Origin of the sequence: Streptomyces sp. NPDC101178, from assembly GCF_044767965.1 — a bacterium.
Lineage (GTDB): Bacteria > Actinomycetota > Actinomycetes > Streptomycetales > Streptomycetaceae > Streptomyces.
In genome coordinates this window covers 54,763-145,473 of the sequence record NZ_JBIWOZ010000015.1, presented here as the reverse complement: position 1 = coordinate 145,473, position 90,711 = coordinate 54,763, and the positions used below count along the sequence as shown (strand labels likewise).

Annotated in this window: 83 protein-coding genes and 3 pseudogenes (1 of these 86 only partly in view); 46 read left to right on the top strand and 40 right to left on the bottom strand. The window is 72.6% G+C overall.

All coding sequences use genetic code 11. From position 1 onward, the window contains the following. The 3 genes and pseudogenes from ACIRR8_RS31455 to ACIRR8_RS31445 form a co-directional block, all read right to left on the bottom strand. Window positions 1–83, bottom strand: a pseudogene (locus ACIRR8_RS31455) (electron transfer flavoprotein subunit beta); the annotation flags it as partial. A gap of 209 nt (window positions 84–292) precedes the next feature. After that, window positions 293–799 (bottom strand): flavin reductase family protein, encoded by a 507-nt coding sequence (locus ACIRR8_RS31450; protein WP_404071228.1) that lies wholly within the window; start codon window positions 797–799, stop codon window positions 293–295. 196 nt (window positions 800–995) lie between these two features. Further along, window positions 996–1,322: a TlpA family protein disulfide reductase gene (locus ACIRR8_RS31445; RefSeq protein WP_404071226.1), complete on the bottom strand. Its 327-nt coding sequence runs from the start codon at window positions 1,320–1,322 to the stop codon at window positions 996–998. A 230-nt stretch (window positions 1,323–1,552) separates the two neighbouring features. Between ACIRR8_RS31445 and ACIRR8_RS31440 the strand changes: the two genes are divergently transcribed. Further along, entirely contained in the window at window positions 1,553–2,275 is a 723-nt protein-coding gene (locus ACIRR8_RS31440; protein ID WP_404071224.1) for a lysophospholipid acyltransferase family protein, read from the top strand. Between the two features lie 53 nt (window positions 2,276–2,328). Here the strand turns inward: ACIRR8_RS31440 and ACIRR8_RS31435 are convergent, their stop codons facing one another. The 4 genes from ACIRR8_RS31435 to ACIRR8_RS31420 form a co-directional block, all read right to left on the bottom strand. Continuing rightward, window positions 2,329–2,928: a transglutaminase family protein gene (locus ACIRR8_RS31435; RefSeq protein WP_404071222.1), complete on the bottom strand. Its 600-nt coding sequence runs from the start codon at window positions 2,926–2,928 to the stop codon at window positions 2,329–2,331. 83 nt (window positions 2,929–3,011) lie between these two features. Next, on the bottom strand, window positions 3,012–4,073 hold the full coding sequence (locus tag ACIRR8_RS31430) for a threonine aldolase family protein (protein ID WP_404071244.1): 1,062 nt from the start codon (window positions 4,071–4,073) through the stop codon (window positions 3,012–3,014). Further along, the gene (locus ACIRR8_RS31425; protein ID WP_404071220.1) at window positions 4,070–4,837 is read right to left on the bottom strand and encodes an SDR family NAD(P)-dependent oxidoreductase; all 768 of its coding nucleotides are present in this window, start codon (window positions 4,835–4,837) and stop codon (window positions 4,070–4,072) included. The genes ACIRR8_RS31430 and ACIRR8_RS31425 overlap by 4 nt, the downstream gene beginning before the upstream one ends. A gap of 26 nt (window positions 4,838–4,863) precedes the next feature. Then, a complete protein-coding gene (locus ACIRR8_RS31420; RefSeq protein ID WP_404071218.1) occupies window positions 4,864–6,261 on the bottom strand; it encodes a DUF6421 family protein in 1,398 nt (465 codons plus the stop codon). Between the two features lie 327 nt (window positions 6,262–6,588). Here ACIRR8_RS31420 and ACIRR8_RS31415 point away from each other — a divergent pair, with 327 nt between their 5' ends. Further along, window positions 6,589–7,239, top strand: a complete 651-nt coding sequence (locus ACIRR8_RS31415; protein ID WP_404071242.1) for a glycerophosphodiester phosphodiesterase — start codon at window positions 6,589–6,591, stop codon at window positions 7,237–7,239. A 21-nt stretch (window positions 7,240–7,260) separates the two neighbouring features. On the opposite strand, the gene ACIRR8_RS31410 is transcribed toward ACIRR8_RS31415, so the two are convergent. Then, complete coding sequence (locus tag ACIRR8_RS31410) at window positions 7,261–7,818, bottom strand: GNAT family N-acetyltransferase (protein WP_404071216.1); 558 nt, start codon at window positions 7,816–7,818, stop codon at window positions 7,261–7,263. Between the two features lie 240 nt (window positions 7,819–8,058). Between ACIRR8_RS31410 and ACIRR8_RS31405 the strand changes: the two genes are divergently transcribed. The 4 genes from ACIRR8_RS31405 (at window position 8,059) to ACIRR8_RS31390 (ending at window position 10,828) form a co-directional block, all read left to right on the top strand. Then, window positions 8,059–8,679, top strand: a complete 621-nt coding sequence (locus ACIRR8_RS31405) for a DUF5134 domain-containing protein (protein ID WP_404071215.1) — start codon at window positions 8,059–8,061, stop codon at window positions 8,677–8,679. Window positions 8,680–8,776: 97 nt separating this feature from the next. Further along, the gene (locus ACIRR8_RS31400) at window positions 8,777–9,712 is read left to right on the top strand and encodes a M56 family metallopeptidase (protein ID WP_404071214.1); all 936 of its coding nucleotides are present in this window, start codon (window positions 8,777–8,779) and stop codon (window positions 9,710–9,712) included. 168 nt (window positions 9,713–9,880) lie between these two features. Continuing rightward, entirely contained in the window at window positions 9,881–10,558 is a 678-nt protein-coding gene (locus ACIRR8_RS31395; RefSeq protein WP_404071212.1) for a phosphatase PAP2 family protein, read from the top strand. Between the two features lie 90 nt (window positions 10,559–10,648). Continuing rightward, on the top strand, window positions 10,649–10,828 hold the full coding sequence (locus ACIRR8_RS31390) for a hypothetical protein (RefSeq protein ID WP_404071246.1): 180 nt from the start codon (window positions 10,649–10,651) through the stop codon (window positions 10,826–10,828). A gap of 280 nt (window positions 10,829–11,108) precedes the next feature. Here ACIRR8_RS31390 and ACIRR8_RS31385 read toward each other — a convergent pair whose 3' ends face one another. Continuing rightward, window positions 11,109–12,602 (bottom strand): LVIVD repeat-containing protein, encoded by a 1,494-nt coding sequence (locus tag ACIRR8_RS31385; RefSeq protein ID WP_404071211.1) that lies wholly within the window; start codon window positions 12,600–12,602, stop codon window positions 11,109–11,111. 160 nt (window positions 12,603–12,762) lie between these two features. Here ACIRR8_RS31385 and ACIRR8_RS31380 point away from each other — a divergent pair, with 160 nt between their 5' ends. Beyond that, window positions 12,763–13,455 carry a DUF305 domain-containing protein gene (locus ACIRR8_RS31380; protein WP_404071209.1) on the top strand — a complete coding sequence of 231 codons (693 nt, stop codon included), beginning with the start codon at window positions 12,763–12,765 and terminating at the stop codon, window positions 13,453–13,455. 90 nt (window positions 13,456–13,545) lie between these two features. Beyond that, a complete protein-coding gene (locus ACIRR8_RS31375) occupies window positions 13,546–14,961 on the top strand; it encodes an FAD-dependent oxidoreductase (protein ID WP_404071207.1) in 1,416 nt (471 codons plus the stop codon). A gap of 76 nt (window positions 14,962–15,037) precedes the next feature. Here ACIRR8_RS31375 and ACIRR8_RS31370 read toward each other — a convergent pair whose 3' ends face one another. Together ACIRR8_RS31370 and ACIRR8_RS31365 are read right to left on the bottom strand one after the other, a co-directional pair. Then, complete coding sequence (locus ACIRR8_RS31370; RefSeq protein WP_404071205.1) at window positions 15,038–15,766, bottom strand: class I SAM-dependent methyltransferase; 729 nt, start codon at window positions 15,764–15,766, stop codon at window positions 15,038–15,040. 80 nt (window positions 15,767–15,846) lie between these two features. Next, window positions 15,847–16,251, bottom strand: coding sequence for a hypothetical protein (locus tag ACIRR8_RS31365; protein WP_404071203.1), 405 nt, complete (start codon window positions 16,249–16,251; stop codon window positions 15,847–15,849). A gap of 167 nt (window positions 16,252–16,418) precedes the next feature. Between ACIRR8_RS31365 and ACIRR8_RS31360 the strand changes: the two genes are divergently transcribed. Next, complete coding sequence (locus tag ACIRR8_RS31360) at window positions 16,419–16,949, top strand: GNAT family N-acetyltransferase (RefSeq protein WP_404071201.1); 531 nt, start codon at window positions 16,419–16,421, stop codon at window positions 16,947–16,949. A 19-nt stretch (window positions 16,950–16,968) separates the two neighbouring features. Here ACIRR8_RS31360 and ACIRR8_RS31355 read toward each other — a convergent pair whose 3' ends face one another. Next, complete coding sequence (locus tag ACIRR8_RS31355; protein ID WP_404071199.1) at window positions 16,969–17,685, bottom strand: cupin domain-containing protein; 717 nt, start codon at window positions 17,683–17,685, stop codon at window positions 16,969–16,971. Between the two features lie 232 nt (window positions 17,686–17,917). Between ACIRR8_RS31355 and ACIRR8_RS31350 the strand changes: the two genes are divergently transcribed. From ACIRR8_RS31350 to ACIRR8_RS31335, 4 genes are all read left to right on the top strand, one after another. Beyond that, entirely contained in the window at window positions 17,918–19,003 is a 1,086-nt protein-coding gene (locus tag ACIRR8_RS31350) for a WD40/YVTN/BNR-like repeat-containing protein (RefSeq protein ID WP_404071197.1), read from the top strand. A 91-nt stretch (window positions 19,004–19,094) separates the two neighbouring features. Beyond that, window positions 19,095–19,772: a uracil-DNA glycosylase gene (locus ACIRR8_RS31345; protein WP_404071196.1), complete on the top strand. Its 678-nt coding sequence runs from the start codon at window positions 19,095–19,097 to the stop codon at window positions 19,770–19,772. Next, the gene (locus ACIRR8_RS31340; protein WP_404071194.1) at window positions 19,769–20,848 is read left to right on the top strand and encodes an N-acetylglucosamine kinase; all 1,080 of its coding nucleotides are present in this window, start codon (window positions 19,769–19,771) and stop codon (window positions 20,846–20,848) included. Before ACIRR8_RS31345 ends, ACIRR8_RS31340 begins: the two co-directional genes overlap by 4 nt. 164 nt (window positions 20,849–21,012) lie before the next feature. After that, the gene (locus ACIRR8_RS31335; RefSeq protein WP_404071192.1) at window positions 21,013–21,936 is read left to right on the top strand and encodes a sirohydrochlorin chelatase; all 924 of its coding nucleotides are present in this window, start codon (window positions 21,013–21,015) and stop codon (window positions 21,934–21,936) included. Window positions 21,937–22,052: 116 nt separating this feature from the next. Here ACIRR8_RS31335 and ACIRR8_RS31330 read toward each other — a convergent pair whose 3' ends face one another. Beyond that, window positions 22,053–23,105 (bottom strand): lactonase family protein, encoded by a 1,053-nt coding sequence (locus ACIRR8_RS31330; RefSeq protein ID WP_404071190.1) that lies wholly within the window; start codon window positions 23,103–23,105, stop codon window positions 22,053–22,055. A gap of 98 nt (window positions 23,106–23,203) precedes the next feature. Then, entirely contained in the window at window positions 23,204–24,712 is a 1,509-nt protein-coding gene (locus tag ACIRR8_RS31325) for an FUSC family protein (RefSeq protein ID WP_404071188.1), read from the bottom strand. Between the two features lie 227 nt (window positions 24,713–24,939). Here ACIRR8_RS31325 and ACIRR8_RS31320 point away from each other — a divergent pair, with 227 nt between their 5' ends. The 3 genes from ACIRR8_RS31320 (at window position 24,940) to ACIRR8_RS31310 (ending at window position 27,578) form a co-directional block, all read left to right on the top strand. After that, entirely contained in the window at window positions 24,940–25,428 is a 489-nt protein-coding gene (locus ACIRR8_RS31320) for an Lrp/AsnC family transcriptional regulator (RefSeq protein ID WP_404071187.1), read from the top strand. A 25-nt stretch (window positions 25,429–25,453) separates the two neighbouring features. Continuing rightward, window positions 25,454–26,170 carry an HAD family hydrolase gene (locus tag ACIRR8_RS31315; protein ID WP_404071185.1) on the top strand — a complete coding sequence of 239 codons (717 nt, stop codon included), beginning with the start codon at window positions 25,454–25,456 and terminating at the stop codon, window positions 26,168–26,170. A 223-nt stretch (window positions 26,171–26,393) separates the two neighbouring features. Then, window positions 26,394–27,578, top strand: coding sequence for a serine/threonine-protein kinase (locus ACIRR8_RS31310; RefSeq protein WP_404071240.1), 1,185 nt, complete (start codon window positions 26,394–26,396; stop codon window positions 27,576–27,578). Between the two features lie 22 nt (window positions 27,579–27,600). On the opposite strand, the gene ACIRR8_RS31305 is transcribed toward ACIRR8_RS31310, so the two are convergent. Then, window positions 27,601–28,593 carry an aldo/keto reductase gene (locus ACIRR8_RS31305; RefSeq protein ID WP_404071184.1) on the bottom strand — a complete coding sequence of 331 codons (993 nt, stop codon included), beginning with the start codon at window positions 28,591–28,593 and terminating at the stop codon, window positions 27,601–27,603. Between the two features lie 225 nt (window positions 28,594–28,818). Then, entirely contained in the window at window positions 28,819–29,718 is a 900-nt protein-coding gene (locus ACIRR8_RS31300; protein ID WP_404071182.1) for a family 16 glycosylhydrolase, read from the bottom strand. A 304-nt stretch (window positions 29,719–30,022) separates the two neighbouring features. Here ACIRR8_RS31300 and ACIRR8_RS31295 point away from each other — a divergent pair, with 304 nt between their 5' ends. Beyond that, window positions 30,023–30,610 carry a DNA polymerase ligase N-terminal domain-containing protein gene (locus tag ACIRR8_RS31295; protein ID WP_404071181.1) on the top strand — a complete coding sequence of 196 codons (588 nt, stop codon included), beginning with the start codon at window positions 30,023–30,025 and terminating at the stop codon, window positions 30,608–30,610. A gap of 25 nt (window positions 30,611–30,635) precedes the next feature. Here the strand turns inward: ACIRR8_RS31295 and ACIRR8_RS31290 are convergent, their stop codons facing one another. Continuing rightward, window positions 30,636–35,369 carry a HEAT repeat domain-containing protein gene (locus ACIRR8_RS31290; protein WP_404071179.1) on the bottom strand — a complete coding sequence of 1,578 codons (4,734 nt, stop codon included), beginning with the start codon at window positions 35,367–35,369 and terminating at the stop codon, window positions 30,636–30,638. A gap of 176 nt (window positions 35,370–35,545) precedes the next feature. Between ACIRR8_RS31290 and ACIRR8_RS31285 the strand changes: the two genes are divergently transcribed. From ACIRR8_RS31285 to ACIRR8_RS31275, 3 genes and pseudogenes are all read left to right on the top strand, one after another. Then, window positions 35,546–36,949, top strand: a complete 1,404-nt coding sequence (locus tag ACIRR8_RS31285; RefSeq protein ID WP_404071178.1) for a geranylgeranyl reductase family protein — start codon at window positions 35,546–35,548, stop codon at window positions 36,947–36,949. A gap of 30 nt (window positions 36,950–36,979) precedes the next feature. Continuing rightward, window positions 36,980–37,638 (top strand): annotated as a pseudogene (locus ACIRR8_RS31280) (DNA glycosylase AlkZ-like family protein). Between the two features lie 124 nt (window positions 37,639–37,762). Further along, on the top strand, window positions 37,763–37,972 hold the full coding sequence (locus ACIRR8_RS31275) for a twin-arginine translocase TatA/TatE family subunit (protein WP_404071176.1): 210 nt from the start codon (window positions 37,763–37,765) through the stop codon (window positions 37,970–37,972). Here ACIRR8_RS31275 and ACIRR8_RS31270 read toward each other — a convergent pair. Together ACIRR8_RS31270 and ACIRR8_RS31265 are read right to left on the bottom strand one after the other, a co-directional pair. Then, complete coding sequence (locus ACIRR8_RS31270) at window positions 37,969–38,991, bottom strand: hemolysin family protein (RefSeq protein WP_404071174.1); 1,023 nt, start codon at window positions 38,989–38,991, stop codon at window positions 37,969–37,971. The two genes, ACIRR8_RS31275 and ACIRR8_RS31270, sit on opposite strands and share 4 nt — an antisense overlap. Continuing rightward, window positions 38,988–40,289: a hemolysin family protein gene (locus ACIRR8_RS31265; protein WP_404071172.1), complete on the bottom strand. Its 1,302-nt coding sequence runs from the start codon at window positions 40,287–40,289 to the stop codon at window positions 38,988–38,990. The genes ACIRR8_RS31270 and ACIRR8_RS31265 overlap by 4 nt, the downstream gene beginning before the upstream one ends. 287 nt (window positions 40,290–40,576) lie before the next feature. Between ACIRR8_RS31265 and ACIRR8_RS31260 the strand changes: the two genes are divergently transcribed. Then, a complete protein-coding gene (locus ACIRR8_RS31260) occupies window positions 40,577–40,798 on the top strand; it encodes a hypothetical protein (RefSeq protein ID WP_404071170.1) in 222 nt (73 codons plus the stop codon). A gap of 46 nt (window positions 40,799–40,844) precedes the next feature. On the opposite strand, the gene ACIRR8_RS31255 is transcribed toward ACIRR8_RS31260, so the two are convergent. Together ACIRR8_RS31255 and ACIRR8_RS31250 are read right to left on the bottom strand one after the other, a co-directional pair. Next, window positions 40,845–41,783, bottom strand: a complete 939-nt coding sequence (locus ACIRR8_RS31255; protein WP_404071168.1) for a M56 family metallopeptidase — start codon at window positions 41,781–41,783, stop codon at window positions 40,845–40,847. 2 nt (window positions 41,784–41,785) lie between these two features. Continuing rightward, a complete protein-coding gene (locus tag ACIRR8_RS31250; protein ID WP_404071166.1) occupies window positions 41,786–42,217 on the bottom strand; it encodes a BlaI/MecI/CopY family transcriptional regulator in 432 nt (143 codons plus the stop codon). 217 nt (window positions 42,218–42,434) lie between these two features. On the opposite strand from ACIRR8_RS31250, the gene ACIRR8_RS31245 reads away from it, so the two are divergent. From ACIRR8_RS31245 to ACIRR8_RS31235, 3 genes are all read left to right on the top strand, one after another. Continuing rightward, window positions 42,435–43,010 carry a TerD family protein gene (locus ACIRR8_RS31245; protein WP_404071164.1) on the top strand — a complete coding sequence of 192 codons (576 nt, stop codon included), beginning with the start codon at window positions 42,435–42,437 and terminating at the stop codon, window positions 43,008–43,010. Between the two features lie 59 nt (window positions 43,011–43,069). Next, window positions 43,070–43,651, top strand: a complete 582-nt coding sequence (locus ACIRR8_RS31240; RefSeq protein WP_404071163.1) for a TerD family protein — start codon at window positions 43,070–43,072, stop codon at window positions 43,649–43,651. A 65-nt stretch (window positions 43,652–43,716) separates the two neighbouring features. Beyond that, the gene (locus ACIRR8_RS31235) at window positions 43,717–44,508 is read left to right on the top strand and encodes a hypothetical protein (protein WP_404071161.1); all 792 of its coding nucleotides are present in this window, start codon (window positions 43,717–43,719) and stop codon (window positions 44,506–44,508) included. Window positions 44,509–44,544: 36 nt separating this feature from the next. Here the strand turns inward: ACIRR8_RS31235 and ACIRR8_RS31230 are convergent, their stop codons facing one another. The 3 genes from ACIRR8_RS31230 to ACIRR8_RS31220 form a co-directional block, all read right to left on the bottom strand. Further along, window positions 44,545–45,255 carry a gamma-glutamyl-gamma-aminobutyrate hydrolase family protein gene (locus tag ACIRR8_RS31230; protein WP_404071159.1) on the bottom strand — a complete coding sequence of 237 codons (711 nt, stop codon included), beginning with the start codon at window positions 45,253–45,255 and terminating at the stop codon, window positions 44,545–44,547. Between the two features lie 51 nt (window positions 45,256–45,306). Then, the gene (gene eat, locus ACIRR8_RS31225; protein WP_404071157.1) at window positions 45,307–46,776 is read right to left on the bottom strand and encodes an ethanolamine permease; all 1,470 of its coding nucleotides are present in this window, start codon (window positions 46,774–46,776) and stop codon (window positions 45,307–45,309) included. 153 nt (window positions 46,777–46,929) lie between these two features. Next, entirely contained in the window at window positions 46,930–47,739 is an 810-nt protein-coding gene (locus ACIRR8_RS31220; protein WP_404071155.1) for a FadR/GntR family transcriptional regulator, read from the bottom strand. 73 nt (window positions 47,740–47,812) lie between these two features. Between ACIRR8_RS31220 and ACIRR8_RS31215 the strand changes: the two genes are divergently transcribed. From ACIRR8_RS31215 to ACIRR8_RS31205, 3 genes are all read left to right on the top strand, one after another. After that, window positions 47,813–49,177, top strand: a complete 1,365-nt coding sequence (locus tag ACIRR8_RS31215; protein ID WP_404071154.1) for a glutamine synthetase family protein — start codon at window positions 47,813–47,815, stop codon at window positions 49,175–49,177. Between the two features lie 72 nt (window positions 49,178–49,249). Further along, on the top strand, window positions 49,250–50,644 hold the full coding sequence (locus tag ACIRR8_RS31210; protein ID WP_404071152.1) for an aldehyde dehydrogenase family protein: 1,395 nt from the start codon (window positions 49,250–49,252) through the stop codon (window positions 50,642–50,644). A 5-nt stretch (window positions 50,645–50,649) separates the two neighbouring features. Then, window positions 50,650–51,435, top strand: coding sequence for a 3-oxoacyl-ACP reductase (locus ACIRR8_RS31205; protein WP_404071150.1), 786 nt, complete (start codon window positions 50,650–50,652; stop codon window positions 51,433–51,435). A 23-nt stretch (window positions 51,436–51,458) separates the two neighbouring features. On the opposite strand, the gene ACIRR8_RS31200 is transcribed toward ACIRR8_RS31205, so the two are convergent. Together ACIRR8_RS31200 and ACIRR8_RS31195 are read right to left on the bottom strand one after the other, a co-directional pair. After that, entirely contained in the window at window positions 51,459–52,667 is a 1,209-nt protein-coding gene (locus ACIRR8_RS31200; protein ID WP_404071148.1) for a helix-turn-helix domain-containing protein, read from the bottom strand. Beyond that, window positions 52,664–52,816, bottom strand: coding sequence for a hypothetical protein (locus tag ACIRR8_RS31195; RefSeq protein ID WP_356750899.1), 153 nt, complete (start codon window positions 52,814–52,816; stop codon window positions 52,664–52,666). Before ACIRR8_RS31195 ends, ACIRR8_RS31200 begins: the two co-directional genes overlap by 4 nt. Window positions 52,817–53,003: 187 nt before the next feature. On the opposite strand from ACIRR8_RS31195, the gene ACIRR8_RS31190 reads away from it, so the two are divergent. From ACIRR8_RS31190 to ACIRR8_RS31140, 11 genes are all read left to right on the top strand, one after another. Then, window positions 53,004–53,987, top strand: a complete 984-nt coding sequence (locus tag ACIRR8_RS31190) for a DUF3068 domain-containing protein (protein WP_404071146.1) — start codon at window positions 53,004–53,006, stop codon at window positions 53,985–53,987. A 271-nt stretch (window positions 53,988–54,258) separates the two neighbouring features. After that, window positions 54,259–55,428: a glycosyltransferase family 4 protein gene (locus tag ACIRR8_RS31185; protein ID WP_404071144.1), complete on the top strand. Its 1,170-nt coding sequence runs from the start codon at window positions 54,259–54,261 to the stop codon at window positions 55,426–55,428. Further along, window positions 55,425–56,153: a class I SAM-dependent methyltransferase gene (locus ACIRR8_RS31180; RefSeq protein ID WP_404071142.1), complete on the top strand. Its 729-nt coding sequence runs from the start codon at window positions 55,425–55,427 to the stop codon at window positions 56,151–56,153. Before ACIRR8_RS31185 ends, ACIRR8_RS31180 begins: the two co-directional genes overlap by 4 nt. Further along, a complete protein-coding gene (locus ACIRR8_RS31175) occupies window positions 56,150–60,493 on the top strand; it encodes an alpha-(1->3)-arabinofuranosyltransferase family protein (RefSeq protein ID WP_404071140.1) in 4,344 nt (1,447 codons plus the stop codon). Before ACIRR8_RS31180 ends, ACIRR8_RS31175 begins: the two co-directional genes overlap by 4 nt. Beyond that, window positions 60,490–61,791 (top strand): condensation protein, encoded by a 1,302-nt coding sequence (locus ACIRR8_RS31170; RefSeq protein ID WP_404071138.1) that lies wholly within the window; start codon window positions 60,490–60,492, stop codon window positions 61,789–61,791. Before ACIRR8_RS31175 ends, ACIRR8_RS31170 begins: the two co-directional genes overlap by 4 nt. Beyond that, a complete protein-coding gene (locus ACIRR8_RS31165) occupies window positions 61,788–62,516 on the top strand; it encodes a class I SAM-dependent methyltransferase (RefSeq protein ID WP_404071136.1) in 729 nt (242 codons plus the stop codon). Before ACIRR8_RS31170 ends, ACIRR8_RS31165 begins: the two co-directional genes overlap by 4 nt. A gap of 4 nt (window positions 62,517–62,520) precedes the next feature. After that, window positions 62,521–63,417, top strand: a complete 897-nt coding sequence (locus ACIRR8_RS31160; protein WP_404071134.1) for a hypothetical protein — start codon at window positions 62,521–62,523, stop codon at window positions 63,415–63,417. Window positions 63,418–63,476: 59 nt separating this feature from the next. Then, entirely contained in the window at window positions 63,477–63,695 is a 219-nt protein-coding gene (locus ACIRR8_RS31155; RefSeq protein WP_356750915.1) for a Trm112 family protein, read from the top strand. Then, window positions 63,692–64,471, top strand: coding sequence for an FkbM family methyltransferase (locus tag ACIRR8_RS31150; RefSeq protein ID WP_404071132.1), 780 nt, complete (start codon window positions 63,692–63,694; stop codon window positions 64,469–64,471). The genes ACIRR8_RS31155 and ACIRR8_RS31150 overlap by 4 nt, the downstream gene beginning before the upstream one ends. A 150-nt stretch (window positions 64,472–64,621) precedes the next feature. Further along, window positions 64,622–64,978, top strand: a complete 357-nt coding sequence (locus ACIRR8_RS31145) for a PRC-barrel domain-containing protein (RefSeq protein WP_404071130.1) — start codon at window positions 64,622–64,624, stop codon at window positions 64,976–64,978. Window positions 64,979–65,010: 32 nt separating this feature from the next. Further along, window positions 65,011–65,757 carry a maleylpyruvate isomerase family mycothiol-dependent enzyme gene (locus ACIRR8_RS31140; RefSeq protein WP_404071128.1) on the top strand — a complete coding sequence of 249 codons (747 nt, stop codon included), beginning with the start codon at window positions 65,011–65,013 and terminating at the stop codon, window positions 65,755–65,757. On the opposite strand, the gene ACIRR8_RS31135 is transcribed toward ACIRR8_RS31140, so the two are convergent. Further along, the gene (locus ACIRR8_RS31135) at window positions 65,713–66,243 is read right to left on the bottom strand and encodes a DUF1345 domain-containing protein (protein ID WP_404071126.1); all 531 of its coding nucleotides are present in this window, start codon (window positions 66,241–66,243) and stop codon (window positions 65,713–65,715) included. The genes ACIRR8_RS31140 and ACIRR8_RS31135 overlap by 45 nt on opposite strands. 413 nt (window positions 66,244–66,656) lie before the next feature. Here ACIRR8_RS31135 and ACIRR8_RS31130 point away from each other — a divergent pair, with 413 nt between their 5' ends. Beyond that, window positions 66,657–68,741 carry a neutral/alkaline ceramidase gene (locus tag ACIRR8_RS31130; RefSeq protein WP_404071125.1) on the top strand — a complete coding sequence of 695 codons (2,085 nt, stop codon included), beginning with the start codon at window positions 66,657–66,659 and terminating at the stop codon, window positions 68,739–68,741. A 94-nt stretch (window positions 68,742–68,835) separates the two neighbouring features. Beyond that, complete coding sequence (locus tag ACIRR8_RS31125; RefSeq protein WP_404071123.1) at window positions 68,836–69,594, top strand: IclR family transcriptional regulator C-terminal domain-containing protein; 759 nt, start codon at window positions 68,836–68,838, stop codon at window positions 69,592–69,594. Between the two features lie 10 nt (window positions 69,595–69,604). On the opposite strand, the gene ACIRR8_RS31120 is transcribed toward ACIRR8_RS31125, so the two are convergent. Continuing rightward, a complete protein-coding gene (locus tag ACIRR8_RS31120) occupies window positions 69,605–71,329 on the bottom strand; it encodes an acyl-CoA dehydrogenase family protein (RefSeq protein WP_404071121.1) in 1,725 nt (574 codons plus the stop codon). Between the two features lie 67 nt (window positions 71,330–71,396). Next, complete coding sequence (locus ACIRR8_RS31115) at window positions 71,397–71,969, bottom strand: PadR family transcriptional regulator (RefSeq protein ID WP_404071119.1); 573 nt, start codon at window positions 71,967–71,969, stop codon at window positions 71,397–71,399. Window positions 71,970–72,117: 148 nt separating this feature from the next. Here ACIRR8_RS31115 and ACIRR8_RS31110 point away from each other — a divergent pair, with 148 nt between their 5' ends. Continuing rightward, the gene (locus ACIRR8_RS31110; protein WP_404071117.1) at window positions 72,118–72,945 is read left to right on the top strand and encodes a pentapeptide repeat-containing protein; all 828 of its coding nucleotides are present in this window, start codon (window positions 72,118–72,120) and stop codon (window positions 72,943–72,945) included. 176 nt (window positions 72,946–73,121) lie between these two features. On the opposite strand, the gene ACIRR8_RS31105 is transcribed toward ACIRR8_RS31110, so the two are convergent. After that, window positions 73,122–73,850 (bottom strand): GAF and ANTAR domain-containing protein, encoded by a 729-nt coding sequence (locus ACIRR8_RS31105; protein ID WP_404071115.1) that lies wholly within the window; start codon window positions 73,848–73,850, stop codon window positions 73,122–73,124. Window positions 73,851–74,364: 514 nt separating this feature from the next. After that, window positions 74,365–74,853: an anti-sigma factor antagonist gene (locus ACIRR8_RS31100; protein ID WP_404071113.1), complete on the bottom strand. Its 489-nt coding sequence runs from the start codon at window positions 74,851–74,853 to the stop codon at window positions 74,365–74,367. Between the two features lie 208 nt (window positions 74,854–75,061). On the opposite strand from ACIRR8_RS31100, the gene ACIRR8_RS31095 reads away from it, so the two are divergent. Beyond that, window positions 75,062–75,793, top strand: a complete 732-nt coding sequence (locus ACIRR8_RS31095) for an ANTAR domain-containing protein (RefSeq protein ID WP_404071111.1) — start codon at window positions 75,062–75,064, stop codon at window positions 75,791–75,793. A gap of 30 nt (window positions 75,794–75,823) precedes the next feature. Here ACIRR8_RS31095 and ACIRR8_RS31090 read toward each other — a convergent pair whose 3' ends face one another. Then, window positions 75,824–76,063: a DUF5133 domain-containing protein gene (locus ACIRR8_RS31090; protein WP_404071238.1), complete on the bottom strand. Its 240-nt coding sequence runs from the start codon at window positions 76,061–76,063 to the stop codon at window positions 75,824–75,826. A gap of 466 nt (window positions 76,064–76,529) precedes the next feature. Here ACIRR8_RS31090 and ACIRR8_RS31085 point away from each other — a divergent pair, with 466 nt between their 5' ends. From ACIRR8_RS31085 to ACIRR8_RS31075, 3 genes are all read left to right on the top strand, one after another. Beyond that, complete coding sequence (locus tag ACIRR8_RS31085; protein WP_404071109.1) at window positions 76,530–76,856, top strand: plasmid stabilization protein; 327 nt, start codon at window positions 76,530–76,532, stop codon at window positions 76,854–76,856. Window positions 76,857–76,896: 40 nt separating this feature from the next. Next, on the top strand, window positions 76,897–77,370 hold the full coding sequence (locus ACIRR8_RS31080) for a DUF5709 domain-containing protein (protein ID WP_404071108.1): 474 nt from the start codon (window positions 76,897–76,899) through the stop codon (window positions 77,368–77,370). Between the two features lie 304 nt (window positions 77,371–77,674). Further along, the gene (locus tag ACIRR8_RS31075) at window positions 77,675–78,469 is read left to right on the top strand and encodes a SigB/SigF/SigG family RNA polymerase sigma factor (RefSeq protein ID WP_404071106.1); all 795 of its coding nucleotides are present in this window, start codon (window positions 77,675–77,677) and stop codon (window positions 78,467–78,469) included. 158 nt (window positions 78,470–78,627) lie between these two features. Here ACIRR8_RS31075 and ACIRR8_RS31070 read toward each other — a convergent pair whose 3' ends face one another. The 3 genes from ACIRR8_RS31070 to ACIRR8_RS31060 all read right to left on the bottom strand — a co-directional run bounded on the left by ACIRR8_RS31070 (window position 78,628) and on the right by ACIRR8_RS31060 (window position 82,972). Next, window positions 78,628–79,437, bottom strand: a complete 810-nt coding sequence (locus ACIRR8_RS31070; RefSeq protein ID WP_404071104.1) for a SigB/SigF/SigG family RNA polymerase sigma factor — start codon at window positions 79,435–79,437, stop codon at window positions 78,628–78,630. Window positions 79,438–80,003: 566 nt separating this feature from the next. Further along, window positions 80,004–81,170 carry a serine/threonine-protein kinase gene (locus tag ACIRR8_RS31065; protein WP_404071102.1) on the bottom strand — a complete coding sequence of 389 codons (1,167 nt, stop codon included), beginning with the start codon at window positions 81,168–81,170 and terminating at the stop codon, window positions 80,004–80,006. Next, entirely contained in the window at window positions 81,167–82,972 is a 1,806-nt protein-coding gene (locus ACIRR8_RS31060; protein WP_404071100.1) for a hypothetical protein, read from the bottom strand. The genes ACIRR8_RS31065 and ACIRR8_RS31060 overlap by 4 nt, the downstream gene beginning before the upstream one ends. Before the next feature lie 129 nt (window positions 82,973–83,101). On the opposite strand from ACIRR8_RS31060, the gene ACIRR8_RS31055 reads away from it, so the two are divergent. Then, window positions 83,102–84,985, top strand: coding sequence for a P-loop ATPase, Sll1717 family (locus tag ACIRR8_RS31055; RefSeq protein WP_404071099.1), 1,884 nt, complete (start codon window positions 83,102–83,104; stop codon window positions 84,983–84,985). 8 nt (window positions 84,986–84,993) lie between these two features. Here ACIRR8_RS31055 and ACIRR8_RS31050 read toward each other — a convergent pair. From ACIRR8_RS31050 to ACIRR8_RS31030, 5 genes and pseudogenes are all read right to left on the bottom strand, one after another. Further along, window positions 84,994–85,200: pseudogene (locus ACIRR8_RS31050) on the bottom strand (universal stress protein); the annotation flags it as partial. A 130-nt stretch (window positions 85,201–85,330) separates the two neighbouring features. Continuing rightward, entirely contained in the window at window positions 85,331–87,466 is a 2,136-nt protein-coding gene (locus ACIRR8_RS31045; protein ID WP_404071097.1) for a prolyl oligopeptidase family protein, read from the bottom strand. After that, on the bottom strand, window positions 87,463–88,848 hold the full coding sequence (locus ACIRR8_RS31040; RefSeq protein ID WP_404071095.1) for an MFS transporter: 1,386 nt from the start codon (window positions 88,846–88,848) through the stop codon (window positions 87,463–87,465). The genes ACIRR8_RS31045 and ACIRR8_RS31040 overlap by 4 nt, the downstream gene beginning before the upstream one ends. Further along, window positions 88,845–89,762 carry a DUF6895 family protein gene (locus ACIRR8_RS31035; RefSeq protein WP_404071093.1) on the bottom strand — a complete coding sequence of 306 codons (918 nt, stop codon included), beginning with the start codon at window positions 89,760–89,762 and terminating at the stop codon, window positions 88,845–88,847. The genes ACIRR8_RS31040 and ACIRR8_RS31035 overlap by 4 nt, the downstream gene beginning before the upstream one ends. Before the next feature lie 2 nt (window positions 89,763–89,764). Further along, window positions 89,765–90,711: the 3' portion of a radical SAM protein gene (locus ACIRR8_RS31030; protein WP_404071092.1), read on the bottom strand. It continues 256 nt past the right edge of the window; the window shows 947 of its 1,203 coding nt (coding positions 257–1,203); its start codon lies off the right edge, out of view; its stop codon occupies window positions 89,765–89,767.

The window sequence follows — 90,711 nt, the reverse complement described above, 5'->3', positions numbered from 1 at the left end:
TCCAACGTCAGGTCATCGGCGAAATGCCGGTCACCGGTCGCGTCGGGCACATACTTCACACAGACAACGATCCTCAAGCTCACGCCGGCTCTCCTACTGCATCGTCATTTCTGGGCTGCCTTGTTGCACGCAGCATAGGCGCCTTACGGGGCCGTTTCCGGTCGGGCCGACCGGGGCCCCAAGCGATATTACTCGCCAGTACACCCAGTCTTTTACCCCTGGGCAAGCGGTCCGCACTGTGACCTTGCCTACGGCGGAAACGGTCCCGCGCCAGGCCCCCGCTCGCCCGCCCTCAGTCTCGCAGAGCCGTGAACCGCCCCTGGTGGTAGACCAGCGGCCGCCCGGCCCCCGACGGGTCGCCCGCCACGGCCTCGGCGATCACGATGCGGTGGTCGCCCGCCGGGACGCGGGCCACGACCCGGCAGACCAGCCAGGCGGAGACACCGGACAGCAGCGGAACACCCTCGGGGCCACTGCTCCACTCGGTGGACGGGCCGAAGCGATCGGCGCCACTGCGGGCGAAGGTGGCGGCCAGCTCCTGCTGGTGCTCACCGAGTATGTGGACGCCGACGTGCTCCGCCTCGGCCAGCACCGGCCAGCTGGAGGAGGAGGTCCCGATGCCGAAGGAGACCAGCGGCGGCTCGGCCGCGACGGAGTTGAGCGAGGTGGCGGTGAACCCGGCCGGCCGCTCCCCGGCGGCGGTGATCACCGCGACGCCGGCGGCGTGGCGACGGAAGACGGAGCGCAGGAGCTCGGGCGATGCCGTGCGGGAGGGGGCGAGTTCGGGAGAGGCCGTCATGGAGGTGTCCTTCTGCGAGGAGGGCGTACGGGGCCGTGGTTGCTCAGGCACCCGGACAGCGCGCACTCGCGTGGCGTACGAGGTCCACATGGACCCGGCCGTAGAGAAGGAGTTCTGGCGGCATAGCGTCAGACTGACGATGCGTGGTGGGTGCAGTCAAGGGCGTTCCGGAATGTGGGAGATGCGTCACGGTCCGTCATATGGCCCGTCCCAGCGCCGCGACGACATCGGCGGTGCGGGGCTGGCCCGACGCGCGGCGGACCACCGCGCCCGTACCGTCGAGCACGAGGACGGTCGGTGTCTTCGTGATGTCGAGCTGCCGTACGAGCGTGAGATGCGCCTCGGCGTCGATCTCGATGTGTGCGACGCCTTCGACCATGGCGGCCACCTCGCCGAGCGTGCGGCGGGTGGCCCGGCACGGCTGGCAGAAGGCGGTGGAGAACTGGACGAGCGTCGCCCGTTCCCCCAGTTCCGCACCGAGTTGGGCCGCGTCGAGCCGCTGCGCGGATGTTCCGCCGTCCACTGTCGCCTCCTGGTCCAGAGTCCTTCGCAGAGAGTCAGCACCGGTTGGCCGCAGGACATTCCCGCAGCTCGGAGGCGAGGCGCACGTGACGAGAATCTCGCCGTCCGGGCCCACCGGGACTGGTCACGGGCCCGCGCATGGGGCACCATCGCCACAATGCCGAATACCTACGGCTGCGTAACTTCCGCCGGGAGAACCCTCCCCAGGCACTGAAGAAGGGTCTTCCCCAGATGGCAGAACTCGTCTATCGACCGGTCGTCGGCGCCGCTCGCACCATGTTCAAGGCGCTCGACCTGAAGATCGACACTCAGGGTTCGGAGCACATCCCGAAGACCGGCGGTGCGGTGCTGGTCAGCAACCACATCAGCTACCTCGACTTCATCTTCACCGGCCTGGGCGCTCTGCCGCAGAAGCGGCTCGTCCGCTTCATGGCGAAGGAGTCGGTCTTCCGGCACAAGGTCTCCGGTCCGCTGATGCGCGGGATGAAGCACATTCCGGTCGACCGGAACCAGGGTGAGCACGCGTACGCGCACGCGCTGGAGTCGCTGCGCTCCGGTGAGATCGTCGGCGTCTTCCCCGAGGCCACCATCTCGCAGTCGTTCACGCTGAAGAGCTTCAAGTCGGGTGCCGCACGCCTCGCCCAGGAGGCCGGGGTCCCGCTGATCCCGATGGCGCTGTGGGGCACGCAGCGGATCTGGACCAAGGGCCGGCCGCGCAACTTCAAGCGCAGCCACATCCCGATCACCATCCGGGTCGGCGAGCCCGTGGAGGCGCCCGCCGATCAGTACGCGGGGGCGATCACGCGGCGGCTGCGGGATCGCGTGCAGGAGCTGCTGGAGGCCGCCCAGCGGGCGTACCCGGTGCGCCCGAAGGACGCGAGTGACACGTGGTGGGTGCCGGCACACCTCGGCGGTACGGCCCCGACCCCGGCCCAGGTACGCGAGCTCGGCTGACCGGCTCCCCTACCGAGCACCCCTGAGCCCTCCGGCGCGCACCGCCGGGGGGCTCAGAGCTGGGTGGGGAGGTTCCGCCACAGCTCGGTACGGTCCCGGGCGTTCCGCAAGGCGTGGAGGACCTCGGCGGGCGGCGTGGCGTGGAGCTCCGGGTAGTCGACCTCGCCGAGCTCCTCGCGTACCGGCCAGGCCAGCCGCTCGGCGTCGAGGGAGAACTGCGCGTCGACGCCCGGTTTGTTGCCCCGGGGGTCCACCCGGGCCCAGCGGTCGTGGCCGGGGAGCCGGAGCGCCACCAGGCCGTGCACGCCCGGGTTCGTCCCGTCGTCGTCGGTGAGCCGCTGGTAGCAGAGCCCGGCCGGGATGGAGCGGGCCCGGAGCAGCGCGGTGAGCGCGATGGACTTGGCGTAGCAGATGCCATTGCGGGTGGCGAGGACGTCGGAGGCGCGCCAGGTGACGCGGAGATCGCCGGAGTCGGCGGAGTGCGGGATGGTGTCGCGTACGTACGCGAAGGCGGTACGGGCGTATGTGTATGCGTCGTCGGCCTCACGGGCCAGGTCTGCCGCCGCCTTCCTCACGACCGGATGGTCGTGGTCGATGGCCTCGTCGGCGGCCAGATAGGCGGAGGTGTCCGGGGAGCGCTGGATCAGTTCCATGGTGCCGGAGCGTACGAAGCGGCCGACCGGAGATCAATTGAATTCCGGTCAGCCGCATACTCATGCACAGTGCGAGGGGCGTACTACCGCGCCATCTCTTCCTTCAGCGCCTGGAGGAAGGCGTCGACGTCGTCCTCGCGGGTGTCGAAGGAGCACATCCAGCGCACGTCACCTGCGGTCTCGTCCCAGAAGTAGAAGCGGAAGCGCTTCTGCAGCCGCTCGCTGACGGCGTGCGGCAGCCGGGCGAAGACGGCGTTGGCCTGGACCGGGTGGAGGATCTCCACGCCGTCGATGGCGCGGACGCCTTCGGCGAGCCGCTGGGCCATGGCGTTGGCGTGCCGGGCGTTGCGGAGCCACAGGTCCTTGGCGAGCAGCGCCTCCAGTTGGACCGAGACGAAGCGCATCTTGGAGGCGAGCTGCATGGAGAGCTTGCGCAGGTGCTTCATCGCCCGGACCGCGTCGGGGTTGAGCACGACGACGGCCTCGCCGAACAGGGCGCCGTTCTTCGTACCGCCGAAGGAGAGCACGTCGACGCCGACCGTGTTGGTGAACGTCCGCATGGGGACGTTCAGAAAGGCGGCGGCGTTGGCTATCCGGGCCCCGTCGAGGTGCACCTTCATGCCGCGCTCGTGGGCGTGGTCGCAGATGGCGCGGATCTCGTCGGGGGTGTAGACGGTGCCGAGCTCGGTGTTCTGGGTGATCGAGACGACCTGCGGCATGGCCCGGTGCTCATCGTCCCAGCCGTACGCCTCGCGGTCGATCAGCTCAGGAGTGAGCTTGCCGTCCGGCGTGGGGACGGTGAGGAGCTTGAGGCCGCCCACCCGCTCGGGCGCGCCGCCCTCGTCCACGTTGATGTGCGCGGACTCGGCGCAGATGACCGCGCCCCAGCGGTCGGTGAGCGCCTGGAGGGCCACCACGTTGGCGCCGGTGCCGTTGAAGACCGGGAAGGCCTCGGCGGTGGGGCCGAAGTGGCTGTGCATGACGCGCTGGAGGTGGCCGGTGTAGTCGTCCTCGCCGTAGGCGACCTGGTGGCCCCCGTTGGCGAGGGCGATGGCCGCGAGGACCTCGGGGTGCGCGCCGGCGTAGTTGTCGCTGGCGAACCCGCGCACCTGCGGGTCGTGGTGGCGGCGCGCGTCGGTCCTCACGTTTGCGGGGTCAGCCACAGGCGCTTTCCGTTCACTTCGGGGGCGGGCTTGTCCCAGACGCCGGCGATGGCCTCGGCCAGCTCCGTGACGTCGGTGAAGCCCGCGAACTTCGCATTCGGGCGCTCGGCGCGCATGGCGTCGTTCACCAGTGCCTTGACCACCAGGATCGCAGCAGCGGCGGCGGGCCCGTCCTCGCCCCCCGCCTTGCGGAAGGCGTCCCCGAGCGCGAGGGTCCAGGCCTCGGCCGCGGCCTTGGAGGCGGAGTAGGCGGCGTTGCCCGCGGTGGGCTTGCCGGCGCCGGCGGCGCTGATCAGCAGGTAGCGGCCCCTGTCGCTGCGCTGGAGGGGTTCCTGGAAGGCGAGCGAGGTGGACTGGACCGTGCGGATCAGCAGCTTCTCCAGCGTGTCCCAGTCCGCGAGACTGGTCTCCTGGAAACTGGGACTGCCGCGCCAGCCGCCGACGAGGTGGACCAGGCCGTCGATCCGGCCGAACTCGGCCTCGGTCCGCTTGGCCCAGTCCCGGGCCGCGTCGAGGTCGAAGAGGTCGACGGTCTCGCCGGTGACGGTCGCGCCGCCGTGGGCGTACCGGGCGGCGTCCACCGCCTCCGCGAGCCGCTCCGGGTTGGCGTCGCAGCCGACGACGGTCGCACCGGCCTCCGCGAGCCGCAGCAGCGTCGCGCGGCCCGCGGGTCCCGCCGCTCCGGCGACCGCGATCACAGCACCTTCGAGCACACCTGTCCCCTCGCCCTTGCCTGTTCCGTTCATGGCCACCGTCTCCTCGGGAGATGCGTTCACGCGGCTGCCTGCTCGGCGCTCGCGGCGGTAATGCCCTTGGCGGAGGCAATCACGTGCTTCAGCTTCTTGGCGAGCGCCTCATAGAACATGCTCAGGGGAAACTCGTCCGGAAGCACGTCGTCGACGAGCTTGCGAGGGGGCTGAGTGAGGTCCAGGGCGTCGGGACCCTTGGCCCAGGTGGATCCGGGGTGCGGAGCGAGGTAGGTGGAGACCAGGTCGTAGGCGGCGAACCAGTGGACCAGCTTCGGCCGGTCGATGCCGTCGCGGTAGAGCTTCTCGATCTCGGCGCAGAGCTGGTTGGTGACCTGCGGGGCGCGCTCCCAGTCGATCTTCAGCGTGTTGTCGGTCCAGCGGACGACGTCGTGCTTGTGCAGGTAGGCGAAGAGCAGCTGGCCGCCGAGGCCGTCGTAGTTGCGGACGCGGTCGCCGGTGACCGGGAATCGGAACATCCGGTCGAAGAGGACGGCGTACTGCACGTCCCGGCCGTGCGCGTTGCCCTCGGCCTCCAGCTTCACGGCCTCCTTGAAGGCGGTGAGGTCGCAGCGCAGCTCCTCCAGGCCGTACATCCAGAACGGCTGGCGCTGCTTGATCATGAACGGGTCGAACGGCAGGTCGCCGTGGCTGTGGGTGCGGTCGTGGACCATGTCCCACAGGACGAACGCCTGCTCGCACCGGGTCTGGTCGCCGATCATCTCGCGGATGTCCTCGGGCAGCTCCAGGCCGAGCAGCTCGACGGAGGCCTCGGTGACGCGGCGGAAGCGGGCGGCCTCGCGGTCGCAGAAGATGCCGCCCCAGCTGAAGCGTTCGGGGGCCTCGCGCACGGCGATGGTCTCCGGGAAGAGGACCGCGGAGTTGGTGTCGTAACCGGCGGTGAAGTCCTCGAAGGTGATCCCGCAGAAGAGCGGGTTGTCGTACCGCGTGGCTTCCAGGTCGGCGAGCCACCCGGGCCAGACCATCTTCAGCACGACCGCTTCGAAGTTGCGGTCCGGGTTGCCGTTCTGCGTGTACATCGGGAAGACGATCAGGTGCTGGAGGCCGTCGATCCGGTTCCGCGCGGGCTGGAAGGCGAGCAGCGAGTCCAGGAAGTCCGGTACGCGGAAGCCGTCGGCGGCCCAGCGGCGCAGGTCGGTGACGAGCGCGCGGTGGTAGGCGGCGTCGTGCGGCAGCAGCGGGGAGAGCTCCTCCACCGCGCCGATCACCCGTTCGACGACGCGCTCGACGGTCGCGGGCGACGGGGCGCCCTCGGCCTCGAAGTCGATGGAACCGTCCTGGGACTGCCAGGGGCGGATCTCCTCGACGGCATCCCTGAGCGCGGGCCACGCCGGGTGCTCGACCACCCTGGGGGCAGCAGCTATCGCGCCTTCGGCGGCATCGTGCACAAGAATTTCCGTCATAACACTTCCTCCACGGGAGAACCTCGCGTGGAGCCACCGTAGCCGCGCAGGCTCACTTCACACAAGTGAAGACCTGAAAATTATCCTGTTGAACCCCCACAGTCACCGCTGTTTTTCCTGTCGCAAGCCGGGTAGGCGCACAGTTCCATCCGTCCTTGCCCCGTCCGGCCGACGCGGCTCGCGCGGCGGCAGACATCCGAGGCCCCGGCCGCTACCCTCACCCGTGCCGTCATGCCGTAACTCCCTGCGGGCAGGAGCAGTTGGCGGGCAGCCGCCGACGGAAACGAGGTCGCCTTGTCATTTCTCACCCTGGGTCATCGCGGTGTGATGGGCGTCGAGCCCGAGAACACCCTGCGCTCCTTCGCCCGCGCCGAGCAGGCGGGGATGGACGCCATCGAGCTGGACCTCCACCTCAGCAAGGACGGCGCGCTCGCCGTGATGCACGACGCGGACGTGGACCGTACGACCGACGGGACCGGGCCGATCGCCGGCAAGACCCTGGCGGAGCTGCGGGAGCTGGACGCCGGGCAGGGTGAGCGCATCCCGGTCTTCGAGGAGGTCCTGGACGCGGTGAAGGCGCCGCTCCAAGCCGAGATCAAGGACGCGGCGGCGGCCCGGGCGCTGGCGGAGGTTCTGCTGGCCCGGGATCTGGTGGGGCGGGTGGAGGTCTCCTCGTTCCACGACGAGGCCGTCACCGAGATCGCCCGGCTGGTGCCGGGGGTACGGACGGTCCTGATCGCCAGCCGCTGGAGCGGGGACATCGTGGAGCGGGCGAGGGCGGCGGGCGCGGCGACGCTCGCGCTGAACATCCGCCGGCTCACGCTGGAGGTCGTGGAGCAGGCGCACGCGGAGAACGTCAAGGTGCTCGGCTGGGTGGTGAACACCCAGGACCATCTGCGGCTGGCCCGGGCGCTGAACCTGGACGGCGCGACCACGGACTTCCCCGAGATCCGCCGCACGGGCCGCTTCACCGCCTGAGATCCGGCCCCGGAGGGCTTCCTAGAGAGCCTCGATGTTCTTCACCAGGAGCTCGAACGCCAGATCGTCGCGCTGCGGGACGCCGAAGCGCTCGTCGCCGTACGGGAACGGCGTGAGCTGTCCCGTACGCCGGTAGCCGCGCCGCTCGTACCAGGCGATCAGCTCCTCGCGCAGCGAGATCACCGTCATATGCATCTCGCGGACACCCCAGCTCTCCTGGGCCGTCCGCTCGGCCTCGGCGATGATCACCTTGCCGAGGCCGCCGCCCTGGGCACCGGGGCGGACCGCGAACATCCCGAAGTACGCCGCCTCACCGCGATGTTCGAGCTGGCAGCAGGCGATCAGCTCGCCGTCGCGCTCGACCGCCAGCAGCCGGCCCGCCGGAGCGTCGATGACCGCGCGCACGCCTTCCTCGTCGGTCCGCTGCCCTTCCAGGAGATCGGCCTCCGTGGTCCAGCCGGTGCGGCTGGAGTCGCCGCGGTAGGCGGACTCGATGAGCGCCACCAGCGCCGGGGCGTCCGCCGCGGTCGCGTCGCGGAAGGTCAGGCGGGCCGAGCCGGCGGGCGTGGCGGTGTCCATGGGGGAACGCTCCGTTCTCTGCTGCGTGGCTGCTTCTCTGCTGCTCCGCGTGTGCTGTGCACAACGTGCGGGTCGAGAGTAACGCGACCCGGAGCGCCCCTTCCGGGCCCCGGCGCACCCCCTTCACGCCCCCGCGCGCCGGGTTCGGCGGCCCGGGGCCGGGCATCGACTACTGCGGTGTCGTACGTCACGCGCAGCGGTGTCGTACATCGCGCCGTACGTCAGAGGGGGAGGTTCGCCGTGCACGGAGGGGCCCTGGCCGGCTGGCTGCTGATGGCGTTGTGCGCGGTGAGCGGCGCCTACTGCCTGCTGCGCACCCGTACCGGCACCCCGCAGGAGCGCCGGACCGCGCGGGCCGAGGCCCTGATGGGCTTCGGCATGGCGGCGATGGCGCTGCCGGCCGCGGTGCTGACGCTCCCTGAGTGGTCCTGGGCGGTGTACGGAGCGGTGTTCGGCGCCGCCGCGCTGCGGGCGCTCTGGGCGGCCCGGCGCGGCGCCCACCACCTGCACCACCTGGTCGGGTCGCTGGCGATGGTCTACATGGCGGTGACGATGGCTCCGGGGGCGGCGGGCGCGGGCGGGCACGCCGGGCACGGGTCGGCGGCCGGAGGAGCCGGGGGCTTTCCGTTGCTGACCGGGGTGCTCCTCGTCTACTACGCGCTGTACGTGCTGCGCTCCGCCGGGCACCTCATACCGGCGGGGACGGGCGTCGCGAGCTTCGCGGGCGGCAGCGCGGAAGGCCTCGTACGCGGCGGTGGAGGCGGTGTCGTGAGCGGCGCGGCGGGCGGCGGGGCCGAGCTGACGATGGCCTGCCGGCTCACGATGGGCATCGCCATGTTCGCCATGCTTCTCACCCTGTGAGACAGATCGCGAGACAGAGGGCCTGCGAACCGTGGTCTACGTCACTTGCCGGGCGCAGCCGTACCGGTGAGTCGCCCGCCCCTCATAGGCTGGCTCCATGCTGGTCTCCCTCGCGCTGCTGCTGCTCGGTGCACTGACCGCTCTGGTGACCCCTCGCCTGATGGCCCGGGCCCGGTGGCCGGAGCGGGAGCCGGTGGTGGCGCTGTGGGTGTGGCAGTGCGTGGTGGCCGGGGTACTCATGTCGTTCGCGCTCTCCATGACGTTCAGCGCGGCCGCCGCCTGGCAGGCGGTGCGCGGCCATGTCTTCGCGCCCGCTCCGCACGCCGTGGTCGAGGCGTACGCACTGGCCGCGTACGGGCCCTGGTCGGCGGTGATCGCGGTGCTGCTGGCGCTGGGAGGCCTGTGGAGCGGCGCGATGCTGCTGCGGGAGATCCGGCGCGCGCGTCGGCGCCGCAAGCAGCGCCGGGCGGAGCTGCTGGTCCGTTCTCCGCTGATGCCGGGCGAGGAACCCGGCGCCGATCGTCTCGTGGTGCTGGAGGGTGAGCGCCCGGATGCCTGGTGGCTGCCCGGCGCGGCGCCTCAACTGGTCATCACCACCGCCGCTCTCGGCCGGCTGAAGGGCCGTCAGCTGGACGCCGTGCTCGCCCACGAGCAGGGCCACGCGCAGGCCCGGCACGACTGGCTGCTGCACTGCTCGTCGGCGCTGGCCATCGGCTTCCCGCAGATCCCGGTGTTCGCCGCGTTCCGGGACGAGATGCACCGGCTGGTGGAGCTGGCCGCCGACGACGTGGCCTCGCGCCGCTTCGGCCGGCTGACGACCGCGCTGGCCCTGGTCGGGCTCAACGAGGACCGCGGCGTCTTCGGCCCCTGCCCCACCCCGGACGCCCAAGTCCCCCTCCGGGTCAACCGGTTGCTGACCCCGGTCGACCGCCTGACGGCAGGCCGCCGGCTCCGCCTGACGGCAGCGGCGGCGCTGGTCCCGGTGGTCCCGGTGGTGGTGGCGTTCGTACCGGGGCTCCGCGCTCTGGGTTAGGGCGTGTGCGGCCCTGATCCACCGGACACGCCCTGGCCACGGGGCCGCGGTCCGGCGCCCGGAGACGGCCGCACGGGCCGGGAACTCCGTACTCCGGGCCGGCCGCACCGAGAAGAACTCGCCGCTCGATGTTGGCCACACGGTACGGGTGTCCGCGAGTATCGGGCCATGCGCTCCCCTCGCACCCCCCTCCCCTCGCCCGCCCCCCTGATCGCCGGAGGCGCGGGCATCGCCCTGTTCCTCGTGGTGCTCGTCCTCGTCGCGGCGCAGTGGCCGCCTCTGATGGCTCTGGACCGTACGGTCGCCGATTCCCTGCACCGGCACGCGGTGGCCGAGCCGGGGCTGGTCCACGTCAACCGGGTCCTGACGGACTGGTTCTGGGACCCGTGGACGATGCGGTTGCTGGTCGCGGTGGCCGTAGTCGCCCTGTGGTGGCGCGGCGCACGGCTCCTCGCCCTGTGGGTGGCCGCCGCCAGTCTGCTCGGCTCCCTCCTCTCGCAGGGGGTGAAGGCCGCCGTGGGCCGTGAGCGCCCCCGCTGGCCGGACCCGGTGGACAGCGCCCACTTCGCGGCCTTCCCCTCCGGGCACGCCATGACGGCCGCGGTGAGCTGCGGGCTGCTCCTGTGGCTGCTGCGGCTGTATGGAGCGGGTCCGGCGCTCTGGGGCGGTGCGGTGGCCGTGGCGGTGGTCTCGGTGATCGGCGTGGCGGTGACCCGGGTGTATCTCGGGGTGCACTGGCTGACCGATGTGGTGGGCGGGGTGCTGCTGGGCCTGGCGGTGGTGGCGTTCACCGTCGCCGGCTACGCCCGGAGCGTGTCCCGCCGGGCGCCGGAGCCCGGAGTGTGACCGATATCCCGTCCCGAACCCCCGCTGTGTGAGGGATATCCCGTCCCACAAGGGGTCGGATCATCGGATCGGGGCCGTAGCCTTGTATCCATGTCCCCGATGTCGTCGTCGTCCGTCTCCACGCGCTCCGCCACAGAGGTCAACGCGGACATCCGCGGCCTGTGGCAGCGCTCGGGCGGCTACCTGTCCCCGCAGGACGAGGCCGAGTACCAGCGCCTGCTCGTGGAGTGGGCCGCCGCGACCGGCGGCAACGCCCGTACCCCTGCCTGAGCCGAGGACCCACCGTCCCGGCCGGGCCCGGAAGCCGGTACCAGGCAAAAGCGCCTGACTCCGGCGATCCCCCGCGTCGCCGGATCCAGGCGCGGCATACAGCATGTCCCGGCCCGGCTCATCGGTCAATGAATATTCTCCGGCGCACACGTGCACACATACGCACCCGCACGACACGCGCACGGGCGACGCGCGAGGGCCGGCGTCCGCCGGGCGGAAGGTACCGCCCGGCGGACGCCGGCCCTCGGAGCGCGGGACGAAGACCTCTCCTGCCGACGGGTCAGCGGGCGAAGTAGTCCGGCTGCGTCTGCACGTTGAGCCCGTCCAGCTTGACCTTGGCCGCCGGATCGGTGCGCTTGTCCGTCAGCTTCAGCACGTCGAAGCCCTTGGCGATGTCGCTGGAGTAGATGTGACCGTTGTAGTAGTACGCCGACCAGGGCCCGGCCGTGGTGACCTGGTCGAGCGTGACCGGGCCGCGCTCGAAGAACGCGATCTCCTTCGGCTTGTCCGAGTTGGTGAAGTCCCAGACGGAGATGCCGCCCTGGTACCAGGCCTGGACCATCAGGTCCTTGCCCTTGACCGGGATGATCGAGCCGTTGTGGGCGACGCAGACCTCGACGTCGGCCTGGTGGCGGTCGATCTTGAAGTAGCTGCGGAAGACCAGCTTGCGCTGGTCGCCCTTGCCCACGATGTCGTAGATGCCGTCGGCACCGCGCTTCGGCCCGATCTGCTCGTTGCAGGTGGCCGCGCCACCGCCGCCGAGCTCGTCGGTGAAGACCACCTTGTTCGCACCCTGGTTGAAGGTGGCCGAGTGCCAGAACGCGAAGTTCACGTTGTCCTGGACCCGGTCGATGATCTTCGGGCGCTCCGGGTCCTTGATGGAGAACAGGATGCCGTCACCCATGCAGGCACCGGCGGCCAGGTCCTTGGAGGGCAGGACCGTGATGTCGTGGCAGCCCGATGTCTTGGTGACGCCCGGGTTGGTGGGCGCTCCCGGGTTGCCGCCGTCCGGGAAGAGCACCGGGAAGTTCACGATCTTGGCCTTCTGCGGCTTGTCGACCGGAACCTTGATGATGGAGATGCCGTCGTGCGGCGGCTGGCAGTCGGGGAACGCCTCGTTGGGCGAGTAGGAGGAGACGTAGATGTAGATGTTCTTCTTGCCGTCCGGCACCAGGGTGTGGGTGTGCGAACCGCAGGCGGTCTCGACGGCCGCGATGTACCGGGGGTGGCGCTTGTTGCTGATGTCGAAGATCTTCATGCCCTCCCAGGAGGACTTCTCCGTGGCGGGCTGGGTGGTGCTGGAGCACGAGTCGTCGCTGCGCGAGGAGTCGGTGGACAGGAACAGCAGGTTCCCGGAGACCGAGATGTCGTTCTGCGAGCCGGGGCAGAGGACCTCGGAGACCGTCTTCGGCTTCTTCGGGTTGCTGATGTCGTAGATGACGAAACCGTCGTAGTTGCCGACGTACGCGTACTTGCCCTGGAACGCGAGGTCCGTGTTGAGCCCCTTCAGGGCGCCCTTCGGGACGTTCGTCAGATGCTTGATGTTGGAGCTGTGGACGATCTCGTCCACGCCGGGTATCTCTCCACCGCGGATGGCGGCGCGGGCTTCGGCCTGCTGACTGGTGGTCACGGAGCCGCGTTCGGCCGGAGCGTCGCCCGGGTCGGGCGTCGCCGCCGCGGGTGCGGCCGTCAGCAGCGCGGCGAAGAGCCCGGCCGCGGCTGCCGCCACGCCCAGGCGTCTGCGCCGCACGTGGGTGGTGTGCAACGAGATCACTGTGTCCTCCCTTGTATCCGTTCGTGGTTCGAACGGTTCTCGGACCCCGGCAGTATCGTCCCTCACATGTACACATCAACAGATGGCAACAGAGACGTAATGAAGTTTTTGATCTTTGCCCCCGTGCGGGCGTGCTAGGAACGGTCTGCAACACCCCCGTGTGACACAGGAGGTCGCCGTGTTGATCCACCGCCAGTCCGCCCGTCCGCGCGCAACCGTCCTCGCGGCGGCGGTGGTTGCCGCCGTCCTCGTCCTGGGCGGCTGCGACGGCGACGGCGGCGATTCGAAACCGGCCGCAGCCAAGGAGACCGGTCCCGGCGTGGTGGCCCCCGGCAGGCCGGGTGAGCCCAACCGGACACTCACCGCCGAGGAGGCGGCGAAGGAGGTGAGCCGGGACACCGCGAACTCCGCCGACTTCCGCTACGCGCAGATGATGATCGAACACCACGCCCAGGCCCTGGTGATGACCGAGCTGGCCCCGGACCGCGCCTCGGCCACGACCGTGAAGAACCTCGCCGAGCGCATATCGGCGGGCCAGAAGCCGGAGATCGGCGCGATGGAAGGGTGGCTGAAGAAGAACGGCGGCGAGGACCGCGCACAGCACCACGGCCACGACCACGCCGGGATGCCCGGTATGGCGACCGAGGCACAGCTGAAGGAGCTGCGCGCGGCGAAGGGCAAGGCCTTCGACACGCTCTTCCTGGAGCTGATGATCACCCACCACCAGGGAGCGATCACCATGGCGACGGAGGCGCTCACCGAGGGGAACGACGTGTTCGTCGAGGAGATGGCGAGCGACGTCGTCGCCCAGCAGACCGTGGAGATCAACCGGATGCGGGCGCTGATGACGTGAGGACCGCGGCGTCCCGCACACGGCCGTGGGACAGCCCGTGTCCCGGCCGTCGGTGCGATGCTGGAAGCACCCTCCGGGAAGAGGTGCGCCGTGCTCCGAGTCGCCGTCGTCGGTTCCGGCCCGAGCGGGGTCTACACCGCCCAGGCCCTGCTGAACCAGTCGCTCGTGCCCGATGTCCGCGTCCATGTCCTGGACCGGCTGCCGACCCCGTACGGCCTGGTGCGGTACGGGGTCGCTCCCGACCACGAGAAGATCAAGTCGCTCCAGAACAGCCTGCGGGCCGTCTTGGAGGACGAGCGGGTCACCTTCGTCGGCCATGTGCAGATCGGCGGCGCGGACGGCGTCCCTCCGGCCCGGCTGGCGGAGCTGTACCACGCGGTCGTCTACTGCGTCGGAGCCGCCGCCGACCGGCCGCTGGCGGTGCCGGGCGAGGATCTGCCGGGGAGCTTCTCGGCCACCCGGTTCGTCTCCTGGTACAGCGCACATCCGGACATCGCCCCCGACGACTTCGCGCTCCGGGCCCGCTCGGCCGTGGTGATCGGCGTCGGCAACGTGGCGGTCGACGTGGCCAGGATCCTGGCGCGCGGCGCCGACGAACTGCGCGCCACCGATGTGCCGAGGGCCGCGCTCGGCGCGCTCGCCGGCAGCCGGGTGCGCGAAGTGCTCATCGCGGGCCGGCGCGGCCCCTCCCAGGCCCGCTTCACCACCAAGGAGCTACGGGAGCTGGGAGCGCTGCCCGGCGCCCGGATCGTCGTCGACCCGGCGGACCTGGCCCTGGACCCGGCGTACGCGGCCCCGGACGGGCTGCCCCTGCCCGCGGTCGTACGGCGCAACCTGGACGTGCTGCGCGGCTGGGCGGCGGGTGGTGAGCGTGCGGGACCGGTGCCTGGGGAACCTGCGGGGCCGGTGCCTGGGGAATCCGGCGTGGCCGATGTCGTACGCCGGATCCGGCTGCGGTTCTTCCTGCGGCCGGTCGAACTGCTGGAGCGCGGCGGGCGGGTCGCCAGGGTGCGGTTCGCGCGTACGGCTCCGGACGGTGCCGGGGGTGTGCGGGACACCGGTACGTACGAGGACGTCGAGGCCCAGCTCGTGCTGCGGGCGGTCGGCTACCGGGGCGTGGAGCTGCCCGGTCTGCCGTTCGACCCGGTGCGCGGGACGGTGCCGCACGCGGCGGGGCGGGTCCTGCGGGACGGAGCGCCCTCGCCCGGGGCGTACGTGGCGGGGTGGATCAAGCGCGGGCCGACCGGGGTGATCGGCTCGAACCGGTCCTGCGCCAAGGAGACCGTGGCCTCGCTGATCGAGGACGCACCGCTGCTCGCCCTGCGGCCCGCCGCCGACGATCCGGTGGCGGTACTGCGGGCCTGGGGGCAGCAGCCGGTCACGTGGGACGGCTGGCTGTCGATCGAGCGCGCGGAGGCGGCCCTGGGGCGTTCGCTGGGAAGGGGGCCGGTGAAGATCCCGGACTGGCAGGGGCTGCTGGCGGCGGCGCGGGACGAGGAGGGGTGAAACCCTCCTGCGCCATCCCGGGCCCGGCGGCATGAGCCGCCCGGGATCTCCCGGGTCGGAAGCGTGAGCCTTCCAGTCACTGGCGGGTCGCCACCACCAGACGGGCGCGCGGGGCGCCGTCGGGCCGCCGGCCCAGGTCGTTCAGGGCCATCAGCCGCACGGTGAACCCGGCGTCGGTGAGGTCGTCGAGCACGTCGGAGAGCCGGAACGTGCGGTAGTACATGATGAACTTCGGCCGCCACAGGGCGTTCCGTACCCGCATCGCCGCGTCGAAGCCGAGGAACGACCAGTAGGCGCGCGACCCCACGGCCGGCGGAGCCCCGATCGGGAAGACGAACCGGCCGCCCGGCCGGAGCGACCCGTACACCTCGGCGAAGAGCCCGAAGCGGTCGGCGGGCAGGAAATGGCCGAACGCGCCGATGCTCAGGGCCAGATCGAAAGCCGGGGCGAACGGGAGGGCCAAGGCGTCGGCCCTTACCCAGTCGACCGGCGGTCCGCCGTCCATCGGTGGGAGCGCCGCACGGGCCTCGGCGAGCATGCCCGCGCTGAAGTCGACCCCGGCCACCCGCTCCCGGCACACCCGCCGCAGCACGCCCACGCCCGCGCCGGTCCCGCAGCAGACGTCGAGGCCGGTGCCGAAGGGGCCCAGCGGCTCCAGCGCGCGGGTGACGCTGTCGAGGACGCGGTCCGGGGTCCGGTAGGGCGTGTGGTCGAACTTCGGGGCGAGGAGGTCGTAGCCGCGCTCGGTCGACGAGAGCGCCTGGACGGCGAGTTCGCGGAGGGTCGGGCCCTGGTTGGTGAACATCGCGGCCAGCCTAGCGAGATCACCGGCGGGCCGGGACCGGAGTCGCCGCTCCCGGCGGCATCGCGGCAGGTGCGGAAGGCTCAGCGGGTGCCGGGCAGCCGGCGCCTGAGTGTGATCGCGGCGTTGACGTCGTAACTCTGGGTCCAGGCGCGGCCGGTGGGCGCCTTCCAGGTGATGTGGGCCGTGGAGCCGTCGGTCCGTACGCCGTCCACGGTCATGGCCCTCGCCCCGTCCCGTACGTCCCCGCGGCGCAGCTCGCCCGCCACCACGACGACAGGCTCCTCGCCGGGTGCGTTCTCCGTCTCCTCGGCCGCCCGGACCAGCGCGGCGGCCAGCTCCCGGGCGGCGGCCGGAGTGCACGACCAGCGCAGCTCACCCGCCGGAGGCGACAGCGCTACGGAGACACGGGGGTCGGGTCCGGCCCCGCCCGGGGTCACCGCCACCGGCACGTCGTGACCGTCGGCGTCCGTGATCCCGCTGCCCATCGCCTGCTCCTCGTGCCCGGTCCGGTGGTGCGTGCCGCTGTGGTGTGTGCCGCTGTGGTGTGTGCCGCTGTGGTGTGTGCTTCTCCAGCATCTCAGCTGCACCGAAGACCGCTGACCAGGGGAATTCGGTTGTGTCGGCGGGCGGGCCGCCCATAGCTTCACCCCCTGTGAACCCTCTGCTGCGTACCGACCGCCTACAGCTCACCCCGTACACGCCCGCCGACGAGGAGGAATTCGTCGCCCTGTTCCAGGACACCTCGGTCTCCCGGTGGATGGGCGACGGGCCGTCCACGGAGGAGGAGGACCGGGCGCTCTTCGGCCGGATCTTCACCAAGGTCTACGCCGAGAACCGTTTCGAGGTCTGGGCGGTCAAGGCCGACGGCCGGCTCGTCGGCCATGCCGAGATCAAGCCGACCGAGGCCTCCGGCGGCCACGAGATCATCTACGCGCTGGCCCCCTCCGCCTGGGGCCGTGGTCTCGGTACGGAGCTGGCGCTCGCTCTCGTCGCGCACGGCTCCGACACCCTCGGGCTGACGGAGGTGCACGCGACCGTGGCAGCGGAGAACGCCGCATCGCTGGCCGTGCTGGGCCGGATCGGCTTCGTCCACGTACGGGACATCCAGGAGGACGACGGCAGCACCACCCGGCTGCTCACCCGCACCCGCGTCTCCGTCCCCGCCGCCGCTCAGGCCCGGTAGACGTCCAAGCGCCCGCCGCTCAGACCTGGTAGACGTCCAGCCGGCCGCACATGCCGAACCTCCCGCGTTCCACCGGTCGTTGCTCCCGCACCCGGGCCCCGGCCAGCTGGCCCCACTCGCCGCGCTCCAGCGCGTCGATCTGGGCGGCGGTCGCGGCGGCGGCCAGGACCGCTCCCCGCTCCCAGCGGGCGCGCCACTCCGCGGCCTGGGACCGGACGAGCGTGGCGGCGGCCCGGTGGAAGGCGGCAAGGGGCTCCGGATCGCCCGCCTCCGCCGCCTCGCACAGGCCGAGGAACCCTTCGACGGCGAGGTCCCTCCGGCTGCGCGCGGCCCGCTCCTGCGCCGCCTCCGTACCCTCCGGTGGCAGGGCGGCCGCCGCGCGGTAGGCGTCCGGGTCGGCGAGGAGGGCGGGCGGCAGAGTGAGGACGGCGTCACCGGCCTCCGGCAGCCCGCTGTTCTGCATGAGGACGACGACGCGCAACCCGTCCTCGTTGACCAGCCGGTGGATGGTGCCCGGCGTGAACCAGACGAGCGCTCCGGGCGCCAGCGGCGTCTGCCGGAAACCGGTGGCGGTGAGGGTCTGTACGGAGCCGCTGCCACCGACCACCACGTACCCCTCGGAGCAGGTCAGGTGCAGGTGCGGGGTGCCGCCGCGCTGGCCGTCGGCGGCGGGCCAGTCGTAGACGGTGAGGTGGGAGACGGCGACGGCGCCGGGCAGTCCTTCGAAGGTCACCACGGGTGCTCCAAGGTCGGGACGCAAGGTGTCGGGGCGCGACAGAAGACCGTAAGCGCTTTCTACGGCAGGAGAACGCTAGAGCCGCCGCCGGACGACGGTCAAGGGAGCGTGCGGGCGCCGGGACGCGCCGGGTCGGTCGGCGGCCGCGCCGGGCGCGTGCGCGAGCCGCTGTCAGTGGTCGGGTGCAGACTGGCTGACATCCGGCACAACGGCGTTTCGGGAGGTCTCGACCATGACCGACGTACTCCTCACCGTGGGCACCCGCAAAGGTCTCTTCATCGGCCGCAGGCACGAGGGGAACTGGAAGATCGAGGGGCCGCACTTCAACGCGCAGGCGATCTATTCGGTGGCCATCGACACCCGCGGGGCCACGCCCCGGCTGCTGGCGGGCGGCGACAGCGCGCACTGGGGGCCGTCCGTCTTCCACTCCGACGACCTGGGCGAGAGCTGGGTCGAGCCGCAGCGGCCTGCGGTGAAGTTCCCCGAGTTCACCGGGGCCTCGCTGGAGCGGGTCTGGCAGTTGCAGCCGGCCGGGCCGGAGGCACCGGACGTGGTCTACGCGGGCACCGAGCCCGCCGCGCTGTTCCGCTCCGAGGACCGGGGCGAGTCCTTCGAGCTGGTCCGCCCGCTCTGGGAGCACCCGACGCGGTCGAAGTGGGAGCCGGGCGGCGGCGGGGAGGGGCTGCACACCGTCCTCACCGACCGGCGGGACCCGCGTGCGGTGACGGTCGCGGTGTCGACGGCGGGCGTGTTCCGGACGAAGGACGGCGGGGAGAGCTGGGAGCCGGCGAACAAGGGAGTCTCGGCGGTCTTCCTGCCGGATCCGGACCCGGAGTTCGGCCAGTGCGTCCACAAGGTCACCCGGGACGCGGCCGACCCGGACCGGCTCTACCTCCAGAACCACTGGGGCGTCTTCCGCAGCGACGACGGCGGCGACAGCTGGAGCGACATCGGCGCGGGCCTGCCGTCCGACTTCGGCTTCGCCGCAGTGGCGCACCCGCACCGCGGCGACACGGCATATGTCTTCCCGATCAACGCCGACGCCGACCGGGTCCCGGCGGAGCACCGCTGCCGGGTCTTCCGGACGCGCGACGCCGGGCACACCTGGGAGCCGCTCACGGTGGGCCTGCCGGGCGGGGAGCACTACGGCACGGTGCTGCGCGACGCGCTCTGTACGGACGACGCGGACCCGGCCGGGATCTACTTCGGCAATCGCAACGGCGAGTTGTACGCGAGCGCGGACGACGGCGACAGCTGGCAGCTGCTCGCCTCGCATCTGCCGGACGTGCTCTGTGTGAGGGCGGTGGCCATCGGCTGAGCGGCCGGGCGGGGACGACGGCTCCGGTCCGCACGGCTCCGGTCCGACGGCAGTTGATCGGAGTGGTCGTATCACCAGTAGAGTGCGGCGCGTGGCAGCACGACCGTTGAAAGAAGTCATGGAGCCGGGGTGGGCCGATGCCCTCGAACCCGTCGCTGAACGCATCGCCGCTATGGGCGACTTCCTCCGCGCGGAGATCGCCGCAGGACGTACGTACCTGCCCTCAGGGGCCAACGTACTGCGGGCGTTCCAGCAGCCGTTCGAGGAGGTGCGGGTCCTCGTCGTCGGCCAGGATCCGTATCCGACCCCCGGGCACGCGATCGGGCTGAGCTTCGCCGTGGCGCCCGATGTCCGGCCGCTGCCGGGCAGCCTGGAGAACATCTTCCGGGAGCTGCACGCGGACCTCGGCCTGCCCCGCCCGTCGAACGGGGATCTCACACCGTGGACCCGGCAGGGGGTGCTGCTGCTGAACAGGGCGCTGACCACCGCGCCGCGGCGGCCCGCCGCGCACCGGGGCAAGGGCTGGGAAGAGGTGACCGAGCAGGCGATCAAGGCGCTGGTGGCCCGGGGCACACCGCTGGTGTCGGTCCTGTGGGGGCGCGACGCCCGCAATCTCCGTCCGCAGCTGGGTGACTTCCCGGCGATCGAGTCCTCGCACCCCTCGCCGATGTCGGCCGACCGCGGGTTCTTCGGCTCGCGGCCGTTCAGCCGCGTCAACGAGCTGCTGGAGCGCCAGGGAGCGCAGCCGGTCGACTGGCGCCTGCCGTGACGGACGGCCCGCCCTCTGCGGCCACCTCCGAGGCGTACGTCCTCGGGGTCGACTCCGGCGGGTCGGGGCTGCGGGTCGCGCTGGGCCGGGTGGACGTGGACGGGCCGCTGTTCACGGCCGTCTGCGCCGAGCCGGTGCGGACGATGGCCGGAGGGATCGACGCGGCCCATCTGCTGGAGCAACTGCTGCCCGCGGCGGCGGCATTGCTGGAGCGGGCCGGTGGTGAGCGACCGGGCGAGGGCCCGGCGGTGATCGGCTCGCTGGCGATCGGGGCCGCCGGAATGGCCACGCTCGGCGGACGGTTGCGGGCGGAGCTGCCCGGCGCGCTCGCGGCGGCGCTGGGAGTCCGCCGGATGGCGCTGGCCGCCGACGCGGTGACGGCGTACGCGGGCGCGGTGGGACAGCGTCCCGGGGCGGTCGTCGCGGGTGGCACGGGCCTGATCTCGCTCGGTACGGACCTCACGGCGTGGCGGCGGGCCGACGGCTGGGGTCATCTTCTGGGTGACAGCGGCGGCGGCGCGTGGATCGGCCGGGCGGGGCTCGAAGCGGCGATGCGCGCCCACGACGGCCGGCGCGGCGGTTCCGCCGCGCTGCTGGCCCGGCTGCACGCCGTGTTCGGTCCCGCCGAGGGGCTGCCCGGACTGCTCTATCCGCGCTCCGACCGCCCGGCCGTGCTCGCCTCTTTCGCCCCGGAGGTGGCGGCGTGCGCCGGAGCGGACGAGGTCGCGGCGGGCATTCTGCGGGAGGCGGGCATCCGCATCGCCGAAGCGGCGGCGGCCGTCTGTCCGGCGGCCGGCGCCGAGGCCGACGGCGGTTGCGAAGTAGCCCTGACCGGTGGGCTGTTCCGGATAGGCGAGCCACTGATCGGGCCGGTGCGCGAGGAGTTGGCGCGGCTGGTTCCGTCGGCGCGGGTGACCACAGGGACGGGCGATCCGCTGACCGGCGCACTCCGGATCGCGCGCGCTCTGGCCCGGGACGGTCTGCGGCTGCCGCACCACCCGACGATGCTGTTCGTGGAGGCCGGAGGCGAGCCTTCCGGGAGCGTGGGAGCGGCGGTACGGGACGGGGAACCCTGACCCGGTCCCGTACCGGCGGACGGGGTGGCGAGCGGGGCGGCGGACAGGCCGACAGACAGGGACACTTCACCGGTACGCCACTCATCGGACATAAGCGGATAGTTAACGCTCGACCGGACCCTCCCCGAACAGAGGGGCAGCCAAAACCAGTAGCATGCGGCGCCATGAGCACCCCCACTGGGCCCGCTTCCGGCCTGCCTGTACGAATGCCGCGACCTCGCCAGTCCGGACGGCACCGCCGCCCGGAGCCCGTGGTCGCACCTGAGGGCGCTGCCGCGCTCGTTCTCGCCGTTCCCGGTACCCCCTCCTCGGCCTCGCGCGCTCTGGCCGAAGAGGTGATCAGCATCGCCCGTTCCGAGCTGCCCGGCCTCAACGCCCGGATCGGCTATCTCGACGGGGACGACGCCGAGTACCCGTCCCTCGCCACCGTTCTCACCCACTCCGCCGCCGAGCGCGTGCAGCGCTACGAGCAGGCCGTCGCCGTCGGCCGGGAGGTTGCCGAGCCCACCGGTCCTGCCTCCGTCGTGGTCCCGCTGCTCGCGGGCCCCGACGCCGCGCTGATCCGGCGGATACGGCAGGCCGCGATGGACAGCGGTACGCAGGTGGAGCTGACCGACGTGCTCGGTCCGCACCCGCTGCTCGCCGAGGCCCTCCACGTACGGCTGTCGGAGGCCGGACTGGCGCGGGCCGACCGGGCGAGGCTCTTCACCGTCGCCACCGCCGCCGACGGCATCGTGCTGGCCACGGTGGGCGGCGAGGAGGCCGTACAGGCCGCCGGGATCACCGGCATGCTGCTGGCCGCCCGGCTCGCCGTGCCGGTGATGGCCGCCGCGCTGGACGTGGACGGTTCGGTCGCCTCGATCGCGCAGCAGCTCCAGGGCTCCGGCTCGGCGCAGCTCGCGCTGGCGCCGTACCTGGTGGGCCCGGAGGTCGACCCCGGTCTGCTGGACGCCGCCGCCAAGGAGGCGGGCTGCGCGACCGCCGAGCCGCTGGGCGCCTACCCGGCGATCGGCAAGCTCGTGCTGTCGCTGTACGCCACGGCGCTGGGCATCACGCCCGCGACCCCGCAGGGCGCCCAGGCGCACTGACGCGGGCCCACGGAGGCGGTAGCGGCGTACGGAGGCCGCGGCCCGGAACGGAGGATTCCCCGTTCCGGACCGCGGCTTCCGCGCGTTGGCGGGTACGGCCCCCGATACGTCTCCGCTCAGCCGAGGACGACGCAGGAGACCGCGGGGACCTCCACCGAGCCCGCGTGCTGCGGGACGCCCGTCCCGGCGTCCACGGCGAACCAGCTGACGTTCCCGGAGTGCTCGTTGGCCGCGTACAGCCACTGGCCGCTCGGGTCGAGGGTGAGGTCGCGGGGCCAGCGGCCGCCGCAGCCGACCGTGGCCACCAGGGCGGCCTTCTCGCCGGTCTCGTCGAGGGTGAGGACCGAGATGCTGTCGTGGCCCCGGGTGGCGGTCCACAGGAAGCGCCCGTCGTACGCGACGACCACCTCGGAGGGATAGGCCCGCACGGAGCCGCCGGGATCACCCTCGGGCAGCACCGGAACCTCCCCCAGCGGCTCCATCCGGCCCGCCTCCGCGTCCCACCGGCAGACGGTGAGGGCCGGTACCAGCTCGTTCAGCACGTAGGCGTAGCGGCCCGAGGGATGGAACGCCAGGTGGCGCGGGCCGGTGCCCGGGCGCAGGGCGGTCTCGCCGTGCGGTTCCAGCGCGCCGGTGGCGGGGTCCAGGGCGTTGACGCGTACGGAGTCGGTGCCGAGGTCCACGCTGACCACCCAGCGGCCGGAGGGGTCGGGCAGCACCTGGTGGGCGTGCGGGCCCTCCTGGCGTTCGCTGTCGGGGCCGCCGCCCTCGTGCCGGACGACCGAGGCGACCTCGCCGAGCGTTCCGTCGGCGAGGACGGGCAGGGCGGTGACGCTGCCGGATCCGTAGTTCGCGGTGAGCAGGTGGCCCGCGGCGAGCGCGAGGTGGGTGGGGCCGTCCGCCAGGACCGGGCGTACGGGTCCCAGGAGGGCCGGTACGTCCCCGCTGACGTCGAAGGCGGCGGTGGCGCCCGGGGCGGACTCGCCGACCGCGTACAGGACCTCTCCGCCCGGCCCGAGCGCGAGGAACGAGGGGTCCGGCACGGCGTCGGAGGAGCCGAGCACGGTCAGCGCCCCGGTGTTCCGGTCCACCTCCGCGACGGTGACGCCGAGGCCGCCCGCCGAGGTGAACGACCCCATGAATGCCCGCCCGGTGCTGCTGCCGCCCATCGCACTACCCCAATCCCGCGTCGCCGTGATCTTCCGGCCGACGGTAGCAGGCAGTCCGCCTCAGGTCTGGACCAATCGGCAAGGCGGTCACCGAGGACTCAGGCGGCGATCGGGGCCCGGGGCGAGCTGTGCAGCGGTGTGGCGAGGTCGGCCAGCGCCCGCTCCAGGCCGTGCAGGTGGGCCAGGGCCGGGTGGTCCACGGCGGCTCCCGGCTGTACGCCCGCGCGCACGGCTCCCCGCTCCTCCCGGCTCTCCTGGCGCAGCAGCTCCTCCACCGCCTCCTCCACCCGGGAGCAGGCGGCCGAGAGCCGGGCGTCGTGCGAGGCGGCCGGGTCCGCGGCGATGGAGGCCAGGCCGCGCACCTCCCGTACGCAGTCGTCGAGCAGGGCCAGCACCTGGCGTGCCCGCGTCCTACGGGCCTTCAGCGGGCTCAGCGGGTGCACCAGCGGGGCGAGCGAGAGCCGGACCCGGCCGAGCAGCACCTCCAGCTCGGCGACCCGGGGTCCGGGGTCGGCGGTGTGCGAGCCGGCCAGGCGCTCGGCGGCCTCGGCCGCGCAGGCGTGGACGCACCGCAGGGCCTTGCGGATCCACGCGTCGGTGACGGCGTGGGTCGTCACGGGCAGGATCACCAGCACGGCGAGCACCGCGCCGAGCGCGCCGACGGCGGTCTCGGCCACCCGCAGCCAGAGCAGGGAGGCGTCCAGGACGCCCAGGACGCCGTAGAGCACGCCGACCATGACGGTCACGAAGAACATCATCCAGCTGTAGGAGACCGCCGCCGTGTAGAAGATGCCGAAGACGCTCACCGCGACGATGGCGGCGGTCGGCGCACCGGCGCCGTCGAGCGGGATGGCGACGAAGAAGCCGGCGGCGATGCCGATCACGGTCCCCAGCACCCGGCGGAAGCCGCGCACGAGGGTCTCGCCGCGTGAAGCGGTGTTGACGAACACCCACCAGGTGGCGCCGACCGCCCAGTACCAGCGCTGGTCGGAGAGGACCTGGCCGAGGCCCAGCGCGAAGGCGCCGCCCACGGTGGCCTGGACCGCCTGCCGGGTGGTGACGCGGGCCAGCCCGCGCCCCTCCGATGCGGTGGGCACGGCCACGGCGGGCAGCCGCCGCTCGTAGCACCAGAGGCCGAAGCGGACGGTGGAGGAGGCGGCGACGGACAGCAGGACCGCGGCGTACAGCTCGGGCAGCTGCTGCGGCACCGTGTGCAGGAACTGGGCGGCGAAGAAGGTCATGAACGCGAAGACACCGAGCGAGTGCCCCCGCGGTCCCCAGCGCCGCGCGTAGACACCCGCGCCCATGACCGCGAGGAAGACGAGGTCGCGGGCGACGGGCTGGTCGTGCAGGACGGCGGCGACGGCGAGGACCGGGAGCCCGGCGACCGGGAGCAGTGCGGTGGTGACGGCCTGCTGCCGCACCGTGGCGTCGGTGACCGTGAAGAGGGCGAGCAGCGCGGCGAGGCCACCGGTGATGGCGGCGGTGAGCGAGTGCCCGACGAGTCCGCACAGCGCGACCGCGAGCGCGATCCCGAGGACGGCCCGGCTCGCGAACCGCAGCCGGACCCGGCCCGGGTCCGGCGCCACGAACACCCGCTTCAGCACACTGCTCCCCTTCCGCGTCCCCCGGGGTACCGGTGGGTTCCGCGCGCTCGGCATGAAAAAGGCGCCGCGGAAGTCCGCAGCGCCATCGACATGAGTATCAGAGCATCCTGAGGTTCCATGGATCAAACGAGGCCGAATGCAGTGGTCCAATGGCATAGTTCTTGACCGGATCAGTGGGCCAAAGGGATGCCAACGGACCACTCGGACCAGAAGGAGGCCGACGGACCATGGCCGTGGACGCTCTCGACACCCGGATCCTGCGCCTGCTGATCGAGCAGCCGCGTACCAGCGTGCGGGAGTACGCGCGCATCCTCGGAGTGGCCCGCGGCACCCTGCAAGCCAGGCTCGACCGGCTGGAGCGGGACGGGGTCATCACCGGCTCCGGACCGACTCTCTCCCCCGCCGCCCTCGGCCACCCCGTCCTCGCCTTCGTCCATCTGGAGGTCACGCAGGGGCACCTGGTGGAGGTCGGCGACGCGCTGGCGGCCGTGCCCGAGATCATCGAGGCGTTCTCGACCACCGGCGGCGGCGATCTGCTGACCCGGGTGGTGGCGCGGGACAACGGGCATCTGGAGGACGTGATCCAGCGGCTGATCCAGCTGCCGGGTGTGGTCCGGACGCGGACGGACGTGGCGCTGCGCGAGCGGGTGGCGCACCGGGTGCTGCCGCTGGTCGAATCCGTGGGGCGGACGGCGGGCGGCCGGACCGGCACGTGAGGCAACCCGGCGCGTCGGCTGCGGCATGCTGGAGGCCATGACCTCGCGATCCGGCCTCCATGTGATCTTCGACCTCGACGGCACGCTGGTGGACAGCGAACCGAACTACTACGAGGCGGGGCGCCGGCTGCTCGCCCGGTACGGGGTGCACGACTTCGGCTGGGAGGACCACACCCGCTTCATCGGGATCGGCACCCGCGAGACCCTCACCGCCCTGCGCTCCGAGTACGGGATCGACGCCCCGGTCGACGAACTGCTCGCCGGGAAGAACGCGCTGTACCTGGAGCTGGCCGGGGCCGGTACCGAGGTGTTCGGGCAGATGCGGGTCCTCGTGGAGCGCCTGCACGCCGCAGGGGTGCCGATGGCGGTGGCCTCCGGCTCGTCCCGGGCCGCGATCGCGGCGGTGCTCGCGGTAACGGGGCTCGACGCCTCCATCCCGCTGTACGTCTCCGCCGAGGAGGTCGCGCACGGGAAGCCGGAGCCGGATGTGTTCCTGGAGGCGGCCCGGCGGCTGGGGGCGGAGCCGGCGCGGTGTGTGGTGCTGGAGGACGCTCCGCCCGGGGCCGCGGCCGCGCACGCCGCCGGGATGCGGTGCATCGCGATTCCCTATGTGCCCGCGACCGCCTCCGACCCGGCGTTCGAGGGAGCGGATCTGCTGTTCGCGGCGGGCCCGCCGGCTTTCACGGCGGATGCCGCGTACGACTGGCTGCTCGGCGGGGCCGGACCGGGGAGCGGATCCTGAAGGTGCCGGGCCGTCAGCCGGGCCTCGGCACAGGGCCGTCGGCCACCGGCGGCTCCGCGGACCGATATCCTGATCATGTCGTTCACTCCGCCGTGCAGCGCCCTTTTGGGGGCAGGCCGCCGCGCGATGGACCGGCAGTCGGAGCGGGCCACGATTCGAGTTAGGTGAACAGGTGCTGGTAGCTGGTCGGTACCGGTTGATATCCCCCATCGGCCGTGGCGGCATGGGCGAGGTGTGGCGCGCGGCGGACGAGGTGCTGGGCCGCGCCGTGGCCGTGAAGCTGCTGCTGGGGGACCAGGCGGACGCCTCGTCGACCGCCCGGTTCCGGCTGGAGGCCCAGACCGCCGCCCGCCTCAGCCACCCGCACCTGGTGGCCGTCTTCGACTTCGGGGCCTGGGAGGACCGGTTCTTCCTGGTGATGGAGCTGGTCGAGGGGCAGAGCCTCGGTGATCTGCTGGCCGCCCAGGAACGGGTCCACCCCGAGCAGGTCGCGCGGATCGCCGGTGAGGCGGCGGCCGGTCTCGCCGCCGCGCACCGCCAGGGCATCGTCCACCGGGACATCAAGCCGGGCAACCTGATGCTGGACGCGGACGGTTCGGTGAAGATCGGCGACTTCGGCATCGCCCAGTTCGTCGACGACCCGTCGACCGCGCTGACGACGGCCGGTCACATTGTGGGCACCAGCCTCTATCTGGCGCCCGAGCGGGCTCTGGGACGTACGGCGGACTCCGCGTCCGACATGTACTCGCTGGGCTGCGTCGTCTACCAACTGCTGCTCGGGCAGCCGCCGTTCAAGTCCGACACGGCGACCGCCACGCTGTACCAGCATGTCGACACGCCGCCGGTCCCGCTACGGCAGCGCGGCGTCGACATCTCGGCCGCCTTCGACGCGTACCTCCTCGGCCTGCTGGCCAAGAAGCCCGAGGAGCGGCCCACCGCGCAGCAGGTCTCCGACTGGTTCCGTACCGACGCCTGGCGCGGCCGCCCGGAGGCCCTGCCGAAGCCCGCCTCCCGCCGCGCCGCCCCCGCCCCTTCGCCGTCCGCACCGGCGGCGCCCGCGGGCCCGTCGACGTACCGACTGCCGCAGCCCACCGGCCGAAGACGCTCCACCACGTCCCGCTCCACCACGGTCAGGTCCGCCGCCTCCCGGTCCGCGCCGGCCCGTCGCCGCAGTACGCGGGAGGCGATCCGGCGGCGGCCGAGGGTGGCGAGCGCCATCGCGGGTACGGCGACCTTCCTGGCGGCCGTCTACCTCGGGATGATCCTGTTCTCCCCGGACTCCAGCTCGGCCGACACCCCCGGCCCCTCCCCCTCCGGACCGGCCTCGCAGGAGGTCCAGGACGGCGGACAGCAGCCGGAGCGGGGGCAGGGGCAGCAGCGGGAAGAGGACGACGAGCAGGACGACTGAGTCCCGCCCGCCCCTCAGCCAGCTACCAGCGGTCGTGGACCGCCGGGCGGATGGACCGGTCGTACAGCTCCCGTACGGCGTCCAGCGTGGCCTGCGGCAGCGGCGGCAGAGCGGCGGCCGCCGCATTGGCGCGGGCCTGTTCCACCGAGCGTGCGCCGGGGATCACGCTGGTCACGCCGGGCTGCTGGATGATCCAGCGCAGCGCGGTCTGCGCCGGAGTGGCGCCCTCGGGAGCCAGTTCGGCGAACTCGGCGGCGGCCGCGATCCCGGTCGCGAAATCGATGCCGGAGAACGTCTCGCCCTGGTCGAACGCCTCGCCGTGCCGGTTGTACGTGCGGTGGTCGTCGGGGCCGAAGACCGTGTCCTTGGTGTATTTGCCGGAGAGCAGCCCGGAGGCGAGCGGGACCCGCGCGATGATGCCGACGCCCGCGGCGGCGGCCGCCGGAAGGACCTCGTCCAGGGGCTTGAGGCGGAACGGGTTGAGGATGATCTGCACGCTCGCGACGCCCGGCCGGGCGATGGCGGCCAGCGCCTCGGCGCAGGTCTCCACGCTCACCGCGTAGGCGGCGATCCGCTGCTCGTCGACCAGGGTGTCCAGGGCGTCGTAGACGGCGTCGGAGGAGTAGACGGCGGTGGGCGGGCAGTGCAGTTGTACGAGGTCGAGCGTGTCGACGCCGAGGTTGGCGCGGGATCGGTCGTTCCAGGTACGGAAGTTGTCCAGGACGTAGTTCTCCGGGAGCTGGTCGGCGCGCCGGCCCATCTTGGTGGCGACGAAGACGTCCGCGTCCGGGCGGTTCTTGAGGTAGCGGCCGATGAGCTGCTCGCTGCGGCCGTCTCCGTACACGTCCGCGGTGTCGAAGAAGGTGACGCCGGAGTCGACGGCCGCGTCGAGGACGTCGAAGGCGTCGCTCTCCCCGACCTCTCCCCAGTCGCCTCCGAGCTGCCAGGTGCCCTGTCCGACGACCGAGACGTCACGGCCGGTCCTGCCGAGTGTGCGCTGTTCCATAAGGATCATGTTATTCCGCTTCTCCCGCGAAGAGTGGTGGGCGGCGGCAGGAGCACCTCTGCCGCCGTCCACCGTCCGTGGGCCGCCCTCGGCCGGGCAGGGGTCAGGCCGAGCGGGGTGGGGGCCGGCGCCTGTGCGTGGAGGACCCCGCGTACAGGCACCGGGGCTGCTGGTTCACCGCGGCCGGCGGGCCGCGTCTCTCGTCCGTGCGGACCGCCGGCGGCAATCCGGCGGTCAGTCGCTGGTGGTCACGCGGACGTGGTCGACGACGAGCTGCGACGGGAAGGGCGTGGAGCCGTCGGGGTCACCGGGCCAGAAGCCGCCGACCGCGAGGTTGAGGATGAGGAAGAAGGGCTTGTTGAACACCCACTCCTTGCCGCCGAGGTCGGCGGGGGTGCGCCGCTGGAAGACGTTGCCGTCGACGGACCAGGTGATGGAGTCGGGTGCCCAGTCGACGGCGAAGGTGTGGAAGTCGTCGGCGAAGGCCTCACCGTTCGGCAGCGTGTAGCCGGCGCCGATGCCCTCGGCGCCGGAGTAGCCCGGTCCGTGCAGGGTGCCGTGGACGGTGCCGGGTTCGAAGCCGACGTTCTCCATCACGTCGATCTCGCCGCTCTGCGGCCAGCCGACGTTGCCGAAGTCGTCGCCCAGCATCCAGAACGCGGGCCACATGCCCTGGCCGCGCGGGACCTTGACCCGGGCCTCGACGTGCCCGTAGGCGGCGGCGAACTTGCCGGCCGTGTTCAGCCGGGCGGAGGTGTACTCGCAGGTGCCGTACCAGCACTGGTAGTTGCCGGGGTTCTCCTTGCGGGCGGTGATCACCAGGTTGCCCTGGCCGTCGAGGGCGGCGTTGCTGTTGCCGCCGGTGTAGTACTGGCGCTCGTGGTTGTTGACGTTGTCGCCGGTCTCCAGCTGCCACTTCGAGCCGTCGACCGCCGAGCCGGCCGGCCCGTCGAAGGTGTCCTCGAAGGTGACGGCGGCCGGGCCGGGCGCGGCGGCGGATCCGGGCGCCGCGGAGGCCCCGCCGGGCAGGGTGGCGAGGAGGGCGGAGCAGCAGAGCAGGGAGGCCGCGTAGAGGGCGGTGCGGCGGCGCCGGGAGCGGGCGGGCACGGCTTTGTGCGGGTGGCGCAAGGTCATCACATCGCTTCGTGGGGGGACATGTGCATGACAGATCGACACCGAGAGGTGAACGGTTGGGGCGAACACCTCGGGCGCATATTTCACTTCTTGATTTAAGGGAGTGCCGCAGGAGCCGTCAATAACCTGGTCCAGACCGAAGGGCGAACGGACTATTCCTTTGGCATATGCATCTGAACGCGGCAGGCCCCGCCGTGCGGTTCCCTCCGGGCAGCGGCAGAGTGGAGACACCGACCCGGCGGCGCGGCCGAGCCGCACCGGACAGCGCCGCGGCACCGGGCGGTCCGGGCGGAGGGAGCACGGCATGCGGGACAACGGCGTACCGGGACCCCGTTTCGACGGCGTGCCACGGCCTCACTTCGTCGTGCAGATCCATGACGCGCGACGCCTGCACTTCGACTTCCGCCTGGAGGTCGACGGCGTACTCAAGTCCTGGGCGGTTCCGCGCGGCCCGTCGGAGAACCCGAGCGACCGCCGCCTCGCCGTGGAGACGGAGGACCACCCGCTGGAGTACCGCGAGTTCGAGGGGGTCATTCCGCGGGGCGAGTCCGGCAGCGGCACGGTCATCGTCTGGGACCAGGGCACCTACGAGCCGCTCGGCCACGACGGAGAGGGCGACGCGGTCCCCTTCGCGGAGTCGCTCGCTCTCGGCCATGCCACGTTCTGGCTCCACGGGTCCAAACTGCACGGCGAGTTCGCGCTGACCCGCTTCCGGGTGGGCGACGAGCCGGAGAGCGGCGGCCGGGAGGCGTGGCTGCTGATCAAGGCCAACGACCGCCTCGCCGTGCGCGACCGGCCGGGCTCGCCGGATCCGTACCACGCCAGATCGGCGCGTACGGGACGGACGCTGCACCAGGTGGCGGTGGCGGCGGCACGGGGCGAGGGGGGCTGAGGGCGAAGTCGTACGTCTTCGCTGTCTACGCTCCCGGGTCGGCGTCGGGGTCCGCCAGCCGGGCCAGGAGGTCCGCGTAGAGCGGGCGCCGGTCGGGCCGGGCATGCGACACGGCCCGGCGCAGTACGGGGAGAGCCGCCGGGCCGAAGCCGGTGACCGCCTCCCGCGCGGCGGTGCGGACCACCGGTTTCGGATGGCCGAGGAGCCGGACCAGCTCCGGCAGCGCGGGCTCCCACCCCGCGCGGCCGAGCGTCCGCGCCGCCATGCGCACCACGTCCGGGAGCGGGTCGGAGAGCAGGATCACCGTCGACCGGGCGTGGTCGGCCCGGTCCAGGAGGGCGCGCGAGGCCCGGTGGGCGTGCAGGCGCACGCCGGCTCGCGGGTGGCGCAGCAGCTCCTCGATCACCGCGTGCAGCGCCGGGTCCGATGCGCCGCCGGGCGCCGGTGTGCGTTCCTCGACGAGGCGACCGAGGGCGCGGCGGATCTGCTCGGGCGCGCCCGTGCGGGCCAGGTCGAGCAGGTCCGGCAGGGCCGGGCGGTGGACCGCCGGGGCGGCCGGAGCGGGGGCGCGCAGGGCGTTCAGCGCGGCGGTGTCCTCCGCCTCGGCGTCCGGCCCGCGCAGGGGTCCGGCCACGAGGACGAGGCGGTCGGCCAGGGCGTCACGGCCCTCGTCGCGCAACCGCCGCCGCACGAGGTCGAGTTCGGGCGTACGCAGCAGGGGGCGGCCCGCCAGCAGGTCCAGGAGGCCGTGGTCGCCCGCCTCGACGCGCGGGCCGAGCACCTGCGCCAAGGCATCGGCGGGCACCCGGTCCAGCACCTCACGGGCGGCCGCGTGCACGGCGGGCGGACCGTGCTGCCACCGGTCCAGCAGCATCGGGACGAGCGGCGGCAGGTCCCACGGCCGCAGCCGCCCCGCGCACCGCAACGCCCGCTCCGGCAGCACCTCTTCGGCGCACAGCTCCACCGCATCCAGGCCCGCCGGCGTACGAGCAAGGCGGTCGACAGCGGCGTCGGGAGCCCCTTCGACGCGGCCGCGCAGATACGCACGGACCACGGCCAGCGCCACCTCCGGCTCCGGCCGGCCGGCCAGGACCCGGGCGGCGGCGTTCCGGCGGTCCGGATCGTCTGCCTCCAGCATGGCCAGAAGCAGTTCCTGCCGGGCGGACGAGTGCGGCTGGTCCGGTTCGTCGAGCCGAACGGGCGGAGTTGATTCCGTGCGGATCTCGGCGACCGTCCATGGCGGTGCGCCGAGGGGCTGGAGTGCGGTCATCCAGTCGAGGACCGGACCGCGTACGTCGGGCCCGGCGGCCGGGTAGGCCTCGATGAGCGCGTGCAGCAACTGCCGGGAGCGGGGTACGCCGGTGGCACCCCGGAAAACACCGTCGACGCCGCTCCGCCGGAACTCCGCCAGCGCACCGGACGTCCGCACGGCCTCCCGCAACACCTCGCGCCCGCCGGCCGGCACCCCGGCCGCCGCCTCCGGTACGCCGAAGGCCTCGCGCAGCACGTCCGGCGCGGTCCGCCAGGGGTCGGGGCCGAGGTGGGCGGCGGCGAGCGCCCGGTCGACGTCGGCCCGGACCAGTACCGCCCCGCACCGCCGGAGCAGGGAGAGCGTCAGGGCCGGAGAGACGGAGGGCACGTGCCGGAGCGCACGCAGTCGCTCCACGACGGTGAAGCGCTGCACGGCGGACAGCGCGGGCTCGACCGCGTCCACCGCGTCGAGCAGCTCCACCGCGCACTCCTCGGGTCCTCCGCCGCCCACGGCCTCCTCGAACGCCTCGGCCACCGTCCCCGCGTACCGCCCGAGGACCGCCACCTCTTCGGTCGTCCACGGGGCCGGGCACAGCCGCAGCGCGCACCACAGCAGGCGGAGGCGGAGACGCACCGGCGCGGTACTGTCCGCCAGGGCCAACCAGCGGCCCAACTGGGTGCGCAGTTCGGGGCGTTCGCGAGCCAAGGCGGGATCCGGCGGTACGGCTCGGTGCGCGATCCGCAAGGCGGAGACGGGGTCCCAGCCGCCGCGCAGCAGGTCCGACACCTCCGGATCGGCCACGACCGTTCGCCCGCAGTCATCTTGACGAACTGTCAGCAGGCCCATCGCCGCCAGCGGTTCCGTCAGATCCTGGACGGAACCCGAGGAGAGGCGGACCCCGCCGTCGGCGACAAGCGCCAACAGAGCGGGCGCGACCGGTGAGTTCTGCGCGTACAGGGCGAGCACCGAACGCGCCGAGGGTACGCCGTCGAGACCCGCCAGCAGGAGCCTGCGGGCCCGCTCGTCCCGGCTCTCCTCGGCGGCGGCGAGGAGCGTGGCCGCGTACGCCTCGCCCAGAACGGCCCGCAGCGCCCGCGTCAGAGCGTCCCGCAGGCCGGGGTTGTCGTCGCTGCCGAGCCGCCGCAGGAGGTGCGGCACGGCGGCGGGTGAGCCCGCGCGGACCAGGGTCTCGGCGGCGGTCTTCCGGATGTTCATGTTCGGATGGCCGAGACAGGCGGCCACCGCCTCGGCCGACCGGTCGGCCCGCGCCGCCCCGAGTGCCCGGAGTGCCTGCCGTACGGTCCGGATGTCCGGCGACGCGGTGAGCGGGAGCAGCGTCGCGGACAGGGCCCGCGCGTCGTTGCCCGAGGTGTCGTGGGCGAGCAGGGCGATGACGTGCTTGCGTACGTGCGGATCGCGGCTGCGCAGCAGGCGGTGCACCCGGGGCCGGGTGTGCGGGGCGGCGGGGATCCGGAGCAACGCCTTGAGCAGTACGGCCTGCTCGGCACCGGTCGTGCCGGGCCGGTCCACCAGGTCGAGCACCGTGGCGGCGAGGAGCGCGTGGCCGGCCGCGGAGGCGTCCTCGGCGTCCAGCAGGCAGACGGGCCGTATCCGGCATCGTGCGTGGAGGCGGCGGCCGAGGGCTTGGACGGCGGCCAGGACGGCGTCGGGGAGTTCGGGCTCTCCGGGCGGGCGTGAGGTGTGGGGGCGCAGTCCCTCTTCACGTGATCGGCGGCGCCGCTCCTGGGCCGAGGGCGGCTGCTCGGACGCGCCGAGGTCGCCTGCGACGCGGAGGAGGAGGTCGGCGACGAGGGGCAGGGTCGCCGTGCCGGCGTGTTCTGCGGTGCGGAGCAGCGCTGCCACGGGGTCGGCCTCGTCCGGGCGGGAGCGGAGGACGGCGAGTTCCCGCTCGTCGGGCGCGCCGAGGTCGGCCGCGATGCGGGGCGGCAGGTCGGCGGGGTCGAGCCGGGCGAGGAGGCGGCGGCGCCGGGCGGGCTCGGTCGTGAGGTGCCACAGGAGCTCCAGCGCCGGGCCGCGTACGGCACGGAGGACGGGCGCGATCCCCGCGTGGTCCCGCACCGCCCACGGGGCGTACCGGGCCACGTCGTCCCCGTACTCCCCGACGCCCAGCCCCCGGGCGAGCGCCGCCTCCGTACGGGCGCCGCCGATCGCCTCCAGCGCGGCCAGCGCCTCGACGGGGGCCGTGGGCAGCGCGGCCAGTACCGCTTCCTCGGCGGCCGTGGGACGCAGGACCCGGATCGCGCCGAGGATGGCGCGCGGGGCGGCAACGACCGGCAGGAGCCGGGCCACGGCCTCGCCCACCGGGATGTCGGCCGCGCCCTGCCCGGCCAGGGCGACCAGGAGGTCCAGGCGGCGTGGCCAGTCGGATGCGGTGGGCGGTGCGTCGAGCAGGGCCTCGAAGAACGCCCGGCGGCAGGTGTGGAGGACGGTGGCGACGTCCTCGGCCGGAATCGTGTGGTCGGCCAGGGCCAGACCGAGGACGGGTCCGACGTCCGGCACCGTCGGGAAGTGGCCCCGCCGGTGCAGACCGCCCAGGCAGGCCAGTACGGGTCCGGCGAAGAGCAGCGGATCGGCGGCGGCCTGCTTGAGGAGGCGGCCGATGTCGGTGCGTTCCGCGAGGCCGCCGAGGAGTTCGACGGCCTGGCGACGCGGGGCGGGGTCGGCCGTCACGTCACCGGCGATGTCCAGGAGCAGGTCGCGGTGGCCGTGCCGAGCGGCTGTGGTGAGGAGCGCAGACGCGTACGGCTTCCCCGCAGCCGGGGCGTACCGGCCCCACGCCTCCACCAGCCCACGCACCACGGCCGATTCCAGCGGCACCACCACCGCCCACGGCTCGGCCAGTTCGAGCAGCGCGGCCCTCACCACGCCCGTGTCCGGGGCGTCGAGCAGCCGGACCAGCAGCCCGCGCACGGAGGCAGGCGCGAGGAGGCCGGCATGCAGTCCCGCGCGCGCCAGACGCAGCGCCTCGTCCTGGAGCACCGGATCCGTGGTGGCGGCCAGTTCGGCGACGAGCCGCTCGGGTCGGTGCGCGTCCAGGACGGCGATGGAGCGCACGGCCTGGTAGAGGGGCTCTCCGGCCGGTTCGGTACGGGCGACGGCGGGATCGGCGAGCAGCTCCGCCCGCAGCCAGGCGGTCCGCACCGGGGCGGGCCACTCACCCGTACGCCGGTCGGGCAGCGGCCGATGGCCGCGCCGCAGCCGCCCGTGGAGCTCCGCGAGGACGAGGGACTCCTCCGGCGTGGTCCCCGCGCCATCGGGCAACAGACGCGCCAGCAGTGCCTGTTGATCCGTTCCGGCGGCGTACGGAGGGCTCGTGCGCTCGGCGAGAAGAGCGAGGCCGAGATGGCGTACGCGGGGGTCGCGGTGGCGGACCAGCCGGCCGAGCAGCTCCGGGGAGCAGCTCCGGGCGTCGAGGTGCCGGGCGAGAAGACCGGCGTCGGCGCGGACGAGAGCGGCCTCGATCGGCTCCTGCGGAGGTGTGGTCACCCGGGGATCGTAGACACCCGCCCGCACGGCGAACCGCCGGGCCCGGCATGGTCCGAACGAGAGGCCGAGCCCCACGCCTGGTTCCGCCCCGCCTCCTCCTGGCCGATGATGTTGCCCAGGGCCGTCACCCCAGCAAGGCACCAGCAGAACACCGGCCGTCCGTCGAAGGGGCTGTGATGCGCGAGATGCCACCGGAATCGGGCCCAGGCGCGGACTCCGGTCCGGATCCGGATTCCGCTCCGGCTCCGGCCCCGCCACCGGCCACCCCTGACCCGAGCCGGCACGCCCAGGTGATCGTCGTCGGAGCCGGTCCCGCCGGTTCGTCGGCCGCGTACCACCTGGCCCGGTCCGGGCTCGACGTGATCCTGCTGGAGAAGGCCCGCTTCCCCCGGGAGAAGGTCTGCGGCGACGGCCTCACCCCGCGCGCGGTGCACCAGCTGATCCGGATGGGCGTCGACATCTCCGCGCCGGGGTGGACGCGTTCGCGCGGAATGCGCTGGGTGGCCGGGGAGCACCGGGTGCACATCGACTGGCCCGCGCTCGGGCGCTATCCGGACTTCGGGCTCTCACGCAGCCGCCACGACTTCGACGACATCCTGGCGCGCCATGCCGTGGCGGCCGGGGCGCGGCTGTACAGCGGTTGGAAGGCGGAGCGGCCGCTGACCGACCGGGCGGGCCGGGTCACGGGGGTCACCGCGACCTCGGACGCGCCGGACGTCCCGGACCCGGTCGGCTTCCACGCGCCCGTCGTGATCGCGGCCGACGGCGCCTCGGCGCGGCTCGCCCTGGCGCTGGGTCTGGAGCGGGACCCCCGGCGGCAGATCGCGACAGCCGCCCGCCGCTACTACCGCAGCCCGGAGCGCTCGCGGGAGGAGTACCTGGAGCTCTGGGCCGACCTCCGCTTCCCCGGCGACGGGCCGTACCTCCCCGGGTACGGCTGGATCTTCCCGATGGGCGACGGCCGGGTCAACGTCGGGCTCGGGGCACTCCCCCACCGCCGGCACGGCAAGGCGGACCTCCGCGCCACCCTGGACCAGTGGCTGGCCCGGACGCCGGAGGAGTGGGGGCTGCGCGAGGAGAACGCCGAGGGTCCGGTCCGCAGCGCCGCACTGCCGCTCGGTTTCAACCGCCATCCGCTGTACGCGCGCGGGCTCCTGCTCGTCGGCGACTCCGGCGGCATGGTCAGCCCGTGGAACGGCGAGGGCATCGGCCAGGCCCTGGAGGCAGGCGAGGCCGCCGCCGAGACCGCGGCCCTCGCTCTGGCCCACCCCGAGGGCGCGCGGCGCGAGCAAGTGCTGCGCGGTTACCCGGTGGAAATGAACCGCCGCTGGGGCCGCTACTACCGCCTCGGCAACGCGGCCGCCGACGTGGTCTTCAGCCGCTCCGGGTTCCAGCCCGTGCTCAACCGGTACGTCATGAACTCGCCGTTCCTCCTGAACACCCTGGCCCGCCTCCTCACCGACCTCACGGACAAGCCTTCGCGCGATGTGATCGATCATGTCCTCAACACCGCGTTCCGCATCGTCCCGGCTCCACGGCCGGGCCGCGCACCCGGGCGGCCCGGGAGAGCGGCGCGGTGACGTACGCGTACGCTCCGGAGGAACGGACCCATGACCGGCACGGGCACCACGATCACCGCACGAGGACTCAACCGCGCGACCCTCGCCCGGCAGTTGCTGCTGCGGCGCGAGGCGCTGGACGCGGCCGAAGGCGTACGGCGGGTGGTCGCGCTCCAGGCCCAGCAGCCGGCCTCGCCGTACGTCGCGCTCTGGAACCGGCTCAGCGGCTTCGACCCGGCCGGCCTGGACACCGCGTTCGCGGAACACCGCGTGGTCAAGGCGACCTTGATGCGCCTCACCCTCCACGCCGTGCACGCCGAGGACCACCCGGCCTTCCGGGAGGCCATGCATCCGGTGGTGCGCGCCTCGCGGCTGGGCAGCCGCTTCACCGCGTCCGGGCTGACGGCCGAGGACGCCGAAGCCCTGGCCCCCCGGCTGCTGGAGTTCGCGGACCGGCCCCGGACCGGCGCCGAGTGCGAGGCGTGGCTGGGTTCGACGGGTACGTGGCCGGGGTGTGGCGGCCGGTCGCCGGGGGTGTCGAGGCGACCGCGTTCCACCCGCTCCCCGAGGACGTCTGGGAGCTGCTCGGCGTCGAGGCCCGGTCGCTGGCCGCGTTCCTGGCCGACCGTGAACCGGAGGTCTACCGGCGCTACGGCCACTGGTGGAGCCGCCTGCCGGAAGCCACGGTGCGGATGCTGCCCGCAGGTTGATCCCGGAACCCGCCGACGGATGCTCTACAGCCCTGTAGATTCACCTCTGCCGGTCCATCAGGGATCCGGATGACCACTCTCGTCAGCTCCGCCCGCCGCGAGGCCCCCAGAGAAAGCAGCAACCATGTTCGGGATCGGCGAGCTCACTCTCCTCCTCCTGGTGATCGTGGCGGTGCTGGCCGTGAAGAGGCTGCCCGATCTCATGCGGTCGGCCGGAAAGGCCGCACGCATCCTCAAGAGCGAGAAGCGGGCGATGAAGGACGAGGACGGCGGCCCGGACCGGTCGTCCCCCCGCGTGATCCGCGGGGAGACGACCGAGCGGGACCCGCTCTAGGACGCCGTCGGCGGGTGGAGCAGCCGGGCCAGGAGGTCGTCGAGGCTGACCATTCCGGAGAGCCGGCCCTGCTCGTCGCGTACGACGGCGATCGTCGCGCGGCGCTCGCGCAGCCGCTCCACGGCATGGGCGACCGTCTGGTCCGGCGCCAGCTCCGGCACCGGCCGGGCCAGCGCCCGCGCCGACACGTCCCGGCCGCCGGCACGGGCGACCAGGGCGTCGCGGGCGTGGACGGATCCGAGCACCCGCTCCCCGTCCCGTACGAGCAGGCGGGTGCGGTCGGCCCCTGAGGCGACGGCGAGGATCCGGTCGAGGTCCGCGTCGGCGGGTACGGTCGTGATCCGCTCCACCGGGATCTGGAACGCGGCCACCGGGGTGAACGGTTCGGTCAGCGACCGGGTCACCAGTCCGGAGTCGCCCTTGCTGATCAGCCCGAGGCGTTCGGACTCCTCGATGAGGTGGGTCAGCTGGTCGCGGTTGTGCACGGAGGTCAGCTCGTCGCGCGGGGTCACCCGGCAGAGCCGTACCAGCGCGTTGCTGACCGCGTTCAGCACCCGGATCAGCGGGCGTACGGCGTTGACCACCGCGCGGAACGCCGGGCTGAGGAGCATCGCGGAGCTCTCCGGATGCGCGATGGCCCAGGACTTGGGCGCCATCTCGCCGACCACCATGTGCAGGAAGACCACGATGATCATCGCCAGGGCGAAGGCGATGCCGTAGCTCAGCCCGGCGGGCAGGCCGAGCCGCTCCAGGAGCGGGTCCAGCTCGTGCGAGATGGCGGGCTTGGAGACGGCGCCGAGGCCCAGCGTGCAGAGGGTGATGCCGAGCTGGGCGCCGGCGAGCATCAGCGACAGCTCGCGCATCCCGGCGAGGGCGGCCTTGGCACCGCGCCGGCCGGCCAGGACCGCCTGTTCCATGCGGTGGTGCTTGGCGGCGACCAGGGCGAACTCGGCGGCGACGAAGAAGCCGCTGCCGATCAGCAGCAGGACGGTGACGAAGAGCGCCATGGGGAAGCTCATGCCTGCGGCTCCTGTTCGATACGGACGTACTCGGCCACGTGCCGGTCGAGCGTGCGGACCGTGATCCGTACGCCGGAGACGGTGAGGTGGTCCCCGACCGTCGGGAAGCGGCCGAGCCGGTCGATGATCAGTCCGGCGAGGGTGTCGTAGTCGCCCTCCTCGGGCAGCGCGATGCCGGTGGCCTCCTCGATCTCGTCGAGACGGCGCCCCGCGTCCACCACCCAGCCGGTCCCGTCGGCGACCGCGGGTTCGTCGACCGCGTCGGACTCGTCGGCGATCTCCCCGACCAGCTCCTCGGCGATGTCCTCGTACGTGACGATGCCCGCCACACCGCCGTGCTCGTCCAGCACGACGGCGAACTCGTCGTCCCGCTCACGCATCTGCGCGACCGCCGCCGGGAGCTTCAGGATCTCCGGCAGCAGGAGCGGGCGGCGGGCCAGCTCACCGGCGGTGGTGCGGCCGACGTCGGCGGCGGGCAGCCCCATCAGCTCCCGTACGCCCAGCACTCCGGCCGGGTCGTCGGGGTGGTCGCCGAGGACCGGGTAGTTCGAGTGGCCGTGGCGGGCGATCAGCTCGACGGCCTCCAGCGCCATGGCGTCGCGGCGCACGAAGGCGACGTCGGCGCGCGGCACCATGACCTCGCCCAGCGTGCGTTCGGAGAACTCCAGGGCGTGATCGACGAGTTCGGCCGTGGCGGTGGGCAGTTCGCCCTGTTCGTGGGATTCGCCGATCAGATGGCCGAGCTCCTCCAGCGTGGCGCCGTGGTGGAGTTCCTCGACCGGTTCGATGCCGATGCGGCGCAGCAGCCGGTTGGCCGCGCTGTCGAAGATGTGGATGACCGGGCCGACGATCCGCAGGTAGATCAGTGTCGAGACGGCCATGGACTTCGCCAGCCGCTCCGGTACGGCGAGGGCGAGGTTCTTGGGCGCGAGTTCGCCGAGCACCATCTGGATGACGGTCGCCACGACGAACGAGAGCGTGACGGAGATCACCGAGACCACTCCGCCGGGGAGGCCGGTGCCGTCCAGCGCCGGCTTCAGCAGGGTCGACACCGACGGTTCGGCGAGGAAGCCGACGATCAGGCCGGTGACGGTGATGCCGAGCTGGGCGCCCGAGAGCATGAAGGAGAGCCGCTCCAGGACCTTCACGGCCCGGGCGGCCCGCTTGTCACCGGCCGCGGCCTCCCGGGAGAGGGTCAGGCGGTCGGCGGACACATAGGCGAACTCCTGGGCCACGAAGTAGCCCGTCCCCGCGGTCAGGACGAACACCGCCAGGAGGCCGAGCAGGGCGGCGGTCATCGCTCACTCACCGCGTAAGGGACCGGTTCGGGATTCGGTGGAGCCGGATGTTCGGACTCCGAGGGCCCCGAAGGGCCCGGACTGGCAGACAACGCACAACTCCTTATCGCCGGGCCCACGAACTTTACAGCCACGTAGACCTGTCGAGGTCGGGAGCCCGGTGGCTCGATTTCGGCGGCTCCGGAAGCGCGGGGGAACTCGTCCGCGGGGCCGCGCAGTTCTGCTGGCGGCCCCGTCCGGGGCCGGCCGCCGCCGTGGCGGCCGAACCAGCTCTCAGGAGGCATGCAGTGGCCCAGATCGACCTGGACAAGGTGCTCGACAAGGCTTACGCGGACAAGGACCTGCCCACCATCCTCGCGGCTCCGGTCTCGGCGCTGAAGGGCGTCTCGGACCGCGACGGTGAGCTGCTCCAGGAAGCGTTCGGTGTGAAGACGGTGGCAGATCTGGCCAAGTTGAAGTACGTCCGGTGGGCCCAGGCACTCGCCGCGCTGGACACCGGCGCGTCCTGACCCGAGCGCTCCGGCCCACCGGACGTGTCCGGTGGGCCGGAGCCCCTCACAGCGGCGTCGCCGCCGCCTCCAGGACGAGGAAGAGCGCGACGGCCGCGTTGAGCGCGGAGAGCGCCGAGACCGTCGTCCCTGCGGCGGCGACGAAGGCGGCCGCACCGGCCGGGGTGAGCGCGGGCGGCCAGCCGCGGTCCGGCGGCACCGGGCCCAGCAGCGCGGCCACCCGGCGCGGCACCGGACCCGCGGCGGCGAAGCCGGCCACGGCGGCGGCAGCGGGGCCCGGGCCGGAGATCAGCGCCGCCTTGCCGACCGCCCGGGCCGTCAGCCGGCGGTCGCCGGTGACACGGGCCGCCTCCTCGTCCGCCCAGCGCTCGGTGGAGTAGACGAGGGCCGCCTGCAGGGGCCGCAGCAGCGGGTTGACGCAGCCGGCCAGCCGGGTGGCCAGCAGCAGCCGGTGGTGGCGGCCCTCCAGGTGGGCCCGCTCATGGGCGAGCAGCGCCCGGCGCTCGGCGGGGTCCAGGGCGGCGAGCATGGCGGTGGAGACCATGATCCGGCCCGGTGAGCCGGGCAGCGCGTAGGCGTACGGCACGTCGTCGGGCAGGACCGCGAGGTCGCCGCCGCCCGGCAGGCCGGCGAGCGTGCGGTGGGCGCGGGCGCGGAAGCGGTAGTGGCGGTGGAGGGTGAACCCGCAGGCCATCGTCACGGCGACGAGCGCCAGGATGGACGCCTTGCCGGCGAAGGCGTCGTGCGGGACGGCATCGCGTACCTCGTCGTCGGACCAGCCGTCGGGCAGCGGGTTGCCGGGCAGTTGCGCGGTGCCGACCACCACCAGCAGCCCGAGGCAGACCAGGCTGCAGGAGGCGAGGATCACGGCGACGGTGGCCAGCAGGCGTGCGGCTCTCCGTGGGTGCAGGTGCTGCTCGGCCAGCCGCGCGATCGGCAGCGCGGTCAGCGGCAGGACCAGGGGCAGGTACACGAAGACGCCCATCGTCAGGCCTCCGGCCGGTCCGTCGGCGCGCCGGGGCCGCCGGGGCCGCTGTCGGCGAGCAGCGAGCGCAGCAGCTCCTCGTCGTCCGCCGAGAGGACGGAGACGAAGCTGGAGAGCACCGCGTCCCGGTCGCTCTGCTTGTCCAGGAGCCGCCGCATGCGCAGTGCGGCGAGACCGGCCTCGTTCGCCACGGGCTGCCACAGGACGGGCCGTTTGGGCCCGGTCCTGGTCACCGCCTGCTTGGCGTGCAGCCGGGTCAGGATCGTGATGACGGTGCTGTACGACAGGCCGCCGCCGAGCCGTCGCAGCACCCAGGCCGCGGCGACCGGCTCGGTCGCCTCGCCCAGCACGGAGAGCACCTGGGCCTCCAGCTCGCCCTGGCCCCGCCTGCGGGCAGACGTTCCCCGTTCGCCACCGGCTCCTTCGGTGTCCACCGTCCGGGCCCCCTCTCCCTCTGATCCTTCTGCGGCCCGATCCCTGCCGTTCATCTGCCGGGCACCGGGAAATCGTATCCAGCCCCCGGTGCGCCGGCGACGCCTCCGGCCCGGCTCCCACGGGGTTCCCACCTGGCCCGGAAAATCTACAGTGTTGTAGATTTCCTGGTGGTACCGCAGCGTGCCCGCACCGTCACCACACATAGGGAGAAACACCATGGGCGTGAGCCTGGCCAAGGGCGGAAATGTCTCGCTGACCAAGGAGGCCCCGGGGCTGACCGCGATCCTCGTCGGCCTCGGCTGGGACGTCCGTACGACCACCGGCACCGACTACGACCTCGACGCGAGCGCGCTGCTCTGCGACGAGTCGGGCAAGGTCCTCTCCAACGACCACTTCGTCTTCTACAACAACCTCAAGAGCCCGGACGGTTCGGTCGAGCACACCGGCGACAACCTGACCGGTGAGGGCGAGGGTGACGACGAGATCGTCAAGGTCGACCTCTCCGCGGTGCCGGGGACCGTCGCCAAGATCGTGTTCCCCGTCTCGATCCATGAGGCGGAGGGCCGGGGCCAGAGCTTCGGCCAGGTCCGCAACGCGTACATCCGCGTGGTGAACCAGGCGGGCGGCACGGAGATCGCGCGCTACGACCTCAGCGAGGACGCCTCCACCGAGACGGCGATGGTCTTCGGTGAGCTGTACCGGCACGGCGCGGAGTGGAAGTTCCGTGCGGTCGGGCAGGGTTACGCCTCCGGGCTGAGCGGCATCGTCGCCGACTTCGGCGTCGGCCTCTGACCTGACTCCACCGGCCCGGACACACTCCACACCACACCGAAGGCATCGAAGGCGGAACCATGACGATCAACCTCTCCAAGGGCCAGCAGGTCAGCCTCACCAAGTCCGGCGGCGGCGAACTCGGCGTCGTCCGGATGGGGCTGGGCTGGAAGTCGGCGCCCCGCAAGGGCTTCCTGGCCCGGCTGACCGCCCGTGACATCGACCTGGACGCCTCGGCCGTGCTCTTCGCGGGCCAGGCCCCTCAGGACGTCGTCTTCTTCCAGCACCTCACGAGTGATGACGGTTCGGTGCAGCACACCGGCGACAACCGGGTCGGCGGTGCTGGCGACGGCGGCGACGACGAGTCCATCGTCGTCGACCTGCGGCGCGTGCCCACCCACGTCGACCAGATCATCTTCACGGTGAACTCGTTCACCGGCCAGACCTTCGAGGAGGTCGAGGCGGCCTTCTGCCGTCTGGTCGACGAGAGCACCGGCCAGGAGCTGGCGCGGTACACGCTCACCGGCGGCGGGCGGCACACCGCGCAGATCATGGCCAAGGTCCAGCGGGCCGGTTCGGGGTGGCAGATGACCGCCATCGGCGCCTCGGCCGACGGCCGGACGTTCCAGGACCTGATGCCGGCCGTCGCGCAGCACCTGTAGCCGGGCCACCACCGGTGCGGAGGCCCGCGGGCCTCCGCACCGCGACACATCGATCGAAGGACAGCATGGGCAGACCATCCCCGCCCGGGGACCTCGGGCACCTCGGGCACCTCGGCGACGAGGACAGATCCGATTACGCGGAGGTGCTCGACGAGGTGCTCGCCTCGGCGGAGATCCAGCGGCTGCTGGAGGAATCCGGCGTCGGCGGCGGCCAGTTGCGGATCCGGGCCCTGGCCTCGGTGGCCCGTACGGCTCCGGAGGCCGCGGCGGAGTACCGGGCGTACGCGGCCCTGCGGCGCGAGCTGCACGCCCGGCACCGCGACGGCGGTCCCGCTCCGCTGTCGGGGCCGGGTCACCAGGAGCGGGCGGGCGCCGGTGCCCTGGCGGTCCTCGGGGTACTGACGCCGATTCTCGCCGCCGTCGCCGCGGCGACCTTCCTCCTGCTGGGGTACGGGCTCCGCCTCACCGGCGGCATGGCGGCGCTGGCCGGCACCCTCGTCCGGGTCGGCTGGGTCAGCCTCGCGATCGCGGCGGCAGCCGCCCTGGCCGGCATGGTCGCGCTGTACCGCACCGCCGCACTCCAGTCGGCGCCCGGCTCACCGCCCGGGGTGGACCGTTCGGCCGACCTGGAGCGGGCCCGGGAGATCTGGCGCACCGAGCTGCGGGACCGGGCGATCCGGCCGTTCCTGCTCCGGGAGCTCACGGAGGCGGGCCGCCCGGCCGAGGCGCCCGGCCACGGCTCGCGCTTCACCCCGCCCGCCTACGCGGGTCCCGACTTCAGCAGCCCGGGCTTCTCCGGCCCCGGCCACGGGACTCCCGGCACCGGATCACCGCAGCTGCCCGACGCCCGGCGCTGAGGCGAGCGCCCCCGGGGTGCTCGCCTCCGAGGCGCCTCAGGCGGAAGCCGACGCGTGTGAGCGGCGGCGGGCCGCGTCGACCAAGGCGGTCATGACGCGGGTGTCGTCGCCCATCTCCGGGTGCCACTGGACGCCGAGCACCAGGCTCTCGCGGTCCGGCAGTTCCAGCGCCTCCACCGTGCCGTCGGGCGCGTGGGCGGAGGCGATCAGGCCGGTGCCCAGACGGTCGACGGCCTGGTGGTGGTAGGCGGGCACCGTGGTCTGCTCCGGGACGGCCGTCGCGTACGCCGTACCGGGCACGGGGTCGACCGGGTGGCCGCCGAAGACGGCGTGTCCGCCGGTGTGGCCGTCCAGGTGCTGGTGCAGCGTGCCGCCGAGGGCCACGTTCATCAGCTGCATGCCCCGGCAGATGCCCAGCAGCGGGACGCCCTGGTCGATCGCCGCCTCGATCAGCGCCAGCTCCCAGGCGTCCCGCTCACGGGCCGGAGGCCCCGTACGGGGGTCGGGGTCGGCTCCGTACCGTGCCGGTTCCACGTCCGCTCCCCCGGCGATCACCACCCCGTCCAGCGCCGCCACGGTCTCCCGGGCCGCGTCCGCGGCCTCGTCCGGCGGCAGCAGCACCGCCAGTCCGCCCGCCGCCCGGACCAGGCGCGGGTAGGCGGCGGGCAGGAGCACCGCGGGCATCTCCCAGACGCCCCAGCGGGCCGGGTCCTGGTAGGTGCTGATGCCGATGACGGGCCGGGACATGGACGGCTCCTTCAGCTGTCTCGTGACGGATCGACGGTGGTGCGGGCGGGGTCAGTCGCGCTTGAGTTCGGCCTCCGCCGCCGCCAGTGCGGCGAACTCCTCCTCCGGGGCCGCCGCGACCAGCCGGTGGCGGCTGTAGAAGGCGAAGTAGGCGAGCGCCACCGCGTACACACCGAGCGCGATGAACGCCGCGTCCCGGTCCACCAGGAAGGTCGCCACCAGCGCCGAGCATGCCAGAACGAAGGCGACCGACGAGGTGCGCGCGCCGCCGGGCGTGCGGTAGGGCCGGGGCAGTTCCGGCTCGCGGTGGCGCAGCACGATGTGCGAGAGGGCCATGAGCGCGTAGCTGATGGTGGCGCCGAAGACGGCGACGTTGAGCATCCGGCCTCCGTTGCCGCTCCAGGCGGCCAGCGTGAAGCCGATGACGCCGGGGATGAGCAGGCCGAGGTACGGGGACTTGCGGCGGTTGGTGAGCGAGAGGAAGCGCGGCAGGTAGCCGGCCCGGGAGAGCGCGAAGAGCTGGCGGGAGCCGGCGAAGATGAGGGAGAAGAAGGAGGCCACCAGGCCCGCGAGGCCCGCGTAGTTGACGAAGCGGCTGAGGACGGTCGGCTCGCCGCTGCCCTGGAGGGCGACCACGAGCGGGTTCCCGGTCTCCTTGATGGCGTTGGCACCTTGGGCGCCGGTGGCGGAGACGAAGGTGATGAGGGCCAGGAAGACCAGCACGGCGAGCGAGATGGCCAGCGCCTTCGGCATCGAGCGGACCGGGTCCTTGGCCTCCTCTGCGGCGAGCGGTACGCCCTCCACACCGAGGAAGAACCACATGCCGAACGGGAACGCGGCCCAGATGCCGAGGAGTCCGTACGGCAGCCAGGAGTTGGAGCCGAACGCGGTGGCGTCGGCGGGGATGTCGTTGAGGCGGCCCGCGTCGAACTCGGTGAACGCGCCGACGGCGAAGATCAGCAGGGCGGCGACCGCGATGGCGGTCACGACCAGGCTGAAGCGGAGCGCCTCGCCGACGCCCCAGAGGTGGATGGAGATGAAGATCGCGAAGCAGGCGAGGTAGACCGGCCAGCCGGAGGTCAGCCCGAACAGGCCCAGCGACTCGACGTAGTCACCGATGAAGATCGAGATGGCGGCGGGCGCGAGGATGTACTCGATGAGGATGGCCGTGCCGGTGAGGAAGCCGCCCCAGGTGCCGAGGGCGCGCCGGGCGAAGCCGTAACCGCCGCCCGCGGTCGGCAGGATGGCGGAGAGTTCGGCCAGCGCGAAGACCAGGCAGGCGTACATGACGCCCATCAGGACCATGGCGACCGCGAGTCCGCCGAAACCGCCCTTGGAGAGGCCGATGTTCCAGCCGGAGAAGTCTCCGGAGACGACATAGGCGACACCGAGTCCGGTGAGCAGCAGCCAGCCGGCGCTGCCCCGCCTCAGGGTCCGGCGGTGCAGGTACGCGGCCGAGCCGGACGCACCGGGGCTTTCGGATTCGGGTGGTCCGGCGGGTGTTTCGGTTCCCTGAGCCATGAGGCGCTCCTGACGTCTGTCGACTTCGTCGGTGGCACTGCGTCGATCAAAGGTTCGTCGGCACACCTTTGTGGAACGTCGGCGCGGATGGCAAGGGGCGCGCGTTAAAGAGTGGTTACGGATTCGCCTCCGGGACGGGCCGGCCGCGGCCTTTCAGGCCAGGAAGCCCCGCAGCAGCGCCGCCGTACCGGCGCAGTGTTCGCGCATCATCTCGCGCGCCGCCTCCGCGTCCCGGTCGAGCACCGCCTCGACGACGGCCGCGTGCTGCTGCTGGGAGTGCTCCAGGTTGCGGACCAGCAACGGGATGCAGTCCAGGAGTTCGTTGAGGGTGGCGCGTACGGAGGCGTACCGCTCGGCGAGCGAGCGGGAGCCGGAGAGTTCGGCGAGGGTGAGGTGGAGCAGGGTGTCCTGGCGGCGGTAGTCCTCCAGCCGGGCGCCCTTAGTGGCCTCCAGGGCGGCCCGCAGCCGGCCGGCGCCGTCGGCCGCGAGCCCGTCGGCGCAGAGCCCGGCGGCCCCGGTCTCCAGCACCTCGCGGAAGCGCAGGGTGTCCTCCACGTCGACGGCGGCCACCCGGCGCAGGAGTTCGTCGCTGCCGTCGGCGGCGTTCGTCCGCGGGAGGACGAACGTGCCGCCGTAGCGGCCGCGGCGGCTCTCCACCATGCCCTGGTCCTGGAGGACCTTGAGTACCTCGCGCAGGGTCACCCGGCTGACGCCGAGGTGCTGGGAGAGTTCGCGTTCGGCGGGGAGGCGGTCGCCGGGCGGGACGAGGCCGAGGCGGAGCAGCTGCAGGACCTGCTCCAGGGTCTCCTCGAAGCCGTTGCCCGCGCGGACGGGCCGCAGGACGGCGGCGAGCGGGCCGGATCCGGCCTCCGCCGCCTCGCCGCCCGCCACCTCCTCGACGGCCCCCGGAGAGCCGTCGTCCGCCGCCGACCGGGTGCCGTCGGTTCTCCTTCTGGTGACCACTCGCGGATCCCCTTCCCAAGCAATGGTTCTCTGTCATACCTTAAGCCTCCCGGTTCACCCAAGGAGGAATCCCGTGGCAGACCGCACACCCCCGCTCACCGTCGACGAGCTCCGCTCACGCGTCACGGACGGATCGATAGACACCGTGGTGCTGGCCTTCCCGGACATGCAGGGCCGGCTTCAGGGGAAGCGGTTCGCGGCCGGTTTCTTCCTCGACGAGGTGCTGGAGCACGGGACAGAGGGCTGCAACTACCTGCTGGCCGTGGACACCGAGATGCGGACCGTCGACGGTTACGCGATGTCCTCGTGGGAGAGCGGCTACGGCGACTTCGGCATGGCCCCCGACCCCGCCACGCTCCGCCCGGTCCCCTGGCACGAAGGCACCGCGCTCCTCGTCGCCGACCTCGCCTGGCACGACGGCAGCCCGGTCGTGGCCGCGCCGCGCCAGATCCTGCGCCGCCAGCTGGACCGGCTGGCGGCGCTCGGCTACACGGCGCAGGTCGGCACGGAGCTGGAGTTCATCGTCTTCCGGGACAGTTACGAGGAGGCCTGGGACCGCGACTACCGCGGGCTGACCCCGGCCAACCAGTACAACATCGACTACTCCATCCTCGGCACCGGACGGATCGAGCCGCTGCTGCGCCGCATCCGCAACGAGATGCAGCAGGCCGGACTGACCGTCGAGTCGGCCAAGGGCGAGTGCAATCCCGGCCAGCACGAGATCGTCTTCCGCTACGACGAGGCGCTGACCACCTGCGACCAGCACGCCGTCTACAAGACCGGCGCCAAGGAGATCGCGGCCCAGGAAGGCGTCTCGCTGACCTTCATGGCCAAGTACGACGAGCGCGAGGGCAACTCCTGCCACATCCACCTCTCGCTCACCGACGAGAACGGCGCCAACGTGATGGCGGGCGACGGGCCGGACGGCATGTCCGAGCTGATGCGCCACTTCCTGGCCGGACAGCTCGCCGCCCTGCGCGACTTCTCCCTCCTCTACGCGCCGAACATCAACTCCTACAAACGCTTCCAGCCCGGTTCCTTCGCGCCGACCGCCGTGGCCTGGGGCGTCGACAACCGCACCTGCGCCCTGCGGGTCGTCGGCCACGGCCGCTCGATGCGCTTCGAGAACCGGCTGCCCGGGGGTGACGTCAACCCGTACCTCGCCGTCGCCGGACTGGTCGCCGCCGGTCTGTACGGGGTCGAGCACCGGCTGCCGTTGCCGGAGGCGTGTACGGGCAACGCCTACACCTCCGCGTACGACCAGGTGCCGACGACCCTGCGCGAGGCGGCCGAGCTGTGGGAGGCCAGCCCCATCGCCGCGGAGGCGTTCGGCGAGGAGGTCGTGGCGCACTACCTGAACATGGCGAAGGTCGAACTCGCCGCCTACGACTCCGCGGTGACCGACTGGGAGCTGCGCCGCTCCTTCGAACGCCTCTGACCCCGAGAACGCCTCCGCCCCGGAGACCGCCTCCGAACACCCCCCCCCCCGCTTCCTGATCGAGGTCCGTACGTGTCACAGCACCCCGCAGCCGCCACCCTGGACATCCTGAACCCGGCGACCGCCGAGGTCATCGCCACCGTGCCCGGCGCCTCCGCCGCCGACGTGGACGCGGCTGTGGTCCGCGCCACCGCCGCACAGCGGCCCTGGGCCGCCGCCGCGCCCGCCGACCGGGCCAGGCTGCTGCGCCGCTTCGCCGCAGTCGTCGACGAACACATCGAGGAACTCGCCCAGTTGGAGGTCCGGGAGGCCGGACACACCATCGGAAACGCCCGCTGGGAGGCGGGCAACGTCCGCGATCTCCTCGACTACAGCGCGGGCGGCGCGGAGCGGCTGCTCGGCCGGCAGATCCCGGTGGCGGGCGGCATCGACTTCACGATCCTGGAGCCGCTCGGCGTCATCGGCGTCATCGCGCCGTGGAACTTCCCGATGCCCATCGCCGCCTGGGGTCTGGCCCCGGCGCTCGCGGCAGGCAACGCCGTCCTCCTCAAGCCCGCAGAGACGACCCCGCTGACCGCTCTCCGGCTGGCCGAACTCGCCCTGGAGGCAGGCCTTCCCGAGGGTCTGTTCCAGGTGCTGCCCGGCGAGGGTCCGGTGGCCGGGAGCGCGCTCGTCGACCATCGAGGCGTCGCGAAGATCGTCTTCACCGGCTCGACGCGGACCGGCAAGCAGATCATGAGCCGGTGCGCGGACCGGGTGAAGCGCATCACCCTCGAACTCGGCGGCAAGAGCCCGAACATCGTCTTCGCCGACGCCGATGTGGAGGCAGCGGCGACGGCCACCCCGATGTCGTTCCTGGACAACGCGGGACAGGACTGCTGCGCCCGGACCCGGATCCTGGTCGAACGGCCGGTGTACGAAAGGTTCCTGGAGCTGCTCGTCCCGGCGGTCGCGGCCGTGGTGGTGGGCGACCCGGCGGACGAGAAGACGCAGATGGGTCCGCTCATCTCGGCCCTCCAGCTGGAGCGGGTGCGGGGCTTCACCGACGGAGTACGGGAAGCCGACGGCGTACGGGCGATCCTCGGCAACTCCCCTGAGGGGCACGGGTTCTGGTATCCGCCGACGGTGCTCGCCGGGGTGGCGGCCGATGCTCCGGTGGCCGTCGAGGAGGTCTTCGGGCCGGTCGCGGTGGTCCTGCCGTTCGACGGGGAGGAGGAGGCCCTGCACCTGGCGAACGCCACCGACTACGGGCTCGCCGGGTCGGTCTGGTCCCGGGACATCGGGCGGGCGCTCCGCGTCGGGCAGGGTCTACGGGCGGGCAACCTCTCCGTCAACTCCCATTCCAGCGTGCGCTATTCGACCCCCTTCGGCGGCTACAAGCAATCGGGGCTCGGCCGTGAGCTCGGGCCCGACGCCCTGGCCGCCTTCACCGAAACCAAGAACATCTTCATCAGCACGGAGGCCTGACCACCATGACCGACACTTCCCCTGTCTGCCGCCGCCTGGTCGGCCGCACCGCCGTCGTCACCGGAGCCGGCAGCGGCATCGGCCTGGCCACCGTACGGCGGCTGGCCGCCGAGGGCGCCCATGTCGTCTGCGCCGATGTGGACGAGGTGAGCGGCAAGGCCGCCGCCGAGGAGGCGGGCGGGCTCTTCGTCCGTACCGACGTCACCGACGCCGAGCAGGTCGACGCGCTCTTCAAGGCGGCGTTCGACACCTACGGTTCGGTCGACATCGCGTTCAACAACGCCGGCATCTCGCCTCCCGACGACGACTCGATCCTGGACACCGGTCTGGAGGCCTGGCGCCGGGTGCAGGAGGTCAACCTGACTTCCGTGTACCTGTGCTGCAAGGCCGCCATCCCGTACATGCGCAGCCAGGGCCGGGGCTCGATCATCAACACCGCCTCGTTCGTGGCCCGGATGGGTGCGGCGACCTCGCAGATCTCGTACACCGCGTCCAAGGGCGGGGTGCTGGCGATGTCGCGTGAGCTGGGCGTGCAGTTCGCGCGCGACGGCATCCGCGTCAACGCGCTCTGCCCGGGACCGGTGAACACCCCGCTGCTCCAGGAGCTGTTCGCCAAGGATCCGGAGCGGGCCGCGCGGCGGCTGGTGCACATTCCGGTCGGCCGGTTCGCCGAGCCCACCGAGATCGCCGCCGCCGTAGCCTTCCTGGCGAGCGACGACTCCTCGTTCGTCAACGCGACGGACTTCCTGGTGGACGGCGGGATCGCCGGGGCGTACGTCACCCCGGTCTAACAGCCCATGCGCAGGGGCCGCTCCTACTCCGTCCCCTGCGCCGACGCTCCCCGCAGCCGCTGCGAGCGGAGCACCAGGAGCATCTCGAAGCGCTGGTCGGGGTCGTCGATCGCGTCGCCCCACAGCTCGCGGATCTGGCGCAGCCGGTAGCGCGCCGTCTGCGGGTGGATGCCGAGCCGCTGGGCCACCTCGGGCGCGCCGCCGGGCGTCTCGATCCAGGCGAGGAGGGTCTCGGCCAGCCGCCGCGCGGCGGTGGTGCCGAGGCCGTCCAGCGGCGCGAGGCAGCGGCGGGCGGCCGCGTCGATCAGCTCCCGGGACGGCAGGAGCACCAGCTCCTCCGTGCGCTCGGTGCAGTGCAGCACCTCGCCCTGCGGCAGCAGGTTCTTCTTGATCAGCTGGACCGCGGTCTCGGCCCACCGCAACGAGGTCGCCGCGGCGGCCAGCGGCACCGGCGGGCCGATCGCGCCGGACCAGCCGGCGGTGGCCCGGCGCAGGGTGTCCGCCCGGCCCGCGGTCTCCGGGTCGGGGATGACGATGCGCGGCTGCTCGCTCTCCGTCTCCAGCAGGATCCCCTGGCCCACCGCCGGGGCCACGGCCTCGCGGGCCGGGCGCATCAGCACGCCCACCGCGATGGTCTCGGGCAGCTCCCAGCCGATCCGGGCGGCCCGCTCGGCGAGCGTCCGGGCCGAGTCGCCGCGGGGCTCCATCAGGAGCAGGTCGATGAGCTGGCGCTGGAGGCGCAGCCGCTCACTGGCACGGCGGGCCGCCGCCTCGGCGTAGCCCAGGACCGACTGTTCCACGAGGCCGTCCAGATACTCGAATCCCGATTCGGCGAGCTCGTACATGGCGGGCGCGGCGATGTCGACCTGCTGGCCGATCTCGGCGAACCTGCGCCAGGTGAGGCGGACCCCGAGCCGGTAGACGGCCTGGAGCGAGTCGAGGCTGCGGCCGTGCAGCCCCTCGCCCCGGCCGAACTCCTGGAACACCTCCGGCGGCACGCGCGGGTCGGCGGCGCCGGAGGCGAGGTGGCGAACGAAGCCCTCGATGGCGCGGCGGATGCCGACCAGGGCCATCGGCTCGCCGGACTCGTCCTCGACGAGCTGGAGGTACGGGTAGTCCTGCCGGATCTCGCTGAGGATCTTCTGGGCGATCTCCGGTGCCTCGGCCAGGGCGATGGAGGCGAACCGCTCGACCTTCGACCGGGGCACCTCCTGCCAGGCGTGAGATTTCACGAGCCCGCCGGTGCGGTGTCGTAACTGATCAAGGGTGTGTTCGGCTGCTCGGGTGTGGCGTCGAGCAGGGCCACGATGCCGAAGGCGGCACCGAAGGCGAGCGCTGCGGCCACCAGGGTGGTGGCTGCGGCGGCGATGAGTCTGCGCATGATCGGGTCAGCTCCTTGCTTGGAGTCGATCCCTACTCCGTATGGCCGGGCCCCTCCGGCTGGCACACAGTGTCGACAGTGCATTGACATGCCGTCAAGGCCTTGCTTACTGTTCACGCCAATCAAGGGCTGACCGGCCCGGGGCCCGTGCACCTCCCGCGAAGAGATTCGACCCAGGAGTGCCCGGATGCGCCGCAATGCTTCACCTCTGTCACTATTTCTACTGGGTGCAGGGGTCTTTCTGCTCGTTCTCGCGCCCCTGCTCGTCTGGTATGTCCAGCCGCAGGCGAAGCGCACCCCCATAGATATCGATACGACCACGGTCTTCACCGGGACCGGCAGCTACTTCGACACCTCGAAGGTCGAGACGGTCGAGGGCAAGGAGATCACGATCACCCGCCAGGTGCGCGGGGACGTGGCCGACAGCCTCAAGAGCGGCAACGCCATATGGGACGTCTCCACCTCCGTCGACCACAGCGAGACCCTGCCCGCCTCCGACCCGCGCGACGCCCTGCAGTGGACGGTGGAGCGCTGGGTGACCGACCGGTACACCAATGAGCCGGTCCACTGCTGCGAGGAGACGCCGACCTTCGACGGCGAGGCGTACCTGAAGTTCCCCTTCGATGTCGAAAGACGTGCTTACCGCTGGTGGGACGGCACGCTCGGCGGCGTCGTCCGGCTCGACTACGCCGGCACGAAGAAGGTGCAGGGGTACGAGGGGTACCTGTTCAAGGGCACGGTCGAGCCGACCCGGACCGGCGTGCGCCAGGTGCCCGGCCTGCTCGTCGGCAAGCCCCGTACGCCGCAGATCCTCGCCGAGGAGTGGTACTCCAACAGCGGCATCGAGCTGGTCGTGGACCGGCGGACCGGGCGCATCATGAACGCGGCGATCGGCCCGAAGAAGACGCTGCGCGCGCCGGGCTCGAAGAAGGACGCCGTCACGCTGCTGGAGAGCGAGCGGGTCGAGTTCACCAAGGAGACCCAGCTCAAGCAGGTCGAGCTGGCCTCGGCGGACAGCGACCGGCTGGCGCTGCTCGGCGGCACCGCGCCGGCCGGAGCGGTCGGACTGGGTCTCGTACTCGCGGCCGTGGGCGTCGTGCTCGTCATCCGGGGGCGCCGGACGGAGCCGGAAGCCCCGAATACTCACATGATGACGAACTCGCCCACCTGAGTTACCGGCAAGTTGTCGCATCGGTGAGTAGCCGGGGGCGTAGCCGTACCGAAAACTGTCTATCCCCACCACTGCACGGCCCCCGGTCTCTCATCCCTTGTTCGCGCGCCCCACAGCCGCGTTCCCCTGTCCCGTACCCGAAACCGTTCGTCCCGCTCCCGTAGTGCCCCAGCCCCTCCCTTTTCGTCCTCGTTCTTCCTCTCCGTCCCTTCTCCGTATCTCTCAAGCCCCGCCCCGAGTCCCCCGCCCCCCGAGCCGAGTTGGAGCACCCATGCCCCAGCACGTTCCTCCCCCGCTGCTTCCCGCAGCCGCGCCGCAGGGTCAGGGCCCGGTCTCCCCCAGGATTCCCGCCTCCCCGAGACGCATCGTCTTCCTCGCCCACCGCGACCTGGGCAACCCGGCCGCGGGCGGCTCCGAGCTGCTCATCGACCAGCTCGCCCTCGGCCTCACCGAACGGGGCCACGACGTCACCCTCCTCTGCGGCGGACAGGCCGCGCGCCGGCCCTACCGGGTCGTCTCCGCCGGATCGCAGCTGGGGCACTACCTCGGCGCCCGCTCCGCGTTCGCCCGGCAGGTCGGCAGCTGCGACCTGCTGATCGAGGTCTGCAACGGCATGCCGTACCTGGCACCGCTGTGGCACCGCGGTCCGACCGTGTGCCTGGTCAACCACGTCCACACTGATCTGTGGGAGATGCGGTTCCCGGCGCCGGTGGCCCGCGCCGGGCGTCAGCTCGAACACTGGGCCCTGTCCCGGGCCTACCGGGACCATCTGATGATCGCCGTATCGCCGTCCACCGCGGGCGCCCTGCGGGAGCTGGGCGTTCCGGACGAGCGGATCCGGCTGGTGAACAACGGCGTCCAGGATCCGCTGCCGCAGAGCGAACGGTCCGCGACCCCGCTCTTCCTGGCGCTCGGCCGGCTGGTCGACTACAAGCGCATCGATCTGCTGCTCCAGCTCTGGGAGCGGGTCCGGCCGGTCACCGGCGGCCGGCTCGTGATCGTCGGCGACGGTCCCGAGCGGGAGAAGCTGGAGAAGCTCGCCGGCCCCGATGTGGAGTTCGCCGGGCATGTGTCCGAGGCGGAGAAGCACCGGCTGCTCTGCGCGTCCTGGATGCTGCTGCATCCGGCGGCCGTGGAGGGGTGGGGGCTGGTCGTCACGGAGGCCGGGACCCGGTCGACGCCGACGCTCGGCTTCGACGTGCCCGGCCTGCGCGACTCCGTCGAGGACGGCGTCACCGGCATCCTCGCCCGGGGCGAGTCGTCCTTCGCCGCGGCCTGGTGCGCGCTGGCGCTGGACGAGGAGCGCCGCGAGGCGATGGGCAAGGCGGCGCGCGAGCGGGCCGCCGCCTACCGGTGGAGCAGCAGCGTGACCCAGCTGGAGGCCGTGGCCGCCGAGGCGATCAGCGGTACGCGGTCCTGGCCGGCGGGTGCCCGCTCGTGAAAGACCCGTCCTTCCGCCGCTCCGCCGCCCTGTTCCGGGCCTTCCTCCGCGAGGCGGAGGACCCGGAGACCGTCTACACCCTGCTGGCCAGGGACGCGGCGGACCAGGTCGAACGGCACATGCCGCTGAACGGGAAGGTCGTCGCCGACATCGGCGGCGGCAACGGCTACTTCACCCGGGAGTTCCGGCGGCGCGGCGCGCAGAGTTACCTCTTCGAGCCGGACCGCGGGGAGCTGGGTGACCAGCGGCCGCGCGGGCCGCGGGACACCGTCGTCGCCGACGGCTATCTGCTGCCGCTGGCGGACGGGGTGGCCGACGTCGCCTTCTCCTCCAACGTGCTGGAGCACGTCGCGGACCCGCACACCTTTCTCAGCGAGATGGCGCGGGTCACCCGCCCCGGCGGGCTGATCTACGTCTCGTTCACCAACTGGTACTCGCCGTGGGGCGGCCACGAGTGGGCCCCCTGGCACTACGCCGGCGCCGAGCGCGCCCGCGCCCGTTACGAGCGGCGCACCGGCCATCCGGCCAAGCACCGCCTCGGCGAGAACCTCTTCAGGATCGGCGTCGGCCCGACGCTGCGCCATGTGCGGGGCCGCACCGACGTGGACATCGTGTCCGCCCGGTCGCGGTACTGGCCCATCCTGCCCGAACTTGTTACCCGGGTGCCCGGACTGCGGGAATTCGCCACCTGGAACCTCCTTCTCATTCTCCGGCGGTGTTCATGACCAGCGCAGTCCACCTCCCAGCCCACCAGGCCCCGGACGGCGGCGATCCACCGCCTGCCAGACCGGTCGACGACGAGGCGCCCCGTTCGCGGCGCTGGCTGCTGGGTTTCTGGGCCACGGCGTTCGTGGCGTTCCTGGCGGTGTCGCCGGGACGCATGACGTTCGACACCAAGCTCGGCGTCGTCGTGGATCCCGGGCGGTTCCTCGGCGACCTGGGCGAGCTGTGGCACAGCCGGTCCGGCTTCGGCGGGATCACCGACCAGTACATCGGCTACCTGGTGCCGATGCTGCCGTACTACGGCTTGGCCGACCTGCTGCGGGTGCCGACCTGGCTGGCGGAGCGGCTCTGGCTCTCGCTGATCGTGGCGACCGCCTTCTGGGGTGTGCTGCGGCTGGCGGAGCGGCTGCGTGTGGGCTCCTCGGCCACCCGGCTGCTCGGTGCCGTCGTGTACGCGCTCTGGCCGACGTACACCATCGTGGTCGGCTCGACCTCGGCCGCCGCCCTGCCCGGCGCGCTGCTGCCGTGGGTGCTGCTGCCGCTGACGAACCCGCGCCTCGCGCCGCGCATCGCCGCGGCCCGCTCCGCGCTGCTGATCCCGCTGATGGGCGGCGTGAACGCGGCGTCCACGCTGGCCTCGCTGCTGCCGATCGGCCTCTACCTGCTCACCCGGCCCGCCGGCCCGCGCAAGCGGGCGCTGCTGCTGTGGTGGATCCCGGGCGTGATCCTCGCGACCTTCTGGTGGATCGTCCCGCTGCTGCTGCTGGGCACCTTCGGTGAGAACTTCATGCCGTACGTGGAGTCCTCGCACACCACCACGACGACCATGTCGGCGGTCGAGCTGCTGCGCGGCGCCGGCAACTGGGTCGGCTATCTGAACTTCGGCGAGGCATGGCTGCCCGCCGGCTGGACCGTCGCCACCGCGACCGTCACCATCCTGGGCTCGGCGCTCGCCGCCGCCCTGGGCCTGGCCGGTCTGGCCCGGCGCGATCTGCCCGAGCGCCGCTGGCTGGTGCTGACCGTGCTGTCCGTCGCGCTGGTCACGCTCGCCGGGTACGGCGGTGCGCTCGGCGGTCTCTTCCACGGGACCGTGCAGGAGTGGCTGGACACCTGGCTGGTGCCGTTCCGGAACATCTACAAGTTCCAGACCGGTCTGGCCCTGGCTCTGGCGCTCGGCCTGGCGCACATCGCCGCCGTGGCCGCGCTGCGGTCCGGCCGCGACGAGCGGGTGCCGGTGCGGGCGCGCCGGCTGGCTCCGGTGATCGCCGCCGTCCTCGTGCTGCCGGGTCTGGCCTGGCCGTACGTCAACGGGTCGATCCTGCAGCCGGGTTCGTTCAAGGAGATCCCGGACCACTGGTCGAAGGCCGCGGGCTGGCTGAAGGAGAACTCGCCGGACGACCGGGCCCTCGTGGTCCCGGCCACCGCGCACGGCATCTACACCTGGGGCTCGACCATCGACCAGCCGCTCGACGTGCTGGCCGACACGCCGTACGCCCAGCGCGACTACGTTCCGTTCGGCACACCGGGCAACCGGCGGGCGATGGACGCGGTCGAGCAGGCGCTGACCTCCGGCGGCCAGGTGCCCGGGCTGAGCGAGTACCTCAACCGGGCCGGGCTGCACTACGTCGTGGTCCGCAACGACCTGGACCCGGACCAGCTGGGATACGTCCCGACCACCACGGTCAAGCGCACGCTGGAGGCCTCCGGATACAAGAGGGTCACCGGCTTCGGACCCGTCATGACCGGCGGCCGTATAGCCGACGGCACACCGGTGCAGATCGAGGGCCTCTTCCCGCGCCAGGAGGCGGTGGAGATCTACGAGCCGCCGAACGGCACCGAGCGTCCCGGGCGGGCGACCATCGCCCCTGTCTCCGCGACCGCCGTCGTCAGCGGCGGCCCGGAGTCGCTGCTCCCGCTCTCCGCGAGCGGTTCCCTGGAGGGCCGGCCCACCGTGCTCGCCGGGGACGCCCACCCGGGCGTCGGCAAGCCGTCGCTCTACGCGGCGGGCGACGGACTGCGCCGCGCCGACACCCGGTTCGGCCTGGTCAACACCAACACGTCGCACACCTACACGGCCGACGAGCGCAACGCGCCGGAGTCGGAGCAGGACCCGGGCGCCTCACCGCGCCAGATCCTGCCGACCGAGGGCAAGGAGCACCAGACCACGGCGGTGCTGCGCGGCGCGAAGTCGGTGACCGCGTCGTCCATCGGCAACTGGCTGTTCCATCTGCCGCAGTACGACCCGGCCAACGCCTTCGACGGCAACCCGGACACCGCCTGGGCCGAGGGCTCGGCCGCCTCGCCGAAGGACGAGTGGGTCCGGATCGACTTCTCCGGTACGCAGGAGATCCCGGGCTCGTTGCAGCTCACCCCGCTGCCGAGCAACGGGGTGCGGGCGGCGGCGACGGAGGTGCGGGTCGAGACGGACCGCGGCTCCAAGGACAGCCCGGTCCGCCCCGACGGCTCGCCGCAGGAGGTGGCCGCGCCCGCCGGGCCGGCCTCCTGGCTGAAGGTGACGATCCTCAAGTCCCAGCAGGGGCGCCCGGGTCTCACCGGCGCCGGGTTCACCGACATCGCCATCCCCGGCGTGCAGGTGACCCGGATGCTGGAGCTGCCGTCCGACGCTCCGCGTGAGGGGGCCGACGCGTCGGTCTACTCGCTGAAGCGCGGCAGCGACCCGGGCGGGCTCTCGGCGGTCGCCGCCGAGACCGGGCTGCACCGCCAGTTCACGGCCGGCCAGGCCGGTCCGTACAAGGTCGCCGCGAGCGCGGTGCCCGTTCCGGGCGAGGCGCTGGACAAGCTGCTGTTCGACCTGACGGGCGAGCGCGAGAAGATCCTGGTGAGCGCCGACTCGACGGCGAGTCTGGGTACGAACCTCAGTGCCCGCAACCTGACGGACGGCGACCTCACCACCGCGTGGATCGCCGGCGACCGTCCCGTGCTCCGGCTGTCCTGGCCGGCGAAGACCCAGGTCGGCGAGATCGTGTTCGCGGCGGCCGGCGGGATCTCCACCCGGCCCGAGCAGGTGCAGATCAGCTCGCCGGACGGCACGGCGGTCGCGGCGGTGGACGAGAACGGCATGGCCCGCTTCTCGCCCATCACCACCGACCGGATGGACATCACCATCTCGCGCACGGCACCGCTCACCGTCCACAACCCGTTCGCCGGCGACCAGTTGCAGCTGCCGGTCGGGCTGAGCGAGGTCTACATCCCCGCGCTGGACGCGTTCCGTTCGCCGCAGCCCGACCCGGCGCAGAAGTTCAGCCTGCCCTGCGGTCAGGGGCCGGTCCTCTCCATCGGCGGCACGCTCATGGAGACCAAGGCCGAGGGCCGGGTCAGGGACCTGACCGAGCGCCGTCCCATCGCGGTCTCGCTCTGCTCCGAGCGGTCCGAGGTGGAGCTGGGCGCGTCGACCCACACCGTGGAGGCCGGTGACGCCGGTCCGCTCGCCATCACCGACGTCACGCTCTCGACCGGCGAGACGAAGGCTCCGGCGGCCACCGCCCGGACGGTCGACGTGGAGCAGAACGACGGCGACCGCCGCACGCTGACGGTCGGCGCCGGCGAGGCCTCGTACCTCCAGCTCCACGAGAACCACAACAAGGGCTGGAAGGCCACGCTGAACGGCAAGGAGCTGACGCCGCTGCGGATCGACGGCTGGCAGCAGGCGTGGCTGGTCCCTGAAGGCGAGGGCGGCACGGTGACCCTGGAGTACGAGCCCGCGCTGATCTACCGGGCCGGGCTGATCGGTGCCGGGGTGATGTTCCTGGTGCTGGTGGGGCTGGCCCTCTTCCGGCGCAAGAGCTCCGCTCCGGCACAGGAGGCGTACGAGCGTGAGGAGCGGGCCGTCCCGCCGGCTCCCGGGCTGATCCTCGGCACCGTGGCGCTGACCCTGGTCGGCATCGTGATCGCGGGGCCGCTCGCCCTGGTGGTGCCCGTGCTCGCCGTACTGGCCCACTTCCGCCCGTCGTCGCTGGCACCGGTCGCCTTCGCGTCGATGGCAGCGGCCGGAGTGGTCGTGGCCGTCTCCACCGGCGAGTACACCGCGGTCGGGGAGGGCGCCTTCGGCCCGACGGCTCAACTCCTCGCGCTGATCGCTCTGTTCGCCGCGCTGGTGACGGTCGGGTCCGCCCCGGTCCGGGGCAGGCGACGGGCCGGCCGGTCCACCGAGCCGACGGCGGCCGCCGACGGAGGCGATGGTCCGGCGACGGTCCCGCAGCAGGCGGTGCCACCGTCCGGCCGGACCCTCTCAGCCGACGCCAAGCGGCCGCACACCGATCCGCCCGCGCGCGGTCCGGGCGGCCCGACGGCTCCGCCCGGCAGTGGAGGAACCAGCGGATGACCGCCACACACCCCGCCCGGCCGTTCGCGGCCGGGCGGCTGCCCCGCATTCCGTTCCCCGTCGTGGACGAGGTGGACCGGCACTGCGCACAGGAGGCCGAGCCCAGCACCGTACACATCGAGGTGCGGCTGCCCGGCCGGCTGGAGGAGGACCGGCTGCGTGCCGCGTTCGCCGAGTCGCTGGCCCGGCACCCACGGGCGCTGATGCGGGAGCGGCCGCGCTCCGCGTTCGCCCGGCGGTACGAATGGGAGCTGACGGACGGCCCGGACCGGGACCCGGTCAGCTTCCCGCCGGTCGCGCCCGGGGCTCTCGACCGGGTGCGGGCGGCGTCGCTCGCCGCCGCACCGCCGCTCACCGTCTCTCCTCCACTGCGGGTCACCGTGGTGGAGGAGCCGGACCGGGAGGGGTGTGCGCTGGTGCTGACCGTGCACCACACCGCACTCGACGGGCCCGCCTGTCTGCGGCTGGCGGCCACCGCCGCAGAGATCTACAGCGGGCGCACCACTCCCCCGCCGACCGCCCCGGCCCGCCCGGCACCCGCACCGGTGTCCCCCCGATCCCGGCCGGCCGCCCTCGCGCGGCCGGCCCGGGTGGCGGCGGGCACGCCGGGCGCGGTGCCCGGCAACGCGCAGCTGCTGGTCGAACTCCCGGTGCCCCGCCGGGAGTCCGGCGCGCCCTACACGGTGAACGACCAGCTGATGGTGGCCACCGCCCTGACGGTGGCCGAGTGGAACCGGCGGCAGGGTGCGGCCGAGCGGCCGCTGCGGATCACCATGCCGGTCGACGACCGCAGCCGGGGTCCGGAGATGCCCATCGGCAACGGCACCCGGCTGGTCGAGGTCGGTTTCGACGCGGCGGAGGTGGCGTCCGGCACGGACATTCCCGCGCTGCTGCGCCTCACCGCCGAGCGCACCCGCGCGTTGAAGGCGCAGCCGCGACCTCAACTGGGGCGTTCGGTCTCGCTGTTGACCACTCCGCTGCTGCCGGTCGCCGCGCGTGCGGCGTACACGCGGGGGCTGCGGGTGCTGGCGGGGCCGTGGACCTCGACGACCCTGCTGAGCAACATCGGCCGCATCCCGTACCCGTTGGACTTCGGCGACGCGGGGAAGGCCACCGCCGTGTGGTTCTCCGCGCCCGCCCGGATGCCACGGGGACTGACATTCACCACCGCGTCCACGGGGGGCCGGCTGCATCTGGCCCTGCGCTGGTCGCGGACCCTGCTGGGCGACGAGGACGGCGAGGCGCTGCTCGGCCTGTTCACCCGGCATCTGGCCGCGACATCCTCGGAGACCGTATGACCGACACCGTCTCTCCCCCTCCCGGGCTGCGGGACTTCTACGAGAACCCGGCCGTCCCCGTCGCGTCCGGCGACGGGCGCAGCCGGCGTCAGGCACGGCTGCTGGCCGACGCCCTGCGCCGGCGGACCGGCCAGGTCATCGTGGACGTCGGATGCGGTGACGGGACGGCCGCCGCCACCGCCGCGCCGCTCCTCACCGGCCACCGGCTGATCGGCGTCGACTGGTCGCAGGACGCGCTGCGCCGGGCCCGGCCCCGGATGGGTTCGGTGGTCCGGGGCGAGCTGGAGCACGGCGGGCTGCCGCTCGCCGACGGGTGCGCGGACGCGGTGCTCTTCAGCGAGATCCTGGAGCACCTCGTCGACCCGGACCAGGCTCTGGACGAGCTGCGGAGGATCCTGAAGCCCGGCGGCCATCTGATGCTGTCCACACCGAACCTGGCCGCCTGGTACAACAGGGCGCTGCTGCTGGCCGGGGTGCAGCCGGTGTTCTCCGAGGTCAGCCTGCGCGGGATCCACGGCCGGCCGGGCTCGGAGGTGGTGGGCCATCTGCGGCTCTACACCGCCCGCGCGCTGCGCTCCTTCCTGACCGCCTCCGGCTTCGAGGACGTGAGGATCACCGGCGCGCCCTTCCACGGGGTGCCGCGTCCGCTGCGGCTGGTGGACAGGGCGGTGTGCGCGGTGCCGGGCGCGGCGTCCATCCTGCTGGCCCACGCGCGGCGGCGATAGCGCGATGTGGTGGGGTGTGGGGGCCGCGCTGGTGGCCAACCTGCTGTACAGCGTGGGGTTCGTGGTGGAGAAGCGGGCTCTGGGCAACCTGCCCGCGCTCTCCGCCGGCAAGCCGCTGCGCGTGATCCTCGTCCTGCTGACCAGTCCGCTGTGGATCCTGGGCGGGCTGTCGCTGGCGGCCGGTTTCGCGGCGCAGCTGATCGTCTACCGCGCGCTGCCGATCGCGGCGGCGCAGGGCATCTTCGTCTCCGGCCTGGTGCTGCTGCTCCTGCTCTCGTCGACGGTGCTCGGCGAGGAGTCGACCGGGCGCGAACGCTATGCGCTGGGCGGTGTGCTGCTGGCGCTGCTGATGGTCGTCGCCTCGGTGCGCGAGGGCGAGGACCAGGTGGGCTCGGGCGCCCCCTGGATGCTGGTGCTCCTGGTCTGCGTCCCGGCGCTGGCGGCGGGCGTCTGGCTCTACGTACGGGTGGAGAGCCGGGCGAACAAGCGCCACCGGGTGCCGACCAGCGGGATCGGTTACGGGGTGGCGGTCGGGCTGCTGTACGGCGTCAGCTCGCTGGCGGTGAAGGGCACCTCCAGCAGGCTGACCACCACCGACATCGGCGAGGCGGCCCGTTCGCTGTTCGGCTCGCCGTACCCGTATCTCCTGCTCTTCACCGCCGTGGCCGGTCTCGTGATGTCCCAGACGGCGCTGCAGCGCTGCCGGGCCTCGCTGATCGTGCCCGTGTGCACCACGGTGACCTGTCTGTTCACCGCGGTCCTCGGGACGCTCGCCTTCGGCGAGTCGCTGCCCGACGATCCGCTGCTGCTGACGCTGCGGCTGGCCGGCACCGCGCTGGCCCTCACCGTCCTGCTCGCCATGCCCCGCCACGACCCTCCTCCGGCGGCGGCCCCGTCCTGACCCTCCGACCACCCGCAACCGTCTCCTCCGTCCCCCACCCCTGCAACCGAGGGAGCCTCATGAACGCCGACGACCCGCTGCTCGCCATCCTGGCCTGCCCGCTCGACAAGGGCCCGCTCGCCCTGCTGACCGACGAGGAGGCGCTGTACAACCCGCGGCTGCGCCTGAGCTACCCCATCCTGGACGGCATCCCGCAGCTGCTGCCCTCCTCGGGACGCAAGGTGGAGGCCGACGCGCACGAGAGATACCTCGCGCACCTGAAGGCCTCGGCCGCATGACCACGTTCGCCGCGGCTGTGGCGTCCCGGCTTCCCACGGGCCTGGTCGGCGCCGCCGCCGTCGCCCTCTATCCGCGCTTCGAGCCGGAGCTGCGCCGGCTCGAAGACTTCTGCCCGCGCGGCACGGTCGCCGTGGACATCGGCGGCTGGTACGGGCCCTGGTCGCGCCGGCTCGCCAAGCGGTGCGCCCAGGTCGTCACCGTGGAGCCCGTGCCGCACCTGGCCGGGCATCTGCGCCGTACGCTGCCGTCGAACGTGCGGGTGGTGCAGGGCGCGGCGACCGACCGCGTCGGCCCGCCGGTCCGGCTCTGGCTGCCGGAAGGCGACGACGGCGACCGCGGGGTCTCCTCGCTGGAGCGCCGGGACATCCACGCGCACAGCGTCGAGGTGGAGTCGCTCACCATCGACAGCCTGGACCTGCACGGCGTCGGCTTCGTGAAGATGGACGTCGACGGCGCGGAGGTGGCCGCGCTGCGCGGGGCGGCGGAGCTGCTGCGGCGGGACCGTCCGGCGCTCCTCGTCGAGCTGGAGAGCCGCCTCGGCCCGATCGCTCCGGCGGTCGACCTGCTCACCGGCCAGGGGTACGCGGGGTGGATCCTCACCGGGCGGCGGTGGATGCCGCTGGCCGGGTTCGACCTGCCGGCCCACCAGGCGCGGACGGAACACCTGGTCCACCAGGGCCTGTTGCGCCGCGCGTCGGTGCCGCACCGCACCCGGTACATCAACTCGGTCCTGTTCCTTCCCGAAGGGCGCGGGCCGGGCTCCGGTACGGCCTGAGCCGATCCGTCGGCGCGACCGGCGCTGACCGGGAGGTTGCGGGGCAGGTGAGGGGGGAGCCGGGTGGCCGTCCTCGTCCGGGGCGGCCGCACGGTGAACCACCGAGACCGCCGCATACGTGCGCGGCGGCCGACCCCGAGGAGTTCCGCCGTGATCGAGAGCGCAGACATCCGCGAGTGGCGTACGCGTGACGTCGTCGACCCCGACGGGCGCCGGATCGGTTCCCTGGAGTCCGTGTACGTCGACACGGCGACGGACCTGCCCGCGTTCGCCACCGTGCTGACGGGCCTGCCGACCCGCCACCGGCTGGTCTTCGTCCCGCTGGCGGAGGCCGTGGTCGGCCCGGACTACCTGAAGGTCGCGCACGCCAAGGCGAAGGTGAAGGACGGCCCGTCGATCGGTACGGACGACGTCCTGCCCGCCGAGGACGAACCGGCGCTCTTCGCGTACTTCGGTCTGCCGTACCTGCCTCCGGCCGACGGTGTCCGCGTCCTGGCCCGCCGCTGACCATCTCTCGCCATGCGGATAACCTCTTCCGCATGACGGATGACTGGCAGGACTCTGAGGTGCGGACCGAGACGCGGCACGCCCGTGCGCTGGATCCGATCCACGCCGCGACGGACCGCTTCCTCGGGACCGTCGCGGCGCTCACGGAGGCCGACGCGGCCGGCCCCACCCTGATCCCGCCGTGGACGCGCGGCCATGTGATCACCCATACGGCCCGGGCCGCCGACAGCCTCTGCCGGCTGCTGGCCTGGGCCCGCACCGGGGTGGAGACCGCGCAGTACGCGAGCATGGACGCCCGCGCGGCGGAGATCGAGGCGGGCGCGGGCCGCACGGTCGCGGAGCTGCTGGCCGACACCGCCGAGAGCGCCGCACGGTTCGACGAGGCCGTACGGTCCCTGCCGGCGGACGCCTGGCAGCGCCCGGTCCGTATGCGCACCGGCGAACCGCGCACCCCCGCCGAGCTGGTGATGACGCGGCTGCGGGAGCTCGAAGTGCACCACGCCGACCTGGCCGCCGGATACACCTTCGCCGATGTTCCGCCCGAGGCCGCCCGCTGGATCATCGACGACATCGTCGCGGCCCAGCGGCGGCGTTCCGGCGTGCCGCCGCTGCGCATCGAGGCGACCGACACCGGTCTCGTCCATGAGCTGGGCAGCGGCGGTCCGACCGTCGGCGGTCCGCAGGCCGATCTCCTCGGCTGGCTGACCGGCCGGACCGGCGGCTCCGGCCTGACCTCATCGGACGGCGGTACGGTGCCCGCCGCCCCGTACTGGATCTGACGGGCCCGGGATCTGACGGTACTTCGGGCTCCCCCAGGAGTTGAAGTCGATACCGCCCTCGGTGGGCAGGTAGTAGAGGTACGCGTACCGGGTGGCGTACATCAGGTGGAGCGAGGCCCAGGCGGTGAAGACGCCACCCAGCGCGATGGCCGCGGCGGCGTGGCTGAGGTCGGAGTCGGTGGTCAGGAGCAGCACCACGATGCCGACCAGCCCGCAGAGGGCGGCCGCGACGACGACCAGCTCTTCGAGGACGGGCTTGAACTCCTCGCGGCGGACGTTGTGGTGGGTGGTGGCCGCGTCCATGGGCCAGAGCGCGATCCAGCCGGCGATGACGAAGATCGTCTCGGCGGCGGCGATTCCGGCGAGGACGCCGAGCGGGGCGTGGGTCAGCAGACCGGTGACCACTCCGGCGACGATTCCGAGGAGCGCCGCGACGACGAGCCGGGGGACGGCGGAGAGGACGGGGCGGCCGGGCAGCGGGCTCAAGCGGGATCACCTCGGCGGATCGGCGGATCGACTCCCGTACGACCGCCATCCCACTCCCCCGGACCGCCCTCCGCACCCCGCCGCAGGCCGAGTGGCGTACGGGGACACCGCCCGGGCGCGCCGAGTGCTCAACCGCCGCCCTGCCCGACGGCCGCAACGCCGGCGCCATCTCGACGGCTGTCCGGGTGACCATCGCGCCCTCCACCTGAACAGCGCGCATTTCCGGCCTTCAGGGGCGCACCACACCAGACCGGGCACGTTTTCTGAGGATTGCTCATTTACTGGCCGGTAGAGATCTATGCGACGCAGGTCACACACCTCTACCGTCGGGGCAGCGCTCCGGGTCCCGCCGATGCCGGCGAGCCGCCGACCGGGCTCCGGGGTCCCGCACGTCTCCCGCCCCAGGAGGTCCGATGCCCCCGTCCCCCACACCCCGCCACCCCCGTAGCAAGCTCTCCGCCCTCGCACTCGCCGCCGCGCTGGGAGCCGTGACGCTCGGCGCCCCCGCCCCCGCATCGGCCTCACCGGCCGCCACGGCAGCCACCGCCGCACCCGAGGCGGACTACCTCGTCGGGCGCGGCATCGCCGACGTCACCGGTGAGGCCGCCGAGACCGGGATGATGGGCTACTCCAGCTTCGACCAGAAGACGTCCGGCATCCATCAGCGCCAGCGGTCACGCGCGTACGTCGTGGCCGACCGGGCGACCGGCAAGCGCGTGGTCTACGTCAACGCGGACCTCGCGATGATCTTCCAGTCCGTACGGCAGGGCGTCCTGGCCCGCCTCCAGGAGCGGTACGGCAGCCTGTACGGCGAGGAGAACGTCCTCCTCTCCGCCACCCATACCCACTCCGGCCCCGGCGGCTACGCGCACCACGTGGCGTACAACCTCTCCGTGCTCGGCTTCCAGAACGGCACGTACCGGGCGATCGTCGACGGCATCGCCGAGTCCGTCGCCAAGGCCCACGACGACCTGAAGCCCGGCACCATCAGCCTCGGCACCGGCACCCTCACCAACGCCAGCGTCAACCGCTCCCGCGAGGCCTTCGACCGCAATCCGGCGGCCGACCGCGCGGCCTTCCCGGACGGCATCGACCCGGCGATGACCGTGCTGCGGTTCCGGCAGGGCGGCAAGGACGCGGGCGCGATCAGCTGGTTCGCCACCCACAACACCTCGATCACCAACAAGAACACCCTCATCAGCCCCGACAACAAGGGCTATGCCGCCTACGCGTGGGAGCACGACCACGAAGGCGTGCGCTACCTCGACAACACCCCTGGTTTCGTCGCCGCGTTCCCCAACACCAACGCCGGTGACATGTCCCCGAACCTCAACCTCAAGCCCGGATCGGGGCCCACCGAGGACGAGTTCGAGAACACGCGCATCATCGGTGAGCGCCAGCTGGACAAGGCCCGCGAGGTGTACGCCGGCGCGCGGCCGGTCACCGGCGGGGTCGATGCCCGCCTCACGTACGTGGACATGGAGAACGTCACCGTACGCGGGCAGTACACGAGCGACGGCAAGGAGCAGCGCACCTGTCCGGCCGTCGTGGGCGCCTCCACCCTGGCGGGCAGTGTGGAGGACGGCCCGGCGATCCCCGGCTTCGAGGAGGGCATGCGCACGCCGGTGGCCTCCATCATCGACGCGCTGCGCATCGACACCCCGTCCTGGCTCGCGACCTGCCAGTACCCGAAGGCGAGCCTGATCCCGACGGGCCTGCTGAGCAACGTCCACCCGGTCACGCCGAAGATCCTGCCGCTCCAGATCATGCGCATCGGCGAGCTGTACCTGGTGGCGGGGCCGGGCGAGTTCACGATCACGGCCGGGCTCCGGGTCCGCCGGACGGTGGCGCAGGAGCTCGGGGTACCGCTGGAGCGGGTGCTGCTCCAGGGGTACGCCAACGCGTACAGCCAGTACGTGACGACGCCGGAGGAGTACGACACGCAGAACTACGAGGGCGGCTCCACGCTCTACGGCCGCAACACGCTCCCGGCCTACCAGCAGGAGTTCGCGCGGGTCGCGGCCTCCCTGCGCCAGGGCACCGCGCTCGACCGGGGCACGCTGCCGCCGGACGAGTCGGCCCGGCAGTTCACGTTCCAGACGGGCGTCGTCTACGACAACCCGCCGCTCGGCAAGTCGTACGGCTCGGTCCTGACCGCACCGGCCTCCTCGTACGCGCGCGGCTCCACCGCGACCGTCGAGTTCGCCACCGGACACCCGAAGAACAACGTGCGCCGGGGCGGGACCTTCCTGGAGGTGCAGCGCCTGGAGGCCGGGAAGTGGGTGCGGGTGCTGGACGACGGTGACTGGGAGACCAGGTACCGCTGGACCCGGATCAACGGTCTGACCGGTACGTCGAAGGCCACGGTCACCTGGGACATCGGGCCGGACACCGTCCCCGGCACGTACCGGATCGTGCACCACGGGGACGCGAAGAACCTGCTGGGGAAGATCACCCCGTTCACGGGCACGTCCCCGGCGTTCACCGTGACCGGGTAGCGGGGGTGGGCGGGGTCCCGGCCGCCGGAACCCCGCCACCAAGCCTGTTCGTACAGGAGATGCCGTACCCGGGCGCCGGGTCCATGCTGGGGGCATGGGTGACCAGCCCGGCCCTGAGCCCTCCGTGTCCGTCCAGCGGGACCTCCGGTTGCTGGAGGCCGCCGGGGCACACCCGGCGGGTGCGCCCGCCGGACAGCTGGCCCGCGAGGCCGAGCTGCCGCCGGGTATGGCCGAGGGCCATCTGCGCGCACTCGCCGAGGACGGCTACCTCAGCGAACTGGACGACGGTGCGTTCGCCCCGGCCGGCCGGGGCCCGTCGCCGGGTGCCGGAGCCGGTCCCGCGCCATGGACGCAGAGCATCCGCCCGCTCCTGACCTCGCTGCGCGACGGCCTCTCCGCCGCCGCCTACCTGACGCTGTACGACGAGGGAGAGATCCGGGTCCTCCAGATCGTCGACAGCCCGCGGGCGCCCCGCGTCGACCTCTCAGTCGGCTTCGAGGACGCCGGACACGCCACCGCGCTCGGCAAGAGCGTGCTGGGCGGGCTGGACGAGGAGGCCCGCGCCAACTATCTCTCCCGCCACCCGCCGGCCGCCCTCACGTCTCACACCATCACGCGCCGCGAGGAGCTGCTCCGGGAGCTGGAGTCGCCGCCGATGGCACCGCTGGCCCGGGACCGGGAGGAGTACCGGCGGGGCACGACCTGTGTCGCCGTACGCGTGTACTGCGGCGACCAGGTCGGCTCGCTCGGCATCTCCTTCCGGTCCGACCGGATGTACCGGACCAGCGAGGTCCGGGCCCAGCTGCTGTCGTCGGCGCTGCGCGTCACCCGGAGGCTGACGATCCCGGAGTGACGCGAGCCGGCTACTCGGCCATCTCGTACGCGCCCGAGAGCGACTCCACGCGCTCCCAGATCCGCGCCGACCGCTCACCGTCGACGACGGGACGCCGTACGGCACCGAGCGCCCACTCCTGCTGTGCCTCCGTGGCCGAGTCCTTGCCGTGCAGCTCGACGGCGTGCGCCGAGAAGTCGCGTACGAGAACGGCGAACAGCTCGTCCAGCAGGTTCTCGTCCAGGCCGGTCAGCCGGGCCTGCTCCAGGATCAGCTGGCCGTGGACGACGAGGGCGAAGAGCTGGCCGACGGCGAGGAGGAGGTCCAGGTCGCGGCTCTGCTCCTCGTCGGGCGCGGCGGTCTCCACGAAGGCGCAGAGCGCGTCGGCCTGTTCGCGGAAGCGGGCGACGTTGGCCACCTCGGCGTATACGTCGAAGGCCGGGCGCCAGTCGTGGAACCGTACGGCGCCGAGACCGCGCGCCGGTCCCTGCCGGAAGAGGAAGTCGTCGTCGGCCGCGTCCAGGCGGGAGGGGACGGCCGGGTACTCCGCCGGGTTCAGCAGGTGGTTCCGCATGAACTTCAGGATCAGGGCGAGGTTGACGTGCACCGTGCCCTCCAGCTTCGGCAGGCCCCGGATCTCGATCGCGGCCTGGGCGAAGTAGTTGTCCTTCTCGAAGCCCTTGGCGGCGATGACGTCCCACATCAGGTCGATGACCTTCTCGCCCTCCGTGGTCACCTTCATCTTCGTCATCGGGTTGAAGAGGAGGTAGCGGCGGTCGTCGGGCCCGGCGGAGCGGAAGTAGTCGACGGCGCGGTCGCTGAACAGCTTCATCCCGACGAGCCGGACGTAGGCGTCGGTCAGCTCGCGGCGCACGTGCGGGAAGGCGGTGACGGGCCGGCCGTAGAGGATGCGGTTGCTCGCGTGGGTGACGGCCTCGTACATCGCGTGCTCGCAGATGCCGATCGAGGCGGTGCAGAGGTTGAACTTGCCGACGTTGACGGTGTTCAGCGCGGCGTCGAACGCGGCGCGGCCGGTGTGCAGGATGTCGGCGGGCGCCACCGGGTAGTTCTCCAGGCGGAACTCGCTGACGAACTTGGAGGAGTCGACGACGTTCTTGACAAGGTGATACGCCTCGTGGCGGCTGTCGGCGGCGAAGAAGACATAGCCGTCGGGGCCCTCGACGTCGGTGCGGCGGCCGAAGACGGAGACGAGACCGGCGGCGTTGCCGTTGCCGATGTAGTACTTGGAGCCGGAGGCCAGGAAGCCGCCGTCGCCGGACGGCTCCAGCAGCATGTCGGTGGAGTAGATGTCGGCGCCGTGCGTCTTCTCGGAGAGGCCGAACGCGAACACCTCACCCTGGGAGAGGAGTTCGGCCGCCCGCGCGCGGGCCTCGGCGTTCTCGCTCTGCCAGACCGGTCCGAGGCCGAGGATGGTCACCTGCCAGGCGTACCAGTAGTCGAGCCCGTAGAACCCGAAGATCTCGTTGAGCGCGGCGATCCGGGCGGTGTCCCAGCGCCGGTCCTCGTTCCCGGCGGCGGAGGCCGGGGTGAGGAAGGTGGCGAAGAGGCCTTCCTCCGCGGAGAACGCGAGGAAGTCGCCCAGCCAGGCGCGGGAGCGGTAGTCCTCGATCAGCCGGCGCTTGCCGCGCTCCTCGAACCAGTCGACGGTGGCGCGCAGCAGCCTGCGGGTCTCCGGGTCGAAGTGCTGCGGGTCGTAGGTGCGCGGGTTGAAGAGGAGGGACGCGGACTCAGCCATGGAGGGTTGCCTTCCGGGAGGGAGGGTGAGGGTTCTGTCGGTGGTGCGGGGGTGGCGGCCGGCGTCGTCAGGCGCCGGAGCCCGCCGGTGGACCGGTGAGCCGGTGGAGGGTGTCGAGGACGTCGTCGAGCCAGGCGATCGTCATGCGCTCGTACGCGATGCCGCCGCGCAGCACGACGTGCTGGAGCTCCTGGCCCGCGTCCGGGGCCGCGGGCGCCTCGGGTCCGGTGAAGTCGCGCGCCTCCCCCGCCAGGTAGTGGGCGAGGCGGTCGCGGTGGGCCTGGCGGTGGCGCTCGACCTCGCGGACCAGGGCCGCCGGGTCGTCGAAGGCGGCGCCGCGGATCTTGACGGCGAGGTCGTGCCTCAGGCTCTCGGGCTCGATCGGCTTGTGCAGCCACTCGGCGAGGGTGGCGCGGCCGGGTCCGGCGACGGAGTACTCCTTCTTGTCCGGCCGGCCCTGCTGCTCGACCGCGCGGACGGTGAGCCGGCCGTCAGCCTCCATCCGGGCCAGGACGCGGTAGATCTGCTGGTGGCTGGCGGTCCAGAAGTAGCCGATGGACCGCTCGAACCGCCGGGCCAGCTCATAGCCGGAGCCGGGTTTCTCCAGCAGGGAGACGAGGATCGCGTGTTCGAGCGCCATACCGCGATCCTTCTATGCAACTCGTTGCATAGACAAGTCACCGGGACCGGTTGAGACACGGGTCACCCGGCCTCCGCCGCGCGCGGGCCGCGGGGACAATGGGCTCAGCGCCCCACCACCCGCTTGCCGTACCAGGAGAGCCACCGCCTTGTCCCAGCACACCGCCCACGCCGACCATCCCGGCCTCCAGGCCGACTGCGGGAACTGCTTCGGCCTGTGCTGCGTGGCGCTGCCCTTCGCCCGCTCGTCGGACTTCGCCGCGGACAAGGCCGCCGGCACCCCGTGCTCCAACCTCCAGGAGGACTTCGGCTGCGGCATCCATGAGCGGCTGCGCGACAGCGGCTACCAGGGCTGCACGGTGTTCGACTGCTTCGGGGCCGGCCAGAAGGTCTCCCAGGTCACCTTCGGCGGCCGCAGCTGGGTTACGGATCCGGGTTCGGCCCGCACGATGTACGAGGTCTTCCCCGTGGTGCGGCAGTTGCACGAGCTGCTCCGCTACACCGCAGAGGCCCTGGACCTGCCGGCGGCCAAGGCGGCCCACCGCGACCTGCGCGCCGCCTACGACCGGCTGGACGCACTGACCCGGGAGAGCGCCGGGACGCTCCTCGCACTCGACGTCCCGGCCCTCCGCTCCGAGGTGAACGCCCACCTCCTGCGCGCCGGCGACCTCGCCCGCGCCGCCGTCCCCGGCAGGAAGAAGAACCACCGGGGCGCCGACCTCTTCAACGCCCGGCTGCGCGGCGCGAAGCTGCGTGGAGCCACCCTGCGCGGCGCCTGCCTGATCGCGGCCGACCTCTCCGGCGCCGATCTGCGCGACGCCGACCTGATCGGCGCGGACCTGCGCGACGCGAACCTGTCCGGCGCCGACCTGACCGGCGCCCTCTTCCTCACCCAGCCGCAGCTGAACGCAGCCCGGGGCGACGTGGCCACCAGGATCCCGGGCGGCCTGCGGCGCCCGGTCCACTGGGCCGCCTGAGCACCGGCCCCCCGCCGCGGCGTCCGGTTCAGGCCAGGTTGCGCGGAACCGTCTCGTTCCGGGTGCGGGAGAAGACCCGGCAGCCGGCCTCGTGGACGGTGAGCAGGGCCGGCTGCTCGCCGACGCACCGCATCCGGCCGGCTGACACGGGGTGCCGCCCGCCGCCCGACGGCACTTCACCCCCGGGGCTGGATCCGCGCCTCGGGAGGTGTCTCGCCCGTGATGCTGGCGATCAGTTCGGCGCAGAGCACCCGGAGTTTGACGTTGCGGTGCTGGGACGCCGTGCGCAGGACCTCGAAGGCCTTCTCGGGGGTGCAGCGCTGCTGGCCGACGACCACGCCGATCGCCTGGTCGATGACCGTACGCGACTGGAGCGCGGCCTCCAGATCGGCGGCGAACTCCTCGGTGTCGGCGATGCGCTGGGCCAGGGCGATGGCGCCGGTGGCCTGGGCGGTGAGCAGCCGCAGGGCCGTCAGGTCGGCGTGCTCGAAGGCGCCCGGGACCGGCGCGTACAGGTTGAGGGCTCCGGCGGTGTGGCTGTGCGGGGCGATGGGCAGCGACAGCGAGGACCGGGCGCCGCAGACCGCTGCGTAGGCGGGGTAGTCGGCCCAGCGGCTCTCCCGGAGCGTGTCGGGCACGCTGACCTCCAGGCCGGTGCGCATCGCCTGGAGACACGGGCCGTCGTCCTGCCCGTACTGGGCCTCGTCCAGCTTGGTGGCGGAGGCTCCGGCACTGGAGACGGTGACGGGCCGGCCCTGCCGCTGCACCGTGATGCCGCATCCGTCGGCCGTCTCCACCAGGGCCAGGGCGCTGCGGGCGAGTGCCTGGAGGAACTCGTCCAGCGATTTCGTCTCCAGGAGCAGCGCGGTCGTGTCCGGCGCCGCAGCCACGGGCCTGTCAGTCATGATCATCTCGTTCTGGGCGGTGACCCGCCTTCCGAAAGGGCGGGGCAGAGCTGGCGCGGCGCAGTCCAAGGCCGCTGGGACAGGGCAACCTCCACCGGCGCACCGGTGCCTGAGACGGGCTCCGGGCGTGCGACGGGGGTGGTCAGACGTGGGTGGGCGAGAGCCCTGCGAGGGCGGGCGCGCCACCGGCCGCTGCCACGGGACTGCTGATGGTTCTGCGGCGCCGGGTCGCGGGCGGGCGACTTCGGGCGGCGGCCGGGGCGGGCGTACACGCGGTGCGCGGAGCACCGGCGGCGGGGGCCACGGCGGCAGGACTACGACGGAGAGAGCGGTTCACGGAAACTCCACGGAGGCAGGAAGAAATCTCAAGGGCCGCTTCCTGACCTCCAGCGCTTCATTATGCCCTCTCGGCCGCCACGGTCGGCGCGGCGTCGCGAAGCGCGGGCCGACGCGACCGGAAAGTGCCGCCGGGCGTACGGGGTCTGACGCCGTGTGCCGTGGGCGCTGTGCGCCGTCAGCCCTTGCCGGGGAAGCGTGGGACGGATGTGTCGGCGTACGGTCCGACCGCGCGGGCCATGGGCGGGGCCGGGTCCGGCGGGGCGATGCGCCGCTCCAGCCGCGCCAGCAGCCCTTCCCTGCGAGGCGCGTCGGCGCCCGGTCGGCATCCACGGCTGCGCAGTTCGGCGCCTTGGAGGGTGTACGCCACCCGCAGGGTCCGGTTGAGCGCCGCGGCGCTCAGGACCTCACGGGTCGTCTCGTATCTGGCCACCACCGCGATCGACACGCCGCGTTGGCCGGCCTCACCGCGCACACGCAGCAGTACGCCGAGGGCGCGCGGGGTGAGCAGGGGGGTGACGACGTCCACGATGACCGTGCTCGGACCGCAGCAGGGCAGCAGTGTCAGCAGTTCCTGTTCGATCGCCGACTCGTTGTCGAGGTCGACGACGTCGCACAACTCGACGACGAGGTGGGACTCGTCCAGGCGGTAACTCAGCAGAGGCATCGTGTACTCCGTGGAAGCAGGCCAAAAGGAGGGCCGCTTCCTGACCCATGATTCTGCGCATGCCCCGGCTCGCGCCCCCGACACCCCTCGGCGCGCGGTTCTTTGTCACGCGCGCGTCGGCCGACCGGTCCGCGAGGGGCTCCCGACGCCGTTTCCCGTATCGTGCCATGCTGGCTGCAAGGGCTCCGGCCCGGAAAGGGGAGCGACCATGACCGACGCCCTCACGCCCGGAACGCCCGACCTCGTCTCCCTCCTCCTGGACAGCGACACGCTGGACGAGTTCCTCCAGGTGCTGGCGGAGAGCGCTTTGGTCCAGGCGCCGGGCGCCGATGGCTGCGGTATCACCCTGGAGCGGCAGCACCGGCCCCTGACCGTGGTCAGCGCCGGGATCAGCGCGCCGCCGCTGGACGAGGCGCAGTACGGGCAGGACGACGGCCCCTGCCTCGAAGCCCTGCGCGAGGGGCACGAGGTCAGCGTGGTCGACATGCGGGCGGAGAGCCGGTGGAACGGCTATCCGGCCTTCGCCGTCGCCGCCGGGACGATGTCGTCCTTCTCGCTGCCGATCGCCGCGCACTCCCATACCGCCGGCGCGCTCAATCTGTACTCGCCCAAGGTGAACGGCTTCGAGGAGGCCGATCTCGGCGGTCTGCGCGACCTGGCCGCCCAGGCGACCGGTGCGATCGCGCTGGCCCAGCGGCTCTCCGACACGCAGACCTTCACTGCGGACCTCCAGGCCGCCCTGAAGTCACGCACGGTGATCGACCAGGCGGCGGGCATCATCATGAACCAGCGCCGCTGCACCGCCGAAGAGGCGCTGGCGACCCTGCGCAGCGCGTCGCAGCACCGCAACGTCAAGCTGCGCGACCTCTGCGCGCAGCTCGTCGGATCCATCTCGGGAAGCATGCCGCCGGGCGGGCCCCGGTTGCGTCCCCGCCCCTGAGGCCCGTACCGCCCCTCCCGGACGATGCTCTCAGGCGGGGACCGAGGTGGGGACGACCGGGATCTCCCGCCCCGGGGTCACCCGTCTCAGCTGCTCGCGGGCGGCAACCAGCGCCGCGGCGATCTCCCGGGTGCCGGTGGAGACGCACAGCGTGTAGCTCACGTCCTCCAACCTGCGGGCCACCCCGTCGACGCCCTGTCCGTGCTGTGCCCGGAGTTCCTCGTAGCGGCGCAGAAGTTCCTCGAGTACCGCGGGGTGTGCCATCAGCATCGCGCTCTGCCTTTCTCTCATACCAAGGCACCCGTGTAGGCCGAACGGGTGCGGAAAGCATTCCTGGGACGAACCGGCGAGGGCCTACGACCGAACGCCATCAGCGGCGCACCGCGCATGCCCGGGGTAATGCGGAATACGGTTACAGAAGGGAGAGGGGGCGGGTGACCCGGTAACAGCACGGCTCACCTGGGGGAACGCGGACGGATGAAAGCCGGCCGCTTCCTGACCTCTGCTCTACAACTGTGCCCAGCTGCAGACGGTTCATGCAAGCGTGAGGGCTTTGTCGGTCCCCATGTTTACCTTTCGGCCCATGGGTACTCCTCCTTACAAGGTATCCGGCGTACGCGGAACTGAGGCGCCGACGGGTTGGGAAAGCAGCCCGCGGCGCCGCTCGGGGCCTTGACGCCTGCCCCTCCTTCGATGAACGGCCGTCACTCCGATCGAGATGGATGAGGAGTACCTCATGCCTGCTGGGTCCAGCGCGAAGCGTGAACGCCAGTACGAGCACATCAAGAAGAGCCAGGAGGAGCGGGGCAGCTCCGAGAAGCGCGCCAAGGAGATCGCCGCCAGGACGGTGAACAAGGAGCGGGCCAGATCCGGCGAGTCGCGGACGGCGAGCAGGACGTCGACGCAGGACAGGAAGTCCGCCTACGAGCGCGGTGGTGAACGCTCCCACCAGGGCGCGCAGGGCCCTACCAAGGACCAGCTCTACGCCGAGGCGAAGAAGAAGAACATCGACGGGCGCTCCTCGATGAACAAGGCGGAGCTGCGGAAGGCCCTAGGACGCTGACCTGCCGTGCGGCCGGTGAGCCCCATGCGAAGGAGGACGTATGAGCGATCAAGCACGCGGCGACGATGTGTACCAGCCGCAGAGCGACGACGGCCAGGACCCGCCCAACGACGAGCTGGACCTGGAGAACACGCTCGGCGAACGCGGCCTGGACGACCAGATGGAAGAGGGCTACTCGCCTCCCGAAGGTCCGCTGGGTGTGAACAGGTTCGGCACCACGGGCGAGGAGGAGCGGGAGGGCGAATCGCTCGACCAGCGGCTCGCCCAGGAGGTCCCGGACGTCCAGCCGCCCGACGGTGACGGCATCGGCGATGTCGCGGAGGGCGAGGGCGAGCCCGAGGAACGGATCGACGGCGACGCACGGGCCGGGCGGCTCACCGCGGCGGACGACGCGACCGGCCGGAACACCGATGTCTTCGCCGAGGACGTCGGCATCGACGGCGGGGCCGCGTCGGCCGAGGAAGCGGCCGTGCACGTGGCCGACGAGGAGGACGGCGGAGGCCGGGAGGGCTGAACCGCCGTACGTGACCCGGCGGACCGCCCGGTACGGGACGCCGGGTACCGACCGCCCGGTTGGCTCAGCCGAGGTGGACACCCCTCTCGGGCCTGGCCATACACCGCGAAGGCCGTTGGTGGCCGGACCACCGGACCCCGCTCACCCCATTTTCACCCGTTTGGGTGGGATTGATGCTGGTATAAGTTCTACTGTGCTTCGGACATGAGGCGCCCGTGGGAGTCCCGGGCTGCCTCTGTCCGGTTACGCGCGCTCCCCCGGCGACCGAGCATCGTCAGCTTTTCGCCGTCGAGGAGTGACCACCATGCAGGCTGCACCTAGCCCTGAGTTCGTGCCGGATGCGGGCACCCCGCCCACGGACGACGCGTTCCGGAGGTTGAGCGCCCTTCCCGAGGGAGCCGGGCGGGAGGCGCTGCGGAACGAGATCGTCTGTGCCTGGCTGCCGATGGCCCACCGGCTGGCCGCCCGCTTCCGCAGCCGGGGTGAGTCGATGGACGACCTGCGCCAGGTGGCCGCGATGGGGCTCGTGAAGGCGGTGGACCGCTACGACCCCTCCCGGGGCAAGGCCTTCGAGACGTACGCCGTGCCGACCGTGACCGGCGAGATCAAGCGGCACTTCCGTGATCACACCTGGGACGTCCACGTGCCCCGCCGGGTCCAGGACCTCCGTAACCGGGTCCGCACCGCGCGCCGCGATCTCGCCCAGCGGCTCGGCGGCCGGGCCCCGACCTGCGCCGAGATCGGGGCGGAGGCGGGGCTCACCGAGGAGGACGTGCTGCTCGGCCTGGAGGCCCTGGAGAGTTACAGCGCCCTGTCCCTGGATGCCGAACCGGCCGGTGCCGACGGTGGAGTCCCCCTGGCCGACCGGCTGGGCTCCTGCGATCACGCCCTGGACGTCGCCGTCGACCGCGAGGCCGTCAAGCCGGAGCTGCACAGGCTGCCGGAGCGCGAGCGGACCGTTCTCTATCTGCGGTACTTCCGCGACATGACCCAGGTCAGCATCGCGGAGCGGCTCGGCATGTCCCAGATGCACGTCTCCCGGCTGATCAGCCAGTCCTGCGAGCGCGTGCGCGCCGGGGCCATGAAGGAGGCCGTGTGAAAGAACGCCTCGCCCGGCTCGCGTAGACGACGGGCCCTACCGCTACCGGTCCCAGCCGGCCTTCCGGCCGGCCAGGGGCGCGGTTTCCTCGCCCCTGCCTTCCCGCTCGCCGTGCAGGAACGCGTTGAGCGCCTCCTCGGCCGCAGGGTTGGGGCCCCTCACCTCGGGCGGGCCGGGCTCAAGGGCGTTGGGCTCGGGGTGGGTTCACATGTGGCGTCCTCCCGGACCCGGCGGCAGGATTCGGCGATCAGGCGGGAGACGTGCATCTGGGAGAGGCCGAGTTCGGCGGCGATCGCGCTCTGGGTCATCCCGGCGAAGAAGCGGAGGTAGAGCACCCGTCTCTCGCGCTCGGCCAGCCGGCTGAGGCCGGGCTTCGCCGCCTCGCGGTCGAGCACCAGGTCGAACGCCTCGTCCGTGGCGCCCAGCCGGTCGCCCAGGAGCGTCTCCCCCGCTCCGGCGGCCGTCTCGACGTCGATGGACAGAGCGGTGAAACCGTGCAGCGCCTCGCTCCCCTGCCGTACCTCGTCCTCGGTCAGGCCGGTGTGCTCGGCGATCCGTGCGGGTGAGGGGGCGACGCCCATGGCGGCCAGCTCGGAGCCGGCGAGGCGGATGGCGTTGCGGAGGTTCTGAACGCGGCGGGGGACGTGGACCGACCACATGCGGTCCCGGAAGTGCCGTTTGATCTCCCCCGTGACGGTGGGGACGGCGAAGGGGGCGAAGGCGCGGCCGATGGCGGGGTCGTAGCGGTCGACGGCGTTGACGAGACCGATCGCCGCCACCTGCCGCAGGTCCTCCAGCGTCTCGCCCCGATTGCGGTAGCGGGCTGCCAGGCGGTGGGCCATGGGCAGCCAGGCACAGATGATCTGCCCGCGCAGCCGCTCCTTGGCGGGGCCGGCGGGCAGCTCCGCGAGGCGACGGAAGTCCGCTGCCGTGTCGGGGTCGTCGGCGTACCGGCTTTCCTCGGCCATGGGGTGCGGCTCAACTCCTCGCCGTACGGGATCGATGGCGCCGGGAGGGTTACGTGCCGATGCGGGGCCCCTCGTCAGGGAGGGCGGCCCGCGCGGCATCCGTCACCGGGGCGTGCCTCACCTCCGAAGCACCCTCGTTGCCTTCCCCGGTGCACGGAACCGCGAAAACGCGGGGGTGGTGCGTTCACCCGACCGGTCGCCGGGCTGGTTGCTGCCGCCCGCCGTCCGGGCGGTCCTGGAGGACGGGTTCCGGTACCGGGGACCGGGTGGTCGGGGCCTCGGTCTCCCGCCCTGAGCAGGGTGATGGGCCCGAGGCCGGTTCGTCGGCCACGTACCAGGTGCATGTCGGACCCGAGCGGTTCGAGGGGCGCACGGTCGTCCGGCACGTCGACCGGCCGGGGACGCTGGAGGCGGAGGGCGGCCCTTGGGGCAGATGACCACGGCGGACGCGACAGGTTCGCCCCGGGCACCGGATCGGCCTGGGCCTGCACCCATGGGCCCACTCATGCGCAAGTGGACGCCGTCGGGGAGGGCCTCTCCGGGGTGCGGGGCGGCCTGAGGCCGGATCAGGAGAGTGCGGCGATCCACCGGGCCATGCGCTCGTACGCGTCGAGGACCCGGGAGTGGTAGGGCCCGTAGAACTCCGCGCAGTCCAGGCCCACGGCTTCGTAGAGGTCGGCCGCGCCGCGGGGATCCCCCGCGTCACCGGTCAGCTCGGCCAGCCGGAACCGGGCGTCCACCACGTCGGGGTGATCCGCCGTGTGCTCGGACAGCAGCTCCCGTACCCGCTGTTCCTGCGTGTGGACCCGGTCCATGGGATCGCTGGTGGCGGCGGGCAGGGCGGAGGGTGTCGTCACCTCGGTGCCGGCGGCCGGGCGTTCCGGGCGGTGCTCGACAGATCCGCGGATCGTCCGGGCCACGGCCCTGGCGTGCTGGGGGCGTTGCGCCGGGTCCTTCGCGAGCAGGCTCATCACCAGGTCGCTGAGGACGGCGGGGACGCCCCGCCGGACTCGGCCGAGGTCCACCGGGCGCTGTCGCAGGTGCATGGTGACGATCGCCGCGGAGTCACCGTGGCGGCTGGTGAAGGGCGGGTTGCCGGTCAGCATCTCGTACATGACGCAGCCCAGGGAGTACAGGTCGCTCAGATGGGTTCCGGGGTCGTCGCCGGTGCAGCGCTCGGGGGCGATGTACCGCCAGGTGGCGCCGGCGCCATGGGTCTCCGTGACGTCGAGAAGGCGAGCCAGCCCGAAGTCGACGATCCTGGCGTTGCCGTTGCCGTTGATCACGATGTTCGCCGGCTTGATGTCGCGGTGGACGACGTCGGCGTCATGGGCGTCGGCCAGGCCTTCGCAGATCTGCACGGACCAGCGCGTGACCTGCGGGAGGGTCAGGACGCTGCCGGGTCCCACGTAGTGGTCCAGGGACTCGCCGTCGATCCATTCCATCACGAAGTAGGCCTGGTCGCCCTCCTGCCCCCGGTCGTGGATCGCGGCCACATAGGGGCTGCTGATCCGGGCCATGGACTGCCACTCCTTCTCGTACCGCGCCTGCATCTGCTCGGTGAGCGCGTCCCTGCGGCGGCTGCCGCGCATCCGGTCCAGGGCGAGCAGCTTCACCGCCACGGAACGGTTCATCTTGTTGTCGTGGGCGAGCCAGACGTCGCCCATTCCGCCGCTGCCGAGCTTGCGGTCGAGCCGGTAGCGGCCGTCGGCCAGCACCCGGGCGTTGCTCATGCGTGGTCCTCTCCCAGCTCGACCGGGGACCAGGTCTCCAGCCTCGCCGCCACCGCCAGGCCGTGACGCCACTCGGCGCTCAGGGTCAGGACCTGGTTCATGGCTTCGTTGAGCTGCCGCACGCTCTCCGCCTGCCGCCGAACGCCCTCCTCGCGCAGGCCGTGTCTGCGTACGGGCACCCGGATGATCCCCCACAGCGCTCCGCATCCCAGGGCGACGGCGAGGAGGAGGAAGAGCGCGAAACCGATCCCGGTCAGGAAGGGCAGCAGCAGTACCGCGTCGAGCACGGCGAGAGCACCGCATCCGAGGGTGAGGGCCCAGCTCGGGGCGACCGACTCGACGTGCGAGCGGATCCGGCTCTCCTGGTAGGCGTGGAGCTCCTCGGCCACCTGGACGGTGTCGAGCGGCCCCGATCCGTGGGTGGGCACCTCGCAGGACCAGCCGTCGACCGTGAGGACCACGGTGGCGGGCATGCTCGTACGGGACCTCAGGGCCAACGCGGCGGTGGCCTCGCGGACGCTCTCCCAGACGCAGCTCAGCGCGAACCGGCGCCCAGGCGGCCCCAGCGACAGACTCTCCGGGGCGAACACCGCGCGCTCCAGCAGCGTCACGAAGTCGAGGGTTTCCTCCTCCAGGGTGGGGTCGCCGAGGACGACGGCCTGGGTGTTCCCGTCCTGGTCGATCAGCTTCTGGAGCTGCGCCATACGCCGCCGCAGCCGGGCCTCGTCCGGCTCCTGCTGGTCGATGAGGTGGTCGAGGGCTCGGTCGGTGTACTGGCCCTTGCGGCCGGACACCGGCCGCTGCGCGGGGAACTCCTCCATCAGATAGCGGGCGGCGCCACTGGCGGCCGTCGCCGACTTCCAGCTCTCCTCGACGACGTCCCAGCCCCCACCGCTCAGCTCACGCAGCGCGGCGAAGCCGTCGGTCGGCTCGGCCGCGGAGAACCGGCGCAACCAGGGCTGCCAGCGCCTGAGCCGGGTGCTGGAGGAGGCGGGCCCCCAGCTGAGGGCGGCAGGGTCCTCACGGAACCATCGCGCCATGGTCTCGGAGGCGTACGTCAGGGCTTCGTGGCCCAGTTCCGCATCGGCGATCGCGTCGAGCAGGACCGTGAACTCCGGCCCGAGTTCGTCGCGCCGGAGCGATCGCAGATAGCGGTCCATCCATGACGCGGCCTCGCTCAGCCGGCCCATCCTGGACCAGGTCAGAGCGAAGAACAGTTTGGACTTGGCCGGATCGCGGCAGGAGAAGGCGTACGACGTGGCCCGGGAGACCTGCCCGTCGTCGCCCCGGTGCCGGGCCGCGACGGCCATCGCGGCCGGTGCCAGCCAGTACGTCGGCTCCGCCAGCCAGCGCTCGGCGACACAGGCGTCGATGACGGCCGGGTCCACCGACCCGTCCCGCACGGCCTGTGCCGTCAGCTCGTGGACCAGCCCCCGGGCCAGATTGCGGGTGCGCTGCCGGTCGGCGTAGTCCGCCTTCCAGATGACCGTCAACTGGCTCAGTTCCGCACGGGCGTTGGCCACGGCCTGGTGCCTTCCGTAGCGCTCCAGGAAGCCGGCGAACTCCTCATGGATGCTGTCCACCGTACGGGCGATGGCGGCGACCTCCTGCCGCACCTCGGCCAACACGGCTTTCTGGCCGTCCAGTTCGTCCTTCAATCCGGTCAGCGCCGCGTCGCGGACGGGATACTGGGCGATCAGGCGGCGCACCGCCTCCGCGTTCTGTTCGTGCGCCGCGCGAAGTGCCCGCAGCCCCTCCCGCAACTCCTCCAACGCGCTTACGGATTCCTGCTGTTCGTTCATGAGCCCCCGCCGAGATCCCTCGTCACATGCGAACCGGGCTCATTATCCGGACAACGTGGCCTCCGCGGAATTACTCTGACCGAAGTCCGTCACCGCCACGGGGGAAACGTGCTGGAAGACCGCAGTGCAGTGAGCCGTCTCTCCTTCGGGAAGGACGACGCGGAGAACGATGTCACCGTCGGGCTGCTGAGCCCGGCGGTGTTCCAGGAGACCTATGCCTACCGGGAGGCGCTCTCCGGCCGGAAGTCATTGATCATCGGCCGGAAGGGGGCGGGCAAGAGCGCGATCTGCCAGCAGCTCGTCAGCCCCGGCGGCCATCCCGGCCCCACCGCCGTGATCACGCCCGACGACGCCACCAGCAACGAGATCCGCCGGTTCGAGCTCGTCGGCGTCACCGAGGACACAGCCAAGTCCCTGATCTGGCGCTACCTCTTCGCCGTGCAGGCCGCCCAGGAGGTGGTCGCGCACGCCCGGGCCTCGCACGGCCGGCGCACACCGACGTCCGTCCGCGCGCTGCGGAAGTTCCTGGAGGCGAACGGCGAGGCCGGGGAGGAGCGGCTGTACGACCGGCTGCGGCGCGGGGTGCTGGGGCTGCAGTCGGCAAGCCTCTCCCTCAAGGCGTTCGGTGTGGAGGCGGCGGTCGAGATGGCCGGCGCGCCGGAAGGGGCCCGCGCCGACCGGCAGCTCGGCGTCCTGGAACGGGGCGTCGCGCTCGCCTTCGAGGAGCTGGGCTGCGCGACGGCGCACGAGCCCCTGCTCCTCCTGGTGGACAAGGTGGACCACGGCTGGACCATCGACCCGGACAGCCACTCCCTCGTCACCGGCCTGCTGCTGGCCGCGAAGCATGTCACCGGAGCGTACGGCGGTGCGGTGCGCTGCGTGCTCTTCGTCCGTTCGGACATCTACGATTCGCTGCGGTTCAGCGACGCCGACAAGTTCCGCAGCGACGAACTCCACATCTCCTGGAACCAGCGGGGACTTGAGGACCTGGCGCTCGCCCGCGCCAGAGCGTCGCTGAAGGTGGACCTCTCCGCCGAGCAGCTGTGGGGGCAGCTCTTTCCCGCCGAGGTCTCCGGGGAGCCGATCACCGCCTACCTCTTCCGCCGGTCGCTCCCCCGCCCCCGCGACGCGATCCAGTTCCTCAACCTGTGCCGCGACGCGGCGCACGAGCGGGACAACGGCCTCATCGGCGAGGACGACGTCATCGCGGCCACCGAGAGGTTCTCCTCCAGGAAACTCAACGACCTCGCGACCGAGTACCAGGTCAACCATCCCTACCTGGACGCGCTGTATCCGATGTTCGAGAACACCGGATACATCGTCATGCGGCAGGCGCTGGAGACCCGCTTGGCCGCTCGCGCCGAACGGCTGCGCCAGGAGTTCGCGGACTACGCCGACAGCCTCACTCCGGCCGGGGTCATCTCCGTTCTCTACGGCATCGGGTTCCTCGGGGTGAAGCGCGGCAACGACGTGGTGTACGCGGGCGGGCCGAAGGCGCCGCCGCAGCCCGGCGAGGACGAATTCCACGTCCACCCCTGCTTCCGGCCCGCGCTGGGCAGCCAGGGCCCCGTCGAGCTCACCGCGTACAGCCCCACCCGGGTCGAGAGCCGCAGCCGGACGGCGATCGGGCCGCTGCACTCCGATGTCGGCCTGGGAGTCAGCCGGGAGGTGCAGCTGCTGGGCCAGGTGATCCAGTCCTGCGAGCGGCTGCTGCGCCGGCTGGCCCGGGCGGGTCTGCCCGAGTCCATCCGGGCCGCGGTCCACACCCAGGTCAGCCATGTCCTGGGGGACGCGCGTGCGGTCCTGGAGGAGCTGCGGGCCGGCTCCTCGGTGGACGTCTCCCGCCATGTCCTGGCCGCCTCGGGATATTTCGACGCCATCGCCGTCCAGCTCTCGGGCCACGGCTTCCAGGACGAGCCGATCACCCGGGGGTTCGCGGACGAGGCCCGGCTGCTGCTCCGGGCCGTCGGGGGTGCGGTGGGGGGCGGCCGGGGCTCGTCCTCGTCCGGCTAGGGCCTGCGGCAGGCGAGTTCGGGCATCCGGGAGCGCAGTTCACGGCAGACGCCGGCGCCGTCCCCGTCGGGCAGGCGGATGTCCAGCGGCCGGCAGAGCCGGGCGTGCACGATGCTCAGCGGCAGAGTGCGCGGAGCCGCCTCACGCGCCGCCCGGTCGGCCGCCGCCAGACTCTCCGGCGAACCGTCCATCCCTACGGCCACGGCCTTCTTCACGTGTCTGCCTCCGTACGTCCGTACGCGACCGGCCCCCTCGGCCGGCCGCAGGAGCCGGCATTCCGCCCGGACGCACCCACGGGAGGGCCGGTCGTCCCTTAGGTCCTGGACGTTCGGCGCCGGGAGTCCCTCAGGTCGCGTCCGGCGGTGCGAGGCCGACGTGTTGCGCGAGGAAGGTGAGGCACTCGGCCTGGAGCGCCACCGCGCGTGAGGCGGCGCGGTCGCCGTGGCCGACACCCCGTTCCAGCCGGAACAGGACCGGTCCCGGGCCGGTGGACGCGTGCTGGAGGGCCGCGCACATCTTGCGGGCGTGCAGCGGGTCGGTCCTGGTGTCGCCGTCCGACACGGTCAGCAGCACCGGCGGATAGGCGGTGCCCGGGGTGACGTGGTGGTACGGGGAGTAGCTCAGCAGCGTCCGCAGCTGGGCCGGGTCCTGGGCGCTGCCGTACTCGGGCACCCAGCTGGGTCCCAGCCCGGACAGCTCGTAGCGGACCATGTCCAGGAGCGGGGACATGCAGACCACGGCGGCGTACGCGGCGGGCCGCTGGGTGAGGGCGGCGCCGACCAGGAGGCCGCCGTTGGAGCCGCCGATGATCGCGATGCGGCCCGGTTCGGCCCAGCCGCGCGCGACGAGGTGGTCGGCGGCGGCCGCGAAGTCGTCGAAGGTGTTCTGCTTGTGCGCCCCACTGCCGGCCCGGTGCCACGCCTCGCCCTCCTCGCCGCCGCCGCGCAGCCCCGCCCAGGCGAAGACCCCGCCCGCCGCGACCCAGGCGAGGACCTGCGCCCGGTAGCGCGGCGACATCGTGCCGCCGAAGCCGCCGTAGCCGGTGAGGAGGACCGGGCGGGGGCCGTCCGGGCGGCCGCTCGGAAAGATCACGAACATCCCCACCGTCGTGCCGTCGCGGGACGGGAAGGTGGTCCGGCAGGTGACCGCGCCGCCGGCCGCCGGTGTGGGCCGGGGGCCGCGTTCCCAGGGCGTGACGCCCAGAGTCCGGGCGTCGAAGCGGAGGACGCGGGCCGGGGTGGTGAAGTCGGTGTACGAGAACCACGCCTCGCCGCTGCCGTGCGGTCCGGCCGAGAAGTCGCCGACCGTGCCGGTGCCGGGCAGCGGGACCTTGGCCAGCCGGCGTCCGTCGGTCAGGTCGTGCACGGTCACCTCCGCGACCGTGCGGTGGGTCCAGGCGGCCAGGCCGAGCGGGCGGCCGAGCCCGGAGCCCGACAGGACGACGAGGTCGGTGAGGATCGCGTCGGGACGTTCGGCGATCACCTCGCGCCAGGCGGCCGGGCCCCGGTGCAGGTCGGCCGGTCGGCACGCGACGACCCGGCCACGGGCGGCGCCGCGGTCGGTACGCAGCCACACCACGTCGTCCCCTCCGGTGCCGGGCGCCAGGTGCAGGCGGGTGACGGCCGCCATGTCGTCCTGGACGGGCCGGAACACCGGTCGCTCCAGGGAGCCTTCGGCAAGGTCGGCCAGGTACAGGGCGGTCCCCCGGCCGGTGCCCCGGGTGGCCGTGACGGCGAGCCGCCGGCCGTCCTCGCTCACGGACACGCCGTAGAACTCGGTCCGCTCCCGCCCCTCGCCGAAGACCACCGCGTCGGCGTCGGGCGTGGTCCCGGTCCGGTGGAGGTGGACGCGGCGGTGGTAGCGGCCCTCACCGGGGTGCAGCCGCGGGTCCAGAGCCCGGACGTAGTAGAACGCCTCGCCTCCGGGCAGCCAGCCGATCGACGACTTCCGCACCCGGTCCACCGGCCCGTCGACGACCTTGCCGGTGCCGACGTCGATCACCCGCAGCAGCGAGTCCTCCGTACCGCCCCGCGACACCTGGAAGGCCAGCAGGTCCCCCTCCAGGGACGGCTGCCAGGCGTCGAGCACCGTACGTCCGGACGGGTCGAGGGCGACGGGGTCCAGCAGCACCCGCTCCGGTGTGCCTTCTCCTGCCTCCGCGACCACGAGGACCGGATGCTCCTGGCCCGCGTCCTGCCGCAGCCAGAACAGCCTGCCGCCGCGGGCCTTGGGCGCCGTCGCGCGGTCGACGGCGGTGAGCGCCGCCACCCGCGCCCCCCATCGCTCCAGGCCGTCCCAGGCCGCCCGCTCCTCCTCGTACAGAGCCTCCTGTTCCGCACTCCAGCGGCGTGTCGCGGCGCAGTCCGCGTCCTCCAGCCAGCGGTACGGGTCCGGGGCGCGCATGCCGTGGAGCTCCTGCACGAGGTACTGCCGGTCCGCGTGGGGGTACCGGCGCTGGGTCGTTCGGGGGACGGGGGTCACTCGGTTCTCCCTCGGAGCGTGGCGGGCGGCTTCAGCGCGGCGGACGTGTCCCCAGGAGGGCTCTCGGCGGCCTCCGTGCCGGGCAGGGCTCGCCAGGCGTAGACGCCGGAGGCCACGACGAACAGCCCGGAGACCGCGAAGATCGTGTCGATGGGGCCGAACCGGAGGGAGCCGGCCGAGCCCGCGATGTCCCTCAGGACGGAGCTGGCGAGCCAGCCGGAGAGTACGGCGGCGAGCATCGACGCCAGCTGGGTCACCGGATAGAAGACCGCGACCACCCGGCCCCGGTACTCGGGGGCCGCCGCGGCGAGCAGCAGCGGGGCCATCGCGGTGTTCAGCATGGTGAGCGGAACGGTGAAGAGGAACAGGACCGCGATGCCGCCGATGAACCCGGTCTGCCGGGAGTAGGCGATGAGCAGCGCGCCGCTGACCAGCAGGCCGATCCAGGTGGTCCGCCGCGCACCGATCCGCTGCACCACGCGGCCCGCGCAGAGCGCGCCGACGATGCCGCCGAGCCCCATCGCCGTACCGATGTAGCCGTAGAGGTGGGCGGACATGTGGAGGTTGTCCGTGGCGAAGAAGATGTTCAGGGTGGAGAGGGCGCCGAGGCCGAACTGGCCGATGACCGCGAGCAGCACCAGCGCGACCAGGAACCTGCTGCGCGCGAAGAAGCGGAGGCCGGCGGTGAACTCGCCCAGCAGACCGCCGGTCCGGCTCGCGGCGTGCTCCGGCGCGGTGTCCGGGCCGGTGGCCGCGGGCGCGCGGGACGGGAGCGGCCGGATGGAGCGGATCGCGAGGTACGACACCGCGTACGAGAGCGCGTTGAAGAGCAGCGCCCACTGGAGGCCGGCTGTGAAGAGCAGCGGCGCGGCGAGCGGCGGTCCGACGATCCAGGCGGTCTGGCTGGTGGCCTGGGCGATGCCGGCCGCCCGGGCGCGGTCGGCATCGCCGGTCACGAGGTCCGCGATGACCGCGAAGCGCGCCGGGGTGAAGAACTGGCTGGCCGCGTTGAGCGTGAGGACGGTCGCGTAGACGAGGGCGAGCCAGAGGCCGACGGGGAGCGCGTGCACCGGCAGGAACGAGACGGTGGTGAGGGTGACCACCAGTACGCCGCGGACGACTTCGCTCCGCAGCATGGTGGCGATCTTGTCCCAGCGGTCGACGAAGACGCCCGCGAGCGGGCCGACGAAGAGGACGGCGGCGCCGGTCGCCAGCAGGACACCGCTGACGGCGGCGGGCGCCCAGGTCTTCTCCTTGGCCAGGACGGTGGCGACCCACAGGACCAGCGTGGTGCTGAAGACGGCGTCGCCGAGGGAGGAGACGGCCTGGCCGATCCAGAGCCGGGTGTAGTCGCGGTTGATGAGGGTGAGGCGCGGGCTCATGACGGCCGCCCGGCCGACGCCAGGGTCAGCGCCATCAGCGCGGTCACCAGGGTCGTGTGGTACGCCAGCCGGAAGAGCTCGCCGCCGGTGGCCGCCCCGGCCGCCGCGAGCGCGGCCGACCGGCCGGGGATCGCGCCGTCGGGCCGCTGCGCGCGCGCCAGGCACTCCACTGCGGCGGCGCCCGAGGCCGTGCGCAGCGGCTCGGCGCCCAGGATGAACTGGGTGAGGAGGAGTTCGGCGGCCAGGTCCCACCGGTCGTGCCCGACGCAGTGGGTGAGCATGCGGTCGGTCAGGTTCCGGGCGTACGTCAGGGTGTCGCCGGCCAGCGCGGGGCGGGAGCGGCCGAAGTCGCCGAGGTAGAAACCGGCATGGGTCAGGGCGTACGCCTGCGGGGCGGTGAGCGGCGCCGTGTCGCCGCTCTCCTCGGCGCGGAGTGCGACGAGCGGGCTGTGCGGGACGAGTTCGGCGTACGGCTCGATGCTGTGGCGGAGACCGGCCTTGTCCGCGTAGTAGCGGATCTCGATGCGCTGGTACGGCGTCTTGCCCTCCGGTGCGAGGAAGGCGGCGGGCAGGCGTGCGAGCGCGGCGCTGCGGCAGGTGCCGTCGATCCCGTCGGGAGCCAGGGCCGCGTAGATCAGCCGGTAGACGGGGGCGTGTTCGGGGTGGGCGGCGAGGAGCGGCGGGAATCCGGGGTGCTGCCAGAGGGTCCGTACGAGGGTGGCGGCGGCGTCCAAGGAGTCCGGCGGCTTGTCCAGGCGGGCCGCGCAGTGGCAGAGGAGGGCCAGTTCCAGTGCGGCCTTCGCCGGAGCGTGGGTCGCCGTGGAGGCGCTCGCGGAGAACGGGTCGAAGTGGTCGAGGTGGTGGCCCAGCCAGTCGAGCGCGCCGGCGGAGAGCTGGTCGAGGGGCGAGTCCATGGCTACAGGCGCCCCGTCTCGTACAGGTGGTCGAGCAGCGCCGCGTCGACGGTGTCGCGGAACGCGGCGAGCGTCCGCCCGTCCTCGTCGTAGCGGTAGAGGTCCTCGCAGGCGATCCAGCGCTCCTCGGTCCGGGGCCCTGGCAGGTATCCCCCGGCGGCCGTGCCGACCTCCCAGTCGGGTTTGCCCGCCGTCTCCCAGCAGCTGGCGAGGGTCCCGTCCGCGCTCACCACCGCGCCGTACCGGCCGCCGTCGTGACCGCAGGTGGGGCAGGGGCGGCGGGAGCCGGGGCGGGTCACGGTGAAGCCGAGTTCGAGCGCCCGGCGCTGCCACCGGGTGAAGGCGGCCGGGAGTTCGCCGGTGTGCAGCAGGTCGTTGGCGTAGCCGATGCCGACGTCGCCGACCCGGGCGAAGTAGAGGGTGCAGCGGGCCGGGTCGAGGGCTTCCGCGAGCCGTTCGACGAGCCGGTCGACGCCGGCGAAGTTGTCCTGGGAGACGTTGACCCGCAGCGTCCACCGGATCGGTGCGGCCTCCGAGGCCCGGACGATGTTGCGGACGATCGTGTCGAAGGTCCCGCCGCCGTCGGCCCGGCCGATCCGGATCCGGTCGTGGTCGGGGCGGTCGCCGTCGAAGGTGACCTGGACGGAGTCGAGCCCGAGGTCGGCGAGCTGCCGGGCCAGGGCCGGGGTGAGCAGCGTGGCGTTGGAGATCATCCAGGCGGAGGTGAGCCCGATGTCCTGGGCCCGCTCCAGCAGTTCGAGGCAGCCGCGCGGGTTGAGCAGCGGTTCGCCGCCGAAGAGCAGGATCCGGAGCCGCTCCAGCTCGGATTCGGCCATCCGCTGCCGGGTGAAGTCGAGGACGGAGGTGATGGTCCGCGAGGTGAGGCGGGTCCGGGCGATGCGCGGCGGGCGGGTGCCGCCGGCCGGGTCCTGGGCGGTGTTCTGGAAGC

Excerpts from the sequence above, each read along its gene's own strand:
- ACIRR8_RS31255 (WP_404071168.1), bottom strand. The coding sequence starts at position 41,783 with ATGGGCGTCTTCGTGTACCTGCCCCTGGTCCTGCCGCTGACCGCGCTG.
- ACIRR8_RS31195 (WP_356750899.1), bottom strand. The coding sequence starts at position 52,816 with ATGCGCAGACTCATCGCCGCCGCAGCCACCACCCTGGTGGCCGCAGCG.
- ACIRR8_RS31425 (WP_404071220.1), bottom strand. The coding sequence starts at position 4,837 with ATGAACGGAACAGGCAAGGGCGAGGGGACAGGTGTGCTCGAAGGTGCT.
- ACIRR8_RS31410 (WP_404071216.1), bottom strand. The coding sequence starts at position 7,818 with ATGGACACCGCCACGCCCGCCGGCTCGGCCCGCCTGACCTTCCGCGAC.
- ACIRR8_RS31175 (WP_404071140.1), top strand. The coding sequence starts at position 56,150 with ATGACCAGCGCAGTCCACCTCCCAGCCCACCAGGCCCCGGACGGCGGC.
- ACIRR8_RS31165 (WP_404071136.1), top strand. The coding sequence starts at position 61,788 with ATGACCGACACCGTCTCTCCCCCTCCCGGGCTGCGGGACTTCTACGAG.
- ACIRR8_RS31275 (WP_404071176.1), top strand. The coding sequence starts at position 37,763 with ATGTTCGGGATCGGCGAGCTCACTCTCCTCCTCCTGGTGATCGTGGCG.
- ACIRR8_RS31365 (WP_404071203.1), bottom strand. The coding sequence starts at position 16,251 with ATGGGCAGCGGGATCACGGACGCCGACGGTCACGACGTGCCGGTGGCG.
- ACIRR8_RS31390 (WP_404071246.1), top strand. The coding sequence starts at position 10,649 with ATGTCCCCGATGTCGTCGTCGTCCGTCTCCACGCGCTCCGCCACAGAG.
- ACIRR8_RS31450 (WP_404071228.1), bottom strand. The coding sequence starts at position 799 with ATGACGGCCTCTCCCGAACTCGCCCCCTCCCGCACGGCATCGCCCGAG.
- ACIRR8_RS31230 (WP_404071159.1), bottom strand. The coding sequence starts at position 45,255 with ATGTCCCGGCCCGTCATCGGCATCAGCACCTACCAGGACCCGGCCCGC.
- ACIRR8_RS31270 (WP_404071174.1), bottom strand. The coding sequence starts at position 38,991 with ATGAGCTTCCCCATGGCGCTCTTCGTCACCGTCCTGCTGCTGATCGGC.
- ACIRR8_RS31205 (WP_404071150.1), top strand. The coding sequence starts at position 50,650 with ATGACCGACACTTCCCCTGTCTGCCGCCGCCTGGTCGGCCGCACCGCC.
- ACIRR8_RS31415 (WP_404071242.1), top strand. The coding sequence starts at position 6,589 with ATGGGCGTCGAGCCCGAGAACACCCTGCGCTCCTTCGCCCGCGCCGAG.
- ACIRR8_RS31335 (WP_404071192.1), top strand. The coding sequence starts at position 21,013 with ATGAGCACCCCCACTGGGCCCGCTTCCGGCCTGCCTGTACGAATGCCG.
- ACIRR8_RS31245 (WP_404071164.1), top strand. The coding sequence starts at position 42,435 with ATGGGCGTGAGCCTGGCCAAGGGCGGAAATGTCTCGCTGACCAAGGAG.
- ACIRR8_RS31140 (WP_404071128.1), top strand. The coding sequence starts at position 65,011 with ATGACGGATGACTGGCAGGACTCTGAGGTGCGGACCGAGACGCGGCAC.
- eat (WP_404071157.1), bottom strand. The coding sequence starts at position 46,776 with ATGGCTCAGGGAACCGAAACACCCGCCGGACCACCCGAATCCGAAAGC.
- ACIRR8_RS31350 (WP_404071197.1), top strand. The coding sequence starts at position 17,918 with ATGACCGACGTACTCCTCACCGTGGGCACCCGCAAAGGTCTCTTCATC.
- ACIRR8_RS31370 (WP_404071205.1), bottom strand. The coding sequence starts at position 15,766 with ATGTTCACCAACCAGGGCCCGACCCTCCGCGAACTCGCCGTCCAGGCG.
- ACIRR8_RS31115 (WP_404071119.1), bottom strand. The coding sequence starts at position 71,969 with ATGGCGCTCGAACACGCGATCCTCGTCTCCCTGCTGGAGAAACCCGGC.
- ACIRR8_RS31105 (WP_404071115.1), bottom strand. The coding sequence starts at position 73,850 with ATGACTGACAGGCCCGTGGCTGCGGCGCCGGACACGACCGCGCTGCTC.
- ACIRR8_RS31240 (WP_404071163.1), top strand. The coding sequence starts at position 43,070 with ATGACGATCAACCTCTCCAAGGGCCAGCAGGTCAGCCTCACCAAGTCC.
- ACIRR8_RS31235 (WP_404071161.1), top strand. The coding sequence starts at position 43,717 with ATGGGCAGACCATCCCCGCCCGGGGACCTCGGGCACCTCGGGCACCTC.
- ACIRR8_RS31435 (WP_404071222.1), bottom strand. The coding sequence starts at position 2,928 with ATGGAACTGATCCAGCGCTCCCCGGACACCTCCGCCTATCTGGCCGCC.
- ACIRR8_RS31150 (WP_404071132.1), top strand. The coding sequence starts at position 63,692 with ATGACCACGTTCGCCGCGGCTGTGGCGTCCCGGCTTCCCACGGGCCTG.
- ACIRR8_RS31085 (WP_404071109.1), top strand. The coding sequence starts at position 76,530 with ATGCCTGCTGGGTCCAGCGCGAAGCGTGAACGCCAGTACGAGCACATC.
- ACIRR8_RS31265 (WP_404071172.1), bottom strand. The coding sequence starts at position 40,289 with ATGACCGCCGCCCTGCTCGGCCTCCTGGCGGTGTTCGTCCTGACCGCG.
- ACIRR8_RS31185 (WP_404071144.1), top strand. The coding sequence starts at position 54,259 with ATGCCCCAGCACGTTCCTCCCCCGCTGCTTCCCGCAGCCGCGCCGCAG.
- ACIRR8_RS31075 (WP_404071106.1), top strand. The coding sequence starts at position 77,675 with ATGCAGGCTGCACCTAGCCCTGAGTTCGTGCCGGATGCGGGCACCCCG.
- ACIRR8_RS31035 (WP_404071093.1), bottom strand. The coding sequence starts at position 89,762 with ATGGACTCGCCCCTCGACCAGCTCTCCGCCGGCGCGCTCGACTGGCTG.
- ACIRR8_RS31095 (WP_404071111.1), top strand. The coding sequence starts at position 75,062 with ATGACCGACGCCCTCACGCCCGGAACGCCCGACCTCGTCTCCCTCCTC.
- ACIRR8_RS31395 (WP_404071212.1), top strand. The coding sequence starts at position 9,881 with ATGCGCTCCCCTCGCACCCCCCTCCCCTCGCCCGCCCCCCTGATCGCC.
- ACIRR8_RS31070 (WP_404071104.1), bottom strand. The coding sequence starts at position 79,437 with ATGGCCGAGGAAAGCCGGTACGCCGACGACCCCGACACGGCAGCGGAC.
- ACIRR8_RS31060 (WP_404071100.1), bottom strand. The coding sequence starts at position 82,972 with ATGAACGAACAGCAGGAATCCGTAAGCGCGTTGGAGGAGTTGCGGGAG.
- ACIRR8_RS31310 (WP_404071240.1), top strand. The coding sequence starts at position 26,394 with ATGGGCGAGGTGTGGCGCGCGGCGGACGAGGTGCTGGGCCGCGCCGTG.
- ACIRR8_RS31080 (WP_404071108.1), top strand. The coding sequence starts at position 76,897 with ATGAGCGATCAAGCACGCGGCGACGATGTGTACCAGCCGCAGAGCGAC.
- ACIRR8_RS31330 (WP_404071190.1), bottom strand. The coding sequence starts at position 23,105 with ATGGGCGGCAGCAGCACCGGGCGGGCATTCATGGGGTCGTTCACCTCG.
- ACIRR8_RS31295 (WP_404071181.1), top strand. The coding sequence starts at position 30,023 with ATGCGGGACAACGGCGTACCGGGACCCCGTTTCGACGGCGTGCCACGG.
- ACIRR8_RS31190 (WP_404071146.1), top strand. The coding sequence starts at position 53,004 with ATGCGCCGCAATGCTTCACCTCTGTCACTATTTCTACTGGGTGCAGGG.
- ACIRR8_RS31400 (WP_404071214.1), top strand. The coding sequence starts at position 8,777 with ATGCTGGTCTCCCTCGCGCTGCTGCTGCTCGGTGCACTGACCGCTCTG.
- ACIRR8_RS31120 (WP_404071121.1), bottom strand. The coding sequence starts at position 71,329 with ATGGCTGAGTCCGCGTCCCTCCTCTTCAACCCGCGCACCTACGACCCG.
- ACIRR8_RS31125 (WP_404071123.1), top strand. The coding sequence starts at position 68,836 with ATGGGTGACCAGCCCGGCCCTGAGCCCTCCGTGTCCGTCCAGCGGGAC.
- ACIRR8_RS31065 (WP_404071102.1), bottom strand. The coding sequence starts at position 81,170 with ATGAGCAACGCCCGGGTGCTGGCCGACGGCCGCTACCGGCTCGACCGC.
- ACIRR8_RS31315 (WP_404071185.1), top strand. The coding sequence starts at position 25,454 with ATGCTGGAGGCCATGACCTCGCGATCCGGCCTCCATGTGATCTTCGAC.
- ACIRR8_RS31155 (WP_356750915.1), top strand. The coding sequence starts at position 63,477 with ATGAACGCCGACGACCCGCTGCTCGCCATCCTGGCCTGCCCGCTCGAC.
- ACIRR8_RS31440 (WP_404071224.1), top strand. The coding sequence starts at position 1,553 with ATGGCAGAACTCGTCTATCGACCGGTCGTCGGCGCCGCTCGCACCATG.
- ACIRR8_RS31285 (WP_404071178.1), top strand. The coding sequence starts at position 35,546 with ATGCGCGAGATGCCACCGGAATCGGGCCCAGGCGCGGACTCCGGTCCG.
- ACIRR8_RS31130 (WP_404071125.1), top strand. The coding sequence starts at position 66,657 with ATGCCCCCGTCCCCCACACCCCGCCACCCCCGTAGCAAGCTCTCCGCC.
- ACIRR8_RS31320 (WP_404071187.1), top strand. The coding sequence starts at position 24,940 with ATGGCCGTGGACGCTCTCGACACCCGGATCCTGCGCCTGCTGATCGAG.
- ACIRR8_RS31160 (WP_404071134.1), top strand. The coding sequence starts at position 62,521 with ATGTGGTGGGGTGTGGGGGCCGCGCTGGTGGCCAACCTGCTGTACAGC.
- ACIRR8_RS31300 (WP_404071182.1), bottom strand. The coding sequence starts at position 29,718 with ATGACCTTGCGCCACCCGCACAAAGCCGTGCCCGCCCGCTCCCGGCGC.
- ACIRR8_RS31420 (WP_404071218.1), bottom strand. The coding sequence starts at position 6,261 with ATGACGGAAATTCTTGTGCACGATGCCGCCGAAGGCGCGATAGCTGCT.
- ACIRR8_RS31170 (WP_404071138.1), top strand. The coding sequence starts at position 60,490 with ATGACCGCCACACACCCCGCCCGGCCGTTCGCGGCCGGGCGGCTGCCC.
- ACIRR8_RS31100 (WP_404071113.1), bottom strand. The coding sequence starts at position 74,853 with ATGCCTCTGCTGAGTTACCGCCTGGACGAGTCCCACCTCGTCGTCGAG.
- ACIRR8_RS31090 (WP_404071238.1), bottom strand. The coding sequence starts at position 76,063 with ATGCTGATGGCACACCCCGCGGTACTCGAGGAACTTCTGCGCCGCTAC.
- ACIRR8_RS31040 (WP_404071095.1), bottom strand. The coding sequence starts at position 88,848 with ATGAGCCCGCGCCTCACCCTCATCAACCGCGACTACACCCGGCTCTGG.
- ACIRR8_RS31305 (WP_404071184.1), bottom strand. The coding sequence starts at position 28,593 with ATGATCCTTATGGAACAGCGCACACTCGGCAGGACCGGCCGTGACGTC.